We start from the raw sequence: 111,948 nt of genomic DNA, 5'->3' as shown, positions 1-111,948 counted from the left end.
TTGCCGGCAAGCAGCTTCACCACCCGGTCGGCACCATGCTTGGTGCGGGTGAACACCAGCGCGCGATCGATCCCTTCCTCCTGGATCAGGATCGTCAGCAGCGCCTGCTTTTCCGTCTGGTTGACGAGCACGACCTGCTGCTCGACCCGCTCCGCGGTAGTCGAGGCCGGCACGACCGACACCGTTTGCGGCTCGTGCAGGAACTTGTCGGCCAGTTCGCGGATCGACGTCGGCATGGTGGCGGAGAAGAACAGCGTCTGACGGCGGCGCGGCACCATCTTCACGATCTTCTTCAACGCATGGATGAAGCCGAGGTCGAGCATCTGGTCGGCTTCGTCGAGCACCAGGATCTCGAGCATGGTCAGGTTGCAGAAACCCTGTTCGACCAGATCCAGCAAGCGGCCCGGCGTGGCGACCAGGATGTCGACGCCGCGCGACAGGTCCTGACGATTCTTGTTGATGCTGGTGCCGCCGAACACCGTTGCGACCGTCAGCCGCGAATTGCGGGCGTAAAGCTTCGCATTGTCGGCAATCTGGCTGGCCAGTTCACGCGTCGGCGCGAGCACGAGCATCCGCACATGGGTGGGCAGGACGCGTTTCTCGCTGCCGAGCAGGCGCTGGATCGAGGGCAGGACGAACGCTGCCGTCTTGCCGGTGCCCGTCTGGGCGATGCCGAGCAGGTCGCGCCCGGTGAGCACGATCGGGATCGAATCGCGCTGGATCGGCGTGGGCGTCTCATAGCCTTTTGCCTCGAGCGCGCGGACGAGCGACTCGGCAAGACCAAGATCTGAAAATGACATGATATACCTATGGTAGCGGCTCGCACGCCAAGCGGCGCACGAGAAGCGGGGAAATTGACACCCCGCGTGATATGGGAAGCCGGTTCAATCGACCGAGACGGAGCCGGGGCCGGAGGCCCGATCACGCTGCCAACGTCTCGATGCGCCAGCAAATGCGATCAATTGGGTCTCAAGTCAAGGTTCGAGCCGGGGTGCGTGAATTTAACGCACCAAATCCGTCCTTTACCTGGCTTCAACTGTTCTGCCGCCAATAATCGCTATGTGACCCGCATTCCTTACTCTTCCGCTTTGCTGATCATGCTGCAGATCTGCTTCGGCATCGGCAGCCTGGCGTGTCTGGCGTTTGCGCCACCGGCGCGCGGCGAGATGCTGCTGGTGCCGATCGTCAACGATGCGCCGGTTGCGCGCCTTGCCCGTGAGAGGGATGCGCTGCTGGTCAGTCGCGGTCCGGCCGAGGGGCTGGTCGTGCGCGGCGATCGCGATGCATTGTTCTGGCCGATGCTGCGCGCGGGTGTGATGACATTGGCTGCCCCGGCAAGCGTGTGCGGAGGTCAGCCATGAATTCGTCGCTGGATGCGCTGCGGATCCGTGCGGTCCGCCTCCTCGCGCTGCTCGGCTGGGTGTGCGTTCCGCTTCTGCTCGTGTGCGGCAAGGTGCTTGGCCTGCCAAACACCGAAAGCGCGATTGTTGCCGCGGCGCTTGCCAATGTCATGCCCTTGATATTGGCGCTGCGCGCGCCGCAGGCGCTGGCTACCCGGCTCAGCCTGGCGGTGCTCGCCGCGATCCTGCCGGCGATCTACGTCTATCTGCTGGCCGCAAATCCGTGGCAGATGGATGCGCACATGTACTTCTTCGTCGCGCTCTCCGCGCTGGCGCTGATGTGCGACTGGCGACCACTCGCCCTTTCGTCGCTGCTGATCTGCCTACACCACCTGCTGCTTTCCTATGTGCTGCCCTCCTGGGTGTTCGCCAATGGCGGTGCGATCATGCGCGTGCTGTTCCACGGGGTTGCGGTAGGCATGCAATGCGCGGCGCTGACCTATTTGACCGTTCGTCTGCGCCGCCTGATCGTGGCGCAGGACGCGGCGCGCGCGGAAAGTGACGCGCTGGCCGCAGTCGCAGAAGCGGAGCGGCAACGGGCGGTGGCCTCGCTGGCGGCGGTGAAGGCAGCCGAGGAGCAGTCAGCCAGAGAGCGCGAGCGTCGCATGTGGGCGGAGACGCAGCTTGCGGAGGAGCGGCGCGGCGCCTTGATGGCGCTTGCGGATGACTTCGAGCAATCCGTCGCCAGCGTGGCGATCGCCATCGAGGGTGCCGCCTCCGCACTTGAAGGCTCGGCGGCGACGTTGACGCGGATCGCTGCCGATGCCGGGCGGCAGGCCAGCGAAGTGGCGGCTGGTGCCGCGCAAGCCGCTGGTGCGACCCAAGACGTGGCCAGTGCCGTGCGGCGGCTGACCGATTCGATCGGCGACATCGCGGAAAGCGCCAACGCCCAGGCGGAACTGACCGGCGCCGTTCAGCGCAATGCCGATGCGGGCAAGGGCGCTGTGCTCGACCTGGCGGAACGCGCTGGCGACATCGGCGGCCTGGTAGGCGAAATTCACGAGATCGCGACGCGAACCAACCTGCTGGCGTTGAACGCCACGATCGAGGCGGCACGTGCGGGCGAAGCAGGACGCGGCTTTGCCGTGGTGGCGGGAGAGGTGAAACAGCTGGCGGGAGGCACCGCGCGCGCCAGCGGCAAGATCGTCTCGCTGATCGAAAGTGTGCGCCACGGTGTGCGCGCGACGGAAGAGAATATCATCGGCGCCGCCGATGCGGTCATGCGCGTCGCCACGGCGGCAGGCGACATCAAGGGTGCCGTTGGCGGCCAGCGCGAAGTGGCTTCCGAAATCGAGCGCACCGCTCATGAAGCGGCGCGCGGGGTGGACATGATCGAGCAGCGGATCAGCCGCGTGGCCTTGGCCGCAAACGAGGCAGATAGCCTGTCGCGTCACGTCCGTGAGGCGGCAGGCACATTGTCGGAACATGCCCGCCGGTTGCGGCGGAGCACCGATGGGTTCGTGACACAATTGCGGACAGGCGAGCGCGACGCGGCCTGAAGCTCTCGAGCCGCTTGCTTCAAACGTCCCGCGCTTCCTGAACCAGTACTCGGCAGAGGCGAGCTTTAGCGAAAGCTCTGACGTCGCCGCGCACCAGCCTTCAGCCCGCAAGCGCCTCAAGAACCTTCTACGTCTCGCCTCCTCGCGAGCGGCAGTCCCTCAAACCGCCGCCAGCGTATCCAAAAAGCGCAGCATGTGGCGCTCCATCTCATCGGCGCGGGTGGAGAGCGACACCGCAAGATCGCTCATCACCGTCGCGTCCTGCCCGGCCGAGCGGGCGCCCTGCAGGATGTTGTTCACCGTCGACCGGATGTGATCGGTCGCGGCGCTCGCTTCGGTGACATGGGCGCTGATTTCCTGCCCGGCGCGGGTCTGTTCGCCAATCGCCTCAGCCATGGTCGCGGAAAGCCCGTCAAGCGTGTCGATGGCGCCTGACAATGCGCTCTGCGAGGCGCGCACGCTATCGGTCGCGTCGCGAACGCCGTGAATCTCGCGCGTGATCTCCGCCGCGGCGCTGCGGGTCTGCGCTGCGAGCGACTTCACCTCGTTGGCGACGACCGCGAAGCCCCGTGCCGCTTCGCCGCCGCGCGCTGCCTCGATCGTGGCGTTGAGCGCGAGCATCGTCGTGCGCCGGGCAATCTCGTCGATCAATGCCGTTACTGCGCCGATCGAATCCGCCGCTGTGACCAGCCCGTCGATCTGCCGCGCGCCGGCGCGGGCGCGCTCAGTGGCCGCCTCCGTCGCGACTCTCGCCTCTCGCGTGTCGCACGCCACCTGAGCCAAGGCGCCCGCGAACGTCTGGGCGCGCTCCGCCACTTCGGCGAGGTTGGTGGAAGCTTGCCCCGTCGCTGCGGCGACGGCGGCCGTGCCATCACCGATCTGTTGCGCCCGCTCCGCCATGCGCAGCGCAGTGTCGGCGACAGTGTGGGACGCGTGCGACAATTCGGTGGCGAGGGCGCGTGCCTCCGCCTCAAAGACCTGGCTCGCCTGCTGGATGGCGGCTCCGCGTGCGCCGGCGCGGCGGCTATTGGCGGCGTCGCGCTCGGCCGCGACGCGCAGCAGCGTGGGTTGGTCGATGGTGCCGAGGTAACGGCCCTTGTCGGTGATGATCAGCCCCTCGGCGCCCGGCTGTTCCTGCCAGGTAGCCAGCATTGCGCCGGCACCGGCATCAAGCGGCACGACCGGGCACGGCAACACATGATCGCCCAGACCGATCGCCAGGCTGCGGTTCGACAGCAGGGCATAGCCGAAGGGGCTGAACAACAGGCGCCGGACGTCGCGCTCGAACAGCGCGCCGACGGGGCGCTGCAGTACGTCAACCACCGCGATCATGCGCAGGTCAGGCGCGGCGCGGAATAATTGCACCGCCTCCAGCATCCGGGCGCCGGCCGCGACCGACGAACGGTCCTTGATCCATGCTTCGTTGATCGGATCCGGCACCGATTCACTTGGTGCCCAGACCACCGCCCCCCGGCTCATTCTTGCGCGTCCCTATCTGCATTGTCGATGCGGCGCTTACGGGATGGCTGGTAAACGGGGCGTTAGGGAATTGTTGCGGTTCGGTGACACTGCTCCGCAACCGAATGCCGTTGCGGACCATGCAAGGGCAGCGGCGACGCCGCCGGCCGAACCGGTGCCAGTGGCACCGTCCGACCGGCCAGCCGCTTGCCTCCTGCCGCAGCGTGGCTGCGCTTAAAGCTTGCGGCTGATCACTTCCTTCATAATCTCGTTTGTGCCGCCATAAATCCGGCTGACGCGCGCGCCGCGCCACATGCGGGCGATCGGATATTCGTTCATATAGCCGGCACCGCCGTGCAGCTGGAGGCACTTGTCCATGACCTCCCACTGAAGATCCGTGTGCCACAGCTTGGCTGCGGCGCCTTCCTCGTTGGTCAGTTCGCCCTTCAGATGACGTGCGATCGCCCAGTCGAGGTGCGCCCAGCCGACCTGGAGCTTCGCCTTCAGGTCGGCGAGTACGAACTTGGTGTTCTGGAAATCGAACACCACGCCCTTGAACGCCTTGCGCTCCTTCACGAACGCGACGGTGTCGTCGAAGGCCTTCTGCGAGGAGGCCATGGTGCTCACCGCGATGGACAGGCGCTCCTGCGGCAGCTGGCTCATCAGATAGATGAAGCCCATGCCCTCTTCGCCGAGGCAGTTGGTGATCGGAACGCGCACGTCCTCGAAGAACAACTCGGACGTATCGGCCGCATCCTGGCCGATCTTGTCGAGCTTGCGGCCCTTGCTGAAGCCCTCGCGGTCGCTTTCGACCAGGATGATCGACATGCCCTTGTAAGCCGGCTGCGCATCGGGATCGGTCTTCGCGACCACCAGCGTCAGATCGGTATTCTGGCCGTTGGTGATGTAGGTCTTGGACCCGTTGATCACGTAATGGTTGCCGTCCTTACGCGCGGTGGTGCGGATCGACTGAAGGTCGCTGCCGGTGCCCGGCTCGGTCATGGCGATGGCGGTGATTACGTCACCCGACACCATCTTGGGCAACCATTCCTTCTTCTGCTCCTCGGAGCCGTAGGTCTCCATATAGCCGGCGACGATGTCCGACTGGAGCGAGAAGCCGGCGGGCACGCCCGAATAGGCCATTTCCTCGTCGACGATGGCGTTATAGCCGAAATCCAGGCCCAGGCCGCCATAAGCCTCAGGCACGGTCGGGCAGAGCATGCCGACCTCGCCCGCCTTCTGCCAGAAGCTCTTGGGGACCAGGCGCTCCTTTTCCCACTGATCGGAATTGGGCACGCCTTCCTTTGCCAGGAAGCTGCGCACCGTCTGGCGGAACGCCTCATGATCCTCGTTGTAGGCGAAACGGCCCGCGATCTGGTCGAGCGACATTGAAGAAACCCCTCCGGAAAACTGATGCTTTGCTTGTCGCGGGGCCGGCCAAAAGGGTCAAGTAACTTTTGTTATGGTGCCGGGCGAGAGGCGCCGAGTCTCGACTTGGCCGGCGGCACGGGCCTATGCCGTGGAAGAAAGAGAGGTGACGGATGAAACTAGCGAGTCTGAAGCATGGCCGTGACGGCAAGCTCGTCGTGGTGTCGAACGATCTCGCCTGGTGCGCCGACGCCGGCCATATCGCGCCCACCCTGCAGGTCGCACTGGACGACTGGGAGCGATTGTCGCCCGACTTGGAGAATCTGGCCACCGATCTTGAGCATGAAGTGATCCCGCGGCTTCGCTTCCACGAGCATGACGCCGCCTCACCCTTGCCGCGCGCCTATCAATGGGCCGACGGTTCCGCTTATGTGAACCATGTTGCGCTGGTGCGGCAGGCGCGTGGGGCGGAGATGCCGGACAGCTTCTGGCACGATCCGCTGATGTACCAGGGCGGATCGGACGGGTTCCTGGGGCCTCGCGATCCGATCCCGCTGGCCGATGAAAGCTGGGGCTGCGATCTGGAGGCCGAAGTCGTGGTCGTGACCGGCGACGTGCCGATGGGCGCCAGCCGGGAGGAAGCGCTGGCCGCCATTCGACTGGTCGGTCTCACCAACGACGTGTCGCTGCGCAATCTCATTCCGGGCGAACTCGCCAAGGGCTTTGGCTTCTTCCAGTCGAAGCCCGCATCTGCCTTCTCACCGGTGTTCGTGACGCCGACGGCGCTGGGTGACTGGTGGCAGGACGGCAAGTTGCACCGCAAGCTGATGGTCGACCTGAACGGACAGCCGTTCGGGAGGGCAGAAGCGGGCGAAGACATGACCTTCGACTTCGGCACGCTCGTCGCTCATGCCGCCAAGACCCGCGCATTGGGCGCCGGGACGATCGTCGGATCGGGAACGGTGTCGAATCGCGATGCGGATGGTGGCCCGGGCAAGCCGATCGCGGACGGCGGCGTGGGCTATTCTTGCATTGCCGAAGTGCGCACGATCGAGACGATCGCCGGTGGCAAGCCGGTGACGCCGTTCCTCAAGGCTGGCGACACCGTGCGGATCTGGGCCGAGGACGACCGGCATCACCCGATCTTCGGGGTGATCGAACAGGTGGTGGGCGGCTGATCCGATTCCCTTCGAGGGGAGACTCGACGCTCCTCAACGCGTTTTCGGGGAAGCGGCGTCAGGCGCGTGGCAAGTCGTACGCCTGAACTTCCCCGACCGCATCGGTGATCGCCAGCATCCGGGCGATCGCCACCGGGCGATCCGGCTTGCCCTGATGCGCATCAATGTCGAGCGTGATCGCGCGCCGGCCGGTGCGCCGGGGCACAACCCGCGCGATCAAGGGCAGCGTGGCGAGCGCGGGTGCCAGAAAGCGCACTTCGAAATCGAGCGGGCGGAAGGCCGGATCGATGGCCGCGACGCCGGCCTGTTCGAGCAGCCCGGCGATCACGCCGCCATGATAGGCGGGAAGCGGTGCGCCGACATGCTCGGCCTGCGGTTCCATCGTCAGCCCGTCGAGCGAAGCGCTCGCGCCGAGATAATCGGCGAAGCTGGCCGCAGGAGACGGGGGCAGCACGTCATGCCGATCATCCATGCGGCCGGGCGTACCGCCGGGCATGGAACCGATCAGATACCGCGCCACGGCAGCGCCGACCGGCTTGCCTTCAGCGATCAACCGCCCGCGGGACAGCGCAAGGTCGCCCTCACGCGTCACCTCGTCGATCGTGCAGCTGAGCGGCGCGGCGGGCAGCGGGCCAAACCAATCGACCCGCAGGTCTAGCGTCATCATCGGCGTCGGCCGGGCCAGCGTGGTGAAGACGCCGCCAGCCGTCGCTTGGTCGGCGAGTACCAGCGCAGCGCCGCGAGAGACGCGCCCATCCGTATCGCAAACCGCCGGCAGTGCCGCATCCACCGAGGTCAACACCGGATCACCGATGGTGGCACGCTGCCGCATGCCGAGCGCGGCACAGGCGGGAATGGTGCGGATGTGTTCGCTGGGCTCGCTGCCCGGAAAACCCGGGTACAGTTGTTCCGGATCGTGTCGGCTCACTGGGCGCGATACCGGATTGGCAGGTGCTTCATGCCGCTGACGAAGCTGGCGCGTGTCCATGACGGGTCGCCGGCGAGTTCGAAATCGTCGAAGCGGGCGAGCAGTTCTTCGAACAGGATACGCATCTCCAATTTGGCGAGGTGCTGGCCCAGGCACAGGTGAGGGCCGTAGCCGAAGGCCAGATGCTGGCGCACGTTGGCGCGGTCAATCCGGAAGGCGAAGGGATCGTCGAAGACGGCCGTGTCGCGGTTGGCGGAAGGATAAGCCATGACGAGGCTGTCGCCTTCCTTGATCCGAACGCCGCCGACCTCCGTATCCTTGGCGGCGGTGCGGAAGAAATGCTTCACCGGGCTGGCCCAGCGGATCATCTCCTCCACCGCATTGGGCAGCAGCGAGGGATCGTCGCGCAGTTTCTGCATCTCGGCGGGATTGCGGATCAACTCCAGCAGGCCTGCGGAGGAGGAGGAACTAGTCGTGTCATGCCCCGCGGCCGCGATGATGAGGTAATAGCTCATCGCCTCCATGTTCCCCATCGGTGAGCCGTCCGTCAGCGTCGCATTGGCGATGATGGTGGAGACGTCGTCGCGGGGGTTCGCCTTGCGATCGGCGGTGATGCGGTCGCACCATGCGTTGAATTCGGCGATGGTGGCGAACAGCCCTCCCATCTCCTCCGGGCGCATGTGATCGAAATCCTGCGCGCCGAACACCTCCTGCGTGATCTTCATCAGGAACGCCTCGTCCTCACGCGAAGCGCCCAACGTGAGCATGATGACGCGCAGGGGAAACCAGATCGCGACCTCGCTGGCGAAATCGCATTGGTTGCCCAGCGACGCCATATGCTCGACGCTCTCCTTCGCCAGCGCGCGGATCTCGCCTTCGAGCTGCTTCATATATTTGGGTGAAAAATAGCCCTGCGTCATGGCGCGGAAGTGCTTGTGGTCGGGATTATCCATGCTGACGAGGTTGCGGGTCAGCTTGTTGCCCCCGGTCAGCGCCATGATGCGCTGTTCGTCGGCAACGGTGGCGAGCGTCAGGCGAGGATCGTTGAGGAAAGTCTCATTGTCCAGCTCGACGCGCCGGATGTCGGCATGGCGCGCGACCGTCCAGAACGGCCGATATCCCTCGGGCTCGCACCAATAGACCGGCGCTTCCTCGCGCAGATATTTGAAGATGGCATGGTATCGCTCCTCGTGCGCATAGCTGTCCGGATCGACGATGGCGGCGTCGAACGCCGCTTTGTCGGTGGGTGAGGGGACGTGCGGGGTCAGGCCGATCTGGGGCTCTGGGCTGAGGGCAGCGGTGGCCATGCGGTCTCTCCTTCGTGCTGCCGGTCGGCGCCGGCTCGGTGCAAACCTAAGCCGAGTGTTTCAGCAAGATCAATGGAAGTCGTGGCTGCGGATCGGAATCACGTCCTCGGGCCGCTCCTTGTAGTGGTAGTCGACGCGGCCCTTCTTCCAGCCGGGATCGCCGCGGTCGGGCGCACCGGGGTGGGTGGCGCCGTCGCCGCGCGCGACGAGAGAGGGCAGGTCGATCTCGCCTACCTCGCGCAGCATCCAGGTGAGATCCGTGATGAGATCCGCGACCACGTGGATGACAATGCCTTCCTTCTGCACGCGGCCACGAATGTTGACCATGGCGGAGGACATGACCGTGCGGCGCTGCGCCTCGAACCGATCGGGCCAGAGGATGCCATTGGCGACGCCGGTCTCGTCCTCGATGGTGATGAACAAGACGCCCTTGGCGCTGCCCGGCCGCTGGCGGACGAGGATGATCCCGGCGACGTCCACCAGCGTGCCTTCCTTGATGGTCTTGAGATCACCGCAGCGCACGCAGCGGCGTTCGCCGAGGCGGCCGCGCAGGAAAGTGAGCGGGTGCTGGCGCAGCGTCAGCTGGGTGGCGCGGTAATCCTCCACCACCTCTCGCCCCGCCGTAAGCGCGCGCAGGTGGACCGGCTCCTCCTTCGTCTCGATCGCGGCGAGCAGGGGAAGCGGTGTGTCACCCAGGCCACGGATCGCCCACAAGGCCTGGCGGCGGTCCAGCCCCATACCGGCGAAGGCGTCGGCCTTGGCGAGCTTCTCCAGCGTGGCGAGCGGCACGCCCGAGCGGCGCCATACGTCCTCCACCGAGGTGAAGGGGCGGATGGCGCGCGCGGCGATGATCTTGCCGGCGTCCGCGGCGGCGAGGCCGTGAACAATGCGCAGGCCGAGCCGGAGGGGATGGAAGGGTGTGAGCGGTGCGGCTTTCTCCCTCTCCCCTCCGGGGAGAGGGCAGGGGAGAGGGGCTGTGCTGGGTGACTCAGCGGGTGCAGTGGTTGGGGCTTGTGACTGCCCCTCTCCCCGACCCTCTCCCCGATCCTCTCCTCGGATGGGAGAGGGAGAAGGACGGTGCCTTCCCCTGAAAGGGAGGGGCTTTGCTTCTAGCAGCGCCGTATCCCAGTCGCTCGTCATCACGCACACCGGCAGCACCTCCACGCCATGCGCGCGCGCGTCGCGGACGATCTGCGCCGGGGCGTAGAAGCCCATCGGCTGGGCGTTGAGCAAAGCCGCGCAGAACACATCCGCGTGGTGGCATTTCATCCATGACGAGGCGTAGGCGATCTTGGCGAAGCTCGCCGCGTGGCTTTCGGGAAAGCCGTAGCTGCCAAAGCCCTCGATCTGCTTCACCAGCCGCTCGGCGAATTCCAGCGCGATCCCGTTGGCGCGCATGCCGTTGATCAGCTTGTCGCGGAATTCGCCCACGCCCCCGGTCATCTTGAACGTCGCCATCGCGCGGCGCAGCAGGTCCGCCTCGCCCGGCGTGAAGCCAGCGCCGAGAATCGCGACCTGCATTGCCTGTTCCTGGAACAGCGGCACGCCAAGCGTCTTCTGGAGCACATGCTTCAGCTTCGGGCTGGGATATTCGATCCTGGCCTGATCCGCCTTCGATAGCGCGCGGCGCTTCAGATACGGGTGCACCATGTCTCCCTGGATCGGTCCGGGACGGACGATCGCGACCTGAATGGCGAGATCGTAGAATTCGACCGGCTTCATCCGCGGCAGCATGCTCATCTGCGCCCGGCTCTCGATCTGGAATACGCCCAGCGTGTCGGCCTGCTGGATCATCGCAAAGGTGGCGGGGTCATCGTCCTGCAACGCGTCGCTCGCCATCGTCATCGCGAGGCTCTTGTGCTCGGCGAGCAGGTCGAACGCGCGGCGCATGCAGCCGAGCATGCCGAGACCCAGGATGTCGACCTTCATGAAGCCGAGATGCTCGATATCCTCCTTTTCCCATTCGATGACGTGACGATCGACCATCGCGGCGGGTTCGATCGGCACCAGATCGTGCAGCGGATCGCGCGTCAGCACGAAGCCGCCGGGATGCTGCGATAGATGGCGCGGGGTGCCGATCAGCTCCTTGGCGAGTTCAAGTGCCAGCGCGAGGCGCGGCTCGCCCGCGTCGAGGTTGAGCGCCTCGACATGGCTGTCGGGCACGCCCTCGTTGGACCAGCCCCATACCTGTCCGGCGAGCGCGCTCGTCATGTCCTCGGGAAGCCCCAGCACCTTGCCCACCTCGCGGATCGCGCCGCGCGTGCGGAAACGGCTGACCACCGCGGTCAGCGCGGCATGATCACGGCCATAGGTCTCATAGATCCACTGGATCACTTCCTCGCGCCGCTCATGCTCGAAATCGATGTCGATATCGGGCGGCTCGCGGCGTTCCTCCGACACGAAGCGCTCGAACAGGAGCTGATGCTTGATCGGGTCGATCGAGGTGATGCCGAGAACGAAGCAGATTACCGAATTGGCGGCCGAGCCGCGGCCCTGGCACAGGATGTCGATCGAACGCGCGTAGCTGACGATCGAGTTCACCGTGAGGAAGTACGGCGCATAGCCCATCTTCGCGACGAGCGTCAGTTCGTGTTCGAGCTGTTTGGCATAAGCGTCGGGCGGGGCGCCGCCGAAGCGCTGCGCCAGCGCATTGCGCGACAGGCGCTCCAGCCCGTCCTGCGCCGTGCGGCCGGTCATGATGATCTCGTCGGGATATTGGTAATCAAGGTCCTTGAGCGAAAAGGTGCAGCGCTCCACGATCGCCTCCACCGCGGCGAGCGCCTGCGGGTAATCGGAGAAGCGGCGCGCCATCTCCGCCGGGGGCTGGAGGTGGCGATCGGCATGACGCTCCCGCCGAAAGCCGAGTTCGTCGATGGTGCATTTCTCTCGGATCGCGGTGACGACGTCCTGCAGCATGCGCCTGTCGGGCGAATGGTACAGCACGTCGCCGGTGACGAGCGGGGTCAGGCCATGCGCTTCGGCAGCCTCAGCTGTGCCGTGCCAGCGGCGGCGCTCGCCCGGACGGCGCCATGGCGTGAGGCACACATGGCCGCGGTTGCCGAAGATGTCGGCCGTGGCGGCGAGCGCGGTCGGATCGGCGCCGTCGCGGCCCGGCACCAGGGCCGCGACGAGGCCGGCGGCATGCGCGGCAACATCCTCCCAGTGGAGAAAGCATCGACCCTTCTCGCCATGCTGCGTGTCGGCGCGCGACTTGCCGAGCGTGAGCAGGCGGGTGAGCCGGCTCCAGGCGGCGCGATCCTCCGGCCAGACCAGCAGCGATTCCCCTGTGACGAGATCGAGCCGGCAACCGGGGATCGAGCGGATGTGGAGGCCGTTCTTCTTTTCCAGCTGCTCGCACGCGAACAGCGCGCGCACCACGCCGGCGACCGAGTTGCGATCGACCACGCCGAGCGCCGGCATCCCCATCACCGCGGCGGTGGCGAACAATTCTTCGCACGATGACGCGCCGCGCAGGAAGGAGAAGTGCGTGGTGACCTGAAGCTCGCTGTACGTCATCGCGTGCTTCCACGCCGATCACGCGAATGTGCCATGGATGTACCAGCTCAGATCGCCCGTATCGGCGCGCACTCCGTCGCCACGGCGGAACAGCCAGAAGCGGCGACCCTCGGCATCCTCGACCCGGAAGTAATCGCGTACCGCGTCGCGCTCGCCCGAACGGCGCCACCATTCGCCGGTGACGCGTTCTGGCCCGTCGGCGTGGGTCACGATATGCGGGCGGCCGCGCCATGCGAAGCGATAGGGCGCGCGATCGGGTAGCTCGGCGAGCACCTGATCGAGCGGCTCGGGGCGGCGCAGCAAGCGCGCGGGGCGGGGCCAGCGGGGATGCCAGGGGTGATCGGGCGTGCGCGTGTCGAGCCGGCGCACGTCGTCTCGCTTCAGTCGCATCGCCTCCTGCGACACCGGGTCGAGCGGCGCGTGGGGCACTACCGAGCGCTCGGGCACGTCGCTTTCGACCGGCTGCTGGCGCCATATACGCGCGGGTCCGATGCGGTTGGCGAGCGTGTCGATCAGCGGGGCGAGATCGGGTGCCTGCTTCTCCGCCAGTGCCGCCCCGAGCGTCTCCGGGCCGAGCGGATCGGCGCGGACGAGATAGAGGGTCAGCGCGTCGAGGCCGTAGCCGACCTCAACCTCCTCGATGCGGCGGGTGATGAGGCGCAGGATATGTGCCGGCTCGCGGCTGGCGCGGGCGAGGCCGACGCGGATCACCTGATCCGTCGAATCCACGCGCGCGGCGACAAAGGCGAGCGCGCGCGCACCGATTCCCGCCTTTGCCAGTTCGGCGGCGAGATCGTCGACGAGACCGGCGAGCCAATGGCCGATCGCTTCCGCCGTAGCGATCGGTTCGGCGAAGCGGCGGGTGACGGCGATCGGTTGTGCCGGAATGACGGGCGTGAGCGGCTCGGGCGCGGCGCCGGTCGCCTGGTCCAGCCGCTGCGCAATGGCCTTGCCGAAGCGGCGGACAAGCGGCGCGCGCGGCATCGCCATGAGCTCACCGATCGTGTCGACGCCGAGCCGGGCGAGCAACTCGCGCGCGGCATCGTCGAGGCGGAGCGCGGCGACGGATAGCGGGGCAAGTGCCGCGCAATGCGCGCCGGACGGGATGATCGCCGCCTGCGCGCGCTGGCGGGCAAAGGCCCAGGCGGCGCCGGCAGTATCGGCGATCGCCACCTGCGCGGTGATGCCGAGCCGGGCGAGGAGGCGCAGCAGGCGGCGTGCCATCCGCGCCTCGCCGCCATGGAGGTGCGACGTGCCGGTAATGTCGAGGAACAGGCCATCGCTGTCGGACAGCGCTACGACCGGACACCAGCGGCGGGCGAGCGCGGTGGCGAGCCGTTCGAGATCGGCGCGGTCGCCCACGGGATCGGCGTCGCGCACGTCGAGATCGGGCACGGCGGCGCGCGCCTGCGTCAGCGCGGTGCCGGGGCTGAGGCCGAGCGCCTGTGCTTCGGGTGAGACAGCGGCGATCTCGATGCGGCTGGAAATCTTGTGAACGGTGACGAGGGGCGAAATTTCTCGAACATCGCGCTTATGAATGTTTGTTGTGTGAGAATTTGAAGGGCGGCTGAGGGCCCTTTCCTGCGTTCCCACTGAGCCTGTCGAAGTGCGGGCCCGGGGCGCAGCGTTTGGGGCACGTCCTTCGACTGGCTCAGGACGAACGGATTGGGGTTCGCACACCCGCGCGACCATGCCGCCCAGCGTGCGGCCGGTGTCGAAAAAGGCGGCGACGCCGGGCACCTGCGCACCGGCGTCGTTGGAGCCGCAGCGGGCGTATTTGTCGGGATGCGGGCCTTCACCGGGGTAGCGGACCGACGGCATCGCATTCCAGCGCGCCAGCGCAGCGGCGGCGCGGTCGTCGGCATTGGGATCGAGGCCGTCGAAGCCGCGCCAGCGCTTGCTGGGCACGTCCTCGGGATCGGGGCGGACGGGCAGCGTCGTGCGCACCGGGCGCGTGCCCTCGTCAGGCGGCATGGCCTTGAAGGGATTGTCGGCAGCCTCGCTGCGGCGGCCCATCTCGCGCATTGGCGGACGCTGGTGTTCGGGCATCGCCTCGATCCGGCGCGCGACATCCTCGCGCGTCGATTGCGACCATGGTTTTTCGGCTTGGGGTTCCGGCGCAGCCGCGTCCGACCGCGCCCAGCGCGCGCCGGGGCGCCAGCCGGTGTTCTTGGGCGCGTCGCACTGCAGCACCTGCTCCTCCGCCACGGCGGCGGCGAGCGGGGCGATGTCGAGGGGGGACCCCGAGTCGGAGCCGGTATCAGGCCGCGGCGGTGCGCGGCGCCGCTCGGCCCGGCGCACGCGATCGATCGCCCAGTGCGGCAGGTAGAGAAAGGCGACCCGTGTCATCGCAGGCCTCCATCAAGGTGGTGAAAGGATCGCCGCCGCGCTGACGTTCGAGCGCGACGGTCCAGCGCGCCCGGCCCATGCCGTGGCGCGAGGGAGCGGAAGGGGCGGAGGTGATCCGCCAGCGGGTGAGCGCGGCGGACGGTGTGCCGAGCGGGTCGGCATCCTCGCGCGGGTGGCGGCGCAGGAGGAGGGCAATGGTGCGCCCGCCCTCCGCGGCGAGCTGGAGACGACGGGTGGCACCCATGGTGGCACGCTTCACCTCGCCGATCACCGCGCCGAGGCCGCGGTGGCGCAGCCCCTCCTCCATCAGCGCGAGCAGCTCGGCATCGTCGCGTGCCTCGGCATAGAGGACGCGCTCGGGCGAGAGGCCGGCCTGGTAGAGACCGGGCGCAAACAGGTCGCGCCGGCGGACAACCCAGAGTATCGGGCCCCAGGCGCGCGCAGCGATTCCGGCGATGAACAGGGTGGCGGCGGCATCGTCGCCCAGGTTCGCGGTGCCGGCGGCAATTTCGTGCAGCGCATCGAGCCGGAGGCCGCCATCGGCGATCCGCTGGTCGAACGAGGGGATGCCGAACGGCAGTGTCTCACGCCGGCGATAACCGTCGCCCTCGATGGCGCGGAGCGTTTCGCGTAGCTCGGCAATGATGGCTGGGGATGACACGGGCACGACTCGATTAAGCTATGTGTTCCTATTTTGTTCCTATTCTCAGCGGAGTCAATCGTGGGACTCGTGAGGGGCAGGGCACCCAGCTCGTCATGCCGGGCTTGTCCCGGCATCCACCGAGCCGCGCACCTTTTAGCGATCCAATTTGCGGCACCCTGGACTCCGGCACAAGGCCGGGGTGACGGATGCGGCGCGGCGTGCGCTACCGTTTCCCCCGCTACGTATCCCGGCCGCCGTGCCGGGATCCAGGGTGCCGCGAACTCATCGGCTTCAGTGTCGCGGAACCTTGGATCCCGGCGCAAGGCCGGGATGACGAGGCGTAGATTGTGATGTCCGGGTCTATGCTGCACGTTCGGTTTGCGGATGGCTGGACCGGCACAGGGCTGGGGTGACGAAGCTGGTGAGGTGACTGCGGAACTCTGCAATCAGCCGCTCTCCCGTAACATAGTTGCGTGCAAATTACGTTGCGCCGCCTTGAAATTTTATAACAACGAAGCGATGATGGCGCTAGCGCGTTTAAGACGCGTCATCATACCGGAGAGACCATGGCGGACGCCGCCCGCAGCAACCTGAAACCGCTCGCGCTGCATGTGCCCGAGCCCAAGTTCCGCCCCGGCGACACGGTGGATTTCGCCGATGTCGACATCCCGGCGGCCGGCGCGGCGCCGCGGCCCGATACCGCCGCCGATGCGCGCGGATTCACCGATCTCGCCTATACGATGGTGCGCGTGCTCGGCGACGACAATCGCGCGGTGGGGCCGTGGGATCCCAAGCTCTCGCCCGACACGCTGCGCCGCATGCTGCGCCACATGGCGATGGTGCGCGCGTTCGACGAGCGCATGTTCCGCGCGCAGCGGCAGGGCAAGACGAGCTTCTACATGAAGTCGCTGGGCGAGGAGGCGGTGGCGGTGCCGCAGGCCTATGCGCTGGATGCCGACGACATGTGCTTCCCGTCGTATCGCCAGCAGGGGCTGCTGATCGCGCGCGGCTGCCCGCTGGTCGACATGATGAACCAGATCTATTCCAACTCGGGCGACAAGCTGCAGGGCAAGCAGCTGCCGATCATGTATTCGGAGAAGCGCTTCGGCTTCTTCTCGATCTCGGGCAATCTGACGACGCAATATCCGCAGGCGGTGGGCTGGGCGATGGCCTCTGCGTCGAAGGGCGACACGCGGATCGCGGCAACCTGGTGCGGCGAGGGCTCGACCGCGGAGGGGGATTTCCACTCCGCGCTGACCTTCGCCACCGTCTATCGCGCGCCGGTGATCTTCAACGTCGTCAACAACCAATGGGCGATCTCCAGCTTCTCGGGCTTCGCCGGGGCGGAGGCGACGACCTTTGCCGCGCGCGCGATCGGCTATGGGATCGCGGGCCTCAGGGTCGACGGGAATGACGCGCTGGCCGTCTATGCGGCGACTTTATGGGCGGCCGAGCGGGCGCGGACCAACCAGGGGCCGACGCTGATCGAGCATTTCACCTATCGCGCCGAGGGACACTCCACATCGGACGATCCGTCGCAATATCGCTCGGCCGGCGAGCCGACAGCATGGCCGCTGGGCGATCCGATCCGGCGGTTGAAGGATCACCTGATCACCATCGGCGAGTGGGACGAGGAGCGGCAGGCGGCGATGGATCGCGAGGTCGCCGACGAGGTGAAGGCGGCGCAGAAGGAGGCCGAGAAGAACGGCATTCTCGGGCATGGGCTGCATCAGCCGCTCGATACCTTGTTCGACGGGGTGTTCGAGGAAATGCCGTGGCATTTGCGCGAGCAGCGCCAGCAGATGATCGACGAAGAGACCGAGAGCGGGCGACCGTGGGATCGGAAGTGAGCCTCGCTTCGCCCTCTCCCCTGGAAAGGGGAGAGGGTTGCGCAGACTTGGCAGCTCGCTGCCTAGTCGTAGCTGGGAGAGGGGTCGGGCGAGCTGCAGGCTCGCGCGCCGCGTGGCGGCGCCCACCCCTCTCCCAACCTCCGCTAGGCGGCTGCGCCGCCAAGCTCCGGTATCCCTCTCCCCTCCTTCGGAGTGGCGAGGGCAGGAAAGTCATATGACCGACGTGATTGAAGAACAGCAGGCCACTACCGCCCGCATGAACATGATCCAGGCGATCAACTCCGCCATGGACGTGATGATGGATCGCGACCCCGGCGTCGTGGTGATGGGCGAGGATGTCGGCTATTTTGGCGGCGTGTTCCGCGCCACCGCCGGGCTGCAGGCGAAATATGGCAAGACGCGCGTGTTCGATACGCCGATTACCGAGATCGGAATCATCGGCGTGTCGATCGGCATGGGCGCATACGGCCTGCGCCCGGTGCCGGAGATCCAGTTCGCCGATTACATCTATCCGGCGCTTGACCAGCTGGTCAGCGAAGCGGCGCGATTGCGCTATCGCTCGGATGGGGAGTTCACCGCGCCGATTACCGTGCGATCGCCGTTTGGCGGTGGCATCTTCGGCGGGCAGACGCATTCGCAGTCGCCCGAGGGCATCTTCACCCATGTCTCCGGGCTGAAGACGGTGATCCCGTCGACGCCCTATGATGCCAAGGGGCTGCTGATCGCGTCCATCGAGGACAACGATCCCGTGATCTTCTTCGAGCCAAAGCGCATCTACAACGGGCCGTTCAACGGCCATTGGGATCGCCCGGCGGCCAACTGGTCCAAGCATCCCGCCGGCGAGGTGCCGACGGGCTATTACAAGATCCCGCTCGGCAAGGCGGCGGTGGTGCGCGCGGGCGAGGCGGTGACGATGCTCGCTTATGGCACGATGGTGCACGTCTGCGCCCAGGTCGTGGAGGATACCGGCGTCGATGCCGAGATTATCGACCTGCGCACGCTCGTGCCGCTCGATATCGAGACGATCGAGGAAAGCGTGAAGAAGACCGGGCGCTGCCTGATCGTCCATGAGGCGACGCGCACCGGCGGGTTCGGCGCGGAGCTGTCGGCATTGGTGCAGGAGCGGTGCTTCTATCACCTGGAAGCGCCGGTCGAGCGCGTGACCGGCTTCGACACGCCGTATCCGCACAGCCTGGAATGGGCGTATTTTCCCGGCCCCGTGCGCATCGGCATGGCGCTGAAGAAGATCCTCAGGGACTGATGGTTCCCTAGGGGCAAACGCCCACCCACCCCGTTCGTCCCGAGCGAAGTCGAGGGACGGGGTTCGCGAGACCGGTGTCTCGACTTCGCTCGACACGAACGGAAACAAGAACAATGGCGCGTTTTACCTTCAAGCTGCCGGATATCGGCGAAGGCATTGCCGAGGCGGAAATCGTCGGCTGGCACGTCAAGGTCGGCGACCGGGTCGAGGAAGACCAGAATATCGCCGACATGATGACCGACAAGGCAACCGTCGAAATGGAATCCCCGGTGTCCGGGACGGTGGTGGAGCTGGCCGGAGAGGTTGGCGACCAGGTGGCGATCGGCGCGATGCTGGTGGTGATCGAGACCGAGGGTGAGGTGTCGGCTGAGGCTGACCCCGCGGAGAGGCTCGGCGGCGAGGATGAGGCCGAGGCGTTCGAGGCGGAGAACCCGGGGGTCGAGGAGGTGGTGGAAACTCCCTCTCCCCTCGGGAGAGAGGGCAGGGGAGAGGGGCAGTCAGAGGCGGCAGGCGTTGGCGCTTCGATTACGCCCGACACTGCCCCTCTCCCCGACCCTCTCCCCGCAAGCGGGGAGAGGGAGAAGGCAGTGCTCGCTTCCCCCGCCGTCCGTGCGCGGGCGAAAGATCTGGGGGTCGATCTCGCCCAGGTGAAGATCGCCGAGGGCGACCGCATCCGCCACGCGGATCTCGACGCTTATCTGCGCTACGCGGGCGGGCAGGGCTATCACGCCCCCCACGCCAGCCGCGCCCGTGAGGACGAGCAGGTTCGTGTCATCGGCATGCGCCGCCGCATCGCCGAGAACATGGCCGCGTCGAAGCGCCACATTCCGCATTTCACCTATGTCGACGAGATCGACGTTACCGCGCTGGAGGACATGCGCGCGGACCTGAACGACAATCGCGGGCAGCGGCCGAAGCTCACCATGCTGCCGTTCCTGATCGTCGCGATTTGCCGCACCTTGCCGCAATTTCCGATGCTCAACGCGCGCTATGACGACGAGGCGGGCGTGGTGACGCGATCGGGCCGTGTGCATCTCGGCATGGCGGCGCAGACCGATGCCGGGCTGACCGTGCCGGTGATCCGCGACGCGCAGGACAAGAATGTGTGGCAGCTCGCCAGCGAGATCGGGCGGCTGGCGGAGGCCGCGCGCACGCAGAAGTTGAAGCCCGAGGAGCTCGGGGGCGGCACGATCACCGTCACGTCGCTCGGCCCGCTGGGCGGCATCGCAACGACGCCGGTGATCAACCGGCCGGAGGTGGCGATCATCGGGCCGAACAAGATCGTCGAGCGGCCGGTGTTCCGGGGCGACGACATCGTTCGCGCGAAGCTGATGAACCTGTCGATCAGCTGCGATCATCGCGTCGTCGATGGCTGGGATGCGGCGAGCTATGTCCAGGCGGTGAAGAAGCTGCTCGAGACGCCCGTGCTGTTGTTCGCCGACTGATGCTGGTGTCCTGATGCTTCCGGCCATCGTCCTGTCCGTCACGATCGATCGGCCGTGGCGCGAGGTTTATGAGGCGTTCTGGCGGCCGGCCGATTTCCAGCGCTGGGCATCCGGATTGAGCGAGTTCGCGCTTCGTCAGGATGGCGGTTCGTGGGTCGGTGAAGGTGCGGAGGGCGGGATGCGGGTCTATTTCACGCCGCACAATGCGTTTGGCGTGATGGACCATCGCGTCATCCCTGACGGGATGGCGGAGGTGCATGTTCCCTTGCGCGTCATCGCCAATGGCGCGGGCGCGGAGGTGCAGCTGACGCTGTTCCGCCAGCCGGACATGGATGACGAGGCGTTCGCACGCGACCGGCGCTGGATCCGGAGCGATCTGGCCAGGCTGAAGGCGCTGGCCGAGCGGGGCTGATTTTGGCGATCACCCCGGTGCCGGGCCGGGGTGATCGACCGCGCTACACCCGGCGGCCGGTGAAGAGCTGCACCAGCCCGACGATCAGCGCGATCACCAGCAGGATGTGGATCAGGCCGCCTGCGATGTTCAGGCTGAACCCCAGCAGCCACAGGATCAACAGGATGATCGCGATCGTCCACAACATGCCACTTCCTTCCCTTTACCTGCAAAATGAACGATAGCGTCCCCCTCCCGTTCCGACTGGCAGCAACAATTTGCAACATTCGAGCGAACCGGTGATCGTGCGCCGGCTGGGCCCGGCGGACCTCGACGCGATGCGGCGGCTCAACCTGCTGTTCCATGCCGCATTCGACCACGCGGCCGACTATGTCGCGGCGCCGCCGGACGATCGCTATCTCGCCGCGCAGCTTGCCAGGCCGCATGTCTTCGCACTGGTGGCGGAGCAGGGCGCGATGATCGTCGGCGGGCTGGTCGCCTATCTCCTCGACAAACTCGAGCGGGCGCGGGCGGAAGCCTATATCTATGACCTGGCAGTAGCCGAATCGCATCGGCGGCGCGGCGTTGCCACGGCGCTGATCGATGCGCTGCGGCCGCTGGTGCGGGACGCGGGCGGGTATGTGATCTTCGTCCAGGCCGATTACGGCGATGATCCGGCCGTGGCGCTTTATACCAAGCTCGGCACGCGCGAGGACGTGATGCATTTCGACATTGCGGTGGAGGATGAGACGCGGACCACGCCGGGCGTGGCGACAGGATCGGGCCGCGACTGAATATCGTTGCCCCGCCGTATGCTAAGGGATTGCTCCGGTGGCGGTCTCGTTCTATATCGGCTGTGCTTTCTCTTACATCGCCAGATGCAAGGGGTCGCGGGGCAGGGCTCCGCGGCGGCAAAAACCTGTGTGTATGTGGAGCCCCGATGGCGGAAATCACCGCGCTGACCCAGTTGATCGAAACCGAAGCCAAGGCGCTCGGCTTCGACCTCGTGCGTGTCGCGCTGTTCGGCAAGGGCGATGACCGCACGCTGCAGGTGATGGCGGAGCGGCCCGATACGCGGCAGCTGACGATCGACGATTGCGCCGATCTGTCACGCCGCATCTCCGACGTGCTCGACGTGCTGGAGGCGGAGGGTCGCGATCCGATCGAGGGCGCGTACCGTCTGGAAGTGTCGAGCCCTGGCATCGATCGCCCGCTGACCCGCCTGTCCGACTATGCCGACTGGACCGGGCATGAGGCGAAGCTGACGCTGGACGCGCCGCTTGACGGCCAGAAGCAGTTCCGCGGCGAGATCGTCGGTGTGGAAGGCGAGGCAATCGCCATCCGTAATCGTACCGGTACAATCGCCAACGTGCCCTTCGCGCGTATTACCGATGCGAAGCTGGTGCTGACCGACAAATTGATCGCTGCAACCGTCCCGCTCTCCATCGAGGGCGCGGAAGAAGAAGAAATCGAAGCAGAGGAAACCGAGTAATGGCTACCGGCGTCACCGCGAACCGTGCGGAACTGATCGCGATCGCCAACAGCGTCGCCAGCGAGAAGATGATCGACAAGGCCATCGTCATCGAGGCGATGGAAGATGCGATCCAGCGTGCGGCGCGCACCCGCTACGGCCAGGAAATGGATATCCGCGCGAAGCTGGATCCGAACAACGGCGATCTTCGCCTGTGGCGCGTGGTGGAAGTGGTCGAGCAGGTCGACGACATCTACAAGCAGGTTGACGTGAAGGGCGCGCAGAAGCTGCAGGCGGGCGCCGGCGTCGGCGACTTCCTGGTCGATCCGCTGCCGCCGATCGAATTCGGTCGCATCCAGGCGCAGGCTGCCAAGCAGACCATCTTCCAGAAGGTCCGCGATGCCGAGCGCGAGCGCCAGTATGAGGAATTCAAGGACCGCGCCGGCGAGATCATCACCGGCGTCGTGAAGCGCGTCGAATTTGGCCATATCGTCGTCGATCTGGGCCGCGCCGAGGGCGTAATCCGCCGCGACGCGCAGATCCCGCGCGAAGTGGTGCGCGTGAACGACCGCATCCGCTCGCTGATCCTCAAGGTCGTGCGCGAGAACCGCGGCCCGCAGATCTTCCTCAGCCGCGCGCACCCGGACTTCATGAAGAAGCTGTTCGCGCAGGAAGTGCCCGAGATCTACGACGGCATCATCGAGATCAAGGCTGCCGCCCGTGATCCGGGCTCGCGCGCGAAGATCGGCGTGATCAGCCACGATTCCTCGATCGACCCGGTCGGCGCCTGCGTCGGCATGAAGGGCAGCCGCGTGCAGGCCGTCGTGCAGGAAATGCAGGGCGAGAAGATCGATATCATTCCCTGGTCGCCCGACACCGCCACCTTTGTCGTCAACGCGCTGCAGCCGGCGAACGTCAGCCGCGTGCTGATCGACGAGGAAGAGGATCGGATCGAGGTGGTCGTTCCTGACGATCAGCTGAGCCTCGCCATCGGTCGTCGCGGCCAGAACGTCCGCCTCGCCTCGCAGCTGACGGCGAAGGCGATCGACATCATGACCGAGACCGACTCCAGCGAGAAGCGCCAGCAGGAGTTCGTTCAGCGGTCCGAGATGTTCCAGAACGAGCTGGACGTGGACGAGACGCTGGCACAGCTGCTGGTGGCCGAGGGCTTCACCGAGCTGGAAGAGGTCGCCTATGTCGAGCTGGACGAGCTGGCGGCGATCGAGGGCTTCGACGACGATCTGGCGCAGGAGCTGCAGAGCCGCGCTGCCGAGGCGATCGACCGCCGCGAGCAGGCCAATCGCGACGAGCGCCGTTCGCTGGGCGTCGAGGATGCGGTGGCGGAGCTGCCGCACCTGACGGAAGCGATGCTGGTGACGCTCGGCAAGGCGGGCCTGAAGACGCTGGACGATATCGCCGATCTCGCCACGGACGAGCTGATCGAGAAGAAGCGCGCCGAGCCGCGCCGCCGCAACGAGGACGCACCGCGTCGTCCGGAGCACAAGGGCGGCGTATTGGGCGAATATGGTCTCACCGAAGAGCAGGGCAACGAGATCATCATGGCTGCCCGCGCGCATTGGTTCGAGGATGAAGACGGCGGCGAAGGCCAGACGGCGGAGGGCGCCGAGGCCTGATGCCGTTCGTATCGATCAGGATCGCAGGCTCCGCATCGAAGGAGCAGAAGGCGGGGATCGTGGCTGACGTCACGTCCTCGCTGGTCACGCGGCTGGGCAAGAACCCGGCGGCGGTGCAGGTCGTGATCGAGGAGGTTTCGACGGAGAATTACGGTGCCGGTGGCGTGCTGATCGTTGATCGGGACGCACGAAAGGCATCGCCGAGCGAGGGAGACGCGCATGCGGGTTCCTCGCAATGATCGGCTAGCGTCGCTTCGGCAGCTTGGGGTTGGGTGCTCCCGTCGGGTGACGGGGGATGGTTTGGTGCGCACATCGCGTCATGCCGACCTTGTGCCGAGTCGTAATCAGGACGGTGGTCGGCTGGCCCATGCGCGCGTCATCCCGGACTTGCTCCGGGATCCAACTATCCGCAGGCGCTGCCGTTCACCCCTCCAGTCACAGCGTACGTGGCGGCATGGATCCCGGATCAAGTCCGGGATGACGGTGTCTGCGGCGGGTAGGTCTTGTGCAGCTACAGAGGGTGTCTTGTCTTCACCCACGGAGCGGCGGCAGGCCGATCGCTGGACCAAGATCGTGCCAAAGCGGGTTGTCTCGCTCGATCAGCTCGATCTTCCAGTCGCGGCGCCAGCGTTTGAGGCGCTTTTCGGACATGATCGCTGCGGCCATCGTGTCGGCCGTATCGTACCAAACGAGTCGCTTGACCTCGTGGCGATCAGTGAAGCCTCCAAACGTACCTTCGCGATGCTGAATGATGCGACCGAGCAGGTTGGATGTCACGCCGACGTACAGCGTGCCCAAATAGCCGCTGGCCATCATGTACACGCACGGTTGCCTGTCCCCCATGCTGCAGTGTGTGCGGCACGTTGGACCCCGGCTCAAGGCCGTGGTGACGACAGTCCGCGTGACGTTCTTGTGGAAGGAGCCGGCGCATGAGCGATCCCATCCGCACCTGCATCCTTTCCCGCGAGGAGGCGCCGCGTGACGGCCTTGTCCGTCTGGTCCTGTCGCCGGACGGCCGCATCCTGCCCGATGTGCGCGCCAAGGCGCCGGGGCGGGGCGCCTGGATCGGCGTTGATGCGGCGGAGCTCGCCAAGGCGCAGGCGAAGGGCAAGCTCCGCGGCGCGCTTGCGCGGGCGTTCAAGACCGGGGAGTTCACTGTGCCGGACGATCTGCCGGCGCTGATCGCATCGGCGCTGGAGCGCAATGCGCTTGACCGGCTGGGGCTGGAGGCGCGGGCGGGCACGGTGCTGACCGGTTCGGACAGGATCGAGGAGGCGGCCCGATCGGGGCGTCTCAAGGCGCTGTACCATGCGGCCGATGCGGCCGAGGACGGGCGGCGCAAGCTCGCCCAGGCCTGGCGCGTCGGCTCCGATCGGGAAGGTAGTGATCTGGGGGGCTTGGTTCTGCCGATACCACGCCCCATATTGTCGATGGCGCTGGGCCGCGAAAACGTGGTACATATCGGCGTCACCGACCGCATGGCGGCCGGCAGGTTGGGCGAAGCGCTCGATCGCTGGCGCCGTTTTATCGGCCCCGACCCTGAAGGAGCCCATCAAAGCCAGTCTTTGATGAGCGACCTGATTGCCGCACCTTGCGCAACGGCCGCGCAAGGCGCATCGGCGCCCGATCTTTCCGGGCACGAACCGGCCGTGACGACACACGAGGAATTTGAGTGAGCGAGACCGACAACGATAAGCCGAAACTTGGCATGCGCGCACCATTGGGTGTTCGGCGCACGGTCGAGACCGGCAAGGTGAAGCAGAGCTTCAGCCACGGCCGCTCCAATACGGTGATCGTGGAGACGAAGAAGGCGCGCACGTTCCGCAAGCCGGGCGAGGCGGCCGAGCCGGTCGCCGCGCCGACCGAGGCGCCGGCCCCGGAGGCGGCAGCGCCCGCCCCCGCCGCGCCCGTGCAGCGGCAGGCGCCCCCGCCGCCGCCATCGCGTGCGCCGTCCAACGAGACGCCGCAGGAGCGCGTGGCTCGACTCGCCCGCGAGGCAGAGGAACAGCGCATGCAGGCGCTGGAGGAACTGCGTCGCCGCGAGGAGGCCGAGCGTGCCCGCGCCGCGGAAGACGAGAAGCGTCGCGCCGAGGAGCGCGCGGCGGCTGCTGCCGCTGCCGCGACCCAGCCCGAAGCCGCGCCTGAGCCGGCACCTGAGGCTCAGCCCGCACCCGAGGCGCAGCCTGCGCCCGAACCGACGGCGGAGGCCGCTCCGCCGGCGGCTCCGGCCGAGCCACAGGTCGAGCCCGAAGCCAAGGCCGCACCGGAAGCGCCGGCTCCTGCCGCTGCTCCGGCCGCTCCGGCGCATGAGCCGGAAGTGGTGCGTGCCGCCGCTGCCGTTAGCGAGCCAAAGCGGTCCGCGCCGCCGGCGCCCCGCGCCGCACCGGCTGCGCCCCCGGCCCCGCCCGTGCTGGCGCGCGATCCGTCGCTGCCCGCGCCGCGCCGCTTCTCGCCGGTTGCACGGCCGGAGATCCCCAAGCCGCAGCCCAAGCCCGAGCCGAAGCCCGCACCGGCACCAGCCGCCGCGACCACGGCGAGCAGCAGCGCCGCCCCGCAGCAGCGCAACCTGCCGTCCGGTCAGGCCACGCCGCGCAATGCGCCGCAGCCGGCCCGTCCGCAGCAGCGCGATCGCAAGGGCGACGAGCGCCGCGGCGGCAAGCTGACGGTCAACCGCGCGCTGAACGAGGATGGCGCCCGCGCCCGCTCGCTCGCCGCACTGAAGCGTGCCCGCGAGAAGGAAAAGCGTGGCTGGACCGGCCCGCGCGAGCCGCAGGCCAAGCAGATCCGCGACGTTCAGGTGCCGGAGGCGATCACCGTCCAGGAGCTGGCGAACCGCATGGCGGAGCGCGGCGCTGACCTGGTGAAGGCGCTGTTCAAGATGGGCATGCCCGTCACCATGACGCAGACGATCGATCAGGACACCGCAGAGCTGCTGGTGACCGAGTTCGGCCACAATATCGTGCGCGTCAGCGACAGCGACATCGATCTCGCGCTCGATACGGCGCCGGACAATGATGCGGATCTGAAGCCGCGTCCCCCGGTCGTGACGATCATGGGCCACGTCGACCACGGCAAGACCAGCCTGCTGGACGCGCTGCGCGGCACCGATGTGGTGCGCGGCGAGGCCGGCGGCATCACGCAGCATATCGGCGCCTATCAGGTGACGCTGAAGGACAAGTCGAAGATCACCTTCCTCGACACGCCGGGCCACGAGGCGTTCACCGCCATGCGTGCGCGCGGCGCGGACGTCACGGACATCGTGGTGCTGGTGGTGGCGGCCGACGACGGGCTGATGCCGCAGACGATCGAGGCGATCAACCACACCAAGGCGGCCGGCAAGCCGATGATCGTGGCGATCAACAAGATCGACAAGCACGACGCCAATGCCCAGCGCGTGCGCGAGCGCCTGCTCGAGCATGACGTGCAGGTCGAGGCGATGGGCGGCGAGACGCAGGACGTCGAGGTGTCGGCGCTGAAGAAGACCGGCCTCGACGAGCTGATCGAGAAGATCCAGCTGCAGGCCGAGCTGATGGACCTGAAGGCGAACCCTGACCGCGATGCAGAGGGCAGCGTGATCGAGGCAAAGCTGGACAAGGGCCGCGGCCCGGTCGCGACGGTGCTGGTCACGCGCGGCACGCTGAAGGTCGGCGACGTGTTCGTCGTCGGTGCGGAAAGCGGCAAGGTACGTGCGCTGGTCGACGACAAGGGGCGCCAGCTCAAGCAGGCGGATCCGTCGATGCCGGTCGAGGTGCTCGGCATCTCGGGCACGCCATCGGCGGGCGACCAGCTCCAGGTCGTCGAGAGCGAGGCGCGGGCACGCGAAGTGGCGGAATATCGCCAGGGCGTGCTGACGCAGAAGCGCACCACCGCGGCGCCGGCGAGCCTCGAGAGCATGTTCTCCGCGCTCGCGGCGAACAAGGCGATCGAATATCCGCTGGTGGTCAAGGCCGATACGCAGGGCACCGTGGAGGCGATTGTCGCGTCGCTCAACAAGCTGTCGACCGATGACATCCGCGTGCGCATCCTGCACTCGGCCGTGGGCGGCATCACCGAGAGCGACGTCAATGCGGCGGCAGCAAGCGGGGCGCCGATCATCGGCTTCCACGTGCGTGCCAATGCGAAGGCGCGCGAGATCGCCGATCGGCACCAGGTGGCGTTGAAATATTATGACGTCATCTATGACCTGATCGACGAGATCCGCGCCGGCATGGCGGGCGAGCTTGGGCCGGAAGCGTTCGAGACGGTGGTTGGCCGTGCGGAAATCCGCGAGGTCTTCTCGGCCGGCAAGCACGGCAAGGCCGCCGGTCTGCTGGTGGTCGAGGGTGCGATCCGCAAGGCGCTCAAGGCGCGCATCACGCGCAACGACGTCATCATCTACAATGGCGAGATCGCCTCGCTGCGTCGCTTCAAGGACGATGTGGCCGAGGTCCGCGCGGGTCTGGAGTGCGGCGTGACCTTCACGCAGAACTTCACCGACATCCGCTCGGGCGACTTCCTCGAGACGTTCGAGGTCGAGCTGCGCGAACGCACGTTGTAACAACAATCTCCCTCTCCCCGCTTGCGGGGAGAGGGTAGGGGAGAGGGGCAGTTACGGGCGTCGTGTTCTTACACTGCCCCTCTCCCCAGCCCTCTCCCCGGAGGGGAGAGGGAGCGAAGAAATGAATACCGACCAACCCGAGAAATCCGTTCGCACGCTGCGCGTCGGCGAGCAGGTGCGGCATATCCTGTCGGAGATCCTGCAGCGCGGTGACGTGCATGACGACGTGCTGGCGACGCACATGGTGAGCATCACCGAGGTTCGCATGTCGCCGGATCTACGCCACGCGACAGTGTTCGTGAAGCCGCTGCTGGGGAAGGATGAGGAGGCGGTGCTGAAGGCGCTGCGCACCAACACCGCCTATCTGCAGCGCGAGGTCGCGCACCGGGTGAAGATGAAATATGCCGCGAAGCTCAAGTTCCTGAGCGACGAGAGCTTCGACGAAGGCAGCCATATCGACCAGCTGCTACGATCGCCCACCGTGGCGCGCGATCTGGGCGACGGCGAGGAATAAGCCACGCCGTCATGCCGGCACATGGCCGGCATGACGAAGGCGATCAGGCAGGCCGTCCCGCAAGCCGCGGATCGGCGGCCGCCACACCCGTTGCCAGTACCAGCGCATCCTCGACGAAGCCGGTCGCGGTCTGGCCGTAGCGGCGCAGTGCGGCCATGCGGATGCTCCAGCCGATGTACGAACTGGCCAGCGCCGTCCCCAATGCGATCGCCGCCCCCGTCACACGCTGCCCCTTGGGCGCCACCGCCGCGCCGGCATAGGCGGAGGTGACGCTGCGTACGGCCAGGCCGATCGGCACGATCCGATCCGGCGCCGTCTTCTGCTTGTCGCCCACCATCTCTGCCGCGCTGAAGGCGATGGCGCCCCAGGCGATCAGCGGGTTCTTGAACAATTTGGCGAGCGGCATGTCTTCGTCGATCGCGCCGCGCTGGCCGGCGGTGGCGAGCGCGGCCAAGGGCACGATGCCGCGCTGGCCGGCGGCAAGACCCATGAGGTAGGAACGGAGCATCGGCGAATCCTTCTATGGTTCGCGCGATCAATGGTCGGGCGGCGCTTCGTATCCCCGAATGCGAAAACAGTGGCGCCGCGATCCGCAATTGACGACATCGCGGCATGGCCAAGCTGTATTTCTACTACGCCAGCATGAATGCAGGAAAATCGACCAACCTGCTCCAGGCGGATTTCAACTACCGCGAGCGCGGGATGGAGACGATGCTGTTCACCGCCGCGATCGACGATCGCTTCGCGGCGGGGACGATCACGTCGCGCATCGGCCTGTCGGCGCCGGCGACGATGTTCGACCCTGCCACCAACATCGCCGCCTGCGTGCTGGACCGCCATGCGGAGGCGACGGTCGCCTGCGTGCTGGTCGACGAGGCGCAGTTCCTGACGAGTGACCAGGTTGATCAACTGGCGCGGCTGGCCGACAGCGATGGCATCCCGGTGCTGTGCTACGGCCTGCGCACCGATTTCCGCGGCGCGCTGTTCGAGGGATCGGCGCGGCTGCTCGCGCTGGCGGATTCGCTGATCGAGATAAAGTCGGTGTGCGCCTGCGGGCGCAAGGCGACGATGAACCTTCGTGTGGATGCCGACGGACGCCCGGTGGCGGTGGGTGCGCAGACGGAGATCGGGGGCAACGATCTTTATGTGGCGCTGTGCCGGCGGCATTTCGTGGCGGCGCTGGAGCGGGGTGTGGTGCCGGTGTGAAGCGGGGGCGCGCCGGGCTCGTTCCTTGACTTCGCTCGGGACGACGCGGGAGGCGCCCGCATTCACGTCATCCCGGACTTGATCCGGATCCATCCGCCCACGCGCGCTGCCGCTCGACCCATGAAGGACAGCGATCGCGGCGCCATGGATCCCGGATCAAGTCCGGGATGACGGTTGGGTTTGGCGCATGCGCTAACTGGCCACCCTTCCGTCCGCTCTGAGCCTGTCGAAGCCTGTCCTGAGCGACTGCCGCAGGCAGGCGATCGAAGGGGGCGTGCCAAAGGCCCCGCCGCTGCTTGGCCCGTGCTTCGATAGGCTCAGCGAAAACGAGATGGGGTGCCACGCCCAGAGGCGCTGGCGCTCCTCCGCACGCCCCCCTATCTCGCGCATCATGACCCCCGATAACCCCATCTACGCCGCCGCGGTGTGGATCATCCCGCTCATCATCGCGATCGTGTTCCATGAGGTAGCGCATGGCCTGATGGCGCGCGCGCTTGGCGATCCGACTGCCGCACAGCTGAAGCGGCTGTCGTTCAATCCTTTGCGGCATGTCGATCCCGTCGGCACGGTGATCCTGCCGCTGGGCCTGGCGCTCGCCAAGGCGCCGGTGTTCGGTTGGGCGAAGCCGGTGCCGGTCGATCACCGGCGGTTGCGCAATCCGCGCTGGGGGATGGTGGCGGTGGCGCTGGCCGGTCCGGGGATGAACTTCGCGCTGGCGGCAGTCGCCGCCGTGGCGATCGGGCTGGGGTTCGGGAGCATGGAGGGGCCGCCGCAGGGCGCCGCCGCCTTCGTGCTGGCGAACCTCGTCAATTTCCTGCTGATCAACATCTTCCTGGCCGTCTTCAACCTCTTGCCAATCCCGCCGTTCGATGGCGGGCATGTGGTGCAGGGCGTGCTGCCGCGGCGCCTCGCGGCGGAATGGGCGAAGCTGGCGCGGTTCGGCTTTCCGCTCGTCATCATCCTGCTGGTGGTGGTGCCGATGATCTGGCCGCAGGCGAGCGTGGTCGCGAAGCTGGTCGGGCCACCGGCCGATTGGCTGGTGAGCCAGTATCTCGCCTTTGCGCAGGTATTCGCGTGAACGGCTGGCTGATCCTCGACAAGCCGCTGGGGCTGGGTTCGACGCAGGGAGTAAGCGCGGTGAAGCGCGGCCTGCGCGAGGGCGGCTACGGCAAGGCGAAGGTGGGTCACGGGGGGACGCTGGACCCGCTGGCGTCGGGGGTGCTGCCGGTGGCGCTCGGTGAGGCGACCAAGCTCGCGGGGCGGATGCTCGACAGCGACAAGGTGTATGATTTCACCATCCGCTTCGGGGTCGAGACCGATACGCTGGATGCCGAGGGGAAGGTGATCGCACAGAGCGACGTGCGGCCGTCGCTTGCCGAGGTGGAAGCGGTGCTGGCGCGGTTCACCGGTGCGATCGAGCAGATGCCGCCCGCTTATTCGGCGCTGAAGGTGGATGGGCAGCGGGCGTATGATCTGGCGCGCGCGGGCGAGGAGGTGGTGCTCAAGAGCCGCAGCGTCACGGTGTTTGCTCTTCATTCCTCCCCGGAACGGGGAGGGGGACCGGCGCAGCCGGTGGAGGGGCTGGTGCGCGGAACCGTTCCGCCAGGCCAGCCCCTCCACCACTCGCCTTCGGCGAGCGGCGCCCCTCCCCGTTCCGGGGAGGATTTGGTGGACAACGTCACCCTCACCGCGCATGTCTCCAAGGGCACCTACATCCGCTCCCTTGCGCGCGACATCGCGCTTGCCCTTGGAACGGTCGGCCACGTCACCTATCTCAGGCGGACGAAGGCGGGCCCGTTTGACCTTTCCCACGCGATATCGCTGGACAAATTGGGCGAAGCCGCTAAGGCGCGCACCCTTGAACACCTACTCCTGCCGCTGAGGGCGGGGCTGGACGACATCCCGGCTCTATCCCTCACCCCCGACCAGGCAGGGGCGCTCCGTCAGGGGCGCGTTCTGGCCGGGATTGCTGCTGACGATGGCCAGTATTTCGCCTGCCTGCACGATGTGCCGGTGGCGCTGGTCGAAATGGTGAACCGGGAGGTTCGCGTCGTCCGTGGCTTCAACCTCTGAGAAGATGTCGAAGGAAAATACATGTCGATCACTGCGGAACGCCGCCAGGAACTCATCAAGGATCACGCCCGCGCCGAAGGCGACACCGGTTCGCCGGAAGTCCAGGTCGCGATCCTGACCGAGCGGATCCGGAACCTGACCGAGCATTTCAAGGGCCACGCCAAGGACAACCATTCGCGTCGCGGCCTGCTGATGATGGTCAACAAGCGTCGTTCGCTTCTCGACTATCTCCGCAAGAAGGACGGGGATCGCTACCTCGCCCTCATCGCGAAGCTCGGTCTTCGCAAGTAAACACGGAAGGGCGCCCTTGCGGCGCCCTTCTCGCATATGCGCTTCGCCTGTCGCGAGCGCGCAACGCCAGGGGGCAATAAGGCCAACTGGCACGAGCCAAGACTGGCTCAAGCAGGCCCCGGCTGCATAGGGCGGCCGGAGTGAAGGAAATCACATGTTCGACAAGAAAACGGTAAGCATCGAGTGGGGCGGAAAGACCCTGACGCTCGAAACGGGCAAGGTTGCCCGCCAGGCTGACGGCGCGGTCATCGCGACGCTCGGCGAAACGGTGGTGCTGTGCGCCGTCACCGCCGCCAAGACGGTCAAGGAAGGGCAGGACTTCTTCCCGCTCACCGTGCACTATCAGGAAAAGTTCTCCGCCGCCGGCCGTATCCCGGGCGGCTTCTTCAAGCGTGAGCGTGGCGCGACCGAGAAGGAGACGCTGGTTTCCCGCCTGATCGATCGCCCGATCCGCCCGCTGTTCCCGGAAGGCTTCTACAACGAGATCAACGCCATCGCTCAGGTGCTGAGCTATGACGGCGAGAACGAGCCCGACATCCTCTCGATGGTCGCCGCGTCCGCAGCGCTGACGATTTCGGGCGTGCCGTTCATGGGCCCGATCGGCGCCGCGCGCGTCGGTTATGTCGATGGCGAGTACATCCTGAACCCGACCGACAAGCAGGTCGAAGAGGGTCAGCTCGACCTGGTCGTCGCCGCCACCTACGACGCGGTGATGATGGTCGAATCCGAAGCCAAGGAGCTGTCGGAAGAGATCATGCTGGGCGCCGTGCTGTTTGCGCACGACGCCTGCCGCGAGATCGTCAAGGCGATCGTCAAGCTCGCCGAGCAGGCCGCCAAGGATCCGTGGGAGCTGGCGCCGGTCGACGACAAGTCGGCGACCATGAAGAAGCTCGACAAGGCGATCGGCAAGGACATCGCCGCCGCCTACAAGCTGACCGACAAGCAGCAGCGCCAGAACGCGCTGAACGAGGCGCGCGCCAAGGCGCGCGAGGCGTTCGCTGACCTGAAGGAAAGCGATCCCGCCCAGTATCTCGGCACGCTGAAGCTGGTGAAGAAGCTGGAGGCGAACATCGTCCGTCAGGCGATCCTGAAGGACGGCAAGCGCATCGACGGCCGCACCACCACGCAGATCCGCCCGATCGAAGCGGAAACGCACTTCCTGCCGCGTGCGCATGGCTCGGCACTGTTCACGCGCGGCGAGACGCAGACGATCGCCACGGCGACGCTCGGCACGCGCGATGCGGAGCAGATGATCGATGGTCTGAACGGCCTGTCGTACCAGCACTTCATGCTGCACTATAACTTCCCGCCCTATTCGGTCGGCGAAGTGGGCCGCTTCGGCGCGCCGGGCCGCCGCGAAGTCGGCCATGGCAAGCTGGCGTGGCGTGCGCTGCACCCGGTGCTGCCGACCAAGGAGGACTTCCCCTACACGATCCGCCTGACCAGCGACATCACCGAGTCGAACGGCTCGTCGTCGATGGCGTCGGTGTGCGGCGGGTCGCTGGCGCTGATGGATGCCGGCGTGCCGATCGCGCGCCCGGTGTCGGGCATCGCCATGGGCCTGATCCTGGAAGGCAAGGATTTTGCGATCCTGTCCGACATCCTGGGTGACGAAGATCACCTCGGCGACATGGACTTCAAGGTGGCGGGCACGTCCGAAGGCATCACCACGATGCAGATGGACATCAAGATCGCCGGCATCACCAAGGAGATCTTCGAAGCCGCGCTGAACCAGGCCAAGGAAGGCCGCGCGCACATCCTGGGCGAGATGAACAAGGCGCTGGGCGAAACCCGCACCGAGCTCTCGGCCCATGCCCCGCGTATCGAGACGATGCAGATCGACAAGTCGAAGATCCGCGACGTCATCGGCACCGGCGGCAAGGTGATCCGCGAGATCGTCGCCACCACCGGCGCGAAGGTCGACATCGACGACGAGGGCGTGATCAAGATCAGCTCGTCCGATCACTCGCAGATCGAGGCCGCGATCAACTGGATCAAGGGCATCGTCGAAGAGGCCGAGGTCGGCAAGATCTACACCGGCAAGGTCGTCAACATCGTCGATTTCGGTGCGTTCGTGAACTTCATGGGCGGCAAGGACGGCCTCGTCCACGTCTCCGAGATGAAGAACGAGCGCGTCGAGAAGCCAGGCGACGTCGTGTCCGAAGGCCAGGAAGTGAAGGTCAAGGTCCTCGAGATCGATCCGCGCGGCAAGGTTCGCCTGTCGATGCGCGTCGTCGACCAGGAGACCGGCGCCGAGCTGGAGGACACCCGTCCGGCACGCGAACCGCGTGAGCCGCGCGGTGATCGCGGCGATCGTGGTCCGCGCCGCGAGGGCGGTGGCGATCGTGGTGGCCGTGGCGGCGACCGTGGTGGCGATCGCGGTCCGCGTCGGGACCGCGGCCCGCGCCGCGAGCGTTCGGAAGGCGGCAACGGCGGTGGCAACGATGCCAATGACGATCGGGGCCCCGCGCCCGAGTTCGCCCCGGCGTTCCTGACGAACGACCGCGATCGCGACTAAGCGATCCTTTGCCTTCGGGTGATACAGGAAGGGCCCCGGCAGCGATGCCGGGGCCCTTTCTTGTTTGGGGCGGGCGCTTCTTCCGCGCCGTTCGTGCTCAGCGAAGCCGCGGCGCAGCAGCGCAGGTGTTTGGGGGATGTCTCTCGACGTCGCTCGGACGAACAAGCGGCGGAACAGAAAGACCGCCGCCCAACCCGTTCGTGCTGAGCTTGTCGAAGCACGTGCCTCAAGCGCCGACGCGCGTGACACGCCCTTCGACAGGCTCCGGGCGAACGGGAGTGGGAGTGGCGGACACCCAAACGCAGCTCACCCCGGCCCCGTGCCGGTATTCCGCTGCCTTCTCCAGCGGGAGGGAGGTAGCGGGACGCCGAAACGGGACCGGGGCGACGAATTACCCGAATGGGTGTGCCGCTCAGGCGGCGGGCTTCGCCTTATCGATGGTAACCGCAACGCGGTTCGAGATCGGCTGAGCGATTTCGCCGGCCAGCTTCAGCGCCGCTTCGGTCGAGCGCGAGGTCTGCGCGACAAAGGCGTCGAACGACGAACGCGCGAAGTCGCTCTGCAGCTGGAACAGCTCCGTCGGCGACTTGATCGCGGCCATCGAGCGGAACATGCCGGTGGCGCTCTCGTACGAGCTCTTCATGTAGGTCGCCGCGTCCTGGCCCATCTGTTCGAAGCCGCGGGCCGCGATCTTGGACGATTCAACAATCGCCTCGACGTTGCTCTTGGTGAATGCGTTCATGTCCTCGAACGCCTTGGCGCCCTGCTCCATCTGGGTCTTGGCGCGCTCGTTTGCCTGCGCAAACATCGCCTTTGTCTGTTCGGTCACCGACTGAAATGCTTCAACCATCGTCCGTTCCTTCGCGCTGCTGCGGACCGCCCCTAGGGGGCGCTCACGATTGGCGGTCTCGTGCGGGATGATGCCGGCCGCCTTGAACTGCTATGCTGCACTGCAAAATAATACAGAAAAACTGTTGTTCAAGCTCATTGTGCAGTGCAGCATGACAGCTTAGCGGGCCCGCACATAGCTGCCTGGTGCGTCCTCCAACGCCGGGAGGGTGCCGCCGCCGGGCAGACGCGCGCCCTGCGCGGCAACTTTGTCGTCTCCCTGACCATGTAGCCAGCCGAGCCAGTGCGGCCACCAGCTTCCCTTGGTCTCGGTGGCGCCGGCGACGAACTCATCGAGCGATTCCACCGGGGCCTCGTTGGTCCAATATTGATATTTGCCGGCGGTTGGCGGGTTCACCACCCCGGCGATATGGCCCGATCCCGCCAGCACGAATTCGACGGGCCCGCGAAAGTGGCGGGTTATCTCCCACACGCTTTCGGCCGGCGCGATATGATCCTCGCGCCCCGCCTGAACGAAGGAGGGCGTGGTCACCGTGCCGAGATCCAGCGGAGTGTCGTCGACGCAAAGCGCGCCGGGCGAGACGAGCAGATTGTCGCGGTACAGGTCGCACAGATAGTCCTGGTGCCATCGCACCGGCAGGTTGGTGGTGTCCCCGTTCCAGTAGAGAAGGTCGAACGGCACATAGTCATTGCCGAGCAGGTAATTGTTGGTGACGTAATTCCAGATCAGGTCGCGCCCGCGCAGCAGATTGAACGTCGCGGCCATGAATCGGCCGTCGAGATACCCCTCTGGCGACAATGCGGCGAGCATCTGCAATTGTTCGTCGCTGACGAAGCTCTTGAGGTCGCCGGCGCGGCCGAAATCCACCTGAGCGGTGAAGAAGGTGGCGCTCGCCACCTTGTCGGACTGCCCGCGCGCGGCCAGCAGCGCCAGCGTCGCGGCCAACGTCGTGCCGGCAACGCAATAGCCGATCGTATGGACCGACGGGACGTCCAGCAGACCGCGGATCACGTCCACCGCCTCGATCTGCGCCGCGATATAATCGGCCCAGACAACGTCCTTCATGCTGGCGTCAGCCGACTTCCAGGAGACCATGAAGACGCTGATCCCCTGGTCCAGGCACCAGCGGATGAAGCTTTTCTCAGGCGTGAGATCCAGGATGTAGAAACGGTTGATCCAGGGCGGGAAGATGACGACCGGCGTGGCCAGCACCTCTGGCGTGGTGGGCGCGTAATGGATCAGCTCGAACAAGGGCGTGCGATGGATCACCTTGCCCGGCGTGGTGGCAAGGTTGCGGCCGAGCTCGAATGCGTCTGCCGGCGTGTGCGTCATCTGCCCGCGGCTGATGTCCGCCAGCATATGCTGCAGCCCCTTCAGCAGATTTTCGCCGCGCATTGCCAACGTGCGCTCGATCACTTCGGGGTTGGTGAGCGGAAAGTTCGTCGGGCTGAGCGCATCGACGAACCCGCGCATGACGAACCGAAGCTGCGCCCGCTGCTTGTCGTCCACGCCCGCCAGCGTATCGACGCTGCGCAGCAGGTGATCGGCAAGCAGTTCGTAGGATTGACGGATCCAGGCGAACAGCGGGTTCTGATGCCAGGCGGCCGCGGCGAAGCGCTTGTCCACGCGTCCGCCGGGCGCCGGCGCGGGCTGGGGAGCGATGCTGGTGGCCAGGAACTGCTGCCACAGCGACAGGCTCTCCGACCAGAAATCGCCTGCTTTGCCCCCTGGGCCATCCGGGGGCGCCGAGCCCTGGGCGGCGCGGGCGTCGGTCATGGCGAGCCCCTGTTCCAGCATCATCTGCTGCGCGCGGCCGATCACCCAGGTCCAATGCTGAAGGTCGGCAAGGTTCGGCGGCGCGGGCTGGTCGGTCATTTCTACTCTCCGCCGAGGAGCATAGCGGCCTCGGGGCGAAACCACCAACCGCCATCCCGACGCCCGGCCGGGATGGGCGCTGGGCGAAGGACAGCTATCCGCCGGCGATGGTGGTGCCGCTTCCGCTGGCCCCGCGCAGCGTCTATGCCATGCGCTCCTGTTCCCCAGAGGATGCCATGTCCGACGAATTCTACCGCATCAAGCGCCTGCCGCCCTATGTGATCGCTGAAGTCAATGCGATGCGGGCCCAGGCGCGCGCGGCGGGTGAGGACATCATTGATCTTGGCATGGGCAATCCGGATCTGCCCCCGCCGCCGCATGTGATCGCGAAGCTGGTCGAGGTGGCGCAGAAGCCGGATGCGCACGGCTATTCGGCGTCCAAGGGCATTCCGGGTCTCCGCCGTGCCCAGGCGAATTATTATGGCCGCCGCTTCGGCGTGGACATCGACCCCGAGACGGAAGTCGTGGTGACGATGGGCTCGAAGGAGGGCCTTGCCAGCCTCGCCACCGCGATCACCGCGCCGGGCGATGTGATCCTTGCGCCCAATCCGAGCTACCCGATCCACACCTTCGGCTTCATCATCGCGGGCGCGACGATCCGCGCCGTGCCGACGACGCCCGACGAGCATTATTTCGAAAGCCTCGAGCGCGCGATGGCCTTTACCGTGCCGCGCCCGAGCATCCTGGTCGTCAACTATCCGTCGAACCCGACCGCGGAGGCGGTGGACCTTGCCTTCTACGAGCGGCTGGTCGCCTGGGCGCGCGACAATCAGGTCTGGATCATTTCCGACCTCGCTTATTCGGAGCTGTATTACGACGGCAATCCGACGCCCTCGATCATGCAGGTAAAGGGCGCCAAGGACGTGGCGATCGAATTCACCTCGCTCAGCAAAACCTATTCCATGGCCGGCTGGCGGATCGGCTTCGCGGTGGGCAACAAGACGCTGATCGCGGCCATGACGCGGGTGAAGTCGTATCTCGATTACGGCGCCTTTACCCCGATCCAGGCGGCCGCCTGTGCCGCGCTGAACGGGCCGCAGGACATCGTGGAGCAGAACCGTCGCCTCTACCACAAGCGCCGCGACGTGATGGTGGAGAGCTTCGCGCGTGCCGGATGGGAGATTCCAAGCCCGCGCGCGTCCATGTTCGCCTGGGCGCCCTTGCCCCCGGCGCTGGCGCATATGGGCAGCCTGGAGTTCTCCAAGCAGCTACTCACCCATGCCAAGGTCGCGGTGGCGCCGGGGGTCGGCTATGGTGAGAACGGGGAGGGCTTCGTTCGCATCGCCATGGTCGAGAATGAACAGCGGCTGCGCCAGGCGGCGCGCAACGTGAAGAAGTATCTCGCCAGCATGGGCGTGAACGTACCGGCGCGGAACGCCGGTTGATCACGCACCCGTCGCCCGCCGCGGGTAACGCATGATCGGCTATGATCCGCTATATTCCCTCGCCGGAATCCTGGTGGGGATGCTCGTCGGACTGACCGGCGTGGGAGGCGGATCGCTGATGACGCCGCTGCTCGTGCTGGCCTTCGGCTTTCACCCGGCAACGGCGGTCGGCACCGACCTGATCTACGCCTCCGCCACCAAGACGGTCGGCGGCGCGGTGCATGGCCTGCGCGGCACGGTGGACTGGAAGATCGTTCGCCGCCTCGCCGCCGGCAGCCTGCCGGCCGCCACGGTGACGTTGCTGCTGCTCAGCCGAAGCACGGAGCGCGGCGCGGACAGCGGCGCCACGATCGCGTTCGTGCTCGGGCTGGCGCTGGTCTGTACCGCCGCGGCGACTTTCTTCCGGGCCCGCATCGTGGCCGCGATCGGCCCCAGCTTCCGCGGCATGGCGCCGCGCACGCTTGCCCTCTGGACGGTGGTGCTCGGCGTCGTGCTGGGCGTGCTCGTCTCGCTCACCTCGGTCGGCGCCGGGGCGCTCGGCATGACGGCGCTCCTGCTGCTGTACCCGGCCGCGCCGGTCAGCCGGCTGGTCGGATCGGATATCGCCCATGCCGTGCCGCTGACGCTGATCGCCGGGGTCGGCCATTGGTGGCTCGGCTCGGTCGACGTCATGCTGCTCCTGTCGCTGCTGGCAGGATCGATCCCCGGCATCGTGATCGGCAGCTTGATCGCATCACGCGTGACGGACCGGGTGCTGACGCCGATCCTCGCCGCCACGCTGGCGGTGGTCGGCTTCAAGCTGATCCTCTAGAAGCGCCGCGCCGTTTCAACCCCAGCCGCGACGGTTCAAGGGCGCCGGCCGCGCGCCTGAAGCCCCGTTTCGGTTGCCATTCCAACGCAGGACTGAACCCATGCCCCGCCCCGGCTTCGCTTTCTCCAGCGCCTTCAAGGTCCGTTATGCGGAGATCGACGGGCAGCGAGTCGTCTTCAACTCGCGTTACCTGGAATATGCCGATGTCGCGGTCACCGAATTCTGGGACTGGACAGGGATCGCAAAGGCGCTGGGCGATACATGGCGCGACATGGAATTTCATGTCCGCCGCGCCAACGTCGATTACCTGAAGCCGCTGATGCTCGGCGATACGGTGGACACGTCCGTTCGGATCGAGCGGATCGGCTCCTCCAGCGTGACCAAAAGGTTCGAGATCGCCAACCAGCATGGGAAGCTGTGCAACGTCATCGAACTGGTGAGCGTCAACGTTCACTTGCCGACCGGCCGCCCGGTGCCGATCGAGGGCGAGGTGCGTAGCTTTCTCGAAGCGCTGGTGGTGGCACAGCCTGATCGAGTGGCCTAAGGATCGCGGCCATGCTGGAAATGCGCCCTGATTGCGAACGCTGTGGCACCGATCTGCCCGCCGATGAGGGCGGTGCCTTCATCTGTTCGTTCGAATGCACCTTCTGCGCGGACTGCGCCGATGCGCTGGACGAGCGCTGTCCCAATTGCGGCGGCGAGCTGCTCGATCGGCCGGCGCGGGTCGGCGCAGCGCTGAAGAAGCACCCGGCCTCCACCAAGCGCCACTTCGCCGGTTGAGGGAAGGGGCGGGGCGGCCTGCTTGCGGGCGGCCGCGCCGGCGGGCAATGCCGATGGCGTGACCTCTGACGCAACCGCCTCCACGCCCTCGTCCCCGGCAGTGCCCGTCTCACGGCCGGGCACCAGCCGCATCCTGATCGTCGCCGGTTCCGATTCGGGCGGCGGCGCCGGCATCCAGGCGGATATCCGCACCGTCACGATGCTGGGCGGCCATCCGATGACCGCGATCACCGCGATCACCGCGCAGAATACCCTGGGAGTGCAGGCGGTGCATCCCGTGCCCGCCGCGATGGTGGTGGAGCAGATGCGCTCCTGTCTCGACGATATCGGCGCCGATGCGGTGAAGATCGGCATGATCGGATCGGCAGACACCGCCCAACGGGTCGCCGACGTGCTGGAGCCGCTGGCATCCACCGGCCTGCCAATCGTGTTCGATCCGGTGATGATCGCGACCTCAGGCTCGGTGCTGGCCGATCCGGCGACGATCGCGGCCTTCGCCCGGCTGATGCGGGCGGCAACGCTCATCACGCCCAATGCACCGGAACTGGCAGCGCTGACCGGCAGACACGTCGAGACTGAAAGCGACGCCTTGATCGCCGGCCGCGATCTTGCCCGGTCCACCGGCGCGGCGGTGCTGGCGAAGGGCGGGCATTTGTCGCCGGCGTCGGCCGGACAGGTCGGAGCAGCCACAGGCGAGCCTGGCGACCTTGTGGCAGACCATCTCATCCTGCCCGACGGCACCGATCTGGCCTGGACCGACCCGCGGATCGAATCGCAGCATACGCACGGCACCGGCTGCACGCTGGCGAGCGCGGTGGCGGAGGGGCTGGGGCGCGGCCATCCCCTGCCGGACGCCATTGCGCGCGCACGCCGCTTCGTGCGGATCGCGCTTCGAGAGGCGCCGGGTCTTGGCGCTGGTCACGGCCCGATGGGGCATCACAGGGTGCGGCTCGATTGCGACCTCGGCGGCGCGACCCCCAACCAGGTGACCCTGCCGGCCAGCGACCATGCGGCGAGTGTCGCCTTCTACCAGGCGCTCGGGCTCCACATGATCGTGGAGAGTGACGGCCGTTATGCCCGGTTCGAGAGTGCCGGGGGCACCACCCTGTCGATTGAGGCGGCCGATGAGGTGGAGGGCTGGCCGATCATCTTCCTTGAGGTTGCGGATCTTGACGCCGCGATCGCATCGGCGCGCGCGCACGGGATCGCGGTGTCCGATACCAGAGCGGAGTCCTGGGGGTGGCGCGAGGCGCGGCTGAACGATCCGGCGGGGAACCGCCTGTGCCTGTATGTCGCGGGAGAGAACCGGCGCTTTCCGCCGTGGCGCATCGGCTGACCGTCAGGCGGCGCGTACCCATGATAATCGCGCTGTCCGGGTCTGATCAGCTTAGGTAGTCTGACAGAGGTGGGCGCCACCAGCCTGCCCGTTCGTTCCTCGTCTTAACGCGGGGCACTCGCCAGGGCGCGGATCACGCTGGCGAGTCGAAGCCTAAAACGCTCAGGCGGCGTCCAGCGCGCGTTGCAGGCGATCGCGAATGGAGCGGATCACCTCGATCGTCTCTGGGGCCACCACGGAATTCATCGGAGAAGACTCGCCGTCGATCGACTGCTCCGACGCCGCAGACGGGGGCACGATCTTGCCGCCACGGCCTTCCGCCGCCAGCAGCTTCTGCACGCCCTTCACCGTATAGCCCTCGGTTCCCAGCAGGCGCTGGATACGCTCGATCAGCGCGACATCGGCAGGGCGATAATAACGCCGGTTGCCCGCGCGCGTGACCGGGCGCAGTTCGGGAAAGCGCGTTTCCCAGTAACGCAGCACATGGGGAGCGACGCCGGTCGCCGTGGCTACCTCCCCAATGGTGCGAAAGGCACCGTCGGACTTTTCGTTTCCGCTCACGCGCCTGCGTTGACGATGCGGTCGCGCATCATCTGGCTGGCCCGGAAGGTAAGCACCCGGCGCGGCGCGATCGGCACTTCGACGCCGGTCTTGGGATTGCGGCCGACCCGCTCGCCCTTGTCGCGCAGGACAAAGGTGCCAAAGCCGGAGATCTTCACATTCTCGCCGCGCGACAATGCGCCGCAGAGCGACTCCAGAATCTGCTCGACCAGGCGAGCGGAATCAGCGCGTGACAGCCCCACCTGGCGATGCAGCGATTCCGCCAGATCGGCCCTGGTCAACGTGCCCGCATCACTCATCTGTCGAAAACCTCCGCCCCTTATTGCGTCAAGTTATCATCAATGATCGAAATTCAAAAGCCAGATGTCGCGGTTCACCGCGCGCTAGAAACGGACGACAGCGGCGCCCCAGGTGAAGCCGCCGCCCATCGCCTCCAGAACCACGATCTGACCGGTGCGTATCCGGCCATCGCGCACCGCCGTATCAAGCGCGAGCGGCACCGATGCGGCGGATGTGTTGGCGTGCTGGTCCACCGTCATCACCACCTTTTCGGCCGGAAGCCCCAGCTTGCGTGCGGTGGCATCAAGGATGCGGGCATTGGCCTGATGCGGCACGACCCAGTCGACCTGTTCGGACGTGAGGCCGGCCACCACCAAGGACTCCTCCATCACCGCGGCCAGATTGACCACGGCATGGCGGAACACCTCGCGGCCCTTCATGCGCAGCTTTCCGACCGTGCCCGTCGTGGAGGGGCCGCCATCGACGTACAGCAGTTCGTTGTGCCGGCCATCGGCGTGCAGCCGGCTGGCGAGGATGCCGCGGCCCTCGGCCTCGTCGCTGTCCTGCGCCTCCAGCACGATCGCACCCGCGCCGTCGCCGAACAGGACGCAGGTGGTGCGATCCTCCCAATCAAGGATGCGGCTGAAGGTTTCCGCGCCGATCACCAGCGCGCGGCGGTGCGCGCCGGCGCGGAGCATGCTGTCCGCCACCTGCACGGCATAGAGAAAGCCGGAGCAGACGGCGGCGACGTCAAAGGCGACACAATCGTCGATGCCCAGCATCGCCTGCACCTTGGTGGCGCTCGACGGAAAGGTCTGGTCGGGAGTGGCAGTGGCAAGGACGATGAGGTCGATGTCCTGCGCCAGCACGCCTGCCGCTGCCAGAGCGGCGCTTGCCGCATCGCGGGCGAGGGTGGCGGTGGTTTCCTCCGGCCCGGCAATATGGCGAAAACGGATGCCGGTCCGCTCGACGATCCATTCGTCGGTGGTGTCCACCATCTCCGCCATGTCCGCATTCGAGACGCGCCGCGCCGGCAGCGCCGATCCGGTGCCGGTGATGACGCTGCGAATCATGCCGCCTGCCTCTCGAATTTCCGCAAGTCCTCGGCGATTCGCCGGGTCAGATCGGCGCGTACCATCTTGGCCGCGACGCCAATCGCATTCGCCACGCCGATCTCGTTCGCGCCGCCATGGCTTTTCAGGACCAGGCCGTTCAGCCCCAGGAAGACGGCACCATTGTGATTGTTCGGGTCCAGCCGATCGCGCAGCAACTGCGTCGCCGGACGGGAAATCAGGAAACCGATCTTGGACCGGACGGAGCTGGTGAAGGCGCGCTTGAGCAGATCGGCGACGAAGCGCGCGGTGCCCTCAGCGGTTTTCAGCGCGATGTTGCCGGAAAAGCCATCGCACACGATCACGTCATGCTCGCCGCGCGACAGCCGGTCACCTTCGACGAAACCGGTGAAGGTCATCGGCAGGTGCGGCGCGCTGCGCAGCGCGGCAGCGGCGTCGCGGATTTCCTCCGTGCCCTTCTGATCCTCGCTGCCGATATTCAGCAGCGCCACACGCGGACTGTCGAGATCCATGGTCACCCGGGCATAAGCCGCGCCCATGACCGCAAACTGAACGAGGTTCTTGGTCTCGACCTCGGTATTGGCACCAAGGTCGAGCATGACGAGATCATTCTCGCCCAGCGTGGGAAGCAGCGCGGCCAGGGCGGGGCGGTCGATGCCGGGCATGGTGCGCAGCGCCAGCTTCGCCATCGCCATCAGCGCGCCGGTGTTTCCCGCGGACACGGCCGCGGCGGCGCGACCCTGCTTCACGCAATCGATCGCGACGCCCATCGACGTTGTCTTGGCACGGCGCAGTGCCTGGCCGGCCTTCTCATCGCCCGCGATGACATCGGGAGCGTGAACGATCTCGGCATTCTGGCTGAGATTCGGATGGCGTTTCAGCCCCTCGCGAATCGCTGCCTCGTCACCCACGAGAAGGAACTTCATCCCCTCGAACTGGTGGCGCGCACGCGCGACGCCCGCCAGCATGACCGCCACCCCCTCGTCGCCGCCCATCGCATCGACGGCGATCCAGGAACTGTCGGCCATGGCGGGACGATCTCCGTACTCTTGTCAGCGCAACTGGATCAGCAGCGGATGCGCCGGTGCGCCCCGCCGCCGACGGCGTCAGCCCTCGACCGAGATGACCTCACGGCCATTATAGTGGCCGCAGGCGGTGCACAGGTTGTGCGGACGGCGCAGCTCACCGCAGTTCGGGCACTCCTGGAACGCCTCCACCGACAGTGCGTCATGAGCGCGGCGCATGCCACGGCGGGAGGGGGAAGTCTTTCGCTTGGGGACGGCCATCGCGGCACCTTGATCAATATTGTTCTAAACAAATACGATTAGCCCGACGACGATCAGCGCAGGCCGGTACATCACCGGCCGCGCCGAGCAGCCGGGCGCATCGCGAAGGCTCGGCCCTATAGCGGATCGTGCGGCCGTTGCAAGCGGTGCGGTGGGCTGGCAGGCTTTGTTCCGACAAAAAGGGGAGAGGATATGGTGCTGCTGCCGGTCACGCTCGTCATCGCTGCGGCCTGCGCGGTGATCAACATCTGGCTTGCCGTGCGACTCGTGCGCGGTCGGATGAGCGGCAAGGTGATGGTGGGCGATGGCGGCGATCCTGCCCTGCTCGCGGGCATGCGCGCCCATGCCAATTTCGTCGAATATGCCCCCATCGTCTTGATCCTGATGGCGCTGGTCGAGCTGGCGCGTGGGTCACAGGGGATGTTGTGGATCATCGGCGCGGTATTCGTGCTGGCGCGAATCGCCCATCCGCTCGGCATGGGCCGCTCGGCACCCAATGCGCTGCGCGCCGGCGGCGCCATGGCGACATGGGTCGTAACGCTCGTCCTTGCTGGCTGGGCGCTGGCGATCGCGGTGGATGCGGGTGACACGGACGCGATGACGATCGTGCCGGTGGAGACGGCACCCAGGGGATGAGGCAAGGCCGCTCGTTCTCTCACGGAACAGGCGATCTCACTCCTCGCGCTTGGCACCGTCCAGCGCGCGCTCGCGCTTGTCGACCTCCGCCGCGTCGGCCGCGCGCTCCGCCTTGGTCCGGCCGAACGCCAGGCGATTCGCGGCGGCCCGGCCTTGGGCATCAACCCGCGCCTTGGCCTTGCGCGCCCGGCGGAGGTTGATCACTTCCCCCATGTCAGGGGCGCACCTCGCGCGCGATCCCGTCGAGCAGGCCATTCACGAAACCGGCCTCGCGCCGCTCGTAAAAGGCATGGGCGACATCGACATATTCGCTGATCACCGCGCCCTTGGGCACGTCCACGCGCGACAGCAGTTCATAGGTGCCGGCACGCAGGATCGCCTTCATCGGCTTGTCGAGTCGCTCCAGCGTCCAGCCGCTGGCCAGCTTGCGCTCGATCAGCGCATCGATCTCGCCCATGCGGGCATGCGCGCCGGTCACGATATCGTCGAAGAAGGCCACATCCGCCTCGGCATATTCCGCGCCCTCGATGGTCGCGCCGATGCGGTGGTGGTGGAATTCGTGGAGGAGCGCGGGCATGGCGGTGCCCTCCATCTCATGCTGATAAAGCGCCTGGGTGGCGGCGAGGCGCGCGGCGGCGCGGGCCTTGGTACGGGCAGCGGTACGGGACATGGCGGCCGCCCTTACGCGCGTGCGACCGGATCGGCCAGTCCCCCGCGTTTACCCCAAGCGGCTTCCTCCGCCTCACCGTTCGCCTTGTGCTGGCCGAAGGGCGTGCCGCACAGGACATCGCCCGTGGCACGTGCTTCGACAAGCTCAGCACGAACGAGAATTCCCTGGAGGGCTTTACCGCCGCAGCCGCAACGCCACCGATTGCGCATGGGCGGGCAGGCCCTCCGCCTCGGCCAGCGCCACCGTTGCCGGCCCGAGCTTCGCCAGCGAATCGGCGTCCAGCTGAAGAAAGCTGGTGCGCTTCATGAAATCCGTCACGCCGAGCCCGCTGGCGAATCGCGCCCGCCGCCCGGTGGGCAGCACGTGATTCGGGCCGGCGACGTAATCTCCGATCGCTTCGGGCGTATGCCGGCCAAGGAAGGCCGATCCGGCATGGCGAAGCATGTCGAACAACGGCTGCGGATCGTCGACGGCGATCTCGACATGCTCGGGCGCCAGCGCATCGACCAGCGGCATGGCCTCCGCCAGGTCGCGCACGATCACGATCGCGCCGCTCCGCTCCCAGGCGATCCGCGCGGTTTCGCCCGTGGGCAGATCAAGGAGCTGCCGCTCCACCGCCTCCGCCACGGCATCGGCGAAGTCGGGCGAATCGGTGAACAGGATCGACTGGGTGGTCACGTCATGCTCGGCCTGGCTCAGCAGGTCGGCGGCAATCCAGTCCGCATCATTGGCGCCATCGGCAACCACCACGATCTCGCTCGGGCCGGCCACCATGTCGATGCCGACCACGCCATAAACCTGCCGCTTCGCCTCCGCGACCCAGGCATTGCCCGGCCCGGTGATCACATCGACCCGCGCGATCCGCTCGGTGCCCCAGGCGAGCGCGCCGATCGCCTGCGCCCCGCCGACCCGCCACACTTCATCAGCCCCCGCCAGATGCGCGGCGGCAAGGACGAGCGGGTTGATGTCCCCCTTGGGCGTCGGCGTCACTACCACCAGCCGCTCCACGCCCGCCACCTTGGCCGGGATGGCGTTCATCAGCAGCGTGGACGGATAAGCCGCGCGCCCGCCGGGCACATAGATGCCGGCTGCATCAACCGCCCGCCACCGCGCGCCGAGCCGAACGCCGGCGTCATCGGTGAACGCCGTGTCCGCCGGGCGCTGCTTTTCATGATAGGCACGGATGCGCGACGCGGCGAGTTCAAGCGCCTCGCGCAAGCCGGGATCGAGCGTCTCGAACGCCGCCGCGCAATCCGCCAGCGGGATCGCCCAGCCGCTCTCGTCCAGGTCATGGCCGTCGAGCTTCAGGGTAAAGGCCTTTAGCGCTGCATCACCCTCGTCACGCACGCTGCGCAGGATGTTGGACACGTCGCGCGTCACGTCCGCATCCGATTCGCGGCGCGCATCGACCAGCGCGGCGAAGTCTTGCGTGAAGGACGCGTCGGCGGTGGAAAGGCGGATCATGCCGCCTTTGCCTCGTTCACGGCGCGGCGGAATGCCTCCACCAGTGGCACCACCAGCCCGGCGCGCATCTTCATCGCGGCGCGGTTCACGATCAGGCGGGACGACACTTCGACAATCGTCTCCACCTCGACCAGGCCGTTTTCCTTCAGCGTGCGGCCGGAGGACACCAGATCCACGATGCGCGGCGCCAGCCCCAGCATCGGCGCCAGCTCCATCGCGCCATTCAGCTTGATGCACTCCGCCTGCACGCCGCGGCTGGCGAAATGCTGCGCGGTGAGATGCGGATATTTGGTCGCGACGCGCACATGGCTCCAGCCGCGCGGATCGTCCGTCTCGGCCAATTCCTTGGGCTCGGCGACGGACAGGCGGCAATAGCCGATGTTGAGATCCACCGGCGCGTACAGCTCCGGATAGGCGAACTCGCCGAGCACGTCCGAACCGACGATGCCAAGCTGCGCCGCGCCATGCGCCACGAAGGTCGCGACGTCGAATGCCCGCACGCGGATCAGCGCGATCGCGGGATCCTGGGTGGCGAAACGAAGGGCGCGGCTGTCCTCATCGAAGAATGCCGCTTCGGGCACGACGCCGGCGGCGGCGAGCAGCGGCTGCACCTCGGCGAGGATCCGCCCCTTGGGAACGGCGATAACGAGCGGTTCGGCCATGGCGGCGGGCTTTACGCACCGGCCGGAACGGGCGCAACACATGGCCATGGGCAGCGAAGCAGAGAACCGCGAATCATTTCACGTCCAGGCGGCCTATTGCGAGGCGATGGCCGCGCCGATCACCGCGCGGGTCAGCGCTGCGCTGGCCGATGCGCTGGATCGGGGGAGCGAAACGGGGCGGCGGGTGCTTGACTGGGCCGGGGAGCCGGTAGCCGACGCGCTGGTGCTTCGGCTGATCGGCGGGCTGCACGCGCTGCATCGGCGCGGAGGCGACGCAGCGCTGGATCGGATATTCACCGGCGCAGTGATCGACCGGAGCGAAACGGTTGCGATCTTGCGCGACGTGGTGCGGACCCATGACGCGGCGCTGCTGCCATGGCTCAATGGCCCGCCGCAGACGAACGAGGCGGGGCGATCGGCCGGGTTGATGACGGGGCTGCTCCATGTCGCTTCGCGGTTCGGCCCCGATCTGGATTTGCTGGAGATCGGGTCGAGCGCCGGGCTTAACCTGCTGATCGACCGCTACGCCTTCGACCTTGGCGGGGTGAGGCGCGGGCCGGCCGATTCGCCCGTGCTCATCGCGCCGGAATGGCGCGGCCCACCGCCACCCGACGCACCCATCGCCATCCGCTCCGTCCGGGGCGTCGACATCGCGCCTGTCGATGTGGCCGATCCCGCTCAGGCGGCGCGGCTGGCCGCTTATGTGTGGGTGGATGCGACCGAACGGCTCGACCGGATCGAGCGCGGCATCGCCATGATCCGCGAGCATGGCGTGTCACTGGCGAAAGGCGACGCCGCCGAATGGGTCGAGGCACGGCTGGCCGAGCCGCAGGACGCCGGCACCACCCGCGTGCTGATGCATTCCGTGGTCTGGCAGTATCTCCCGCCCGCGTCGCAGGCCCGTATACGCGAGGCGATGGACGCGGCCGGCGCGCGCGCCACGCCGGAACACCGGCTCGCCTGGGTGATGATGGAGCCCAACCGCGATCTCCACCGCCATGAGGTGCGCGTACAGACATGGCCCGGCGATCGGCCAATGGAGCTGGTGGCGCTCACTCATGCGCACGGCGCCTGGGTGGAGGCGCTGTCGCCGCCTTACGAAACCCGCGATTATGTGATGCGACGCGGCCCCTATGAGCGGGATTGAGGTGGGATCAGGGGGCGGCCTGCCCGCCGGCCGTCCTCAGGGGTAGCTGACCGTTTTCGGCTGGCCGGGGATCGGGATCCACTCCACCTCGTCGCCGGGCACCACCGGAAACTCGCGCGCCATCCACGCCCGCTTCGCCTCCTGGATGCGCTCGCGCGACGAACTGACGAAATTCCACCACACATGCCGCGGCGTGGCAAAGGCGTCGCCGCCCGCCAGCATGGCGCGCGCGCCGCCGCTCGAGCGCAGCGTTGCAGCGATGCCGGGCCGCAGCACGTACAGGCGTTGCGGCTCCAGCGGCACGCCCTCCAGCGAGGCGTCGCCCTCAACCAGATAGATCGCACGCTCGTCCGCCTCCGCGTCGATCGGCACGCTGCTGTTCGCGGCAAGCATGATGTCGGCGTAGATCGTGCCGGCATAGGTGGTGGTCGGCGCGGTGCGGCCCCACAGGCTGCCCATGATGATCCGCGCGCTGACCCCGCCGTCGCTGATCACCGGCAGCTCGCCGGCTGCGACATGCTCGAACGCCGGGTCGATCTCCTCCCGTCCGTCGGGCAGCGCAAGCCAGGTCTGGATGCCCGACAGCGCCGGCCCGCCCGGGCGCACGTCCTCCGGCGACCGCTCCGAATGAACGATGCCGTGCCCCGCCGTCATCAGGTTCACCGCGCCGGGCCGGATGGTGATGTCAGTACCCAGCGAATCGCGATGCCCCATCGCGCCTTCGAACAGATAGGTGACGGTGGCGAGATTGATGTGCGGATGCGGGCGCACGTCGATGCCCTGGCCCGGTGGCAGCTGCGCCGGCCCCATCTGATCGAAGAACAGGAACGGCCCCACCATCGTCCGCTCACGATGCGGCAGGGTGCGGTGCACCTTGAAGCCGCCGATATCGTGCGTCGCCGGCAGCAGCGTCAGTTCGATCAGGTCCTCACGCGTCATGGTCGGTGGCCTCCAGCATGGCGAGTAGATCGTCAGGGTAGATCAATTCGGGCCAGCCGGCGATCTCGTCGCGGCGAAACCAGCGCCACTTGGTCATCACGCGCCGTTCGAGCTCGGTGTGGCCGGCAGGGTCGATTTCCATCGCGTCCACATCGACCCGGAACCAGCGCTCATCGGCCGTCACCTCGACGCGTTCGATGGTGAGGAAGTCCACCTGTCGCTGCGCCACTTCAGGACCCGGATCGGCGCGAATGCCGGTTTCCTCAAAGAGTTCGCGCCGCGCCGCCTCGGCATAGCTTTCACCCGGATCGACTGCGCCGCCCGGCGTGCACCAGAAGGGCGCCCGATTGTCGCCCGGCGCGAAGCGGAACAGGAGAATCTGGCCCGCGCGATCGACCAGCAGGATGCGTGCCGCCGGCCGGGCCACCCGCGCCCGCAGGACGGGAGCGCCGGCACCGCTCACCGCGGCTCGCCCGGCGCCAGGGTCTTCATCGCCAGGGCATGGACATGATCGCGCAGCAGCTCGGCCAACGCCTGGTTGACCAGCCGCTGCCGCGCCACGCGGTTCAGCCCGGCAAAGGCTGCGCTTTCCACCACCACGCGGAAGTGCGATTCGCCCGATCCATCGTCCCCCGCATGGCCGCGGTGAAGCGCGCTTTCGTTGATTACCTGAAGGTGCGTCGGGTCGAGCGCTGCGGCGAGACGGGCGGTGATGGCTTGCTCTACAGGGCCGGTGGAAGGCGTGGTCATCGCGCCTATATAGCCGGTTTTGCTGGGGATGTTCTGATTTTGGCGAAGGATCGGCCGAACGCGCGTTTTCACGGGAGGATCGAGGGCGACCGGCCGTGCGAGGCACCCGGTTGCGAGGCGGCCGGGGAGTTTCGCGCGCCGCCGCTGGAGGGGCCGGGCGGCGATGGCCCGGGAACCTATCGCTGGTTCTGCCTCGATCACGTGCGCGCGTTCAATTCGAGCTACAATTACTTCGACGGCATGACGGCGGAGGAGATCAACCGCGCGCAGCGGCCGATGGCCGGTTGGGAACGCGAGACCCGCGCCTTTGCCCGCGCCGGCGCCGGCGACCAGGGGCCGCGCTGGGCCGATTTCGCCGATCCGCTCGACGCGATCGGCGCCCGTTTTCGGCGCGAGGTCGCGCCCGAGCGGAGCGACGGCAAGCCACTGTCGGGGCAGGATCGCGCAAGCCTCAAGGTGCTTGGCCTCGCACCCGACGCGGATCGCACCGCGCTGCGCCGGCGGTACAGCGAACTGGTCCGCCAATATCATCCGGATCGGAACGGCGGGGATCGCAGCCACGAGGGCATGTTGCAAAAGGTGATTGCCGCCTACCAGCAGTTGCGGCAGGCGCCGGCCTTCGCCTGAGTGGCTGAACAATCGGGATAGTCTTGCGCGGCGACCATGCTGGGCCCTTGCCCTCGTTGGGCGACGTGCCATATTTTCAGGCGGTGACGATGATCAGCTTTCAGATCGACATGGCGGAACGACGGGAAGACGGCGGTCCAGAGGACGGCGGTGGCACCGGCGTTGGCGTGGCGACGCGTACGCGTGCCAAGGTCAAGGAGCCGACGCCCTATCGCGTGCTGATGCTCAACGACGATTACACCCCCATGGAATTCGTGGTGCTGTGCCTGCAGCGCTTCTTTCGCATGAATGCGGAGGAAGCGACGCGGGTGATGCTCCACGTCCACCAGAAGGGCGTCGGGGTGTGCGGCGTGTTCAGCTACGAAGTGGCGGAAACCAAGGTGGGGCAGGTGATGGATTTCGCCCGCGCCAACCAGCACCCGCTGCAATGCACGCTCGAAAAGGCCTGATTGCGCCAGCGCGGCCATCATGCTGAGCCTTTCCTTGTTGCTTGCCGCGGCGGCGCCGGCCGTGGCGGAGCGCAACAGCTGGTATGCCTGCCTTGAGGATTTCACGCAGGTGGCGATGGCGAGCAGCGGCACGCCGGCGACCATCGCGCTTCAGACCGAACAGGCCTGCGCCGCGGAGCGCAAGGCGTTCCAGCTCGCGCTGTTCCGCTCCCGAACCGTCGAGGGCGATGCGGCGGCGCTGACGGCGCGGTTCGCCGCCGAGGACCGCGCCGCCTATGAATATGTGATCGCGCTGGTGGATCGCCTGCGCTGAGGCAGGAGGGGCGGCGCCGTCATCCCGGACTTGATCCGGGATCCAACCATCCGCGCGCGCTAACGCTAAGGTTTGATCCAGGCTCCTCAAGCCACCTCTCCGGCAAAGGCCGGGGCCCAGGCGGGACAGCGTTGGTAAGAGCCGGTGCGCCTGCCGGCTTTGTTCCGTAACCGGGCCCCGGCCTTCGCCGGGGAGGCGGACAACTGGCTGAGCCCCGCTCTAAGACCTCCAGCCTCAGCGTTCGCTGCGCCATGGTTCCCGGATCAAGTCCGGGATGACGATGCGGTTCAGGCGGCGCTTCCCTGGCTCAGTCGACCATGCGCCAGCCGATCGTCTCGCCGGCATGGAACGGCACGACCGACAGCGCGTCGTCACCGATCCGGTCAGGCACGCGCGTCTCCGTCCGCTCCAGCGTCACCACGCCTTCGTTCAGCGGCAGGCCGTAGAAACGCGCGCCATTCTCGCTGGTGAACGCCTCGAACCGGTCGATCGCGCCCTCCTCGTCGAACACGCGCAGATAGCTTTCCAGCGCGAACGGCGCGTTGAAGATGCCGGCGCAGCCGCAAGAGGATTCCTTTGCCTCCACGACGTGGGGGGCGCTGTCGGTGCCCAAAAAGAACTTGGGCGAGCCCGATACCGCCGCCTTGCGCACCGCCAGCCGGTGCATCTCGCGCTTGGCGACCGGCAGGCAATAGGCATGCGGGCGGATGCCGCCGTCGAAGATCGCATTGCGGTTGATCAGCAAATGCTGCGGCGTGATCGTCGCGGCGACATTGGCCGGCGCTTCCGCGACATATTGGGCCGCCTCGGTGGTGGTGATGTGTTCCAGCACGATCTTCAGCGCCGGAAAGTCGCGGGCAAGCCGTTGCAGGATGCGATCGATGAACACCGCCTCGCGGTCGAAGATGTCGATATCCTTGTCCGTCACCTCGCCATGGATCAGCAGCGGCATGCCGATCGCCTGCATCCGCTCGAGCACCGGGGCGAGCGCGAAAATGTCGGTCACGCCATGCGCGGAATTGGTGGTGGCGTGCGCGGGGTAAAGCTTGCACGCGGTGAACACGCCCTCGGCATAAGCGGCGGCAATCGCATCGGCATCGGCCTGATCGGTGAGATAGCAGGTCATCAGCGGCGTAAAGCCGGCGTCCGTAGGCAAAGCGGCGAGGATCCGCTCGCGATAACCGCGCGCCGCCTCTGCGGTGGTCACCGGCGGCGTCAGGTTCGGCATGATGATCGCGCGGGCGAACTGTCGCGCGGTATGGCCGGCAACCAGCTCCAGCATGGCGCCATCGCGCAGGTGAACGTGCCAGTCGTCGGGGCGGCGGATGGTGATGCGGTCGGTCATGCGGGTCCTGCAATGCTTGGAATGCGCGTGCGATGCCCTAGCTTGTGGGCATGACTGACGCCACCACCCCCGACGCCACAACTTTGGCCGATCGCGCCATCGTCCGCCTTTCCGGGGAGGACGTTCGCGGCTTCCTTCAAGGGCTGGTGACGAATGACGTGACCGGCGCGCTTCCGGTCTGGGCCGCGCTCCTGTCACCACAGGGCAAGGCGCTGTTCGACTTTCTCGTCTGGGCGGATGGCGAGGATCTGCTGCTCGATTGCGAAGCGGTACAGGCGGAGGCGCTCGCCCGGCGGCTGACGCTGTATCGCCTGCGTCGGGCGATCACCATCGCGCGTGACGACGGCCTTGCGGTGCATTGGTCGCGCGACGGCGACCAGGGCGTGCCCGATCCCCGGCTCGCTGCGCTCGGTCGCCGCTGGATCGCGCCGCCGGGTGCCCCCGCGCACGGCTGGGTCGCGCATCGCCTTTCACTTGGCGTCGCGGAAGGTGTGACGGAGCTAGGCAATGCCGAAACGCTCTGGCTGGAGTGCAACGCGCGGGAGCTGAACGGCGTCAGCTTCGTCAAGGGATGCTATGTCGGGCAGGAGAATACCGCGCGCATGAACTACCGGTCGAAGGTTAACCGCCGGCTGGTCGTCGCGCCGCTGGGAGAGGCGGGCGCGCGCACCCGCGCGACCTATCCCGAACTCGGCCTGATGGTGGAGCATCGCCGCGTCGAAGATCTGGGCGATGCGCTGAAGCCGGCCTGGCTGAGCGAGGCGGTCGCCGGCTGATCAATGCACGGTCATCCCGCGAAGGTGGGGGTCCATAAGCGCAGGTCTCGCGAGAGCAATCGGCGTCAGTGATTATGGATTCCCGCCTTCGCAGGAATGACGAAGCAAAGGGTTCATCTGACCTGCGTTCGGCCTGAGCCTGTCGTTCGCGAAGGCAGGCGGATCAGTCCAGCTGGATCAGACGCCAGGCAAGCTCGGCACTCGCGGTTCGTCGGCCGATATCCTCAAATCAGCCCGAAGGGCACCACCCGGTTCGTCTGCGTATGGCCGACCTCAGCCTGCCCCAGGAACGGCACGCCCATGTCGCGGCACCAACGCTGGATCATCACCGCCAAGGGCTCGTTCCAGGCCGGTGTGTTTTCCTTCACGCTCGTCACCGCGCCCAGCCGGACACCGGCGACCCCGCGCAATTGCGTGGCATTGGCCATGGTGAACAGCAGCCGATCGATATTGTACATCGGCTCCGACACTTCCTCGATCAGCAATTCGTGGTCGGTGAGGTCCGGCAGCCAGGGCGTGCCGATCAGCGCGCCGAGGATCGCCAGATTGAAGGCGGCGGCCGGCCGCTTGCCCAGACCCGGCTCCAGCCCCTGGCGCTCATCGCGTGCGATCCAGCCGAGCGCGCGCGCCACCGTCGCATCGCCGCCGGAACTGCGCAGGATGTCGGTCGGCATGGGGCCATGTGCCACGCGCCCGATGCGCCGGGCGTAGAGCGCGCCGAGCATAAAGCCCATGTCGGAATAGCCGACATATTTCTTGCGCCGTGCGGCATCGTTCAGCTGCGGCATGACCTGCGCCAGGATACGGTTGGAGCCATAGCCGCCGCGCGCGAACCAGATTGCCGCAAAGGCGGGGTCGTTGGCGAATTCCAGGAAGGCAGCGGCTCGGCGGGCATCCGGGCCGGCGAAATGGCCGTCGCTTTCCCAGCATTGCGGGTGGAAGACCAGCTCGACTTCGGGATAGGCCAAGGCGGCATAGGCCATCAGCGGCGCCACCATCTGCGGGTTGGCCGTGTTCGCCGGTGCGACGATTCCGATCTTCATGAGGGCCCGATCTTCATCCGTGTCGCCGCCTTCGCCTTGCCCGTTGCCGCCTGCGGCGATAGCGCGCGGCCATGCAGGACGGCAACATCGCAGGACAATCCTTCTTCTTCGTCGGCGTCGGCGGCTCCGGCATGATGCCGCTGGCGATGATCCTTGCCGGGCGCGGGGCGACCGTCTCCGGCTCCGATCGGGGGCTCGATCAGGGTCGCGTGCCGGCCAAGTTCGCCGATCTGGAGGCGAAGGGCGTTCGCCTGTTCCCGCAGGACGGCAGCGGGATCGTGTCGGCGGACCAGATCGTTGTCGCATCGGCCGCCGTGGAGCCGACGGTAGCGGACATGGTCGCGGCCGATCGGCTCGGTTGCCGCCGCATGAGCCGCGCGGAACTGAACGCCGCGCTGTTCAACGCGAGCCGCCTGCCGATCGGGGTTGCCGGCACCAGCGGCAAATCCACCGTCACCGGCATGATCGCGCGCATCCTCCATGATGCGGGGCTCGACCCCACGGTGATGAACGGCGCGGTGATGAAGGATTTCGCCGCCGCCGACCGCCCCTTCGCCAGCGCCCTCGTGGGCGAGGGTGATCCTTATGTCAGCGAGGTGGACGAAAGCGACGGCTCCATCGCCCTTTATGCGCCGCGCATCGCGGTGCTGAACAACGTCAGCCTCGATCACAAATCGCTCGACGAGCTGAACGTGCTGTTCGGCGATTTCATCGGCAAGGCGGGCATGGCGATCGTCAATGCCGGCAATCCGGATGCGGCCGCGCTGGCCATGCGCCTGCCACGAGATCGGGTGATGACCTTCGCGCTCGGCGGCGAGGCCGATCTGACTCCGGTGGACATCCAAGAACAGCCGTTTGCGGTATCCTTCTCCCTGCGCGGCACCCGGATCCGGCTGAACGTGCCCGGCAAACACAATGTCGCGAACGCACTGGCGGCGACGGGCGCGGCCCTGGCTGCCGGTGTGTCCTTCGAGGCCGCGGCCGCTGCTATCGGCCGCTACATGGGCCTGAAGCGCCGCTTCGACCTGGTCGGCGAGGCGGGCGGCGTCGCCGTGATTGATGATTTCGGGCACAATCCCGACAAGATCGCCGCGACGCTGGCCACGCTCCACGCCTTTCCCGGGCGCCTGCTCCTGCTCTTCCAGCCGCACGGCTATGGACCGCTGAAAACAATGCGATCTGAACTGGTTGAGACGTTCGCACAGGGGCTTGGGGCCGACGACCTGCTCGTTCTGCCAGACCCAGTTTACCAGGGCGGCACGGTGACGCGCGACGTTACCAGCGCCGATATCGTGCGCGATATCTCCGTCACCGGCGGCAATGCCCGTCACATCGCGGATCGCGCGGCGGCGGCGGCGCATCTCGTCGCCAATGCGCGTGCCGGCGACCGGATCGTCGTAATGGGCGCGCGCGACGACACCCTGCCGCTGCTTGCCGCGGACATGGTGGCGCAGCTGCGCGCCCGTGATAATGTCGCCTGACCGACCACAACCGGACCCCGGGGGATTTCCTATGCTGCGCCGCCTGTTCCTCGACCATCCCGCGTCTGTGGGTGAAAGCTATGTCGAGCATTTCGGCGTCGCATCCCGCTTTGGTGCCCGGATGCTGGCGGGCGGCATGGGCGCGCTGGTCCACGCCGTGCTGCCGTTCGCCTGCAAGACGACCGGCAGCCGCACCATCGCCGAGCTCCATGCCGAAATGGTCGCGAAGCGCACGGCGAAGCGTGATGCCGAGACGCAGGTAAGAACCGTTGAATATGTGATCTGAGCAGGCCGCCGCGGCTTGTGGGTGCGGCTCCCTTTACCGGCTCGCCTTTCACTGGCGCCTGCCCGTCGCTACATCGCGGCGGATGACCTCTCCCCAGCGACCCCGTCTCGCCTATCACCTCACCGAAGGCGCCGGCCCCACCATCGTTTTCCTGCCAGGCTATGCCTCGGACATGACCGGTACGAAGGCGCTTGCGCTCGAGGCATGGGCGAAAGCGGCCGGTCGCGCCTTTCTCCGCTTCGATTATGCCGGCTGCGGCGCCAGCGAGGGGGCGTTCGAGGAGCAATCCCTGACGGATTGGCGCGACGATGCGCTCGCCATGATCGATCATGCGGTGGAGGGACCGGTGGTGCTGGTCGGCTCCTCCATGGGGGGGTGGATCATGCTGCTGGCCGCGCTCGCCCGTCCCGAGCGCGTCGCTGCGATGGTGGGGATCGCGGCAGCGCCTGATTTCACCGACTGGGGCTTCAGCCAGGAGGAGAAGCTCTACATTCTGCAGCACGGACGGCTGGAGCGGCCGAACCCTTATGGCCCGCAGCGGACCGTCTATACCCGGCGTTTCTGGCAGGCCGGCGAAGCCAACCGGCTGATGCACGGTCCCATCGCGCTCGACATGCCGGTGCGGCTGATCCACGGCCAGCGCGATCCGGATGTGCCCTGGGCCCAATCGGTGCGCCTCGCGGAGCTTCTCCGTTCAGACGATGTCCACGTTGCCTTGGTGAAGGGCGGTGATCATCGCCTGTCCCGGGAGGAAGACATCGCCTTGTTGATCCGCACGGTTGAGGACGTGCTGAAATGATCCTGCTGAGCCTTGCGCTCCAGGCCGCTGCCCTTCCGCCTGCGGAGAGCTGCGCCGCGCTGGCAGCCACGGATCCGGTCGCCGCCGAGCGGCGCGCCAGCGTTGACCGGAGCGTTGGCGGGCGGGCGTGCCTGGGCATCGCACTTGCCGGGCAGGATCGGTTTGCGCAGGCGGCGCCGGCGTTTGAAGAGGCGGCGCGCGGCTCCGAGCTGGCCCGTGATGGCGCCGCGGCGCGCTATTGGGCGCTGGCCGGCAACGCCTGGCTTGCAGGGCAGGAACCCGCCAAGGCGCGCGCGGCGCTGGATGCGGCGCTGGCGGCCGGAACGCTGACCGGTCTGGCCCGCGGAGAGGCGGCGCTGGACCGCGCGCGGGCGCTGGTGGCCTTGGACGAGCTCAAATTGGCTCGCGGCGATCTCGATCTCGCGCTGAAGGACGCGGCCGATGATCCGCTCGCCTGGCTGCTGTCCGCAACATTGGCGCGGCGCACGGGCGACCTCGCCCGCGCCAAGATCGATATCGGCCAGGCGCTGCGCCGGTCGGCTGACGATGCGCAGGTGCAGCTGGAGGCCGGCAATATCGCGGCCGCCGGCGGCGACGAGGCAGGGGCGAAGGCTGCCTGGACCGAAGCCGCGCGGCTCGCCCCGGATCGCCCGGCGGGCCAATCGGCAACTCGTGCGTTGTCCCAGTTCGCGGCTGACGAACAGAAGTAATCCGGAGGATCAATGCGCTATCTTCACACCATGATCCGGGTCGCCGATCCGGAAAAGACCATCGCCTTCTTCGAGGTTCTGGGGTTCAAGGAAGTGCGCCGCACCGACAGCGAGGCGGGCCGCTTCACCCTGATCTTCCTCGCCACGCCCGAGGATATGCGAGGCGAGGGCGAACGGGCCCGGGCCGAGGTGGAACTGACCTACAACTGGCCGGCCGAGGATGGCAGCGCGCCAGAAGAATATACCGGCGGGCGCAATTTCGGGCATCTCGCTTATGATTGCGACGACATATACGCGACCTGCCAGGCGGTGCTGGACGCGGGCTATACCGTCCATCGCCCTCCGCGGGACGGCTATATGGCGTTCGTGAAGACGCCGGACGGCATTTCGATCGAGCTGCTCCAGCTGAACGGCCCCAAGCCGCCGCAGGAGCCATGGGCCTCGATGCCGAATACCGGAAGCTGGTGATGCCCGCGCCCGCGCGCCTGATCGTGAACATGGATGTTCCCGATCTCGCGCGGGCGGAGCATTTCTACTGCGCTGTGTTCGGCGTGTCGGTTGGGCGGCGGCTGGGCAGCGGCGCGGTCGAACTGCTGGGGTTGGAGGCGCCGATCTACCTGCTGGAAAAGGCAGGCGATAGCGCCGCGACCGCCGCCGCGCCGGCACGGCGGAACTATCAGCGCCACTGGACGCCGGTGCATCTCGACGTGTCGGTCAATGATCTCGACCACGCCCGATCGATGGCAATCGCGGCCGGCGCTGTTGACGAGACGGGCGTGCGTCAGGCGCCCTATGGGCGGATCGCAACCTTCGCGGATCCCTTCGGCCACGGTTTCTGTCTGATCGAGTTCAATGGAATGGGCTATGATGCCATCGCCACTTGAGATCGTCCGCGTGCCCGTGCTCAGCGACAATTACAGCTGGCTCGTGCACGATCCGGACAGCGGCACGACCATGGTGATCGATCCCGGCGAGGCGCAGCCCGTGCTCGATGCCGCCGCATCGCGTGGCTGGACGATCAGCGAGATCTGGAACACGCATTGGCATCCGGATCATGTTGGCGGCAATGCCGCGATCGTCGCCGCAACGGGCGCCAGGGTCACCGCCCCCGAGGCGGAACGCGCCAAGATCGGTGCGATCGACGCCGGCGTGTCGGATGGTGAAAGCGTGTCCCTGGGCGGACATCGTGCTGCGGTGATGACCGTGCCGGGCCATACCCAGGGCCATGTGGCGTTCCACTTCGCCGATGATTCGGCGATCTTCACTGGCGACACCTTGTTCGCCATGGGCTGTGGCCGGCTGTTTGAAGGGACGCCGGCCGACATGTTCGGCAACATGCAGCGTTATGCCCGGCTGCCGGCCGATACGCGCGTGTATTGCGGTCATGAATATACCCAGTCCAACGGGCGCTACGCCCTGGTCGCTGAGCCGGACAACCAGGCGATCAAGGCGCGCATGGCGCGGGTCGACGCGGCGCGCGCGGCGGGCGAGGCGACCATTCCCACCACCATCGGAGAGGAGCTTGCCACCAATCCGTTCCTGCGGGCGACGAGTGCGGAGGAATTGGGGGAGCGGCGCGCCGCCAAGGATAGTTTCCGCGGATAAAAGCGTTATGCTTTTGAAGGCGGGGCAGGAGTGGTGATGATGGCCAAGCTGTTGATTCCCTTTACGCTGGCCGCCGCGGCGGGTGCTCTGGCGGTGTCGGCCGCCAGCGCGGCCGACGAGAGCCGGCCCGGCCCCTACGCCCGTGAACAGATGCAGGTGCAAAAGGAGCTTGCCCGGCTGACGCCGCAAGCGCCGGTGGATTGCATCGACACCCGTTTTCGCAACGTCTCTCTGCGCGCGGTCGGCAACAAGCTGATCTACCGCGAGAGCCGCAATCGGATCTTCGTCAGTGAAACGGCGGGCGGGTGCGAGAATGTCGCGCGCGGCGATGCTCTGGTGACCCGGCAGTTCGGCCCGCGCCTTTGCCGCGGCGACATTGCCACCACGGTTGATCGCACGGCGCGCTTCCCGACCGGCAGCTGCGCCATCGGGCCGTTTACGCCTTACACGGCAGGCTGATCGCCAGACGGGGCCGTTGATGTTAGGCGCGGCTCAAGGCGCCGTGCGCGCCGCCATGATCCCAGCGGAGCCAGATGATGACCAAGGAAACCGAAGCCGATCTTACCGGCGTTGAGGCGCGTGTCTCGCCCAAGCCGCCGGTGGATGAGATCGGCGGGCGGAAGCTGAAGCCGGCAACGCTGATGATGGGGCATGGCTATGACCCTGCCTTGTCCGAAGGATCGCTGAAGCCGCCGATCTTCCTGACCTCCACTTTCGTGTTTCCCAACGCGGCCGCCGGAAAGCGCCATTTCGAAGGGGTGACAGGCAAGCGGCCCGGCGGCGCCGAAGGACTGGTTTATTCCCGCTTCAACGGCCCGAACCAGGAGATCCTGGAGGATCGCCTGTCCGTTTGGGAGGATGCGGAGGACGCGCTTACCTTTTCCAGCGGCATGTCCGCCATCGCCACCCTGTTCCTGTCGATGGTGAAGCCGGGTGACACGATCGTCCACTCCGGTCCGCTTTATGCCGCCACCGAGACGCTGATCGCGCGCATCCTGGGCCGTTTCGGTGTTCACTGGCTCGATTTCCCGGCCGGGGCCACGCGTGCGGAAATCGATGCGGTGCTGTCCAAGGCGGCGTCCGGCAATGTGGCGCTGATCTATCTCGAAAGCCCGGCCAACCCGACCAACGCGCTGGTCGACGTGGAGGCCGTGGCGGCGAGCCGCGATGCGATCTTCACCGGCGCGAACAAGCCGCCGATCGCCATCGACAATACGTTCCTGGGGCCGCTGTGGCACAAGCCGCTGCGTCACGGCGCGGACCTCGTCGTCTACAGCCTGACCAAATACGCGGGTGGCCACAGCGATCTGGTTGCCGGCGGGGTGCTGGGATCGAAGGCGCACATGGATACGATCCGGCTGATGCGGAACACGATCGGCACGATCTGTGATCCAAACACGGCATGGATGCTGCTGCGCAGCCTGGAGACGCTGGAGTTGCGGATGAGCCGGGCGGGGGAGAATGCCGAAAAGGTATGCGCCTTCCTGCGCGATCATCCGGCGGTCGAGAAGGTCGGCTATCTCGGCTTTCTTGAAGGTGGCCGCGACGAGCGACAGGCCGATATCTACCGCCGCCATTGCAAGGGCGCCGGATCCACCTTCTCCCTGTATCTCAAGGGCGGAGAGCCGGAGGCGTTCGCCTTCCTTGATGCGCTGAAGATCGCCAAGCTGGCGGTGAGCCTGGGCGGCACGGAGACGCTGGCCAGCCACCCTGCGGCCATGACTCACCTGTCCGTTCCCGATGCGCGCAAGGCGGCATTGGGGATCACGGACAATCTGGTGCGGATATCCATCGGGGTGGAGGATGCCGACGACCTGATCGCTGATTTCAGCCAGGCGCTGGACAAGATTGCCGGCTAGGGTTTGATCCAGCCAGAAAGATCCGCCTCCCCGGCGAAGGCCGGGGCCCAGTTGCGCGACAAAGCTGGCAGGCGCTCGGGCTCTTGCCAACTCTCTCCCACCTGGACCCCGGCCTTCGCCGGGGAGGTGCTTTCAAGCGCCTGGATCAAACCCTAGACTCGCCATGAAGCGTCGCGCCGCGGGCCCGGCGCGGCGTCGCAAGTGTCAGGCGGCGACCACCGCATTGGCACGATGGCGCAGCAGTTCCTTCTGGTAGGTAACCAGGCGCCGTTCCAATTTTGCTGCGGCCGCCTCGCTCGCCGCGCCCCGCAAGGTGACGGCATAGCCATAGCCGACATGCGCCTCCAGCTCGTGAACCTCGATGCCGCCGAGCACCCAGGCGAGCATCGCCGCGACATAGACCGCGTCGAGCGCGCGGAGCAGCGGATCGATCTCGAGTTCGGGCAGCAAGGCTCCCTCGCTGCTGGCCTCGTTGAGCAGCGCCCACCAGAAGCCGTAGCGTTGCGGGGTCTGCAACTCGCCGCGAAGCTCCTTGCTGTCGAAACGCAGGGCTTCGGTCCACAAGGTACGATAGAAATCGGGATCGTCCGCGAGATAGGCGAGCGAAATGGACACCGCCTGGAAGATCCGGTCGATCGCCCCGACACGGTGAAGTTGCGAGAACCGCTCGTGAAATTCGCGCACGTCCTCCAGAAGGGCGATCACGATGGCCCGCTTCGATCCGAACAGATTATAAGGGGTCGTCAGCGACACGCCGGCGCGCGCTGCGATGGCGCGCATCGACAGCCCGGTATCGCCTGTTTCCTTGATCAGATCCCGTGCGGCCGCGATGATCCGACGACGACGTTCTGCCTTTGCGTCTTCACGCCGGCTCATTCCATGTTCCTTCGCATACAGGAGGCGATAGGCGGCGACGCAGCAAGCTGCAACGCCGTGCAATCCCATATTATCATAACGCGTTAAAAAAGTCTGGCCAGGCTGCTTTCCTCCAACTAGCATCGTCCACAAAGATGGTCTGAGGAGAGAGAAATGGCCGCGGAAAAGATCCGGTTCGGCGCCTTCATTGCGCCGTTCCACCCGCTCAACGAAAACCCGACGCTTGCGCTGGAGCGGGATCTTGATCTGGTGGTGCTGATGGACAAGCTCGGCTTCGACGAGGCCTGGCTCGGCGAGCATCATTCGGCTGGCTATGAGCTGATCGCCAGCCCGGAACTGTTCATTGCCACGGTGGCCGAACGCACGCGGCATATCCGCCTGGGCACGGGCGTGTCATCGCTCCCTTACCATCACCCGCTGATGCTGGCGGATCGGATCAACCAGCTTGACCATATCACCCGCGGACGCGTGATGTTCGGTGTCGGCCCCGGGGCGCTCCCGTCCGACGCCTTCATGATGGGCATCCCGGTCGCAAAGCAACGCGATCGGATGGACGAGGCGCTGGACGTGCTGGTGCCGCTGCTGCGCGGTGAGCAGGTGAGCAAGAAAACCGACTGGTTCGAGCTGAACGAGGCGCGGCTGCAGATGCTGCCCTACAGCCGTCCGTCAGTGGAGATCAGCGTCGCCAGCCAGGTGTCGCCATCGGGCGCGACCGCTGCCGGGCGGCACGGCCTGGGCCTGCTCTCGATCGGTGCCACGCAGGCGGGCGGCTTCAACGCGCTGACGTCGAACTGGGCGATCGCGGAGCAGCAGGCGGCGGAAAGCGGAACCAGGGTGGACCGCAGCCAATGGCGGCTCGTCGGCCCGATGCATGTGGCGGCAACTCGCGAGGAAGCGCGCGCGCAGGTTCGTGAGGGCCTGGACAAGTGGCTCTACTACTTCCGTGAAGTCGCCGCCCTGCCGCTGGCGCCGTCGGACGGGTCCGATCCGGTGGATGCGATCGTGGATTCGGGCATGGCCGTGGTCGGAACGCCCGAAGATGCCGTGCGGCAGATCGAGCGGTTACGCGAACAGTCCGGTGGCTTCGGCGCTTTCCTGCTGATGGACAACAATTGGGCCGAGTGGGAAAACAAGAAGAAATCCTATGAGATGATCGCCCGCTATGTCGTGCCGGAGGTGAACGGCATGAACGCCAACCGCCAGGCGTCGATCGAGTGGGCGGCGACAAACCGGCCGCGCTTCATCGGCGAGGCGCAGGCGGCGGTCGGCGCGAGGCTCGCGGAACATATCCAGAAGAAGGGCACGGAGAATATCCGGCCGGAGATCCTGGCTGCCATGGGCCTCGACAAGAAGGCGGAGGCGGCGGAGTGAGCGGGGTGGCGAACGGCCGCAAGGCAATCTTCATCACCGGCGCGGCCTCCGGCATGGGGCTGGAAACGGCGCGGCTGTTCGCCCGGCAAGGCTGGTTCATTGGCGGCGTCGACGTCAACGAGGTAGGTCTTGCGGCGCTGGAGCAGGAGCTGGGGGCGGAAAACTGCCTGGTCCAGCGGCTCGACGTTACGGATCGCGACGCCTATGCCGCGGCGCTGGATCGCTTCGCCGCGAGCAGCGGCGGACGGCTCGACATATTGTACAACAATGCCGGCATCGGTCGCGGCGGGCCCTTTGCCGACCAGCCATGGGCCGATGTGCTCGCGGTGGTGAACGTGAACTTCATCGGCGTTCTTACCGGCATTCACCTCGCCATTCCGCTGCTCAAGGCCACGCCAGAGTCGATGTGCTTCACCACCTCTTCGTCGTCGGCGACCTATGGCATGCCGATGATCGCGGTCTATTCGGCCACCAAACATGCGGTGAAGGGCCTGACGGAGGCGCTGGCGATCGAGCTGAAGCCTTACGGCGTTCGGGTGGCCGATGTGCTGCCGGCACTGATCGACACACCGATCCTTCCGGATGGTGCCGCTGCCGCAGCGCCCAAGAGCGGCGTCTTTCGCGCCATCCCGCCACGCGAGGTCGCGGAAACGGTGTGGGAGGCTTATCACTCGGACCGCCTGCACTGGTACGTGCCGCGCGAGTTGGTGGCGCTGGACCATATGGCCACGCTGCATCCGGAGCAGACCCGCGACGAGATGGCAGAAGGCCGATTGTTCGCCACCATCGATGCCCAGGTGGCCGCAGCAACGCCCATCCCGATCGGCGCCACCGCCGGCTGACGATGCGAGCGGCCGCCGATGCGCGGCCGCTGCTCCCTTCAACGACGTTCGCCAAACGGATTAGGCGCCGCACAAACGGGCGGCAGCATACCTCCGAAGAGGTAATGCGATCGGTCAGTGTGGCCAATTGCATCCGTAATGGTACGTGACATTCACGATTGTGCAAAATATAATGGTAACGAGAACAAAGCATCTCCGGTCGCGCAGGAGTGATGTGGGATGATGTTCCAGCAGCAATCGGCTGGCGCGCGGCCTTGGCAAGCGGCGGAGGGCCAGTATCCGCCCATGCGTTCGACTTCGGATAAGCGATGCTTGTCGCGGCGCACTGTGCGCAGGTCCGTTCGGCTAACTCGGACATCTTCTGACAGCAGATCGCCATCCCATGGTTCAAGGGGCAAAAACCATGGTTGATGATACACTTGCGGAGTTTGCGCGCGCTATCCTGGAGGTTCGGCGCGACCGCCGCCGCGAACTGCCGGCGGAGCTTTTTGGCGGGGAGCTGGCCTATGAACTGCTGCTGATCCTGTTCATCGCCGACGCCCGCGGCGAGCGCCTGACCGGGAAGAGCGCGCTGGAGCAGGCCGGCGGCGTGAGTGCGGCGGGGCGACGCTGGATCGAATATCTCACCCGGGAAAAGCTGATCATCGGCGATGGTGACGGAAATCTCGACGATACACTGACGCTGACCGCCAAGGCCCTGAACGCGCTGGAGGGCTGGCTGAGCCGGGCGCACGAGACGTTTGACGGTTCTCGCAGCAGCAGTAACGAACCTACCGAGCAACTTCCCCGGTAAGTGTCGGCAATGATGGGAGCGGGTCCGGCGCGGCGCCGGAGAATATCGGCCACACCGGCCTATCGAGGCTACGGCAGACGGCTTGAAGGTAGAAGGCCGGTGCAGGCGAGCGCGCCAGCGCGTCGCACCGGCCCCTGCCTTCCCCCTCGGAACAGTTGATCAGGCCGCCTTCAGCAAGTCCGCCCGCGCATCAAGCCCAATGGTCGCCATCAGATCGGGGCGATCGGGGCCCGGCTGCGGCGCATAGGCATTGGCATTGAGGCGGCGGCCGCGCGCCCAATAGCCAAGCACCTTGCTGAGATTCTGCGGTCGCTTCAGCCACGCCTCGGGATGTTCAAGCATGTGGAAGCCGCGCATCATCGCGCGCATCAGCTGCACGTCGGAACGGGCAGCGATGGTGATCCCGTCATCGACGAAGCTTTTCGCCAAACGCGCCTTCAGCCTGGGGCGATGATCGGGGGTGAGCGTGGCACGCGCGCGGCGGATGGCGGAGCGATCCTGTTTCAGCATCAGATCGTAATATGGCTTCACCTCGGCCAGGATGCCGCTGTCATAGATGGCGAGCCGCGCGGCGGGATCGGGTGTGCTGTCCAGCGCACGGCGAAGCACACCGGCGCTGACCGCGGCGAGCGAGCAGCCGCGACCGTAAAGCGGGTTGGTGCGCACCAGCGCATCGCCGATGGCGAAGAAGCCAAGCACCGCCGGCCTTCCATTGGCCATCAGGCTGCGCCAGCGGCTGTGCAGATCGCCCATGCCGATCACCTTGCCGACCGGCTCCGAAGTGTTGGGATCGACCCATGGCTTGAGCCCCGGCATCGCCATGCAGATGCGCTGGAACGTATCGCCATCCATCACTGCCTTGCGCAGCTCATGCTCGATTTCCGGCACGCACAAGGTGATCGAGAAACGGCGGTTGTCGGCGGGGAACACACCAAACTTCAGATAGCCAAGATCGCCAGAGGCCGGCACGTCGCCGCGCGGCGGCTCATTTTGGCCGTCCAGCAGGCGGTAATGGCGGGTGAAATACAGGACGCCGGCGGTCTCCGCTGCCTCCGCGATGGGCGCGCCGGCCTTGATCAGCTGTTCGATCAGGTTCGCCGCCTTGCCACCGGCATCGACCACCACGTCCGCCGTGATCTCCTCGCGTCCTTCCGCGGTGTCGGCGGCGACGCCTGTCACCACCATCGTGCCATCGCTGCCCGTATGAAACAGCGGGCTGCGCACCTTGACGCCGCTGCGGATCGACACGCCGGGCAAGCGCTCAACATAGCGGCGGATCACCAGTTCGAGCGTGGTACGACGACTGGTGAGGATTGTCAGATCGGCATCCCCCGGCACGGGGACATAGCTGGCCTGCAGCTTGGGCGGGAGCATGTCCTGAAAGGTGATGTCGCGGCAGCCGGCGGCATAGAGATCCTCCAGCAACTGCGGATGCTCGTCGCGAATGATGTTGCGCAACCGGGCAAGAAACGCGTGGCTCTGGCGCAACTGGCTGACGCCGCGACGCTGCCACTGATCGAACGCGACGTCCGGGCCGCCCTCCGGCGGGGCTTCGTCGCGCTCCAGCAGGGTGATGTGGCGCGAGCCGCCGCCCAGACGAAGCGCGGTGCACAGGCCCGCGATGCCGGCGCCAACGACGATCACCTGTTCGCCCGACGCGCCTGAAACCGTGCTGCCCGACATTCTTCCCTCCGACATTTTGGCCACATATATTTCCAAAAGCGATCGGCTGCAAGAAATTCAAACGCGTTATGAATATGCGTCTTGCGCTGGCCGGCGCCGCGGGCCACGATGCGGCAACGAACCGGCGATCACGCCGGACGACCGGAGAGGGAGGGCTGCGATGCGAGCCGTGGTGAGACGCAACAAGCAGTTGATCTGCGACGAGGTGCCCGATCCGGTACCCGGCCAGGGTGAAGTGCTGGTGAAGACGCTGGCCTGCGGCATCTGCGGTTCGGATCTCCACGCCGTTCATTCGTTCGAGAACATGCTGGAACTGGGCGCGCGCACCGGCGAGAAGCCGCGCACCGATCCCTCCAAGGACATGATCTTCGGCCATGAATTTTCCGCCGAGATCCTGGACCACGGTCCCGGATCGGCAAAGGCGCTGAAGGCGGGCACGCGCGTCGTGTCCATGCCCATCGCGATGAAGCCGGAAGGCTATGAGGCGATCGGCTATTCCAACACCTATCCCGGCGGGTACAGCGAGCAGATGGTGCTGAGCGAGGCGATGCTGCTTCCGGTACCCAATGGCCTGTCCGACGTGCAGGCGGCGATGACCGAGCCCTTCGCGGTGGGGGAACATGCCGTCGCCATGTCCGCTGCGGGACCGGATACGGTGAACCTGGTGATCGGCTGCGGCCCGGTGGGGCTGGCGGTGATCGCGGCGCTGAAATCGCGCGGGCTGGGGCCGGTGGTGGCGGCGGATTTCTCCCCTGCGCGCCGCGCCGTTGCGGAAAAGATGGGCGCCGACATCATCGTCGATCCGGCGAAGGAATCGCCGCACACCAAGTGGAGCGAGCTGGGCGTGCCGCGCACGTCTTCCGAGCGGATGGCGGCGATGATGACTGGCCAGACCGGCAAGCGCGCGATCGTCTTCGAATGCGTCGGCGTGCCGGGCGTGCTGCAGAACATCATCGAATCGGTGCCGGTGAGCACGCAGGTGATCGTCGTCGGCGTATGCATGGAAACGGACAAGATCGAGCCGTTCCTGTGCATCAACAAGCAAATCGATTTCCGATTCGTGCTTGGCTACACCGCCGGTGAGTTTGCCGCGACGCTGGGCAACATCGCCGAGGGCAAGATCGATGTGCTGCCGGCGATCACCGACGAAGTGGGGCTGGACGGCGTGGCCGCCGCCTTTGCCGCGCTCGCCGACCCCGAACAGCAATGCAAGGTTGTCGTCCGTCCGGGAGTGAAATCATGAGCCCAGTTACGAGCAACGTGATCGAGGCGCCGCGCGCGCTGGCCGAGGCGATGCCGCCGGTGCAGTTCGTCGAAACCAACGGCATCCGCATGGCCTATTACGAAGTCGGGCCGAAGGGCGAGGGTGTGCCCGTGATCTTCTGCCATGGCTTTCCCGAGCTGGCCTTCTCCTGGCGGCATCAACTCGACGCGTTCGACAAGGCGGGCCGCTGGGCGATCGCGCCCGACCAGCGCGGCTATGGGCTGACCAGCCGGCCGGAGAAGATCGAGGATTACGACCTGGAGCAGCTGACGGCGGACATCGCCGGCATGATGGACGCGCTGGGCATCGAAAAGGCGATTCCCTGCGGCCACGACTGGGGCGGCATGGTCGTGTGGCAGTTCGCACTGCGCTATCCCGAGCGCTGTGCGGGCGTGATCGGGGTGAACACGCCGTTCCTGCCGCGCGGCGACATCGATCCGATCGCCGGCATGCGCGCGGCCTTTGGCGAGGACATGTATATCGTCTGGTTCCAGAAGCCGGGCGAGGCGGATGCGGCGCTGGCCGCAGACCCCGAGCGGTCGATGCGCTTCTTCATGCGCAAGCCGATGCTGACGCTGAAGGAATATGAGCAGCTTCCGGCCGAGATGCGTACCCTGGCACTGGGCGAGGGGCTGAAGCTCTATGATCCGGCAAACGATCCGCAGCAGTTCCTGACCGACGACGAGATCGAGGCATTCGCGCAGACCTTCGCCGAGACGGGCTTCACCGGCGGCATCAACTGGTATCGCAACTTCACCCGCAACTGGCAGAATTCGGCCAAGCTGGTGGAGAAGGTCGACGTGCCGTCGCTGATGGTCATGGCGGAGAACGACGTGGTGCTGAGCCCGGCGATGACCGAGGGCATGGAGCGGTACGTCCCCGATCTGGAGCGGGTTCTGGTGGAGAAGTCGGGCCATTGGACCCAGCAGGAATTTCCCGAGGAAGTGAACCGCGCCCTCATTGGTTGGTTGGACAAGAGGTTCCCGCGCTGACGGCTCCGCGGCGCCGTTCCGGGCCGCGTATCGGAGGTCGAGTTTTCTGGGCTGAGCTGGGGGAGGAGCGGAACTCCGCCTGTTCGGATGAGCCAGTCGGATGGGCCGTGGCACTCCACACGGCCAATTGCGGCAGGTTCGGCCCGCTTCGGCGGGAGTGAGGGCATGGTTCGCGTCGGCAGATGGATGGCTGTCGACGCGGGCCGTGCCTTTGTTGTTTGTTGAGGTGAGCGGAATGACGCTCGTTGGGGAAGCGCCCGATGTTCGTTATTGCTGCGGAGGGGAATCCATAGAACCAGTGCTCGCCCTGCTTGCGTAGACGCAAGTCATGGAGCCCGGTCTCCGCGGGAATGACGGAGGAGTGTTTGCCGATGAACATTCATCTGAGCCGTTTCGCCGTGCGGAACCGCACTCGGGAGCGGATCGGTTGAATGCGCCCAATTGCAGGTACTGCGTGGGCGTGAGAGCGGACGGGAGATGGTCGAACTCATCTATTTGGCTCCCGGCGAACAAGTGCCGATACTACCCGGTCAAGAGACTTGGATCGTCGTTGAGGCAAGCGACGACGGGCGGTTCTTTGGTACCGGTTACGGCCGAAAGGCGCGTGGCGAGGACGTGTTCTACATATCCTCAGCAGAGAGCGACGGGAGCTTGGAGGTGGCGATAGCCGCTGCGACAATGTGGGCGGAGCAGCGGGGTGTGCCGCGCATTTGGGTTCAGACGACGCCTGACTAGCTGATTGCACTTTCCGCCCGATTGCCGACGTTCGTTTATCGCTTATCGTAGCGCAATGGAACGCGAGGGTTATCGGGGCAGCGGAAGCATCGGGGGCAAGCTGGGATGCGGTTTGGCGACTGTTGCTGCCTTTCCCCTCTTAGGCGGAGCGTTTCTCATCACGTCTTTAGGTCAGTGCGCCGCAGATAATCAGCTTGATTGCGTTTCACACTGGCAACTGTTCGCAGGGGCGTTGCTCGGAATTGCCGCTATCGGATTCGGATCGAGAGTCATCGTCAACTCAATCGTGCGGCGATCGCGCAACGGCAGCTAGCCACCCCATTTCCGCGGCTGCCCGCTTGTCGTCGAAAGTCGGTAGTCCGTGAGGCATCGCTTAGTCCACGAATCCCACAAACCGTGCGGCTTCGCTGACTGGTTTGCGGCGCGACACCACGCCATTGGCCGGGAAGCTGTCGTCGGGCCAGCCCATCGCGACGCAGGTCTGGATCACCTGATCGTCGGGGATGCCGGCATGTTCGCGCACGACCGGCGATTGCATGATGCCCTGGCTGTTGATGACGCAGCCTAGGCCGCGCGACCAGGCGGCGTTGACGAGCGCGGTGGTGACGGCGCCACAATCGAAGGGCGCGATGTCGCTGCCCAGCAGCACGCGATCATAGGTGATGACGATCGAGACCGGCGCATCGAACTGGCGGAAGCCGCGCAGCACCCAATCGTGCCGCTTCGCCTTGTCCTCGCGCGCGATGTCCATGGCGCCGAAGAGTTGCTTGGCGATCTCGATCTGCCGTTCACGGTGGATGCCGCCATATTCCTGGCCCAGCCGAAATTCGCGCGAATGGGGCACGCCGGCGAGGTTGCGTTCAGTATTGCCCTGGCGAATGCGATCCAGCGGTTCGCCGGTGACGACGGTGAAGTTCCACGGCTGGGTGTTGAGCGAGGAGGGCGAGCGCATGGCAAGCGCGAGGACTTCCTCGATCAGCGCGCGGGGCACCGGATCGGGTTTGAACCCGCGGATGCTGCGGCGGCCGTTCACGACATCGTCGTAGGTTTTCATGCGTGCCTCTCCCGTATTTTCCTCCGCACATAACCAAGTTCGTCATCCCCGCGAAGGTGGGGATCCATAGACGCTGAGCTTGGCGAAAAAGCCGGTGCGGTAGCGCTTATGAATCCCCGCCTACGCGGGGATGACGGATCGAGTGGTCAGGCCTTCAGCATCCGTTCCGTCACCATCCGCTCCAGAATGGTCAGCGGCATGGCGCCATCGAGCAGCACCGCGTGGAACTTGCGCGGATCGAAGGCGGCGCCCTGCTTCTTCTTCACCGCGTCGCGCAGGCGCACCCAGACGGTGTGGCCGATCTTGTAACTGCAAGCCTGGCCCGGCCAGACGGTGTAACGGTCGATCTCGTTCTGGCTGCGGCCCTGGGCGATGCCGGTGGTGGCGATGAAATATTCGGTCGCTTTTTCGCGGCTCCAGCGCTTGTGGTGCAGGCCGGAGTCCACGACGAGACGCGTGGCGCGGAACAGGAGCGACTGAAGGTAGCCGACCTGGCCGAGAGGATCGCCCTCGAACATGCCCATCTCATCCGCGAGCTGCTCCGAATAAAGCGCCCAGCCCTCGGTATAGCCGCTGAACCCGCCGCGGCGGCGGATGAGCGGAATGTCCTGAGACTCGAGCGCGGTCATCACCTGCAAGTGGTGGCCGGGCACCGCTTCGTGGTGCGTCAGCGTGGCGAGGCCGAACTTGGGACGATCGAAGCTGTCGCGCAGGTTGATGTAGTAGATGCCTGGGCGCGAGCCATCGAGCGAGGCGTTCTGGTAATAGCCACCCGGCGCGCCGGCCTCGATCGACTTGGGAACACGGCGGACCTCGACCGGCGCCTTGGGAATGAAGGCGAATTGCTCCGGCAGCCGCTTCTGCATGGCGATCACCTGACGGTTGAGCTGTGCGATCAGCTGTTCCTTGCCCGCGTCGGTGTTCGGATAGACCTGATCGGGACGCTTGTTCAGCGCGACCAGCCGCTCGCCGACGGTGCCCTGGCTCATACCCTGCGCCTTCAGGATGCCGTCGATCCGGTTGCTGATCTCGGCCACCTGCGCCAGGCCCAGGCGGTGAACCTCCTCACCCGTCATGGCAACGGTGGTCGCGGCCTCAACGGCGGCGGCGTAATAAGCCTCGCCATCGGGCAGGCGCCACGCGCCGGCGTCGTGCGAGGCACGGCCGCGCAGCTCGGTGACCAGGGCACGCTGGCGATCGAGCGCCGGGAAGACCTGATCGTTCATGATCCGGGTCGCTTCGGCAACGCGACCATCCGGCAGGTTGGCGAGCTTCAGCTTGGTGGCCAGCGCCTTGACCGGGACGGTTGCGGCTGCCGGCTGATCGCGCAGGCCGCCCATCAGCTTCAGCGTGGTGTCGAGGATGTAATCCGGCGCGAAGACGCCGCGCGCGGCATCGGCGCGCTGACGCTCCGTATCCTGATCGATCGCGGTGGCGAAGGCGGCGACACGCGCGACATAGGCGTCGGCGTCCGCCGCGTCCTTGATGCGATGCTGCGCGTCGAGGAAATCGGGCACCTCGCGGTAGGCGCCGGTCAGCTGCGACAGTACATAAGGCGCGAAACGGCCCATGCTGGCGCCGTAGGTAAACTTCTCACCGCCAGCGATGCTGCGCTGGAGCTGATAGGACACGACCTCGTAATCGATCCGCGCCGCTGGCGAGAGCGAGGCAGGGCTGATCTGGCGCAGCGCGGCCAGTTCACGCTTGGCGCGGGCGAGATCCTCCTGAACGCCGGCAGCCGAACCGTCGTTCAGCTTCGACTTGAGGTGCGCGCGCTCCCCATTGTCGAGCCCGAGCGCGGTGGCGCCTTCGGGATTGTCGCTGATACGATCGTAGAAGAAGCGATCGAGCAGCGTGTGCAGCTTCGCGTCATTCGGGTTGACGCCGGCGGCGGCGACCTTTTGCGCGGCGGCGGGGACGGCACTCGCCAGAGCGGCGGCGCCGGTGCTGCCAAGAAAGGTGCGACGATCCATGGTTCTTACTCCTGGGGATACAGCCCGTTCACCACGACGCGGTTCGCGGCGAACGGGGAAGGCTTGTTCAAGATGGGAGGGTGACGATCACTGGGCGCTGGTACCGGCCTCCCAGAAATAGGCGCCGCGCTTGGCCGTGCCGGTCGCGACCTCGTTCAAGGTGGCCGCATCATAGAGCCGGCCGCCCAGCATGACCTGGCGCACCTTGTCGCTGTTGCGGATATCCGCCGTGGGATCAGCATCCAGCACCAGCAGATCGGCAAGCTTGCCAACCTCCAGCGAGCCGATGTCCTTCGCCATGCCGAGCGACTGGGCGGGAACGATGGTGCCGGCACGCAGCGCCTCCAGCGGCGTCATGCCGCCGCGCACGAAGGACCACAGCTCCCAATGAGCGCTCATGCCAGCCTGCTGACCATGCGCGCCGATCGACACGAGCACGCCGCGCTTGGCGAGCTTGTGCGCCTCGCGCGCGCTTTCATCGTCCACATAATCGCTTTCCGGCGCCATCAGCCGCCGCGCCGATTCCGCGCGCAGCTGTGCCGGCGGCGTATGCGCCTGAAGCAGCGGGTGGGCGAACAGATCGGTGTGCTGACGCCAGTAAGGATCGGCCGCCAGCCCACCAAAGGTAACGACCAGCGTTGGCGTGTAGTTCGTCTTCGACTGGGAGAAGAACTGAACGATATCGTCGTAGAACACCTCCAACGGGATGTTATGCTCGATCGTGGAATTGCCGTCCGCGATATGCGTGACGTCCAGGCCGTAGATCGAGCCGCCCTCCGCCACAACCTGCATGTTCTCGCGTCGGCTGGCCTCCGTCACCTGCTGGCGCTGCTCGCGGCGTGGCTGGTTGTAGTTCTTCACGCTGTGCCCGCCCTGCGCCTTCAGCCGGCGGACATGGGCCAGCGCGTCGTCGAAGCTGTCGATCTGCGCGTATACGTCCGTCGCCTTGGCGCCGTAGACCGCCTCGCCGGTGGAGAAGATGCGCGGCGCGAGGATCAACCCGGCGCGCTGCATTTCCGATGCGGTAAAGATCTCGCTGGCGCGGTTCGACGGATCGTGCAGCGTCGTCGTGCCGAGCGCGAGGTTCTGCATCATCGACCAGTTGCGCTGCGGGATCAGCTCGTCAGTCCCGGCAGGGCCATGGGCGTGCGCATCGATCAGCCCGGGAATGATCGTCTTGCCGGCCGCGTCGACGATGGTCGCGCCCGCCGGGACTGCGGTGGAGGCTCGCGGGCCGACCGCGAGGATCCGATCGCCGCGGATCACCACCACGCCATCATCGATGATGCCGCCATCCGTGCCTGCCATGGTGACGAGGCGTGCGCCGGTGATCGCGACCGTGCCGGTCGGCTTGGCCGCAGCCTGCTCCATCGCCAGCGAGACGCCGGTCGTCGGCGGCACGAACGCCGGCGTGCCATCGGCGCGGGGAGCGGCGGCGAAAAGGCTGGCCGTTTCCACGGTGTAGAGCGTCGGCCCGAGGCTCCAGTGCAGGCGTGTGCCGTCGTTCGACCAGTTTAAATAATCCGCGCCGCCCGCGCTGACGCGGGTAACCGGCAGCGCCTTGGCATCGGGAGACAGGGCGATGGTCTGGCTGCCGGGCATCAGCGGCACGACGTAAGCGGCGTAGTTCTGGCGGAAGGCGACATATTCGCCGGTGGGCGACACGATATAGTCCGTCGCAAGCTCGCCATTGGCGTGGACGCGCTTGTCCTGCCCCGACAGATCGGTGCTGATGAGCTGGCGCACCGACTTGCCGTCCTTGCGCTCGTCCTCCAGCATGAACAGGCGATCGTTGTTCGGGCCGAATTGCGGCGAGGCAGCGCCGCGCGCCACACGGGTGACGGCGCCGCCCGCCGTGGCGACGCGGTAGACGCCGGCATCCTCTGCCCATTTAGGGCTGGTCAGACGCCCGGAGCCCGTACGCTCGAAGACGATGGTCTTGCCGTCGGGCGAGAAGCGCGGGCGGGCATAATGGCCGGGTTGGCCGATCACGTCGCGCGCCGTGCCGCCGGTGGCGCCGATCACGCGCAGGCGCCCAAGGCCATCATCGGTCCAGCTGACGAACACGAGGCTCTTGCCGTCGTGCGACCAGCTCGGAAACAGTTCAAAGCCGTCATCGCCACGGGTCAGGCGGCGGGGCGCGCCGCCGGCCACCGGCTTCACCCACAATTTGCCGAGCGTCTCGAACACGACCTGACGCCCGTCTGGTGAGACGCTGGCGAAGCGCGGCATGGCGGTGGTGAAGCGATCGGGCGCCACCGTGACCTGCGGGTGCGACCCGTCGATCACCCCGCGCGTGTCGTTGATGGTGAAGGGGATCTCACGCGCATTGGTGCCATCGGCATCGATGCGCTGGATCTTGCCCTTCGCCCAGAAGACCAGGCCGCTGTTGTCCGGCAGCCATGCCATGTTCGGATACACGCCGGTGACCGCCCAGGTTTCCTGCACGTCCTGATCGAGATCGTCATAGATCTTGCGCTCCTCGCCCGAGGCGAGATCCTTTACGTAGAGCTTCGACCGGGTGGCCTCGCGGCGGACAAAGGCGATCTTCTTGCCATCGGGTGAGGGCGTGGGGCGAACCGAACCGCCGGCGCCCGTTACCGCCTTCGTCACCTCTCCGGTCTGCAGGTCGTATCGCTCGATATCGAACAGGTCGGTGTTGGAGTCCTGCGCATATTCGAAGATCGGGCCGGGTGTGACGTTCTTGGTGTAGAACACCGACTTGCCGTCGGCGGCATAGATCGGCTCCCCCAGCTCCTTCTGGTGCGCCTCGTTCGGCCGCTTCACCAGTGGTACGCCGGCACCGCCCGAGACGTGGTACATCCATACCTCGCCGGTGCCCAGGGAGCGCCCGGTGGTGAAATGCTTCTTGGCGACGATGAAGCGACCGTCCTTGCTCCAGCTCGGCTGATTGAGGAGGCGGAAGTCCTCACGCGTTACCTGGCGCTTGTCGCTGCCGTCGGTGTTCATCACCCAGATGTTGTCGCCGCCGCCGCGATCGGAGGTGAAGGCGATGCGCCGGCCATCGGGCGAGAAGCGCGGCTGCACCTCGTAGGCGAGCCCCTCGGCAATGCGGGTCGGCGTGCCGCCGGTGATCGGCATGGTGTAGATATCGCCGAGCAGGGTGAAGGCGATTGTGCGGCCGTCCGGGCTGACGTCCACGTCCATCCAGCTGCCTTCGTTCACCCGGATTGGCACCTGACGAATGGTTGCGCCGGGAGGGGCGTTTACATCCCATTTCGGCTTGGCAGCGGCGGCGGAGGGAGCGCTGCCCGCGTTCTGGGCCGAGGCGCCATGCGCAACAAGCGCGGCAAGAGAAACGAGCGACGCCGCGTAAAACTTCATGAAATCCCCCGGAAACGACAAGATGATTGCCGTACTATCCGGCTGCACGGCGAACTGGCAATGCCATAGGACGAATGTTCGCCGGCGCACCGAAAACGGGCGCGGGGAGGGAGAGGTGGGATGAGCGAGCGGACCGTTCTGATCGCGGGCGCGAGCGGGGTGATCGGCCAATCGGCGGTGGCGCGCTTCGCCGCCGAGGGATGGCGCGTCATCGCCGTCTCGCGCCGTGCCCCCGACGTGGCGGCCGGCGCGCATGTTCGGCATCTGTCGCTTGACCTGCGGGACAGCGCCGCCTGCCGGGCGGCGGCGGGTGCGTTCGCCGAGGTGACGCACGTCGTCTACGCAGCGCTGTACGAGAAGCCCGGCCTCTATGCCGGGTGGTTCGAGCAGGACCAGATGGACACTAATCTGGCGATGATGCGCAACCTGATGGAGCCGTTGTTCGAAGCCGCGCGTGGGCTTCGCCATGTCAGCGTGCTTCAGGGCACCAAGGCTTATGGCGCGCATCTCCATCAGATCGCCGTTCCGGCACGCGAGCGCTCACCGCGCGATCCTCATGCCAATTTTTACTGGCTGCAGGAGGATTATCTGCGCGCGCAGCGGACGGGTGCGGATTGGTCGCTGACGATCTGGCGGCCGCAGGTGGTGTTCGGCGGCGCAACCGGTGTGGCGATGAACATCGTACCGGTAATCGGCGCCTATGCCGCCATCCAGCGCGAACTGGGCCGGCCGCTCACCTATCCAGGGCGGCCGGGCGGCGTGTCGGAAGCGGTGGATGCCGATCTGATCGCGGACGCGCTATTATGGGCTGGCGAGGCGGAGCGCGCCCGGGACGAGACGTTCAACATCACCAACGGCGATGTCTTCACCTGGGCCGATACATGGCCGGCGATCGCCCGGGCGCTTGGCATGGAGCCGGCGTTTGGTGCGCCATTCGCGCTGGTCGACTACCTCGGCGGGCATGCGGGCGTGTGGGACGATGTGGTGCGGCGGCATGGGCTGCGCGCCACGCCGCTACCCGATCTATTGGGAGAATCGCACCATTATGCCGATCTGCTGTTCGGCGTACACGCCCCGCCAGAGGCGACGCGGGCGCCGGTGCTGGTGAGCACGATCAAGCTGCGCCAGGCGGGCTTTGGCGAGTGCATCGATACCGAGCAGATGTTCGCCAAATGGCTGGCGCGGCTGGCCGAGCGACGGATCATTCCGCCGCCCGGCTGAACGCGCTCAGATGTCGAGGCAGATCTTGCCGAAATGCTTGCCCGATTCCTGGTGGCGAAAGGCATCGGCAATCTGTTCGAGCGGGAAATGACGATCGATCACCGGACGGATGCCGTTTGCCTCGATGGCGCGGATCATGTCCTGCTGATGCCGGCGCGCGCCGACCGTCAGGCCGACGATGCGCTGGTTCTGCTGCATGACGAAGACGGTGGGCACGTTGCCGCCGATGCCGGCGAGCACCCCGATCAGCGCGATGTGGCCGCCGATCCGGGCCGCCGCGATCGATTGCGGCATGGTGCCCGATCCACCAATCTCCACGACATGGTCGACCCCGCGCCCGCCGGTCAGCTTGCGCGCGGTTTCGCCCCATTTCTCGTCCTGGCGATAATTGATCAGATGATCCGCGCCCATCTCACGCAGCCGGTCGAGCTTCTCGTCGGACGACGAGGTTGCGATCACCGTCGCGCCGGCAGCCTTGGCAAATTGCAGCGCGAAGATGGATACGCCGCCGGTGCCCTGGACCAGCACGGTATCGCCGCTTTTTACCTGACCGTTCACCGCCAGCGCGCGCCATGCGGTCAGACCGGCGCAGGTGAGGGTGGCGGATTCTGCGTCGGAAAAGCCCTTCGGCGCGCGGGTGAACGAAGTCGCGGGGGCGGTGACATATTCGCGGGCGAACCCGTCGGCGCCATCGCCCGGCACGTCACCCATCACTTCGCGTGCCGGCTCGCCATCCATCCAGTGCGGGAAGAAGGTAGAGACGACCTTGTCGCCAACGGCGAACTCGCTGACGCCCTCGCCAACCTCGACCACCTCACCGGCGCCGTCCGACATGGGAATGCGGCCGTCGGGGGTCGGGATCATGCCGGTAACCACGGCATAATCGTGAAAGTTCAGCGAGCTGGCACCGACGCGGACCAGGATCTCGCCGCGTCCGGGCGCCTGCCGCTCGGTGTCGGTTACCTGCAGCCGGTCAAGCCCGCCCGGCTTCTGCAACTGGATCGTGCGCATCTATCTCTCCCCTTGGCGCTGATGGCCGTTGGAGAAAGGCGTAGATGGCGCGCACCGGCGGTGCAACGGGAATTAAGTCGGGCGGATTAAAGCCGTGCTTGGCCGCGCCCTCCGCTTCCGATCAGGGAAGCGGAATGGCGCGGAAGTGTCAGCGACGCTCGTTGTTGCCGCGGCGCGGACCACCGCGAGGCGGACCATCGCCACGCTGGCGCGCTCCGGTCGGGCGCGGCGCATATTGGCGCGTGCCCGCCGGTGCGCGGACCGGGCCCGGCGCATTGTCCGACGGCTCGATCAGCACGTCATCATCGGCGCTCGCCGTCTTTGCCACGGCAGCCATGAACTTGTTCGCAAGCGCGCGCGGCACCTGAAACGCCGTCTCGTTCGGGCCGATGCGGATCGCGCCCACATCATTCTTGGTCAGGTTGCCGCGACGGCAGATCAGCGGCAGGATCCAGCGCGGATCGGCATTCTGGCGGCGGCCAAGGTTCATGCGGAACCACAGGACGTCATCGAAGCCGGGCCGATGCTTTTCACGCTGCGCCGCGCGATGCGCCTCCGGCGTGGCGGCGATAATCTCTTCCGGCTCCGGCATGGCGGCCCGATAGGCGCGGACCAGGGCGGCGGCGATATCCTCGGGGCTCTTTTCGCCGATCAGCTTCTCCGCGAGCGCGCGGTCCTCCTCGTCCACCTCGACGGGGGCAAGGAGCTGCGACAGCAAGCGATCGCGATCCTTGGCGCGCACGTCCTCCGGCGTGGGTGCGGACATCCATTCGACCGGAATCTTGGCGTTGCGCAGCATGGATTCGGCCCAGCGACGGCGCTGATAGGGAACGATCAGCACGGCCGTCCCCTTCTTGCCAGCGCGACCCGTCCGGCCGGAGCGGTGCTGCAGCGTCTCCCCATCGCGCGGCAGCTCGACGTGAATGACGAGGCTCAGGCTGGGCAGATCGATGCCGCGCGCCGCGACGTCGGTCGCAACGCAGACCCGGGCGCGGCGATCACGCAGCGCCTGAAGCGCGGCGTTGCGCTCATTCTGGCTATGCTCGCCCGATAGCGCGACCGCCGCAAAGCCACGTTCGACGAGGCTAGCGTGCAGGTGGCGGACATTGTCGCGCGTGGCGCAGAACAGGATCGCCGTTTCCGCCTCATGCAGGCGGAGCAGGTTGATCACGGCATGTTCGATGTCCGACGGGCTGACCGCGACCGCCTGATAGCTGATGTCACCATGGCCGCGATCCTCCTCCACGGTGGAGATGCGGAGCGCGTCCTTCTGATACCGCTTGGCAAGCTGAACGATCGGCTTCGGCATGGTGGCCGAGAACAGAAGCGTGCGACGGGTGTCGGGCGTACCGTCGAGGATCTCCTCCAGATCCTCGCGGAAGCCCATGTCGAGCATCTCGTCCGCCTCGTCGAGCACCGCGACCTTAAGCGCCGATAGCTCCAGCGCGCCGCGCTCCAGGTGGTCGCGCAAACGGCCGGGCGTGCCGACGACGATGTGCGCGCCGTGATTCAGGTTGCGGCGTTCCTTGCTGGCGTCCATGCCGCCGACGCAGGTGACGATGCGCGCGCCCGTCGGACCGTAGAGCCAGATAAGCTCACGGCTGACCTGAAGCGCGAGTTCGCGCGTCGGCGCGATGACCAGCGCGTGCGGCTCACGCGAGGGGATGATGCGGTTATCGTCGCCCAACAGCTCCGCCGCCATGGCCATGCCGAACGCAACGGTCTTGCCCGAGCCGGTCCGGGCCGACACGATGAGATCCCGCCCCGCAGCGTCCGGTTCGATAACGGCGGCCTGGACAGGAGTGGGCGCCTGATAGCCACGCTCGGCGAGCGCACCGGCGAGCGGCGCGGGTAGAATGTCAAATGTCATGATCGGGCCCTAGATGGCCCATCTGGCGCACACTGCAACCCTGATTGTGGATGAACGTGGCGAACCGTTGCCCGCTTGCATCAAAAAAGCGGCTTAGATCCGCTGGCCGTGCTGTGGCGGCGGCGCGTGATTGCACGGGATGGGCCCCGGCGGCGTTCAGCGCCGTGCCCGGCCTCAGCCGTCGAGAATGGAGTCGATCGCGGCTGCAAGTTCCAGGTCGCGTTCGGAGAGGCCGCCGGCGTCATGCGTAGTCAACGTGATTTCCACCCGGTTCCAGACGTTGGTCCACTCTGGATGGTGATCGGCACGCTCTGCGATGAGCGCAACCTGAGTCATAAAGCCGAACGCCTCGGCGAAATCGGTAAACACGATGGTGCGGGTGATCGCATCGCGCCCCTCGTCGTAATCCCAGTCGGCCAGGCTATCGAGTGCATCGGCCCGTTCGGCTTCGCTCAGTTGATCGACCACAATCCGTATCCTTCCGACATGCTTGTCGCGTGGGAGGGCCAACGCCTATGGCGGTCGTGATGAGCGGACAAGACCTTCCCGGCGAACCGCCCTCGCTGGCGGCGATCGAGCGCCACGCGCGGCAGGTGATCGCCCGCCTGCCCGAGGCATTCCGCGCGCATCTGGGCGACGTGGTGCTTCTGGTCGAGGAAGAGGCGGATGCCGAAACGCTCGCGAGCGTCGGACTGGAGCATCCGCTGGAGCTGACGGGCGTGTATCACGGCCGGCCGATCGGGGACAAATCCGCATTCGACTCCGGCGCGATGCCCGATCGTATCCACCTGTACCGGCAGGCTATCCTGGCCGAATGGTGCGAAACCGGCGTGCGGCTGGACGATCTGGTGGCGCATGTCACCATTCATGAGATCGGCCATCATTTCGGGCTCAGCGACGATGACATGCACGCGCTAGAGGACGCGGTGGCGGATTGAGCGCGGCGCTGGCGCTGACGGATCTGGCGTGCCGGCGCGGCGGGCGGCTGCTGTTCGCCGGCCTGTCGCTCCATGTCGCCCCGGGTGGTGCATTGGTGGTGACGGGCGCCAACGGCTGCGGCAAATCGAGCCTGTTGCGCGTGATCGCCGGATTGCTGCCGCCGTTCGCGGGCGCGTTGGAGGTGAGCGGGCGGATCGCGCTGCTGGGCGAAGCGAGCGCGCTGGACGCGGATCGCCCGCTGGGTACGGCGCTCAACTTCTGGGCGAAGCTGGACGGGCTGACAGATCCGGCCGCGCGTGTCGCAACCGCCCTCGCCGACATGGCGCTCGCGGATATCGCCGATGTGCCCGTCCGATTGCTGTCGACCGGGCAGCGGCGGCGCGCCGCCATGGCGCGGGTCATCGCCAGCGGCGCGGATCTGTGGCTGCTGGACGAGCCTGCCACCGGGCTGGATACCGCTTCCGTCGCGCTGCTTGAAGAAGCGGTCGGGCGGCATCGCGCTAATGGTGGGCTGGCGATTATCGCGACTCACCAGCCGCTCGACGTGCCGAATGCGGCGACGGTCGACCTGGCCGCCTATCGCGCGGTGGCGGCATGATCGCGCTGGTTCTGCGTGACGTGCGTCGCGGCTATGGCAGCGGCGGTGCCACCCTGACACTCGGTTTCTTTCTGCTCGTCGCGATCCTGTTTCCCTTTGCGATCGGGCCTGATGCCAAGCTGCTCGCGCGTGTGGGCGGGGGCGTGATCTGGGCGGCGGCGCTGCTGGCGGCGCTGCTGCCCGTGGAGCGGCTGATCGCGCCCGATCTGGAGGGCGGGGTATTCGATCAACTGGTGGTGCGTGGCCATTCGTTGCCGATCGTGGCGGCGGCAAAGATTGCTGGGCATTGGATCGCCTTCGCCCCGCCGGTTATCGGAGCGGCGCTGCTGTCGGCGGCGTTGCTGGGGCTGGAGCCCAGCACAACCGTGACGGTGCTGGCCGGACTGGCGATCGGCACGCCCGGGCTGGCAGCGTTGGCGGTCGCGACGGGCGCACTGACGGCGGGACTGCGCGGCGCGGGCGCCATCGCCGGGCTGGTGCTGCTGCCGCTCGCCATTCCGCTGCTGATCTTCGGCGCAGGCGCGATCGACAGCGGGCCGGGCGGGCTGAAGCTGCTTGGCGCGGTCAGCCTGCTGCTGGTCGCAGGAGCACCGTTCGTCAGCGCGGCGGCCATTCGAATTGGCATGGAATAGCCGCCACGCGTGAGCGTCAGAGCACGACATCGGCCTGAACGAGCGTCTGTTGTCGACCGCAACCAATGACGCCCGCCATCGCCAAAGCGCGATTTGGGTGCAGTATCCGAGAGCTCAGCGCAGCGGCTTTCCGCTGTCCTTCCAACGATCAAGGATCTGCGAGTCCGGGAGGCTGTTCTCAGCGGGTGGGGCGATGGCGACCGGCGCGCCGCTTTCCTGAAGACGCGGCTGAAGCGCAGGCGCAACGGTGATAGCGGCAGCAGCGCTGGCGCTGGACGGCGCCACGGCAACCGCGTGGTTCAGGGCGATGACTGGCGCAATGCTGCGAACAGGCGGACCGGGCAAGGGCTCTCCGCCGGCATAAGGCTGGTGAAAGGCGGCGGCAGTGCCCCATATGCCTTTCCAGCGGTGGAAGAAGTGCGCGCCGATCGCGTCCGTCATCACCAGCGAACGGTTCCACACAGGCGTCACGGCATAAGTGTGGTAGTGCGTCGCCAGCCCAACGGGCGCAAAGACATAGCCGGCGAGCGCCGCCGCCGCCGTTCGTGCGGCGCGTGCCCAGCCGGCGCGGGAAGGCGTGCGGGCCATCGCCCCGTCACAGGCAAAGCTGAACTGGCAACCGCTAACGCGCTCCGCCCCCTGGTACACCACGCCGCAGACCGTTGCGGGAAAGGCGGGATGGCGCACCCGGTTGAGCACGACCTGCGCCACCGCACGTTGGCCTGCGTCGGACTCGGATGCGGCCTCGTAATAAATGGCGGCAGTCAGGCATTCCGACGCACGAGCGCGATCAAGCGCCGTGCCGCCGCGCATCGCGAAGGGGCGTGCGGCAACAATCCCGGTTGCGGCGCCCGAGAGGCCGCGCATCTCCGCCGGTAGCGGAGGCAATGGGGCGGTGCCGGTGGCACCATCGCCGGGCGACGCGAGGAATGCTGTATCTGGGCCATTGGCGTGCGAAGCGGGTACGGCGATGATGTCCGCCCGCCCGGATGTGGTGAACGCACCCCGGTCGACGAGCATCAACGTACCGAGCACGATCACGGAAATGACGGCGACGATCGGCAACGCGATCGCCGCAGCCTGACGCCATGCACGCAAGCGAGCCGGACCGCGCATCCGGCGAAGCGAGGCGCGCTCGCTGGGATGCAGCGCGAAGGTCATGGCCCAACCCTTTTCACGTGCGGCGGAATCACCGTTCGCGCGCCCATTTAGTGCATCAGTCAGGCTATTTCGCGTGCCAAATCAGCACTGTCCAAGGATCGGACGAAATTGGGTTAACGCGGCTGCTGGCCCACCCGGCGACTTCACTTGGGTTCGGTGGGAGGCGGCGACGCGGAATTGCTGAGCATGTTCTGGCTCGGATCGTTAGGGTCAGTGCCTGTGGTCGTTGCGGGATCCATTTGGGTGGAATTGGCAGGAGTGCTGCCATTGCCCATGATGTTGCCTTCCTGCGAGGCGGATGGATCGGCAACCTGGGCGAGCGCCGCCGTGGAAAGCGCGATCAGCGCTGCACTGACGGTGGTGGCAAGACGCATTTACTTTGGTCCTTGGTCATGATTGCGGGACTGCGGCCGGCGACGGGGTAGGCGGGGGCGAACTGGCAGGTGAGGCGCCCGAGCCAAGGCGCTGAACACCGGCGGGCCCATCCACCATCGTAGAGGAGGGGGGCGGAACGCGGCGCGCGGCGGCCTCGCGTGCGGCCTGTTCGGCGCGGAGCCGGTCGGTTTCGGCCTGAACGCCAGCCTGCGCCGGCCTGGCCGTCTGCAAAGCCCGGTCGATTGCGTTGGGTTCCATTCCGCGCGACAGGCGGTCGGCGACCTGCGCGCTGGCGCTAGTTCCGCTGAGGGCGACTGCCGCGGCCATGATGGCGAGACGCATGGAGGCTTTCTCCTTCTGCCTGCACGCTCGATGTGAAAAAATGGGAGCCCGACAGCATGGCTGTCGAGCTCCCGCTCCGCAGTGAACGGTTTAGTTCTGGGGCGGCACGGTCGGCGTCGTCGTCGACGGCGACGTCGGGCTTGCCGTGGTGTCCGCGCTCGGATCAGTCATGTCGCTGCTGGGCTGGCTCGGTGCCGGCATGGTCGTACGCGACCTTGTGGACGGCGACGTGCCGGTGGTCGGCTCCTGCGTTGACATGGTGGAGTCGGTTGCGGTTCCAGCCGGTGCGGTGGTGGTCGACTGCGACGGCGACGTCGTGGTCGACTGCGCGACTGCCGCACCCGGAATAGCCAAGGCAGCGGCGGCGATAAGACCGAAGGTCTTCATTCTACTCTCCTGTACGAACACTCGAAACTTGTGAGAGTAAAATGCCTGAGATCGCAAAAGGTTCGTCCAAGTAACGCTAATCAGCCTCGCTTCGTCTCAATATAAATACTGATGGACGCCGGCTGTTCTACGTAATTTTACGCACATTGGGCGCGATGCAGCAGGAACTGATCGGCCAGAACCAGCGCCATCATTGCTTCAACCACGGGAACGCCGCGAATTCCGACGCAGGGATCATGGCGACCGCGAGTGGCGATTTCCGTCGCGTCGCCCGTGCGGGAGATCGTTTGCACCGGGGTCAGGATCGAACTGGTCGGCTTGAATGCGGCGCGAAGCCGGATCGGCTGGCCCGTGGCGATCCCGCCGGCGATGCCGCCCGCGTGATTGGCCAGGAACGCCGGGCCATCAGCACCCGGGCGCATCGGATCGGCGTTTTCCTCGCCGCTCAGCGCTGCCGCGGCGAAGCCGTCCCCGATCTCGACACCCTTTACGGCATTGATCGACATGATCGCGGCCGCCAGCTCGCTGTCGAGCTTGGCATAAAGCGGCGCCCCCCATCCCGCGGGCACGCCCGTCGCCTCGCACGCCACCACGGCGCCGAGCGACGAGCCAGCCTTGCGCGCGGTGTCGACCTTTTCCTCCCAGCGAGCTGCCGCCGCAGCGTCGGGGCAGAAGAAAGGATTGGCGTCGATCTGCGCATCGTCAAAGGCGGCGGGGTCGATCGCGTCGCCACCGATCGCCTCCACCCAGGCGCGGATTCTGACGCCCGGGACCACGGCGCGCGCGACGGCGCCAGCCGCGACCCGTGCCGCCGTCTCTCGCGCCGAGGAACGGCCACCGCCGCGATAATCGCGAAAGCCGTATTTCGCGTCATAGGCATAATCGGCGTGAGCGGGGCGATACGCCTGAGCGACTTCCGAATAGTCCTTCGAACGCTGGTCCACATTCTCGATCATCAGGCTGATCGGTGTGCCGGTGGTGCGGCCTTCGAACACCCCGGAGAGGATGCGCACCTGATCCGGCTCACGCCGCTGGGTCGTGAAGCGGGAGGTGCCCGGCCGGCGCTTGTCCAGCCACGGCTGAATATCGGTTTCGGCGAGCGCGATCCCCGGAGGGCAGCCGTCAACCACCGCGCCAAGCGCCGGACCATGCGATTCGCCCCAGGTGGTGAAGCGGAAGACGCGGCCAAAGGTGTTGAAGCTCATGCTGCCCCCAGGCGCGAAAAGGCCGGCGCGTGCCGGGCGGCTTCACGGGCGCCGCAGGGCACCAGGCCACCCTGCAGCGGCAGAGCCATGAAATAATCGCCGGCGTAAGGCGAATCGAAGTTGCGCGCCACGGCGGGATCATAGCCGAACCGCCCGTAGAAGGCGGGATCGCCGAGGACGAAGCTGAGCACCACGCCGGCCGCTTCCAGCCGCTCATGCGCGGCATGGATCAGGGCATCGGCAATCCCCTGGTGCCGATACGGCTCGGCAACCGCGACGGGGGCAAGCGCCACCGCGGCCACCGCCTGGCCACCGACCGTCACATCCATGCGGCTGAACACCACCGCTCCGGCGAGCGCGCCCGTTTCCTCATCATCGGCCACCAGCGTCAGGACCATGTCCCCCGCGATGCAGAGCTCGCGCACGAGATCCGCTTCTGCCGGCGCCGGGAAGCTGGCGCGCAGCAGGCCGTCGATCGCAGCAACATCGGCCGCGCTGGCTGGGCGGATCACCATCGCCATCGCGATCAGGCCAGCGCGATGTCCGGTGCGTCCTCCGCCTTCATGCCGATCACGTTATAGCCGGCATCGACATGGTGGACCTCTCCGGTCACGCCGCTGGCCAGATCGCTCAGCATGTAAAGACCGGCGCCGCCGACGTCCTCGATCGTAACGTTGCGCTTCAGCGGCGAGTTCAGCTCGTTCCACTTCAGGATCAGGCGGAGATCGCCAATGCCGCTTGCCGCCAGCGTCTTGATCGGGCCGGCCGAGATGGCGTTGACGCGGATGTTATCGCGGCCGAGATCAACGGCGAGATATTGCACGCTGGTTTCCAGCGCGGCCTTGGCGAGGCCCATCACGTTGTAATGCGGGATGACCTTTTCGGCGCCGTAATAGCTCAGCGTCAGCAAGCTGCCACCCTCCGGCATCATCTTCGCCGCGCGCTGCGCCACCGCCACGAACGAATAGACGCTGATGTTCATGGTCAGCAGGAAATTGTCGAGGCTGGTATCGACGAAGCGGCCGCGGAGCTCGTTCTTGTCGGAGAAACCGATGGCGTGAACCACGAAGTCGATCGTCGGCCAAGTTTCGGCGAGCTTTGCGAAAGTGGCGTCAAGCGCCGCCATGTCGCTGACGTCGCAATCGTACAGATGCGCGGTGCCGAGCTGTTCGGCGAGCGGGCGGACGCGCTTTTCCATGGCGTCGCCCTGATAGCTGAAGGCGAGCTCGGCGCCCGCTTCCGACAGCTTCTTGGCGATGCCCCAGGCGAGCGACTTGTCGTTGGCAAGCCCCATGATGAGCCCGCGTTTGCCTGCCATCAATCCGTTCACAACACTGCCTTTGCTTCCAGCCCGGGGGGCGCTCCCTCTAGACCGTTCTCCGGGGGTTCCGCCAGTGCTGCGTTGAGATGAGCCCCGAACACCATGCCGAGACCGATGAGATAGAAAAACAACAGCATCACCACCACTCCGGCAAGGCTGCCGTAGGTGAGATCATAGCCGCCAAGGTTCGACAGGGCCCAGGGCAGGCCAGCCGTCATGGTGACCCACCAAATCGCCGTGAACAGCGCGCCCGGCCATTTGCGGCTTTCCGAATATCGGTACTTCGAGGGGGTGACGAAATAGAACAGCATGTAGAGCGCCCCGAACATCACCAGGCCGGGGATGGCGCGGCTGATGCCGATCCAGCCCGCCACGTCTTCGGCCCATGGCAAGAGCTGGTAGATGAACTGCTCCGCCGCCACGAGGATGCCCTGCACCAGAAACGAGAGAAGCGCGACGATCACCGAGGCGACGATCCCGAGGCTGAGGCCGAGGCGCGCACGCCACAGAGATTGTGAACTGTGCGTGCCATAGGCCCGGCGAAAGATCTCCCGGATCGTCTCCACGAAGCTACCGACCGTCCACAGCCCGACCAGCGCGCCGAACCACAGCAGCGAGCCGGTCCGCGCTGCCAGCACATCCGTGATCGGCTTGCGAAGGATGTCGGCGACATTGGGCGGCAGGACATGAAGGAAAGATTCAACCGCCTGCCGCGTCCCTTCATTCTGCCCCAGCAGCGAAAGAACCGCCGCCGCAACGATGAAGAACGGGAACACCGTCATCAGGGCCAGATAGGCAAGATTGCCCGCATGGATGAAGCCGTCATTGTACACGCCGGTGCCGGCGCGTTTCAGCACCTCATAGGCGAAACTGCCCGGCTTTACCTTGGCAAGCTGGCGATCGAGCTTCACCCGCGCCTGCCCGTGATGCCTGCGATCCTCGGGCGTCAGCGTGGCGGTCTCGTCGCTCAAGATCTCTGCCCCTCATGATGGCCGCTTGGTACGGGGGATCAGACGCCCATGTCGGCGCGCGGGTTCCCGCCGCCCGACCAGCTCTCCACGAAGCTGGACAGCGCGGCGTCCTCCGCGGGCAGATCGACCATCAGCGTGACGAGCTGGTCGCCGCGCGTTCCGTCCTTCTTGTGGAAGCCTTTGCCCTTCAGTCGCAGAGTCCGGCCGGAGGTAGAGCCCTTGGGCACCGTCAGCATCACCGGCTTCTCAACGGTCGGCACCTTGACCGGCCCGCCCTGGACCGCCTCCGCAAGGGTGATCGGCAGGTTCAGGCGTACGTCATCGCCATCGCGCGTGAAGAAGCGGTGCGGCTGCACGTCGATGGTGACGATCGCATCGCCGGCCCCGCCCGGCCCCTGTTCGCCCTTTCCCGGCAGGCGCATCTGCGTGCCGGTTTCGACGCCAGCAGGCAGCTTCAGGTCGATCGTCTTGCCATTGGCAAGGGTAATCCGCTGCGGCGCGCAGGCGGCGGCGTCAATGAACGGCACGCGCAGACGATAGGCCGTGTTCGCGCCCTTGGGTGGAGGCTGGCGACGCCCGAAGCCGCCGGCAAAGCCGCCGCTCGTCGCGCTACCCCGGCCGCCGAACAGCCCTTCAAAGATGTCCGACATGTCGACGCCTTCGGCACCGCCGAAGTCCTGGCTCCGAAAACCGCCGCCACCGCCGCCCTGCCGCGCCCCGCTGAAGCCGCCAAAGCCGGCCCCGAAAGGGGAGGCGGGATTGCCATCCGCGTCGATCTCGCCGCGATCGAAGCGGGCACGCTTATCCTTGTCGCTGAGCAGGTCGTAGGCGGCGGTCACATGGCTGAATCGCTCCGCGGCCTTGGGATTGTCCTTGTTGCGATCGGGATGCAGCTCCTTGGCGAGCTTGCGATAGGCCTTCTTGATATCAGCCTCGGTGGCGCTCCGCGCCACACCGAGCGTAGAATATGGATCCGCCATTGTTGCCCCAGTTGGTGTATTACCCGACTATGTGGGGGAGGCGCCCGGCGAGTGCAATGCGGCTGACCATGCGGCGTCGCGCACGGAAATGGGCCATGCTGGCGGCATTAACCATCTTCCCGTCTTTTCGACCGCGGCTGCAGGTAGCAGGGCGTGCCCATGCGTAAGGAAGCGAGTGTGCATCTGATCGATGCGGTGCGAAGAGCGTTGCAGGTGGCGGACGGGCTGGGCCTGTCGGAAACCAGCCTTCATCTGAATGCTGCACTGATCACGCTGGACGGCCGGGGCATTCCCCCGCAGCCCGGGCGGACCCGATCACTTCACTGACCTTGCCGAGAGGATTCGCTGGCGGCAGTCGCGGCGGTTTGCGGCACGCTGACCGTCGCGGCGGCATCTTGCGCATCGCGCAGGTGCAGCGTCAGCCTGCCGTCGGCCGGTCGGGGAACCTCGATTGTCCCTCCGGTGAAGCCGTCAGCGATCGCCGTCTCCCCGCCGCCGGTGATGCTACGGAGCAGGAACAGGCCGCTGCCCGTCAGGGTGCAGGTAGCAGCGTCCGTGGCGCAGGTGATCGAGGAGATCCGCGGCAGCCGCACCAGCGTGCCCAGAGGCTTCCAGTCACCGGCGACCTCCCCCTGGACCAGACGGAATCGCAGCGGCCCGCGTGCGGCATCACCCAGCGCCGCAGCGGGATCGAGGGTGGCGATCGCCACGCGATCGTCCTGAAGGCGCACCGGCAGCCGTGCCGATCCACCGGTCTCGCCAGCTTCCACCTCGATCCGATCGCGCGACGTGAAGCGCGTGGCCCCGGCGGCGCGAACGGAAAAGGTGAGGCGTGCATCCTGCGGCACCAGATCCGGCCGGGCGAGCGCAAGCGGCACTGCCGCCCCGGAGGCGGCAGGTTCCAGCGAAGTGGCGATCACCGTGGCGGCCGGCCGGGCGGGCATCACACGGACCGGCACGCGGACGGAGCGTCCATCCGCCAACGTGGCGCTGCCGGAAAGCTCGCCGGCCTTGATCTCTTCCGCCGCGCTCGCTTCCGCCGCCATGTCGAGCCGATCGGTCGTCCCGTCGCGACCAAGCTTCTTCGCGCGGAAGGTGATCGCGCCGACTTGCAACGTCCTTACCTGATCGAGGCGGGTTCCCGTGAGCGTCCCCGCGCGGTCGCCGGCATGGAAAGCAAATCCGGTGAGGCGCGCGGCTTCCGCATAGGCGCGCAGGTCGAGACGGCTTGGCTGATCGACACCGTGGCTGCGGATCAGAAGCGCCACGGGCCCCGGTTCGATGCCGGTGAGCGGCACCTTGAGCGCCAGCGTACCGTCGGCCTCGGCGGTCCATGTCACCGGCCGGCGCGCGCCATCACGTTCGAGCCAGACGTCTGAGACGCAGCTGGCTGCTCCACCGGCCAGCACCAGAGGCGTTTCCCGACCAACGACCAGTGTCGATCCGTCCGCGCGCCAGGCATTCGGCGCGGGGCTGACCAGGCGGAAACGCGGACCGTCGAATGGCTGAAAGCCCCAATAACCCTGCAACCGCGCCTCCGCCCCCACGGCGAGCGGCACCGGCGGCGTGCCGACATCACCGACGACGAAGCCGCCGTCGGCGGGGCTGGCGGTGACCGGAAGATCCAGCATGGTTCCGGCGGCGGTCGGCACCCGCAGCGACATGGCGCGCGGGTAATCGGTCGAGAAGACGAGCGGCGCCCCGCCGACCGGAAGAACCAAGCCGGGCCGTGTGAGGCACAGCGGATCGGCGCTCTTGACCGAGAGAACGGGCAGGGTCGGCGGCGCAACCGTGGGAAGCGCTGCGACGAGCACCGACTGCGGCTTGCGAAAGGACGGGACGGTATTGAGGAGCAGCTCGATCCGTCCGTCGCGCGGAACGCTCAAGGCCGGAATGAACCGCAATTGCGCCGATTGGAACGCGCCCAGCATCCGCGCCAGATCACGCACCACGCCGATATAGCCGCTGTAATAGCCGAAGCCGCCCTGCGGCGTCGCGCTGAGCTGAAGCGCGATATTGGCAGGCGCGCCGGCAAGCGTCTGCGCGATGGAGCTGGTCTGGCTGTCCGCCAGCACAGCGGCATTGCCGCTTTGGGCGAGACAGGCAGCGCGCGGATCCGTCTGGCGCAGCAGACAGGCGGAATCGAGCTTGATCGCGAGGCTGTCGGCCAGTTTCGGAGAAATTCGGGCCACGTCGGTTGGGTCGCGCCTGCGGACCTGATCAAGGAAGGTTTCGAGCCGGGTGCGATCAAGCATGGCCTGGTTCAATTCCTGCGACGCGCGCACGAACGCGCCGGGCTGTTCGCGCACCGCTTTCGCCACTGCATCCAGCGCGCCGCCGGTGTCCGGGACCAGGAACACCAATGCCTGCTGCGCGCCCTCGGGCACGCGCACGTCGATGGCGGCTTCCTTCGCCTTCCACGTGCGCGCTTCCACCAGCCATTCCTTCGGCGGCGGATTGGTCGCGCCGCGCAGAAAGGCGAGCACCATGCGATAATGGGCGCTTTGCTCGACGGGCAGATCAGCGACGACGCGGATGCGATCTCCCGACGACAGGTTCGGAACCTGCGACAGCGGCAGCGTCACTTCACCGTGCGTAACCGAGACGCGCAGCGACGGCCCGGCAAGATCGAAGGCATTGCCCTCCGCGCGCAACAGCGTGGTTGGCGCGATCAGCAGAAGGCAGGCGAGGGCGACGCGGCGAAGCGCCGTGCGCAAGCGGGAAGGGGTAAGCGGCACAGGAACCCGTGTAGCCCGCTTTGCCAAGGCTGCAATCGTGCGAACCGGTGTCGGTACAGGTCAGTGCGGGTTCAGCTGCGGCGTTCTAAAAAATGCGCATGACTCGCCTTGCACCCCTCTTCGCTGCGGCGGCCGCGCTCGCCTTTCCCGTCAGTGCCGCGACCAAGGACGCGGCCGATGACAGGATGGCAAAGGCGCTGGCCGGTCGCGTCGCTGGATCGCCCGTCCGTTGCATCAGCCTGAGCAGCGTCACTTCCTCCCAAATCATTGGGCGAACGGGCATCATCTACCAGGTCGGCGGCAGGATGTTTCTCAACAGGCCGCAGTCAGGCGCTGACCGGCTGCGCGAGTGGGACGTTCTCCTGACGCGCAGCAACGGCACGCAATTATGTCGTGCCGATACCGTGGATCTGATCGATCAAGGATCCCGCGCGGTTCGCAGCTTTGTCGTGCTGGGCGACTTCGTGCCCTACACGCCGGCGAAGGAACGCTGAGCCTCCAGGTGAGCCGCTTTAGCTCAGCGGCTCACCGGAAATGGTGATGCGGTGCATCAGGCGACGATGGCCGTGGTAGTCGTTCATGGCGTGATGCCATGTTGAACGATTGTCCCAGATCGCGATCGACCCCGGCGCCCATGTCACGCGGCACTGAAACTCCTCCCGCATCGCGACCTGATAAAGGTAGTTCAGCAGCGGCAGGCTTTCCTCGCGCGTCCAGCCATCGAAGTGAAGCGTGAAGGCCGGGTTTACATACAAGATCTCCCGCCCGGTGCGTGGATGGCGGATGATCACGGGATGGACGGCACGGGTGCGGAGGTCGTGTCCCTTCAGATCGCCCGCCTGATCGGTTTTCGAGTAAATGCCGTCCTTGCTGTAGATGTGGTCCGCCGAATGCACCGCGCGCATGGTGCGCAACGTGTCCTTCAGCCCATCCGACAAAGAGTCGAACGCCGCGGACATGCTGGCGAATAGCGTATCGCCACCAGTTGGCGGCGTTTCACGGGCAAGCAGGATCGATCCCATCGCGGGGATCTGATCGTAGCTGTGATCGGTGTGCCAGCCGCCGCCGATATTGGTCTGCTGGTTCTCCGCCTTGCGCACCTCGGCGATCTCGGGATGGCCGCCGTTGGCGGGAAAATAATTGTTGATGTCGATCTCGCCCCAGCGCCGGGCAAAGGCGATATGCTGTTCGGGCGTAAGCTGCTGATCGCGGACAAAGACAAGCCCATGGTAGGCAAGCGCCTGGCGCATGGCATCGAACGTATTCTCGTCTAGGTCGTTCAGGTCCACATGCTTGAATTCCATGCCGACATGTTCGCTGATCGGCGTCGATTGCACCCGGGACAGAAGCTGCGTTGCCATGGATCCTCTCCTTTGTTGTGAGGATCGCTTTACCCCAGCCATTGGCGTCCTATTGTCACCTTCGTGACAGTGGCTGAAGAACTGATCGCGGCTTTGGCGCGTGACGCATGGTTCGACCGCCAATCCCCTGCGATGCAGGCCCGTCTCGCTGCCGCAGGGCGGATGGTGACGCTGCAGCGCGGACAATGGGTGTACAGCCAGGGCGATACGGGCACGGGCCTGTGCGCGGTGCTGAGTGGGGCCTTGCGCTTGGAGGTAGCGCTGAAGGGCGAGCGCGATGTGCTGATCGGCCTTGTGCGCGCGCCGATGATCCTGGGGCAGACACAGCGTCACGGCGGCGGGCCGAGGATCGTTACCGCGCGTGCGAACATGCCTTCGCGCGTGCTGATGATCACCGATGCCGGCCTGGACGCGGCGGCGCGCGAGGAGCCGGATCTTTGGCGCCGGGTGAACGAGCTGGTCTATCGTCAGCTTGAACAGATGACGCGGCTGGCGGCGCATCTGCTGGTGCAAACTCCCGCCGGCCGCGTCGCCCTGCGCCTGTTGCAGTTCGCGGAGGACGACCGGCTGGCCATCAACCAGAGCGATCTGGCGGAAACCACCGGACTATCGCGCAAGACCGTGAATGCGCATCTGGCCGCGTTCGAGCGCATGGGCGCTATCGAGCGCGGCTATCGGCTGATCAGGCTACGCGACCGGGCGGCGCTGGAAGCGATCGTGCGTGGCTGAGGGTCAGCCGATCGGCATGCCGGGTGGGATCGTCGGTTGCAGCGCCTCGTCCTTCAGCGCGGCCGCCAGTGCATCGCGATCGCGCAGCAGGCGCGCGGTGGCGAGCGACCAGGCGCGGTCGTCCGCGTCGGCGAAGCGCTGTTTTGCCTGCGCGTCCGCCCAATCAACCAATGCCTGGTCGAGCTGCGCCCTCGCTTCGGATCCGCTTGCTGAGTGGCGAGCGGCTTCGGCAAGGCTCAGAACGATGCGTGTGCCCACCGCGCGCCGTATCGCGCCGAGCCGCGCATTGGCGTTCGCCGCTTCTGTCAGGGAAAGGAGACGTCGGGCGAGTTGACCCGGCCCTGCGATGGCGGGATCGCGACGGTGCTGATCGGCAAGGCGCGCCAGCCGTGGCGGCGAGAGCAGGGCATCAAGGGTCACTTCGGCACCGACCTGCGCGGCGACCAGCGGATCGAAGACGGCAGCGCCGGCGGTGCGCATCACTTCGATATCGAACTGGCGATCGCCGTCGCCCGACCAGCCGGCAGAGAGCAATGGGATCAGCCGTTCGGGCACATCGAGCGCAGGGGGATCGAGCGTCGCGATCAGGGCATCCAGCGCGCTCGCCTGCGCAGGGCCGGATATCGCACGGGCCGTGCCGTGCCCGTCGCCCGCCATGGCATATTCGGACTCGACGCCGCCGAGCAGCTTCGCCGCAGCCTCCACCTGATAGCGGTGCACCAGCCAGATCGGCACGAACTTGCGGCGCAGGTTCGAGGCCGGTTCGTCGGCGGCGAGTGCCTCCGGGCCGAAGCGTACGATCGCGGCGGCGCGCACCTGAATCATGCGGGTGAGCTCGGCAACGGGATCGGCGCCATCATCCCACAGGCTGCCCCACGGTTGTGAAGCGGAGACGGCGCGCGCATTCTCGTCCGCGACAAAGCGCAAGCCGCGGCGCTGCGCGTCGGCAGCCTTGGTCGCGGCCAGGGCATCGGGATCGCTGCCCGCCTTGTCGCCGTAAAGCCAGTCGATCGCGTACATGTCCCACGCACCAAGCCCGGTGCCATAGGCGTCCGACAGGTCGGGCGCGCCATTCACCAGCCCGATGCGCGGCGCGGGATAGTCCATCACCGAGGCGCGATCCTGCGTGCTGGCCGCGAAATTGTGCAGCAGGCCGAGCGCATGGCCGACCTCATGCGCGGCGAGCTGGCGGATGCGCGCGAGCGCGACCTCGCGCGGGTCGTTTGGCCCGCCCTTGCCGGTCGCGGCGGCACCGACCAGCCCTTCGTAGATCAGCATGTCCTGCCGCACGCGCAGCGAGCCGAGCAGCACCGATCCCTTCAGGATCTCACCCGTGCGCGGATCGGTGACGGCATAGCCATAGGACCAGCCGCGCGTCGCCCGGTTCACCCAGTTGACGACATTGTAGCGGAGGTCGAGCGGGTCGGCGCCCTGGGGCAAAATCTGGACCTGATAGGCATCGATATAGCCCGCCGCCTCAAACGCCTGCTTCCACCAGGAAGCGCCTTCGAGCAAAGCGGTGCGGATCGGCTCGGGCGCGGCATTGTCGATATAGAAGACGATCGGCTGCTTGACGCGCGAGCGGGGCGCGGTGGGGTCGGTCTTTTCGAGCCGGAAGCGATTGGAAAGGTTGCGCACGATCTGGCGACCGAGCGGCGCGCCAAAATCGAGGATCTGCGTTGAAAAACTGCCGCCGCGCGGATCAAAGGTGCGGCTGGTGTAGCCGCCTTCGGGAAGCGCGGCGAAGCTGTGACGGACGACGAGCGTGAACTGGCGCGGATCAGGGGCGATGTTGCGCACCTCAGGCCCGGGCGTGTCGCTGGCGTAGGTCTGACGCGCTTCGAAAACGAGGTTGCGCGGGAAGGCCTTCACCGCGTTGACGTCAGCGGCGCTCAAGTCGCCGACGAGCTTCCAGCCTTTCTCCCCACCGTCCTTGAGCTGATCGGCGATGCCCTTGGTATCGCGGGCGAGGAACGGCGCAATGTCGACCAGCAGGCGGCCATCGGCGCTTGGTGTCACGTCTCCGAGCCAGAGGGTGGAGGTGGCAAAGGCGTCGCTGGCGGCCGCCTGTTCGGCGGGCGAGCCGCCGGTCGCGCGGAAGCGGGTGTTCTCGAGCTCGAACGCGACCTTCTTGCCAAGGCGGCGGACGACAAGGATCTGCGCCGGGCCGGGCGCCGCGCGATCGAGGCCGATGGGGGCGGAGCCGAGCCCGGTGCGCAGCGCGGTGGAGTAGAGGAGCCGGGTGGATATGCCGTCCGCGCCGGGCGCGGGGAGCGAGAGAAGGATGCGCCCGTCGCTGCGATCGAGGTGGATCGGGAGCAGGCCGTCGAGACGCTCGGTGCCGGCGAGTGGATTGCTGGCCTGGGCTTCGGCCGGAAGCGGCGTCACGGCCAGTGCAAGGCCGAGCAGCATCGTCGTGCGGTTCATCGATTAGTCCCCCTGTGCCAGCATCACTAGTAGGACGGACTACGGTTGCCCAGCGGGCGACAGTGGGGAGCCGGGCCTGTACAATCACCCGTCATCCCGGCCTTGAGCCGGGATCCATGGCGCCGCATACTCTGTCGCCCGAGAAAGCAGCACCAGCGTTCGCGGACGGTTGGATCCCGGCGCGAGGCCGGGATGACGGAGCGGGTGAGGTAAGCTTCTAGCTGTTGCGTGCGCTAGATCGCGCCGCGATACCGCGTCCATGACCGACCAGCCCGAAGACCACATCCGTCACAACGAGCGGATGCGCCGCATGAAGGTGGCGCGCGACAAGATGCAGGCGCGGCGAACGCTCGAGCGCGGGCTGCTGCTGGTCCATACCGGCAACGGCAAGGGCAAGTCCTCCGCCGCCTTCGGCATGGCGATCCGCTCGATCGGCTGGGGGATGCGCGTCGCGATCCTGCAATTCGTAAAGGGGACATGGGAGACGGGGGAGCGCAACTTCTTCACCGATCATCCGAGCGACCTCGTCAGCTTCGAGAGCATGGGCGAGGGCTTCACCTGGGATACGCAGGACCGCGCGCGCGATATCGCGGCGGCGCGGCGCGGGTGGGAGCGGGCCAAGGAACTGATCCTCGATCCCGAGATCGACTTCGTGATCCTCGATGAGCTTAACATCGTGCTCGCCGACGACACCCTGCCGTTCGCCGAGGCACTGGCGTTCCTCAAGGAGCGGCCGCTGACCAAGCACATTTGCGTCACCGGTCGCGGCGCCCGGTCCGAACTGGTGGAAATCGCCGATCTCGTCACCGAATTCGGCGAGGTGAAGCATCCCTTCAATGCCGGGTTCAACGCGCAAAAGGGCGTGGAATATTGACGGATCGGCCGCATCGGTCCTACGGCACCGGCCGCGAACGGTTCCCGGAGACGGGATGAAAAGGGAAGTCGGGAAGGGCGCATCGCCCGCACCCGCGCTGCCCCCGCAACTGTGATCGGCGAGTGCCGCCCATCCCAGCCACTGGAGCGATCCGGGAAGGCAGGGCGGCATGATGGACCCGAGAGCCAGGAGACCTGCCGGTCGCACGTCGATCCATCGCGCGGACGGGGTGTGCCGGGCGGACGAGGCCGAAACCCTCGAGCGAGCGACAAGAGGGATCGGCTGACGGACGGCGCAGGCAAGCGCCGGCCGCGGCCCTGTTTGGGGCAAGAACAATGAAGATCATCCACTGGCTGGCGGCATCGACAGCGCTGATCGCCGCGCCGGCGCTGGCGCAGGATCTCGACCGCGATAGTGACATCGTGGTGACGGCGAGCGGCGTGCCGCAGGACGTCGACACTACCGGCCAGGCAGTGACGATCATCGATCGCGACACGATCGAGCAGCGCCAGACGGTCGTGCTGACCGACCTGCTCCAGACCACGCCGGGCATCACCGTCACGCGCAACGGCGGCATCGGCACGCTCACCGCCGTGCGCATCCGCGGTGCGGAGGGCGACCAGACGCTGACGCTGATCGACGGCGTGCGCGTCAACGATCCGTCGTCCACCGGCGGCGCGTTCGATTTCGCCAATCTGCTCAGCGCCTCGGTCGAGCGCGTCGAGGTGCTGCGCGGGCCCAACTCGGTGCCGTGGGGCAGCCAGGCGATCGGCGGCGTCGTCAACGTCATCACGCAGGCGCCGACCCAGGGCCTGCAGGCGCGCGGCAATGTAGAATATGGCGAGATGGATACGCTGTTCGCCAGCGGCGGCGTTTCCGGCAGCTCGGGCATCGTTTCCGGCTCGCTGACCGGCGGTTACCTCCGCACCGATGGCATCTCGGCCTATGATCAGGGCAGCGAGCGCGACGGCTATCGCCAGTACGGCGCCAGCGGCCGGGTGGAAGTGGCGTTCGCGCCCAACCTGCGCCTCGACCTTCGCGGCTATTGGGCAGACAGCCGCACCGATCTCGATGGCTTTCCCGCGCCGACCTATGCCTTCGCAGACACACGCGAATATTCGACCGCGCAGGAGCTGTACGGCTATGCTGGGCTGCATGCCGATTTCGCGGACGGCCGGTCCCGCAACACGATTGCCTTCCAGATCGCCGACATCAACCGCGACAATCTCGATCGCGACCTGGGTGCGGAGCCGCAGTTCATCGGGCGCGGTCGCAGCGAGCGCTACACTTACAAGGGCGATTTCCAGGCGATGGACGCTGTGCGGCTCGTCGCCGGCGTCGAGCATGAGGACACGCGCTTTTCCGACGGGTTCGACCGCTTTAGCCGCGGCGTGACGAGCGTGTGGGGCGAGCTGATCCTGACTCCGGTGGAGGGCCTGGCCGTGACCGGCGCGGTGCGCCATGACGACGACGATGCGTTTGGCGGGCACACCACCTTCGCGGCCAATGCGGCCTATACGCTGCCGACCGGCACGACGCTGCGCGCAAGCTACGCCGAAGGCTTCAAGGCGCCGACACTGTACCAGCTCTATGCGCCCTTCTACGGCACGCCGACGCTCGATCCCGAGACGGCGAAAAGCTGGGATGCAGGCGTCGAGCAGAAGCTGATCGGCGACCAGCTCGTCGCCAGCGCGACCTATTTCAACCGCAAGACGCGCAACCAGATCGACTTCGATTCGCTGACCTTCACGTACAGCAACATCGCCCGCACCCGCGCGGAGGGCGTTGAACTCGGGCTGGTGATGCGGCCGGCGCAAGGCTTCACGATCAGCGGGTCGTATAGCCATATCGACAGCGAAAACCGCAGCGAGGGGTTCGTCGGCAACGATCTGGCGCGCCGGCCCGAGGACACGGTCAGCATGTCCGCCGATTACCGCTTCCCATTCGGTCTGGGGCTCGGCGGAACGGTGCTGGTGGTCGGCGACAGTTTCGACAATGCGGCGAACACCGTTCGGCTCGATGGCTATACGATCACCAACATTCGCGCCGAACTGCCGCTGGGGGATCGCTTCTCGCTGTACGGGCGGGTCGAGAACCTGTTCGATGCCGATTACCGGACGGTGGCGAACTACGGCACGATCGGCCGGGCGGTGTACGGCGGTGTGCGGGTGAAGCTGGATTGACCTTAACCGACCCCTTTTGTCACCCCGGCCTTGTGCCGGGGTCCAGAGTTCCGCGAACTCGCAAGCATGAGGTTTGCGGAACCCTGGATGCCGGGACTAGCCCGGCATGACGGACTAGGCGAGGTAATCAGCAGATGTTCGAACGCGCGATGCTGCTCCTCGCTCTCCTCCTCGCCGGCTGCACAGCCGACCAGCCGGTGCGGCGTGGCGGGATCGTGTCGCTCAACCCGTGTGCGGACCAGCTGCTGCTCGCGCTCGTCCCTCCTGAGCGGATCGCGGCGATCAGCCATTATTCGCAGGACTCGCGCGCTACCTCCATCCCGCTTGACGTGGCGCGGCGGTTTCGCACCACGGCGGGTACGGCGGAGGAAGTGATCGCGCTTTCGCCCGACCTGGTGGTCGCGACGAGCTTCACACCCCCGGCGACCCGGGCGGCCTTCGCGCGGGCCGGGCTGAATACCTTGTATCTCGGCTCGCCCACGACCGTCGCGGCGAGCAAGGAGCAGATTGCCGAAGTCGCGGACGCGCTAAAGGAACGCTGGCGGGGGCAGGTGCTCAACGCACGCATCGACGCGGCGCTGGCCGAGACAAAGAGCGTTGACGCACCGGTGTCAGCGCTATTGTTCATCGGCGGTGATCTGGCGAACGGCGGCGGCACGTTGCTGGACGAGATGATGACGCACACGGGGCTGCGCGATGCCGCGGCAGACTATGGCATCGCGATGACGGGGCGCTTACCCGTCGAAACGATCGTGGCGCATCCCCCTGCACTGATCCTGTCGCCTGATCAGGGCGGGCGAACGGCGGCGATTCGGCGTCGGCTGCTCGGCGCCGAGACACGCGACGTCCCGTTCGCGCGCGACCTCATCAACTGCGGCGGGCCGACTATCCCGGCGGCACTGCGGCGACTGGCCGAGATCCGGCGCGGGGCCGGCGCTTGAGGCGGCTGCACCTGCTGCTTGCCGCGTTGGTGACGGTGCTGTTCGTCGCCTCGCTGATGGCGGGCAAGGCGTGGGTACCGCTCGCCGCTGCATGGTCGGACGACCCGCGCTGGGCGATTGTGACGCAGCTCAGGCTGCCGCGCGCGCTGCTGGGACTGTTGCTGGGCGGTGCGCTCGGGCTGTCGGGGGCGGTGCTGCAGGGATGGCTGCGCAACCCGCTCGCCGATCCGGGCGTGCTCGGCGTCTCCTCCGCCGCGGCGCTGGGCGCGGTGGCGGCGCTGGTGCTTGGCGTGGGGAGCCAATGGGGCGTGTTCGCCGCCGCCATGGCCGCGGCGATCGGCGCCATGGGGCTGCTCGCCGCGCTGACCTGGCGCGCGGAGAGTCCGGCGGCATTCGTGCTCGCCGGGACTGTGCTCGCCAGCCTCGCCGCGGCGCTGACCGCCTTCCTGATCTCGATCGCTCCAAACCCTTATGTCGTCGCCGAGTTGATCGAGTGGCTGATGGGTGCGCTCACCGATCGCGGGCCGGATGACCTGCTGCATGCCGCGCCGTTCATGGTTGTGGGAGCGGCGCTGCTGCTCCTGACGGGGCGCAGCCTCGACGCGCTGACGCTGGGGAGCGAGGCGGCGCGTTCGCTTGGTGTGGACCTCAGGCGATTGCAGGCACTGGTGATCCTGGGGACGGGCCTGTCCGTCGGCGCCGGCGTCGCGGTGACGGGCGTGGTAGGGTTCGTCGGCCTGGTGGTGCCGCATCTGCTGCGGCCATTCGTGGCAGCGCGGCCGTCGGCGCTGCTGGTGCCGAGCGCGCTCGGCGGCGCGGCGCTGGTGCTTGGCGCGGACAGCCTGTGCCGGCTGGTCCCGGGGCCGGGCGAGGTGCGGCTGGGGGTGGCAATGGCGCTGATCGGCGCGCCGTTCTTCCTCGCGCTGTTGCTGGGGGAGCGGGGGCGGTCTTGGAGCTGAACGCTGAAGGGCTGACCGTGGCGCTGGGCGGGCGCCCAGTGCTGCGCGACGTGTCGGCGGCGTTCGTTCCGGGGCGGGTCACGGTGGTGCTCGGCGCCAATGGGGCGGGGAAGAGCACGCTGCTGCGCGCCGCCGCCGCGCTGGTACCCGCCGCTGCGGGACGGGTGGCGCTCGATGGCAGCGATGTGGCGGCGATGCCGCCGCGGGAGCGGGCGCGGGCGATCGGCTATCTGCCGCAGGATGCCGTGGTGCACTGGAACATGCGGGTGCGCGACGTGGTGGCGCTGGGGCGGCTGCCGCATGGCGACGGCGGACGGGCGGCGATCGACGCGGCGTTGCTGGCGACCCGGACGGCGGATCTGGCGCATCGGCCGGTGCGCGAGCTGTCGGGCGGGGAGCGGGCACGCGTGCTGCTGGCGCGCGTGCTGGCGGGCGAACCGCGCTGGCTGCTCGCCGACGAGCCGCTCGCCAGCCTAGATCCGCTGCACCAGCTGGAGACGCTGGCGCTGCTGCGCGGTGCCGCGGTCACGGGGATGGGAGTGGTTGTGGTGCTCCATGATCTGACCCATGCCGCGGCAGTCGCGGACGAGGTACTGCTGCTCAAGGAAGGGCAGGTGCTCGCGCACGGGCCGGTCGAGGCGGTGATGACGGGCGATCATCTCGCAGCCGCTTATGGTGTCGGGGTCGAGATCTTGATGCGCGGCGACGGGAGGAGGGTGATCGTGCCTACACGTCCGATCTAAGGGCTTCTTGAACATATAAAGATATCTTTATATGCTGCGCGCTATGCCCAGCCACGCCAGTCTTGCGCCTGATGGCGCCCGTGAAGCCCTGCTCGCCGCCGCACGCGAGCGCATTCTCGTCACCGATGGCGCGTTCGGGACGGAGATCCAGAACTGGAAGCTTTCCGAGGCTGATTATGCCGGCACGCTGGGGCTGAGCCATGACCAGAAGGGCAACAACGACATTCTCGCGCTGACCAAGCCGGAGGTGCCCGAGTCGATTCACCGCGCCTATTTCGAGGCCGGTGCGGACATCGCCGAGACGAACACCTTCTCGGCCAACCGCATCAGTCAGGCCGATTATGGCGCGGAAGGCCTGGTGCGCGAGATCAACATGGAAAGTGCGGCGATGGCGCGGCGCATCGCGGATGAGTTTGCCGCGCGCGACGGGCGGCGGCGCTTCGTCGCCGGGGCGATCGGACCGACCAACAAGACACTGTCGCTCTCGCCCGACGTCAACGACCCTGGCTTTCGCGAGATCGACTTCGATTACCTGAAGCAGGTGTATCGCGAGCAGACCGATGCGCTGATCGAGGGCGGCGCCGACTTCATTCTGATCGAGACGGTGTTCGATACGCTCAACGCCAAGGCGGGGGTGATGGCGGCATCCGAAGCCGCCGAAGCGTTCGGGCGCGACGTGCCGCTCATGCTGTCGATGACGCTGACCGATCTGTCGGGGCGTAACCTGTCCGGCCATACGGTGGAGGCGTTCTGGCATGCCGTGCGCCATGCGCGGCCGGTGACGATCGGGCTGAATTGCTCGTTTGGGGCGGAACAGCTCCGCCCGCATGTGAAGACACTGAGCGAGATCTGCGACACGCTGATCATGGTCTATCCCAACGCCGGCCTGCCGAACGAACTGGGCGCTTATGACGAGGCGCCGGCGACGACGGCGGGGCTGGTGAAGGAATGGGCGGTCGCCGGGCAGGTTAACGTGCTGGGTGGCTGCTGCGGATCGACGCCGGCGCATATCAAGGCGATCGCGGATGCGGTGCGCGGTTTGACGCCGCGCGTAGTACCGACGCCGCCGGTGCGCACGCGGCTGGCGGGGCTCGAGCCGTTCACCATGGCTGCGTGACCTGACTCCCTCTCCCCGCTTGCGGGGAGAGGGTGGCCGAGCCGCAAGGCGAGGTCGGGAGAGGGGCAGTGTGGGGGCGTGACGCTCGTAACTGCCCCTCTCCCCGACCCTCTCCCCGGAGGGGAGAGGGAGAAGACGTGACCCTCTCCCGCAACCGGGGAGAGGGAGAAGGAAAAACGATGACCACCTCCTCCACCCAATTCGTCAACATTGGCGAGCGCACCAACGTCACCGGATCGGCGGCGTTCAAGAAGCTGATCATGGCGGGCGATTACGACGCCGCCGTCACCGTCGCGCTCAACCAGGTCGAGAATGGCGCGCAGGTGATCGACGTCAACATGGACGAGGGCCTGCTCGACGCGGTCGAGGCGATGACCACGTTCCTGAAGCGCATCGCCGCCGAGCCGGACATCGCGCGCGTGCCGGTGATGATCGACAGTTCGAAGTGGGACGTGATCGAGGCGGGGCTGAAGTGCGTCTCCGGCAAGCCGATCGTCAATTCGATCAGCATGAAGGAGGGCGAGGAGAAGTTCCTCGCCGAGGCGAAGAAGTGCATGGCCTATGGCGCGGCCGTCGTCGTCATGGCGTTCGACGAGGTCGGGCAGGCCGATACCGAGGACCGCAAGGTCGAGATCTGCCAGCGTGCCTACAAGCTGCTAACGGGGATGGGCTTTCCGCCCGAAGACATCATATTCGACGCGAACGTTTTCGCGGTGGCGACCGGGATCGACGAGCATAACAATTATGGCGTTGATTTCATCCAGGCGGTGAAGCGCATCAAGGCGAGCTGCCCGCACGTCCATTTCTCGGGCGGACTGTCCAATCTGTCGTTCAGCTTCCGCGGCAACGAGCCTGTGCGCCGCGCGATGCATTCGGTGTTCCTCTATCACGCCATACCCGCCGGGCTGGACATGGCGATCGTGAACGCCGGGCAGCTCGACGTTTATGACCAGATCGATCCCGAGCTGCGCGAGGCGTGCGAGGATGTGATCCTCAACCGGCCGGCGCGCAACGAGGACGAGACGCCGACCGACCGGCTGATCCGCATCGCCGAGCGCTACAAGGGGCAGAAGGGTGGCGCAGCGGACGACAAGGCGGCGCTCGAATGGCGGACGTGGCCGGTCGAGAAGCGGCTGGAACATGCACTGGTAAAGGGCCTCGATGCGTTCGTCGTCGAGGACACCGAGGAAGCGCGCCAGCAGGCCGCCAAGCCGATCGAAGTGATCGAAGGCCCGCTGATGGACGGCATGAACGTCGTCGGCGACCTGTTCGGTTCGGGCAAGATGTTCCTGCCGCAGGTGGTGAAATCGGCGCGCGTGATGAAAAAGGCGGTGGCGCACCTCCTCCCCTTCATCGAGGCGTCGAAGGAGCCGGGGGCGAAGGGCAAGGGCAAGATCGTGCTCGCGACCGTGAAGGGCGACGTGCACGATATCGGCAAGAACATCGTCGGCGTGGTGCTCCAGTGCAACGGGTTCGAGATCGTCGATCTGGGCGTGATGGTGCCCTGGTCAAAGATCCTCGACGCCGCGAAGGAGCATGACGCCGACATGATCGGCCTGTCGGGGCTGATCACCCCGTCGCTGGACGAGATGGTAACGGTGGCCGAGGAGATGAAGCGCGCCGGCATGACCATGCCGCTGCTGATCGGCGGCGCGACCACCAGCCGCGTGCATACCGCTTTGCGGATCGATCCGGCATACCAGGGCGCGGTGGTCCATGTGCTGGACGCAAGCCGCGCGGTCGGCGTGTGCACCTCGCTGGTCTCGGAATCGCAATCGGCCGAGTTCGTCAGCCGAACCAAGGCGGAATATGAGGACGTGCGCGTCAAGCGCGCCAATGCGTCTGGATCCAACCTCGTGTCGCTTGAGAAGGCGCGCGAGAATGGCTTCGTCGCCGATATGGCGCTGAAGCCCGCAGCGCCGCTTCAGCCCGGTATCCACCGCTACGACGATTGGAGCCTGATGGACCTGCGCGAAGCGATCGACTGGACCCCGTTTTTCCGCTCGTGGGAACTGGCGGGCAATTATCCGGCGATCCTTGAAGACGAGATCGTGGGCGAGAGTGCCCGCTCCTTGTTCGCGGACGCACAGGCGATGCTCGACACGATCATCGCGGAAAAGTGGCTCACCGCGCGCGGTGTCGCGGCGCTTTGGCCGTGCCACCGCCACGGCGACGACGTGTTCGTGCAGCACCGCCATTCCGACGATCATCGCACCCCCGATGGCGGCAGCGTGCCCGAGCATATTCGCGTGCCTGATCTCGATCGAAGCAACGAGGAGAGCCGGCGCTTGTGCTTCCTTCGCCAGCAGGTCGCGAAACGTGAGGGCCGGGCGAACATGTGCCTGGCCGACTTCATCGATCCGCAGGGCGACTGGATGGGGGGCTTCGCGGTGGCGATCCACGGCATCGACCCGCATCTGGCGCGCTTCAAGGCCGAGACCGACGATTACAACGACATCCTGCTGAAGGCGCTGGCCGATCGCTTCGCAGAGGCCTTTGCCGAGCGGCTGCACCAGCATGTGCGGACGACCTTGTGGGGCTATGCGCCCGACGAGCAACTGACCAACGAGGCGCTGATCCGGGAGCAGTATCGCGGCATCCGCCCGGCGCCGGGCTATCCCGCGTGCCCCGATCATACGCTGAAGCCCGAGTTGTTCGACATGCTGGCGGATGGCACTGGCGATGTTGCGGGGATCACGCTGACCGAGAGCATGGCGATGCTGCCGACCGCGGCAGTATCAGGCTTCTACTTCGGGCACCCGGACGCGGCCTATTTTGGGGTGGCGCAAATCGGGCAGGATCAGGTGGCGGACTATGCCGCACGGCGGGGATTGCCGAAGGATCAGGCGGAGCGCTGGCTACGGCCCAACCTGAGCTGATCCACTTTCTCCGTTCGTGCTGAGCTTCTCGACGGACGTGCCGGGAGCGGTGGCGCTTGTGGCACGCCCCTTCGACAAGCTTCGGGGTAGGGTAGCCCCCTCCGTCATCCCGGACCTGATCCGAGATCCCGCTTCTTCTTCTCCCAACCCGCGGGCAAGGCAGCGGAGCCCGGGGTGGCGCCCTATTGCAGGATCAGCCTGCCTCTCGGCTGTGACATGCCACCCACGGTGATCGTCGGCGTATCCGTGCCGTCCTTGCGGATCACCAGCACCCGTCCGTCCCCCAGCGTCACCGTTGCGCGCTCCACCAGCGGCGCAGCGACCGTCCACTCCGGCCTGCCGGGCACGAGCGGGTAAAGACCGAGGCTGCCAAAGACGTACCAGGCCGACATCGCGCCCGCATCATCGTCCATGCCATCAGCATAGCCCTGCGGCGCGAGCGCGAAGCTGCGGCCGTGCCATGGCTGCGGGCGCTTGCCCTCATTGGCATAGGGATGGTCGACGGCTTGCGTCAGATAGCGGTGAACGATCCGCGCGCTCGTTTCCGGCCGGCCGAGCGCGGCATAGAGCCAGGGCGTGTGAATGTCGGGCTGATTGGTCATGTTGTAGAGATCGCGCGCGAAGAAGGTATCGAGTTCGCCGAGGAAGCGGTCACGGCCGAGTGTGGCGACCATCCAGTCCAGATCGAACACCGGCGCCCAGCGATATTGCCAAAGCGTGCCCTGATAGAGGCCGCGCGCCTTCACCACATCGGCGTCGGGACCGAGATTCTCGAACACCTTTCGCCACATCGGCCGATACGAGAGCGCCCGGGCATGAAAGCGGTTCGCCAGTGCGGTGTCGCCGAGATCGCGTGCGAGCTCGGCGATCGCCCAATCGTCATACGCCGCTTCGATCTGCTGGTCGGGGGTGTCACGCTGAAGCATGTCGCTTTCGCGCACCATGCCGGCGAGCGCGGCGTGGGCGTCGAAGCCGGCTATGCCGCGGCGGCGGAAATCGAGCAGCGCGATGCCGGCATGTTCGGTGCGCACGGATAGGAACGGCTCGGTCCGCGTCGACCAGCGTTGCTTGCCCTCGCCATAGAGCGCGACGAGCGAGCGGGCGATGTCGGCGGCGCGCGCGGGATCGATCAGCGCGATGAGCGGCAGCTGCGTGCGGTAGTTATCCCAGAGCGCCCAGCTGGTGTAGCGGGTCTGGCCGGGCGCGGACTGATGGATCCGGCCGTCGCTGCCACGGTGGCGGCCGTCCGGATCGTCGATCGCCACGGGCGTCTGCATGACGCGGAACAGCGAGGTGTAGAAGAGTGCGCGCTGCTCGCGCGGCGCCTTCACCTGAATGCGGGAAAGTTCGCGCTGCCATTGCGCGCGGGTGTCGCGCAGGACGGCGGCGAACGGTCGCGTGCCGAGTTCGGTATCACGCACGGCGGCCGCAGCAGCGGGATCGACGGTAGAAAGCCCGGTGCGCACCTCCACGATCGCGCCGCGCTTCAGATCGAGCGGTAGGAGGGCGGCCGAACCGCTTACCGTCGCGCCACTGCTTGGCCGCGCGTCGACGGTGATGCGGCTGGCGCTGTGGATCGTGTAAGCGCCTTCGTCGCAGACCGTGCCGGCGGTCATGGTCGCCCACAGCTCGCCGCGGGTGGCGGTGAGCGTCGCGGCATGACGCTTCGTATAGGCGTGGACGGCGTCGACGCGCAGCATGTAGCGACCGGGACGGGACACGGTGAAGCGCAGCAGCCCGGCGCCGCGCGTCGCGGTCAGGTCGGCGGCAATGCCGTTGGCGTACGTGACCCGGTATCGCCCGGCACCGGCCCGTTCGCTCGCCTTGTCCATGGGTGCGAGCGGGGCGGCACCGTCGGGCAGCAGGGAGATGAGCAGATCACCGCCCCCGCCGCCGCAGCCGACCCCTACCGCGCGGGTGTGCGAAAAGCCGCGAAGCCGGCTCGCCGCGAAGTCGTAACCGGCATGGTTCTTCGGCGTGGTGTCGGGGCCCAGCTGCACCATGCCATAAGGCGCGACGGCTGCCGGGGTAAGCTGTCCGAAATCAGCAAGCGTGCCGACGAGCGGGTTAACCAGATCGACCGCCTTCTCGCGTGCGATGGCCGGCGCCGCGATCAGCAGCGCTATGGCGGCGAACGCAACCCTCATTTGGCTGGCGGGCGGAAGAAGCGGGGCGGAAAGGGCGCCATCCCCGAGCCCTTCGGATCGCGCAATTCATTGCGCTCACCCGCATCTGCGCTGAGCGGAATTTGCATGCCGTTCGTTTCTTCCAGCAGGCGAAAGAGCTTGGCACTCATCCGTTCGGCGAGGTACTCATGCCCAGGCCGGGCGAGGAGATTGTCGCTTTCGTGCGGATCGGCGGCGAGATCGTACAATTCGTCCAGATCCCAGATGCCGTGGAAGTGGATGTATTTGTACCGGTCCTCGCGCAGTGCGTGGACGGTGGGCGTTTGTGGGAAGTTCCGCTCCCAATAATATTCGTACAGCAGCTCCTCTCGCCACGGCACGTCGGCAGCCCCGCCGTTTGCCGGGGAGACGCCGATCAGGGGCAGCATATTCGCGCCGGCCATGCCATCGGGCGCTTCCAGCCCGGCGGCGGCAAGCATCGTCGGTGCGACATCGATATTGGCGACAACCTGTTCGACGGCGCCGGCGCCGAACAGCGACGGGCAGCGCATCAGCATCGGCACGCGCATAGATTCCTCATAAGCGGCGCGCTTGTCGATCAGCCCGTGCTCGCCGAACATGAAGCCATTGTCGCCCATGTAGAGGATCAGCGTGTCATCGAGCTCGCCGCGCTTCTCCAGCAGGTCGATGATCCGGGCGACGCCTTCATCGACCGCGAGCAGCGTTTCCATGTAGCGCTTGTAATAATCGCCGATGTCGAGCGTGCCGTGATAGGGATAGTCGACGCCGTGCCAGCTGTTGCGCTGGTTCTCGACCCACATCGGCCGGCCCGGCACGCCAGCCTTCATGCTCTCGGGATAGCGGAAGGTTTCCTTGTCGTAGCGACCCTTGTGGCGATCGGCCGGGATGAACTCGGAATGCACTGCCTTGTGCGCCAGATGCATCATCCAAGGCCGACTGGAGTCCCGGCTACCGATCCAGTCCAGCGCGTAGTCTGTCAGTTCGTCGGTGATGTAACCCTTCTGTGGCACCTTGCGGCCATTGACGTTGAGCCCGTCCGCGCTCGGCAGATACGTGCCTTGCCCCTTGAAGCTCACCCAATGGTCGAAGCCGGGCTGCGGCGCATCGGTTTCGATCCCCATGTGCCACTTGCCGATGAACGCCGTGTCGTATCCCGCGGCTTGCAGATATTCGGGGTAATAGGTCAGGCCCGGCGGTATGGGATGGTTGTTGTCCACCACGCGATGCTGGTGTGCGTAGAGGCCGGTGAAGATCGACGCGCGGCTGGGCGAGCAGAGCGCCGTGGTGACGAAGGCGTTGCGGAAGTGGGCGCCCTCACGCGCCAGCCGATCAAGCGTCGGGGTGTCGCCGAAGTCCTGCGCCTTCATGAAGCCCATGGCGTCGTAGCGATGATCGTCGGTCAGGATGACGAGGATGTTCTTGGGACGGGCGTTCGGCCTGCGGCGGAGCTTCAATTGCTTGGGCGCCGGCGTGGCGCCTGCCGCAAAGGTGTAGAGGCCAAAGGCGCCGCCAGTGCCGGCGAGCAGGACGCCGCGCCGGTCGATGCCCCTGGCCATCAATGCTCACCCACATGGGCATAAGGGTCGGTCTGCCCGGCGAGCCAGGGATCCTTGGTCGCCGCCCGAACCGCGCGCAGCCGTTCCGCCAGCTCCGCCTTCACCGCGGCATAGGCGGGGTCGGCGGCGACGTTGGTGAGCTCGCCCGGATCGCGGGTGAGGTCGTACAATTCCTCCGCCGGACGCTGGAGATAGGCAGCTTGCTCGCGCTTGCCGAGCCGGATCGCGGGATCGGCGCTGATCGCCTTCCACGAGGGCGATCCCGCGACGTCGCCGGCAATCGGATAGGGGAGCTGATAGGCCAAATTCAGAATGTAATTGTGCGTGCGCGTTCGGATGCAGCGCATCGGATAATATTGGTTGATCTCGTGGAAGTCGTGGCTGGCGACGATCGCATCGCGCGCGGGATCGTCGGCCTTGCCAAGGATCGGCAGCAGCGTGGTGCCAGACAGCTTGTACGCGGCCGGCGGCGCAACCCCGGCCCAGTCGAGTACGGTCGGCGCGATGTCCGTCCAGCTGACCATCGCATCGCTCACCGCCGGCGCGCTGCCGGGCGCATGGACGATCAGCGGCAGGTGGATCCCGGCGTCATAGAAATTGGTCTTGGCGCCCGGGAAAGGCCGGCCATTGTCGCTGAGGAAGATGACCAGCGTATCCTCGGCACGGCCGGTGGCGGCGAGATCGTCGAGGATCATGCCGACACCCGCATCAAGGCGGCT

General features: G+C 66.7%; 108 protein-coding genes and 1 riboswitch (2 of these 109 cut by a window edge). Of the genes, 59 read left to right on the top strand and 49 right to left on the bottom strand.

Annotated elements, in window-relative coordinates; translation table 11 throughout:
• A protein-coding gene (locus BMX36_RS11705; protein WP_066775812.1) for a DEAD/DEAH box helicase crosses the window boundary here: on the bottom strand, positions 1-800 show its 5' portion. It extends 586 nt beyond the left edge of the window; 800 of the gene's 1,386 nt are visible here — the first part of the coding sequence; it begins with the start codon at positions 798-800; its stop codon lies off the left edge, out of view.
• 162 nt (positions 801-962) lie between these two features.
• Between BMX36_RS11705 and BMX36_RS11700 the strand changes: the two genes are divergently transcribed.
• Both BMX36_RS11700 and BMX36_RS11695 read left to right on the top strand, forming a co-directional pair.
• Positions 963-1,361, top strand: coding sequence for a hypothetical protein (locus BMX36_RS11700; protein ID WP_256210778.1), 399 nt, complete (start codon positions 963-965; stop codon positions 1,359-1,361).
• Entirely contained in the window at positions 1,358-2,899 is a 1,542-nt protein-coding gene (locus tag BMX36_RS11695; RefSeq protein WP_093065733.1) for a methyl-accepting chemotaxis protein, read from the top strand. Before BMX36_RS11700 ends, BMX36_RS11695 begins: the two co-directional genes overlap by 4 nt.
• A 159-nt stretch (positions 2,900-3,058) precedes the next feature.
• On the opposite strand, the gene BMX36_RS11690 is transcribed toward BMX36_RS11695, so the two are convergent.
• Entirely contained in the window at positions 3,059-4,378 is a 1,320-nt protein-coding gene (locus BMX36_RS11690; protein ID WP_093065731.1) for a methyl-accepting chemotaxis protein, read from the bottom strand.
• Between the two features lie 213 nt (positions 4,379-4,591).
• Positions 4,592-5,746, bottom strand: coding sequence for an acyl-CoA dehydrogenase family protein (locus BMX36_RS11685; RefSeq protein ID WP_066775803.1), 1,155 nt, complete (start codon positions 5,744-5,746; stop codon positions 4,592-4,594).
• A 152-nt stretch (positions 5,747-5,898) separates the two neighbouring features.
• Here BMX36_RS11685 and BMX36_RS11680 point away from each other — a divergent pair, with 152 nt between their 5' ends.
• Positions 5,899-6,903 carry a fumarylacetoacetate hydrolase family protein gene (locus BMX36_RS11680; protein WP_093065729.1) on the top strand — a complete coding sequence of 335 codons (1,005 nt, stop codon included), beginning with the start codon at positions 5,899-5,901 and terminating at the stop codon, positions 6,901-6,903.
• 58 nt (positions 6,904-6,961) lie between these two features.
• Here BMX36_RS11680 and BMX36_RS11675 read toward each other — a convergent pair whose 3' ends face one another.
• The 5 genes from BMX36_RS11675 to BMX36_RS11655 form a co-directional block, all read right to left on the bottom strand.
• Entirely contained in the window at positions 6,962-7,831 is an 870-nt protein-coding gene (locus BMX36_RS11675) for a PaaI family thioesterase (protein ID WP_177179122.1), read from the bottom strand.
• Positions 7,828-9,138: a cytochrome P450 gene (locus BMX36_RS11670; protein ID WP_093065727.1), complete on the bottom strand. Its 1,311-nt coding sequence runs from the start codon at positions 9,136-9,138 to the stop codon at positions 7,828-7,830. Before BMX36_RS11670 ends, BMX36_RS11675 begins: the two co-directional genes overlap by 4 nt.
• A gap of 69 nt (positions 9,139-9,207) precedes the next feature.
• A complete protein-coding gene (locus tag BMX36_RS11665; RefSeq protein ID WP_093065725.1) occupies positions 9,208-12,654 on the bottom strand; it encodes an error-prone DNA polymerase in 3,447 nt (1,148 codons plus the stop codon).
• A gap of 18 nt (positions 12,655-12,672) precedes the next feature.
• Entirely contained in the window at positions 12,673-15,003 is a 2,331-nt protein-coding gene (locus BMX36_RS11660) for a DNA polymerase Y family protein (protein WP_256210777.1), read from the bottom strand.
• Positions 14,915-15,664 (bottom strand): ImuA family protein, encoded by a 750-nt coding sequence (locus BMX36_RS11655; protein WP_197420677.1) that lies wholly within the window; start codon positions 15,662-15,664, stop codon positions 14,915-14,917. Before BMX36_RS11655 ends, BMX36_RS11660 begins: the two co-directional genes overlap by 89 nt.
• A gap of 548 nt (positions 15,665-16,212) precedes the next feature.
• On the opposite strand from BMX36_RS11655, the gene BMX36_RS11650 reads away from it, so the two are divergent.
• The 4 genes from BMX36_RS11650 to BMX36_RS11635 all read left to right on the top strand — a co-directional run bounded on the left by BMX36_RS11650 (position 16,213) and on the right by BMX36_RS11635 (position 20,614).
• Complete coding sequence (locus tag BMX36_RS11650; RefSeq protein WP_066781829.1) at positions 16,213-17,496, top strand: 3-methyl-2-oxobutanoate dehydrogenase (2-methylpropanoyl-transferring) subunit alpha; 1,284 nt, start codon at positions 16,213-16,215, stop codon at positions 17,494-17,496.
• Between the two features lie 256 nt (positions 17,497-17,752).
• On the top strand, positions 17,753-18,757 hold the full coding sequence (locus BMX36_RS11645) for an alpha-ketoacid dehydrogenase subunit beta (protein WP_093066343.1): 1,005 nt from the start codon (positions 17,753-17,755) through the stop codon (positions 18,755-18,757).
• Positions 18,758-18,870: 113 nt separating this feature from the next.
• Positions 18,871-20,202 (top strand): dihydrolipoamide acetyltransferase family protein, encoded by a 1,332-nt coding sequence (locus BMX36_RS11640; protein WP_093065723.1) that lies wholly within the window; start codon positions 18,871-18,873, stop codon positions 20,200-20,202.
• Positions 20,203-20,215: 13 nt separating this feature from the next.
• Positions 20,216-20,614, top strand: a complete 399-nt coding sequence (locus BMX36_RS11635; protein WP_093065721.1) for an SRPBCC family protein — start codon at positions 20,216-20,218, stop codon at positions 20,612-20,614.
• A gap of 43 nt (positions 20,615-20,657) precedes the next feature.
• Here the strand turns inward: BMX36_RS11635 and BMX36_RS21330 are convergent, their stop codons facing one another.
• Complete coding sequence (locus tag BMX36_RS21330) at positions 20,658-20,801, bottom strand: lmo0937 family membrane protein (protein WP_143058562.1); 144 nt, start codon at positions 20,799-20,801, stop codon at positions 20,658-20,660.
• Between the two features lie 91 nt (positions 20,802-20,892).
• On the opposite strand from BMX36_RS21330, the gene BMX36_RS11630 reads away from it, so the two are divergent.
• The 4 genes from BMX36_RS11630 to BMX36_RS11615 all read left to right on the top strand — a co-directional run bounded on the left by BMX36_RS11630 (position 20,893) and on the right by BMX36_RS11615 (position 23,937).
• The gene (locus tag BMX36_RS11630; RefSeq protein WP_093065719.1) at positions 20,893-21,387 is read left to right on the top strand and encodes an AAC(3)-I family aminoglycoside N-acetyltransferase; all 495 of its coding nucleotides are present in this window, start codon (positions 20,893-20,895) and stop codon (positions 21,385-21,387) included.
• Positions 21,388-21,533: 146 nt separating this feature from the next.
• Positions 21,534-22,085 (top strand): ribosome maturation protein RimP, encoded by a 552-nt coding sequence (gene rimP, locus BMX36_RS11625; RefSeq protein WP_093065717.1) that lies wholly within the window; start codon positions 21,534-21,536, stop codon positions 22,083-22,085.
• On the top strand, positions 22,085-23,698 hold the full coding sequence (gene nusA / locus BMX36_RS11620; protein WP_066781833.1) for a transcription termination factor NusA: 1,614 nt from the start codon (positions 22,085-22,087) through the stop codon (positions 23,696-23,698). Before rimP ends, nusA begins: the two co-directional genes overlap by 1 nt.
• Positions 23,698-23,937, top strand: coding sequence for a tautomerase family protein (locus tag BMX36_RS11615; protein WP_093065715.1), 240 nt, complete (start codon positions 23,698-23,700; stop codon positions 23,935-23,937). Before nusA ends, BMX36_RS11615 begins: the two co-directional genes overlap by 1 nt.
• A gap of 292 nt (positions 23,938-24,229) precedes the next feature.
• Here BMX36_RS11615 and BMX36_RS11610 read toward each other — a convergent pair whose 3' ends face one another.
• Positions 24,230-24,514, bottom strand: a complete 285-nt coding sequence (locus BMX36_RS11610; RefSeq protein ID WP_256210807.1) for a GIY-YIG nuclease family protein — start codon at positions 24,512-24,514, stop codon at positions 24,230-24,232.
• Positions 24,515-24,627: 113 nt separating this feature from the next.
• Here BMX36_RS11610 and BMX36_RS11605 point away from each other — a divergent pair, with 113 nt between their 5' ends.
• The 3 genes from BMX36_RS11605 to rbfA all read left to right on the top strand — a co-directional run bounded on the left by BMX36_RS11605 (position 24,628) and on the right by rbfA (position 28,749).
• Positions 24,628-25,374, top strand: a complete 747-nt coding sequence (locus tag BMX36_RS11605) for a DUF448 domain-containing protein (RefSeq protein WP_093065711.1) — start codon at positions 24,628-24,630, stop codon at positions 25,372-25,374.
• The gene (gene infB / locus BMX36_RS11600; RefSeq protein WP_093065709.1) at positions 25,371-28,235 is read left to right on the top strand and encodes a translation initiation factor IF-2; all 2,865 of its coding nucleotides are present in this window, start codon (positions 25,371-25,373) and stop codon (positions 28,233-28,235) included. The genes BMX36_RS11605 and infB overlap by 4 nt, the downstream gene beginning before the upstream one ends.
• A gap of 121 nt (positions 28,236-28,356) precedes the next feature.
• Positions 28,357-28,749 (top strand): 30S ribosome-binding factor RbfA, encoded by a 393-nt coding sequence (gene rbfA / locus BMX36_RS11595; RefSeq protein WP_066778665.1) that lies wholly within the window; start codon positions 28,357-28,359, stop codon positions 28,747-28,749.
• A 43-nt stretch (positions 28,750-28,792) separates the two neighbouring features.
• On the opposite strand, the gene BMX36_RS11590 is transcribed toward rbfA, so the two are convergent.
• Positions 28,793-29,257: a hypothetical protein gene (locus BMX36_RS11590; protein WP_066778667.1), complete on the bottom strand. Its 465-nt coding sequence runs from the start codon at positions 29,255-29,257 to the stop codon at positions 28,793-28,795.
• A 104-nt stretch (positions 29,258-29,361) separates the two neighbouring features.
• Here BMX36_RS11590 and BMX36_RS11585 point away from each other — a divergent pair, with 104 nt between their 5' ends.
• The 5 genes from BMX36_RS11585 (at position 29,362) to pnp (ending at position 34,837) form a co-directional block, all read left to right on the top strand.
• Positions 29,362-29,955 carry a thymidine kinase gene (locus tag BMX36_RS11585; RefSeq protein ID WP_066778686.1) on the top strand — a complete coding sequence of 198 codons (594 nt, stop codon included), beginning with the start codon at positions 29,362-29,364 and terminating at the stop codon, positions 29,953-29,955.
• A 391-nt stretch (positions 29,956-30,346) separates the two neighbouring features.
• The gene (locus tag BMX36_RS11575) at positions 30,347-31,033 is read left to right on the top strand and encodes a site-2 protease family protein (protein WP_066778671.1); all 687 of its coding nucleotides are present in this window, start codon (positions 30,347-30,349) and stop codon (positions 31,031-31,033) included.
• On the top strand, positions 31,030-32,028 hold the full coding sequence (gene truB / locus BMX36_RS11570; protein WP_256210776.1) for a tRNA pseudouridine(55) synthase TruB: 999 nt from the start codon (positions 31,030-31,032) through the stop codon (positions 32,026-32,028). Before BMX36_RS11575 ends, truB begins: the two co-directional genes overlap by 4 nt.
• 21 nt (positions 32,029-32,049) lie before the next feature.
• Positions 32,050-32,319: a 30S ribosomal protein S15 gene (gene rpsO, locus BMX36_RS11565; RefSeq protein WP_046409695.1), complete on the top strand. Its 270-nt coding sequence runs from the start codon at positions 32,050-32,052 to the stop codon at positions 32,317-32,319.
• Between the two features lie 154 nt (positions 32,320-32,473).
• Positions 32,474-34,837, top strand: coding sequence for a polyribonucleotide nucleotidyltransferase (gene pnp / locus BMX36_RS11560; protein ID WP_093065703.1), 2,364 nt, complete (start codon positions 32,474-32,476; stop codon positions 34,835-34,837).
• Between the two features lie 412 nt (positions 34,838-35,249).
• On the opposite strand, the gene BMX36_RS11555 is transcribed toward pnp, so the two are convergent.
• The gene (locus BMX36_RS11555) at positions 35,250-35,687 is read right to left on the bottom strand and encodes a phasin family protein (RefSeq protein WP_066778677.1); all 438 of its coding nucleotides are present in this window, start codon (positions 35,685-35,687) and stop codon (positions 35,250-35,252) included.
• A gap of 159 nt (positions 35,688-35,846) precedes the next feature.
• Entirely contained in the window at positions 35,847-37,562 is a 1,716-nt protein-coding gene (locus tag BMX36_RS11550; protein ID WP_093065701.1) for a PHA/PHB synthase family protein, read from the bottom strand.
• 176 nt (positions 37,563-37,738) lie between these two features.
• On the opposite strand from BMX36_RS11550, the gene BMX36_RS11545 reads away from it, so the two are divergent.
• From BMX36_RS11545 to thiD, 5 genes are all read left to right on the top strand, one after another.
• Positions 37,739-38,947 carry an LL-diaminopimelate aminotransferase gene (locus BMX36_RS11545; RefSeq protein WP_066778687.1) on the top strand — a complete coding sequence of 403 codons (1,209 nt, stop codon included), beginning with the start codon at positions 37,739-37,741 and terminating at the stop codon, positions 38,945-38,947.
• 31 nt (positions 38,948-38,978) lie between these two features.
• A complete protein-coding gene (locus BMX36_RS11540) occupies positions 38,979-39,758 on the top strand; it encodes a sulfite exporter TauE/SafE family protein (protein WP_093065699.1) in 780 nt (259 codons plus the stop codon).
• 100 nt (positions 39,759-39,858) lie between these two features.
• The gene (locus BMX36_RS11535) at positions 39,859-40,302 is read left to right on the top strand and encodes an acyl-CoA thioesterase (RefSeq protein WP_093065697.1); all 444 of its coding nucleotides are present in this window, start codon (positions 39,859-39,861) and stop codon (positions 40,300-40,302) included.
• A gap of 11 nt (positions 40,303-40,313) precedes the next feature.
• Positions 40,314-40,538, top strand: a complete 225-nt coding sequence (locus tag BMX36_RS11530) for a DUF1272 domain-containing protein (RefSeq protein ID WP_093065695.1) — start codon at positions 40,314-40,316, stop codon at positions 40,536-40,538.
• Positions 40,539-40,638: 100 nt separating this feature from the next.
• On the top strand, positions 40,639-41,874 hold the full coding sequence (gene thiD, locus BMX36_RS11525; RefSeq protein WP_093066341.1) for a bifunctional hydroxymethylpyrimidine kinase/phosphomethylpyrimidine kinase: 1,236 nt from the start codon (positions 40,639-40,641) through the stop codon (positions 41,872-41,874).
• Between the two features lie 162 nt (positions 41,875-42,036).
• On the opposite strand, the gene BMX36_RS11520 is transcribed toward thiD, so the two are convergent.
• The 5 genes from BMX36_RS11520 to rpmF form a co-directional block, all read right to left on the bottom strand.
• Complete coding sequence (locus BMX36_RS11520; RefSeq protein WP_093065693.1) at positions 42,037-42,435, bottom strand: MerR family transcriptional regulator; 399 nt, start codon at positions 42,433-42,435, stop codon at positions 42,037-42,039.
• Positions 42,432-42,734, bottom strand: coding sequence for an integration host factor subunit alpha (locus tag BMX36_RS11515; RefSeq protein ID WP_066781737.1), 303 nt, complete (start codon positions 42,732-42,734; stop codon positions 42,432-42,434). The genes BMX36_RS11520 and BMX36_RS11515 overlap by 4 nt, the downstream gene beginning before the upstream one ends.
• An 84-nt stretch (positions 42,735-42,818) precedes the next feature.
• The gene (locus BMX36_RS11510; protein WP_066781736.1) at positions 42,819-43,787 is read right to left on the bottom strand and encodes a beta-ketoacyl-ACP synthase III; all 969 of its coding nucleotides are present in this window, start codon (positions 43,785-43,787) and stop codon (positions 42,819-42,821) included.
• On the bottom strand, positions 43,784-44,815 hold the full coding sequence (gene plsX / locus BMX36_RS11505; RefSeq protein WP_066781734.1) for a phosphate acyltransferase PlsX: 1,032 nt from the start codon (positions 44,813-44,815) through the stop codon (positions 43,784-43,786). The genes BMX36_RS11510 and plsX overlap by 4 nt, the downstream gene beginning before the upstream one ends.
• Positions 44,816-44,893: 78 nt before the next feature.
• The gene (rpmF, locus tag BMX36_RS11500) at positions 44,894-45,073 is read right to left on the bottom strand and encodes a 50S ribosomal protein L32 (RefSeq protein ID WP_066781730.1); all 180 of its coding nucleotides are present in this window, start codon (positions 45,071-45,073) and stop codon (positions 44,894-44,896) included.
• A gap of 195 nt (positions 45,074-45,268) precedes the next feature.
• Here rpmF and BMX36_RS11495 point away from each other — a divergent pair, with 195 nt between their 5' ends.
• A complete protein-coding gene (locus BMX36_RS11495; protein ID WP_093066339.1) occupies positions 45,269-45,709 on the top strand; it encodes an MAPEG family protein in 441 nt (146 codons plus the stop codon).
• A gap of 36 nt (positions 45,710-45,745) precedes the next feature.
• Here BMX36_RS11495 and BMX36_RS11490 read toward each other — a convergent pair whose 3' ends face one another.
• The 4 genes from BMX36_RS11490 to hisG form a co-directional block, all read right to left on the bottom strand.
• The gene (locus BMX36_RS11490; RefSeq protein WP_093065691.1) at positions 45,746-45,922 is read right to left on the bottom strand and encodes a DUF4169 family protein; all 177 of its coding nucleotides are present in this window, start codon (positions 45,920-45,922) and stop codon (positions 45,746-45,748) included.
• Between the two features lies 1 nt (position 45,923).
• Positions 45,924-46,379 carry a transcription antitermination factor NusB gene (gene nusB, locus BMX36_RS11485; protein WP_066781728.1) on the bottom strand — a complete coding sequence of 152 codons (456 nt, stop codon included), beginning with the start codon at positions 46,377-46,379 and terminating at the stop codon, positions 45,924-45,926.
• Positions 46,380-46,553: 174 nt separating this feature from the next.
• Positions 46,554-47,843, bottom strand: a complete 1,290-nt coding sequence (gene hisD, locus BMX36_RS11480; RefSeq protein WP_093065689.1) for a histidinol dehydrogenase — start codon at positions 47,841-47,843, stop codon at positions 46,554-46,556.
• Positions 47,840-48,505 carry an ATP phosphoribosyltransferase gene (gene hisG, locus BMX36_RS11475; protein WP_066781724.1) on the bottom strand — a complete coding sequence of 222 codons (666 nt, stop codon included), beginning with the start codon at positions 48,503-48,505 and terminating at the stop codon, positions 47,840-47,842. The genes hisD and hisG overlap by 4 nt, the downstream gene beginning before the upstream one ends.
• Before the next feature lie 40 nt (positions 48,506-48,545).
• On the opposite strand from hisG, the gene BMX36_RS11470 reads away from it, so the two are divergent.
• Positions 48,546-49,652, top strand: coding sequence for a DUF2332 domain-containing protein (locus tag BMX36_RS11470; protein ID WP_371262874.1), 1,107 nt, complete (start codon positions 48,546-48,548; stop codon positions 49,650-49,652).
• Positions 49,653-49,688: 36 nt separating this feature from the next.
• Here BMX36_RS11470 and BMX36_RS11465 read toward each other — a convergent pair whose 3' ends face one another.
• From BMX36_RS11465 to BMX36_RS11455, 3 genes are read right to left on the bottom strand one after another with little or no spacing between them, the layout of a single operon-like run.
• Positions 49,689-50,591, bottom strand: a complete 903-nt coding sequence (locus tag BMX36_RS11465; RefSeq protein ID WP_093065687.1) for a pirin family protein — start codon at positions 50,589-50,591, stop codon at positions 49,689-49,691.
• Positions 50,581-51,054, bottom strand: coding sequence for an NUDIX hydrolase (locus BMX36_RS11460; protein ID WP_256210775.1), 474 nt, complete (start codon positions 51,052-51,054; stop codon positions 50,581-50,583). The genes BMX36_RS11465 and BMX36_RS11460 overlap by 11 nt, the downstream gene beginning before the upstream one ends.
• Positions 51,051-51,341, bottom strand: coding sequence for a BolA family protein (locus tag BMX36_RS11455; protein ID WP_093065663.1), 291 nt, complete (start codon positions 51,339-51,341; stop codon positions 51,051-51,053). The genes BMX36_RS11460 and BMX36_RS11455 overlap by 4 nt, the downstream gene beginning before the upstream one ends.
• A 39-nt stretch (positions 51,342-51,380) precedes the next feature.
• Here BMX36_RS11455 and BMX36_RS11450 point away from each other — a divergent pair, with 39 nt between their 5' ends.
• The 3 genes from BMX36_RS11450 to BMX36_RS11440 all read left to right on the top strand — a co-directional run bounded on the left by BMX36_RS11450 (position 51,381) and on the right by BMX36_RS11440 (position 52,730).
• A complete protein-coding gene (locus tag BMX36_RS11450; RefSeq protein WP_371262873.1) occupies positions 51,381-51,968 on the top strand; it encodes a DnaJ domain-containing protein in 588 nt (195 codons plus the stop codon).
• Positions 51,969-52,078: 110 nt separating this feature from the next.
• Positions 52,079-52,417, top strand: coding sequence for an ATP-dependent Clp protease adapter ClpS (gene clpS, locus BMX36_RS11445; protein WP_066781751.1), 339 nt, complete (start codon positions 52,079-52,081; stop codon positions 52,415-52,417).
• Positions 52,418-52,436: 19 nt separating this feature from the next.
• Complete coding sequence (locus tag BMX36_RS11440; protein WP_093065661.1) at positions 52,437-52,730, top strand: hypothetical protein; 294 nt, start codon at positions 52,437-52,439, stop codon at positions 52,728-52,730.
• A 307-nt stretch (positions 52,731-53,037) separates the two neighbouring features.
• Here the strand turns inward: BMX36_RS11440 and pyrC are convergent, their stop codons facing one another.
• On the bottom strand, positions 53,038-54,075 hold the full coding sequence (gene pyrC / locus BMX36_RS11435) for a dihydroorotase (RefSeq protein WP_093065659.1): 1,038 nt from the start codon (positions 54,073-54,075) through the stop codon (positions 53,038-53,040).
• 50 nt (positions 54,076-54,125) lie between these two features.
• Between pyrC and BMX36_RS11430 the strand changes: the two genes are divergently transcribed.
• Positions 54,126-54,851 carry a CAF17-like 4Fe-4S cluster assembly/insertion protein YgfZ gene (locus BMX36_RS11430; RefSeq protein WP_093065657.1) on the top strand — a complete coding sequence of 242 codons (726 nt, stop codon included), beginning with the start codon at positions 54,126-54,128 and terminating at the stop codon, positions 54,849-54,851.
• 224 nt (positions 54,852-55,075) lie between these two features.
• On the opposite strand, the gene BMX36_RS11425 is transcribed toward BMX36_RS11430, so the two are convergent.
• Positions 55,076-55,894, bottom strand: a complete 819-nt coding sequence (locus BMX36_RS11425) for an LD-carboxypeptidase (RefSeq protein WP_177179121.1) — start codon at positions 55,892-55,894, stop codon at positions 55,076-55,078.
• A 71-nt stretch (positions 55,895-55,965) separates the two neighbouring features.
• Between BMX36_RS11425 and BMX36_RS11420 the strand changes: the two genes are divergently transcribed.
• The 9 genes from BMX36_RS11420 (at position 55,966) to BMX36_RS11380 (ending at position 62,634) form a co-directional block, all read left to right on the top strand.
• Complete coding sequence (locus tag BMX36_RS11420) at positions 55,966-57,375, top strand: glutamate ligase domain-containing protein (protein WP_093065655.1); 1,410 nt, start codon at positions 55,966-55,968, stop codon at positions 57,373-57,375.
• 31 nt (positions 57,376-57,406) lie between these two features.
• Positions 57,407-57,661 (top strand): DUF6356 family protein, encoded by a 255-nt coding sequence (locus BMX36_RS11415; RefSeq protein WP_093065653.1) that lies wholly within the window; start codon positions 57,407-57,409, stop codon positions 57,659-57,661.
• A gap of 82 nt (positions 57,662-57,743) precedes the next feature.
• Positions 57,744-58,460: an alpha/beta fold hydrolase gene (locus BMX36_RS11410; RefSeq protein ID WP_093065651.1), complete on the top strand. Its 717-nt coding sequence runs from the start codon at positions 57,744-57,746 to the stop codon at positions 58,458-58,460.
• On the top strand, positions 58,457-59,170 hold the full coding sequence (locus BMX36_RS11405; RefSeq protein ID WP_093065649.1) for a tetratricopeptide repeat protein: 714 nt from the start codon (positions 58,457-58,459) through the stop codon (positions 59,168-59,170). The genes BMX36_RS11410 and BMX36_RS11405 overlap by 4 nt, the downstream gene beginning before the upstream one ends.
• Positions 59,171-59,182: 12 nt before the next feature.
• Positions 59,183-59,638: a VOC family protein gene (locus BMX36_RS11400; RefSeq protein ID WP_093065647.1), complete on the top strand. Its 456-nt coding sequence runs from the start codon at positions 59,183-59,185 to the stop codon at positions 59,636-59,638.
• Entirely contained in the window at positions 59,638-60,054 is a 417-nt protein-coding gene (locus BMX36_RS11395) for a VOC family protein (RefSeq protein ID WP_093066329.1), read from the top strand. Before BMX36_RS11400 ends, BMX36_RS11395 begins: the two co-directional genes overlap by 1 nt.
• A complete protein-coding gene (gene gloB, locus BMX36_RS11390; RefSeq protein ID WP_093066327.1) occupies positions 60,038-60,775 on the top strand; it encodes a hydroxyacylglutathione hydrolase in 738 nt (245 codons plus the stop codon). The genes BMX36_RS11395 and gloB overlap by 17 nt, the downstream gene beginning before the upstream one ends.
• A 39-nt stretch (positions 60,776-60,814) precedes the next feature.
• A complete protein-coding gene (locus BMX36_RS11385; RefSeq protein WP_156455569.1) occupies positions 60,815-61,234 on the top strand; it encodes a hypothetical protein in 420 nt (139 codons plus the stop codon).
• Positions 61,235-61,311: 77 nt separating this feature from the next.
• Positions 61,312-62,634, top strand: a complete 1,323-nt coding sequence (locus BMX36_RS11380; protein ID WP_093066325.1) for a cystathionine gamma-synthase family protein — start codon at positions 61,312-61,314, stop codon at positions 62,632-62,634.
• 204 nt (positions 62,635-62,838) lie between these two features.
• On the opposite strand, the gene BMX36_RS11375 is transcribed toward BMX36_RS11380, so the two are convergent.
• Complete coding sequence (locus tag BMX36_RS11375; RefSeq protein WP_177179120.1) at positions 62,839-63,510, bottom strand: TetR/AcrR family transcriptional regulator; 672 nt, start codon at positions 63,508-63,510, stop codon at positions 62,839-62,841.
• A gap of 153 nt (positions 63,511-63,663) precedes the next feature.
• On the opposite strand from BMX36_RS11375, the gene BMX36_RS11370 reads away from it, so the two are divergent.
• From BMX36_RS11370 to BMX36_RS11360, 3 genes are all read left to right on the top strand, one after another.
• Positions 63,664-64,881 (top strand): LLM class flavin-dependent oxidoreductase, encoded by a 1,218-nt coding sequence (locus tag BMX36_RS11370; protein ID WP_066781698.1) that lies wholly within the window; start codon positions 63,664-63,666, stop codon positions 64,879-64,881.
• Positions 64,878-65,723 carry an SDR family oxidoreductase gene (locus BMX36_RS11365; RefSeq protein WP_256210773.1) on the top strand — a complete coding sequence of 282 codons (846 nt, stop codon included), beginning with the start codon at positions 64,878-64,880 and terminating at the stop codon, positions 65,721-65,723. The genes BMX36_RS11370 and BMX36_RS11365 overlap by 4 nt, the downstream gene beginning before the upstream one ends.
• A 403-nt stretch (positions 65,724-66,126) precedes the next feature.
• Positions 66,127-66,516 (top strand): hypothetical protein, encoded by a 390-nt coding sequence (locus BMX36_RS11360; protein WP_093065645.1) that lies wholly within the window; start codon positions 66,127-66,129, stop codon positions 66,514-66,516.
• A 159-nt stretch (positions 66,517-66,675) separates the two neighbouring features.
• On the opposite strand, the gene BMX36_RS11355 is transcribed toward BMX36_RS11360, so the two are convergent.
• Positions 66,676-68,199, bottom strand: a complete 1,524-nt coding sequence (locus BMX36_RS11355; RefSeq protein ID WP_093065643.1) for an NAD(P)/FAD-dependent oxidoreductase — start codon at positions 68,197-68,199, stop codon at positions 66,676-66,678.
• Positions 68,200-68,359: 160 nt separating this feature from the next.
• On the opposite strand from BMX36_RS11355, the gene BMX36_RS11350 reads away from it, so the two are divergent.
• Positions 68,360-69,442: a zinc-binding dehydrogenase gene (locus tag BMX36_RS11350; RefSeq protein ID WP_066781692.1), complete on the top strand. Its 1,083-nt coding sequence runs from the start codon at positions 68,360-68,362 to the stop codon at positions 69,440-69,442.
• The gene (locus tag BMX36_RS11345) at positions 69,439-70,455 is read left to right on the top strand and encodes an alpha/beta fold hydrolase (protein ID WP_177179119.1); all 1,017 of its coding nucleotides are present in this window, start codon (positions 69,439-69,441) and stop codon (positions 70,453-70,455) included. The genes BMX36_RS11350 and BMX36_RS11345 overlap by 4 nt, the downstream gene beginning before the upstream one ends.
• 1,108 nt (positions 70,456-71,563) lie before the next feature.
• Here BMX36_RS11345 and BMX36_RS11335 read toward each other — a convergent pair.
• From BMX36_RS11335 to BMX36_RS11325, 3 genes are all read right to left on the bottom strand, one after another.
• Positions 71,564-72,244, bottom strand: coding sequence for a nitroreductase family protein (locus tag BMX36_RS11335; protein WP_093065637.1), 681 nt, complete (start codon positions 72,242-72,244; stop codon positions 71,564-71,566).
• 146 nt (positions 72,245-72,390) lie between these two features.
• The gene (locus BMX36_RS11330; protein WP_093065635.1) at positions 72,391-74,217 is read right to left on the bottom strand and encodes a DUF885 domain-containing protein; all 1,827 of its coding nucleotides are present in this window, start codon (positions 74,215-74,217) and stop codon (positions 72,391-72,393) included.
• Positions 74,218-74,304: 87 nt separating this feature from the next.
• Positions 74,305-77,562: an amidohydrolase family protein gene (locus BMX36_RS11325; RefSeq protein WP_093065634.1), complete on the bottom strand. Its 3,258-nt coding sequence runs from the start codon at positions 77,560-77,562 to the stop codon at positions 74,305-74,307.
• A gap of 120 nt (positions 77,563-77,682) precedes the next feature.
• Between BMX36_RS11325 and BMX36_RS11320 the strand changes: the two genes are divergently transcribed.
• Positions 77,683-78,783, top strand: coding sequence for an SDR family oxidoreductase (locus tag BMX36_RS11320; protein WP_093065632.1), 1,101 nt, complete (start codon positions 77,683-77,685; stop codon positions 78,781-78,783).
• Between the two features lie 6 nt (positions 78,784-78,789).
• Here BMX36_RS11320 and BMX36_RS11315 read toward each other — a convergent pair whose 3' ends face one another.
• The 3 genes from BMX36_RS11315 to BMX36_RS11305 form a co-directional block, all read right to left on the bottom strand.
• On the bottom strand, positions 78,790-79,794 hold the full coding sequence (locus BMX36_RS11315) for a zinc-dependent alcohol dehydrogenase family protein (RefSeq protein ID WP_093065630.1): 1,005 nt from the start codon (positions 79,792-79,794) through the stop codon (positions 78,790-78,792).
• A gap of 148 nt (positions 79,795-79,942) precedes the next feature.
• The gene (locus BMX36_RS11310; RefSeq protein WP_093065628.1) at positions 79,943-81,664 is read right to left on the bottom strand and encodes a DEAD/DEAH box helicase; all 1,722 of its coding nucleotides are present in this window, start codon (positions 81,662-81,664) and stop codon (positions 79,943-79,945) included.
• Positions 81,665-81,838: 174 nt separating this feature from the next.
• Positions 81,839-82,132: a 4a-hydroxytetrahydrobiopterin dehydratase gene (locus BMX36_RS11305; RefSeq protein WP_066782252.1), complete on the bottom strand. Its 294-nt coding sequence runs from the start codon at positions 82,130-82,132 to the stop codon at positions 81,839-81,841.
• 59 nt (positions 82,133-82,191) lie between these two features.
• Here BMX36_RS11305 and BMX36_RS11300 point away from each other — a divergent pair, with 59 nt between their 5' ends.
• From BMX36_RS11300 to BMX36_RS11290, 3 genes are read left to right on the top strand one after another with little or no spacing between them, the layout of a single operon-like run.
• Positions 82,192-82,602, top strand: a complete 411-nt coding sequence (locus BMX36_RS11300; RefSeq protein WP_371262872.1) for a metallopeptidase family protein — start codon at positions 82,192-82,194, stop codon at positions 82,600-82,602.
• Entirely contained in the window at positions 82,599-83,201 is a 603-nt protein-coding gene (gene ccmA / locus BMX36_RS11295; RefSeq protein ID WP_093065624.1) for a heme ABC exporter ATP-binding protein CcmA, read from the top strand. Before BMX36_RS11300 ends, ccmA begins: the two co-directional genes overlap by 4 nt.
• Positions 83,198-83,833, top strand: coding sequence for a heme exporter protein CcmB (locus BMX36_RS11290; protein ID WP_093065622.1), 636 nt, complete (start codon positions 83,198-83,200; stop codon positions 83,831-83,833). The genes ccmA and BMX36_RS11290 overlap by 4 nt, the downstream gene beginning before the upstream one ends.
• A gap of 114 nt (positions 83,834-83,947) precedes the next feature.
• On the opposite strand, the gene BMX36_RS11285 is transcribed toward BMX36_RS11290, so the two are convergent.
• From BMX36_RS11285 to BMX36_RS11275, 3 genes are all read right to left on the bottom strand, one after another.
• Entirely contained in the window at positions 83,948-84,994 is a 1,047-nt protein-coding gene (locus tag BMX36_RS11285) for a cell wall hydrolase (protein WP_256210772.1), read from the bottom strand.
• 143 nt (positions 84,995-85,137) lie between these two features.
• Entirely contained in the window at positions 85,138-85,368 is a 231-nt protein-coding gene (locus BMX36_RS11280) for a hypothetical protein (RefSeq protein WP_093065620.1), read from the bottom strand.
• 16 nt (positions 85,369-85,384) lie between these two features.
• Positions 85,385-85,711 carry a hypothetical protein gene (locus tag BMX36_RS11275; protein WP_093065618.1) on the bottom strand — a complete coding sequence of 109 codons (327 nt, stop codon included), beginning with the start codon at positions 85,709-85,711 and terminating at the stop codon, positions 85,385-85,387.
• A 169-nt stretch (positions 85,712-85,880) separates the two neighbouring features.
• Between BMX36_RS11275 and BMX36_RS11270 the strand changes: the two genes are divergently transcribed.
• Positions 85,881-86,132, top strand: a complete 252-nt coding sequence (locus tag BMX36_RS11270; protein WP_093065616.1) for a hypothetical protein — start codon at positions 85,881-85,883, stop codon at positions 86,130-86,132.
• 103 nt (positions 86,133-86,235) lie between these two features.
• Here BMX36_RS11270 and aroC read toward each other — a convergent pair whose 3' ends face one another.
• The 5 genes from aroC to BMX36_RS11245 are packed head-to-tail and all read right to left on the bottom strand — an operon-like array spanning position 86,236 to position 90,575.
• Complete coding sequence (aroC, locus tag BMX36_RS11265; RefSeq protein ID WP_093065614.1) at positions 86,236-87,303, bottom strand: chorismate synthase; 1,068 nt, start codon at positions 87,301-87,303, stop codon at positions 86,236-86,238.
• Complete coding sequence (locus tag BMX36_RS11260) at positions 87,300-87,824, bottom strand: GNAT family N-acetyltransferase (RefSeq protein WP_093065612.1); 525 nt, start codon at positions 87,822-87,824, stop codon at positions 87,300-87,302. Before BMX36_RS11260 ends, aroC begins: the two co-directional genes overlap by 4 nt.
• A 5-nt stretch (positions 87,825-87,829) precedes the next feature.
• Positions 87,830-88,621: an enoyl-ACP reductase FabI gene (gene fabI, locus BMX36_RS11255; RefSeq protein WP_177179118.1), complete on the bottom strand. Its 792-nt coding sequence runs from the start codon at positions 88,619-88,621 to the stop codon at positions 87,830-87,832.
• 8 nt (positions 88,622-88,629) lie between these two features.
• On the bottom strand, positions 88,630-89,595 hold the full coding sequence (locus tag BMX36_RS11250) for a YihY/virulence factor BrkB family protein (protein ID WP_082746155.1): 966 nt from the start codon (positions 89,593-89,595) through the stop codon (positions 88,630-88,632).
• Between the two features lie 38 nt (positions 89,596-89,633).
• Positions 89,634-90,575 carry a DnaJ C-terminal domain-containing protein gene (locus tag BMX36_RS11245; protein ID WP_093065608.1) on the bottom strand — a complete coding sequence of 314 codons (942 nt, stop codon included), beginning with the start codon at positions 90,573-90,575 and terminating at the stop codon, positions 89,634-89,636.
• A gap of 159 nt (positions 90,576-90,734) precedes the next feature.
• Between BMX36_RS11245 and BMX36_RS21715 the strand changes: the two genes are divergently transcribed.
• Positions 90,735-90,902 carry a hypothetical protein gene (locus tag BMX36_RS21715; RefSeq protein ID WP_177179117.1) on the top strand — a complete coding sequence of 56 codons (168 nt, stop codon included), beginning with the start codon at positions 90,735-90,737 and terminating at the stop codon, positions 90,900-90,902.
• Here the strand turns inward: BMX36_RS21715 and BMX36_RS11240 are convergent.
• Positions 90,896-93,340: a hypothetical protein gene (locus tag BMX36_RS11240; RefSeq protein ID WP_218142160.1), complete on the bottom strand. Its 2,445-nt coding sequence runs from the start codon at positions 93,338-93,340 to the stop codon at positions 90,896-90,898. The two genes, BMX36_RS21715 and BMX36_RS11240, sit on opposite strands and share 7 nt — an antisense overlap.
• A 71-nt stretch (positions 93,341-93,411) precedes the next feature.
• Here BMX36_RS11240 and BMX36_RS11235 point away from each other — a divergent pair, with 71 nt between their 5' ends.
• The gene (locus BMX36_RS11235) at positions 93,412-93,807 is read left to right on the top strand and encodes a hypothetical protein (protein ID WP_093066319.1); all 396 of its coding nucleotides are present in this window, start codon (positions 93,412-93,414) and stop codon (positions 93,805-93,807) included.
• 18 nt (positions 93,808-93,825) lie between these two features.
• On the opposite strand, the gene BMX36_RS11230 is transcribed toward BMX36_RS11235, so the two are convergent.
• Positions 93,826-94,674 carry a TauD/TfdA dioxygenase family protein gene (locus BMX36_RS11230; RefSeq protein WP_093065606.1) on the bottom strand — a complete coding sequence of 283 codons (849 nt, stop codon included), beginning with the start codon at positions 94,672-94,674 and terminating at the stop codon, positions 93,826-93,828.
• A gap of 69 nt (positions 94,675-94,743) precedes the next feature.
• Here BMX36_RS11230 and BMX36_RS11225 point away from each other — a divergent pair, with 69 nt between their 5' ends.
• On the top strand, positions 94,744-95,403 hold the full coding sequence (locus tag BMX36_RS11225; protein WP_093065604.1) for a Crp/Fnr family transcriptional regulator: 660 nt from the start codon (positions 94,744-94,746) through the stop codon (positions 95,401-95,403).
• A gap of 3 nt (positions 95,404-95,406) precedes the next feature.
• Here BMX36_RS11225 and BMX36_RS11220 read toward each other — a convergent pair whose 3' ends face one another.
• A complete protein-coding gene (locus BMX36_RS11220) occupies positions 95,407-97,830 on the bottom strand; it encodes a zinc-dependent metalloprotease (RefSeq protein ID WP_093065602.1) in 2,424 nt (807 codons plus the stop codon).
• 259 nt (positions 97,831-98,089) lie between these two features.
• Here BMX36_RS11220 and cobO point away from each other — a divergent pair, with 259 nt between their 5' ends.
• The 7 genes from cobO to metH all read left to right on the top strand — a co-directional run bounded on the left by cobO (position 98,090) and on the right by metH (position 107,526).
• Positions 98,090-98,704 carry a cob(I)yrinic acid a,c-diamide adenosyltransferase gene (gene cobO / locus BMX36_RS11215; RefSeq protein ID WP_093065600.1) on the top strand — a complete coding sequence of 205 codons (615 nt, stop codon included), beginning with the start codon at positions 98,090-98,092 and terminating at the stop codon, positions 98,702-98,704.
• Positions 98,705-98,725: 21 nt separating this feature from the next.
• Positions 98,726-98,921, top strand: a riboswitch (cobalamin riboswitch).
• Between the two features lie 118 nt (positions 98,922-99,039).
• On the top strand, positions 99,040-100,887 hold the full coding sequence (locus BMX36_RS11210) for a TonB-dependent receptor plug domain-containing protein (RefSeq protein ID WP_093065598.1): 1,848 nt from the start codon (positions 99,040-99,042) through the stop codon (positions 100,885-100,887).
• A 134-nt stretch (positions 100,888-101,021) separates the two neighbouring features.
• Complete coding sequence (locus tag BMX36_RS11205; protein WP_093065596.1) at positions 101,022-101,828, top strand: ABC transporter substrate-binding protein; 807 nt, start codon at positions 101,022-101,024, stop codon at positions 101,826-101,828.
• Positions 101,825-102,787, top strand: coding sequence for a FecCD family ABC transporter permease (locus BMX36_RS11200; RefSeq protein ID WP_256210771.1), 963 nt, complete (start codon positions 101,825-101,827; stop codon positions 102,785-102,787). Before BMX36_RS11205 ends, BMX36_RS11200 begins: the two co-directional genes overlap by 4 nt.
• A complete protein-coding gene (locus BMX36_RS11195; RefSeq protein WP_093065594.1) occupies positions 102,778-103,530 on the top strand; it encodes an ABC transporter ATP-binding protein in 753 nt (250 codons plus the stop codon). The genes BMX36_RS11200 and BMX36_RS11195 overlap by 10 nt, the downstream gene beginning before the upstream one ends.
• 31 nt (positions 103,531-103,561) lie before the next feature.
• Positions 103,562-104,647 carry a homocysteine S-methyltransferase family protein gene (locus BMX36_RS11190; RefSeq protein WP_256210770.1) on the top strand — a complete coding sequence of 362 codons (1,086 nt, stop codon included), beginning with the start codon at positions 103,562-103,564 and terminating at the stop codon, positions 104,645-104,647.
• 179 nt (positions 104,648-104,826) lie between these two features.
• Positions 104,827-107,526 (top strand): methionine synthase, encoded by a 2,700-nt coding sequence (gene metH / locus BMX36_RS11185; protein WP_093065592.1) that lies wholly within the window; start codon positions 104,827-104,829, stop codon positions 107,524-107,526.
• Positions 107,527-107,708: 182 nt separating this feature from the next.
• Here the strand turns inward: metH and BMX36_RS11180 are convergent, their stop codons facing one another.
• The 3 genes in view from BMX36_RS11180 to BMX36_RS11170 are tightly spaced (each overlapping or abutting the next) and all read right to left on the bottom strand, a layout consistent with a single transcriptional unit that may run on beyond the window.
• Entirely contained in the window at positions 107,709-109,673 is a 1,965-nt protein-coding gene (locus BMX36_RS11180; RefSeq protein ID WP_093065590.1) for a glycoside hydrolase domain-containing protein, read from the bottom strand.
• On the bottom strand, positions 109,670-111,229 hold the full coding sequence (locus BMX36_RS11175; RefSeq protein ID WP_093065588.1) for a sulfatase family protein: 1,560 nt from the start codon (positions 111,227-111,229) through the stop codon (positions 109,670-109,672). Before BMX36_RS11175 ends, BMX36_RS11180 begins: the two co-directional genes overlap by 4 nt.
• Positions 111,229-111,948: the 3' portion of a sulfatase family protein gene (locus BMX36_RS11170; protein WP_093065586.1), read on the bottom strand. 693 nt of this gene lie beyond the right edge of the window; only the last 720 of its 1,413 coding nucleotides appear in the window; the start codon falls outside the window, past its right edge — the gene reads right to left on this strand; it ends in the stop codon at positions 111,229-111,231. The genes BMX36_RS11175 and BMX36_RS11170 overlap by 1 nt, the downstream gene beginning before the upstream one ends.

This window comes from Sphingomonas sp. OV641, from assembly GCF_900109205.1.
Lineage (GTDB): Bacteria > Pseudomonadota > Alphaproteobacteria > Sphingomonadales > Sphingomonadaceae > Sphingomonas.
The sequence above is the reverse complement of the archived record's forward strand: the minus strand, read 5'-3'. Positions and strand labels throughout refer to the sequence as shown.

Coding starts and splice junctions, on each gene's coding strand:
- BMX36_RS11695 (WP_093065733.1), top strand. CDS start 1,358: ATGAATTCGTCGCTGGATGCGCTGCGGATCCGTGCGGTCCGCCTCCTC.
- BMX36_RS11690 (WP_093065731.1), bottom strand. CDS start 4,378: ATGAGCCGGGGGGCGGTGGTCTGGGCACCAAGTGAATCGGTGCCGGAT.
- BMX36_RS11685 (WP_066775803.1), bottom strand. CDS start 5,746: ATGTCGCTCGACCAGATCGCGGGCCGTTTCGCCTACAACGAGGATCAT.
- BMX36_RS11680 (WP_093065729.1), top strand. CDS start 5,899: ATGAAACTAGCGAGTCTGAAGCATGGCCGTGACGGCAAGCTCGTCGTG.
- BMX36_RS11670 (WP_093065727.1), bottom strand. CDS start 9,138: ATGGCCACCGCTGCCCTCAGCCCAGAGCCCCAGATCGGCCTGACCCCG.
- BMX36_RS11665 (WP_093065725.1), bottom strand. CDS start 12,654: ATGACGTACAGCGAGCTTCAGGTCACCACGCACTTCTCCTTCCTGCGC.
- BMX36_RS11660 (WP_256210777.1), bottom strand. CDS start 15,003: ATGACACGGGTCGCCTTTCTCTACCTGCCGCACTGGGCGATCGATCGC.
- BMX36_RS11650 (WP_066781829.1), top strand. CDS start 16,213: ATGGCGGACGCCGCCCGCAGCAACCTGAAACCGCTCGCGCTGCATGTG.
- BMX36_RS11645 (WP_093066343.1), top strand. CDS start 17,753: ATGAACATGATCCAGGCGATCAACTCCGCCATGGACGTGATGATGGAT.
- BMX36_RS11640 (WP_093065723.1), top strand. CDS start 18,871: ATGGCGCGTTTTACCTTCAAGCTGCCGGATATCGGCGAAGGCATTGCC.
- BMX36_RS11635 (WP_093065721.1), top strand. CDS start 20,216: ATGCTTCCGGCCATCGTCCTGTCCGTCACGATCGATCGGCCGTGGCGC.
- BMX36_RS21330 (WP_143058562.1), bottom strand. CDS start 20,801: ATGTTGTGGACGATCGCGATCATCCTGTTGATCCTGTGGCTGCTGGGG.
- rimP (WP_093065717.1), top strand. CDS start 21,534: ATGGCGGAAATCACCGCGCTGACCCAGTTGATCGAAACCGAAGCCAAG.
- nusA (WP_066781833.1), top strand. CDS start 22,085: ATGGCTACCGGCGTCACCGCGAACCGTGCGGAACTGATCGCGATCGCC.
- BMX36_RS11615 (WP_093065715.1), top strand. CDS start 23,698: ATGCCGTTCGTATCGATCAGGATCGCAGGCTCCGCATCGAAGGAGCAG.
- BMX36_RS11610 (WP_256210807.1), bottom strand. CDS start 24,514: ATGATGGCCAGCGGCTATTTGGGCACGCTGTACGTCGGCGTGACATCC.
- BMX36_RS11605 (WP_093065711.1), top strand. CDS start 24,628: ATGAGCGATCCCATCCGCACCTGCATCCTTTCCCGCGAGGAGGCGCCG.
- rbfA (WP_066778665.1), top strand. CDS start 28,357: ATGAATACCGACCAACCCGAGAAATCCGTTCGCACGCTGCGCGTCGGC.
- BMX36_RS11590 (WP_066778667.1), bottom strand. CDS start 29,257: ATGCTCCGTTCCTACCTCATGGGTCTTGCCGCCGGCCAGCGCGGCATC.
- BMX36_RS11585 (WP_066778686.1), top strand. CDS start 29,362: ATGGCCAAGCTGTATTTCTACTACGCCAGCATGAATGCAGGAAAATCG.
- BMX36_RS11575 (WP_066778671.1), top strand. CDS start 30,347: ATGACCCCCGATAACCCCATCTACGCCGCCGCGGTGTGGATCATCCCG.
- rpsO (WP_046409695.1), top strand. CDS start 32,050: ATGTCGATCACTGCGGAACGCCGCCAGGAACTCATCAAGGATCACGCC.
- pnp (WP_093065703.1), top strand. CDS start 32,474: ATGTTCGACAAGAAAACGGTAAGCATCGAGTGGGGCGGAAAGACCCTG.
- BMX36_RS11555 (WP_066778677.1), bottom strand. CDS start 35,687: ATGGTTGAAGCATTTCAGTCGGTGACCGAACAGACAAAGGCGATGTTT.
- BMX36_RS11550 (WP_093065701.1), bottom strand. CDS start 37,562: ATGACCGACCAGCCCGCGCCGCCGAACCTTGCCGACCTTCAGCATTGG.
- BMX36_RS11545 (WP_066778687.1), top strand. CDS start 37,739: ATGTCCGACGAATTCTACCGCATCAAGCGCCTGCCGCCCTATGTGATC.
- BMX36_RS11540 (WP_093065699.1), top strand. CDS start 38,979: ATGATCGGCTATGATCCGCTATATTCCCTCGCCGGAATCCTGGTGGGG.
- BMX36_RS11535 (WP_093065697.1), top strand. CDS start 39,859: ATGCCCCGCCCCGGCTTCGCTTTCTCCAGCGCCTTCAAGGTCCGTTAT.
- BMX36_RS11530 (WP_093065695.1), top strand. CDS start 40,314: ATGCTGGAAATGCGCCCTGATTGCGAACGCTGTGGCACCGATCTGCCC.
- BMX36_RS11515 (WP_066781737.1), bottom strand. CDS start 42,734: ATGAGTGATGCGGGCACGTTGACCAGGGCCGATCTGGCGGAATCGCTG.
- BMX36_RS11510 (WP_066781736.1), bottom strand. CDS start 43,787: ATGATTCGCAGCGTCATCACCGGCACCGGATCGGCGCTGCCGGCGCGG.
- plsX (WP_066781734.1), bottom strand. CDS start 44,815: ATGGCCGACAGTTCCTGGATCGCCGTCGATGCGATGGGCGGCGACGAG.
- rpmF (WP_066781730.1), bottom strand. CDS start 45,073: ATGGCCGTCCCCAAGCGAAAGACTTCCCCCTCCCGCCGTGGCATGCGC.
- BMX36_RS11490 (WP_093065691.1), bottom strand. CDS start 45,922: ATGGGGGAAGTGATCAACCTCCGCCGGGCGCGCAAGGCCAAGGCGCGG.
- nusB (WP_066781728.1), bottom strand. CDS start 46,379: ATGTCCCGTACCGCTGCCCGTACCAAGGCCCGCGCCGCCGCGCGCCTC.
- hisD (WP_093065689.1), bottom strand. CDS start 47,843: ATGATCCGCCTTTCCACCGCCGACGCGTCCTTCACGCAAGACTTCGCC.
- hisG (WP_066781724.1), bottom strand. CDS start 48,505: ATGGCCGAACCGCTCGTTATCGCCGTTCCCAAGGGGCGGATCCTCGCC.
- BMX36_RS11470 (WP_371262874.1), top strand. CDS start 48,546: ATGGCCATGGGCAGCGAAGCAGAGAACCGCGAATCATTTCACGTCCAG.
- BMX36_RS11465 (WP_093065687.1), bottom strand. CDS start 50,591: ATGACGCGTGAGGACCTGATCGAACTGACGCTGCTGCCGGCGACGCAC.
- BMX36_RS11455 (WP_093065663.1), bottom strand. CDS start 51,341: ATGACCACGCCTTCCACCGGCCCTGTAGAGCAAGCCATCACCGCCCGT.
- clpS (WP_066781751.1), top strand. CDS start 52,079: ATGGCGGAACGACGGGAAGACGGCGGTCCAGAGGACGGCGGTGGCACC.
- BMX36_RS11440 (WP_093065661.1), top strand. CDS start 52,437: ATGCTGAGCCTTTCCTTGTTGCTTGCCGCGGCGGCGCCGGCCGTGGCG.
- pyrC (WP_093065659.1), bottom strand. CDS start 54,075: ATGACCGACCGCATCACCATCCGCCGCCCCGACGACTGGCACGTTCAC.
- BMX36_RS11430 (WP_093065657.1), top strand. CDS start 54,126: ATGACTGACGCCACCACCCCCGACGCCACAACTTTGGCCGATCGCGCC.
- BMX36_RS11425 (WP_177179121.1), bottom strand. CDS start 55,894: ATGAAGATCGGAATCGTCGCACCGGCGAACACGGCCAACCCGCAGATG.
- BMX36_RS11420 (WP_093065655.1), top strand. CDS start 55,966: ATGCAGGACGGCAACATCGCAGGACAATCCTTCTTCTTCGTCGGCGTC.
- BMX36_RS11415 (WP_093065653.1), top strand. CDS start 57,407: ATGCTGCGCCGCCTGTTCCTCGACCATCCCGCGTCTGTGGGTGAAAGC.
- BMX36_RS11410 (WP_093065651.1), top strand. CDS start 57,744: ATGACCTCTCCCCAGCGACCCCGTCTCGCCTATCACCTCACCGAAGGC.
- BMX36_RS11405 (WP_093065649.1), top strand. CDS start 58,457: ATGATCCTGCTGAGCCTTGCGCTCCAGGCCGCTGCCCTTCCGCCTGCG.
- BMX36_RS11400 (WP_093065647.1), top strand. CDS start 59,183: ATGCGCTATCTTCACACCATGATCCGGGTCGCCGATCCGGAAAAGACC.
- BMX36_RS11395 (WP_093066329.1), top strand. CDS start 59,638: ATGCCCGCGCCCGCGCGCCTGATCGTGAACATGGATGTTCCCGATCTC.
- gloB (WP_093066327.1), top strand. CDS start 60,038: ATGCCATCGCCACTTGAGATCGTCCGCGTGCCCGTGCTCAGCGACAAT.
- BMX36_RS11385 (WP_156455569.1), top strand. CDS start 60,815: ATGGCCAAGCTGTTGATTCCCTTTACGCTGGCCGCCGCGGCGGGTGCT.
- BMX36_RS11380 (WP_093066325.1), top strand. CDS start 61,312: ATGACCAAGGAAACCGAAGCCGATCTTACCGGCGTTGAGGCGCGTGTC.
- BMX36_RS11375 (WP_177179120.1), bottom strand. CDS start 63,510: ATGAGCCGGCGTGAAGACGCAAAGGCAGAACGTCGTCGTCGGATCATC.
- BMX36_RS11370 (WP_066781698.1), top strand. CDS start 63,664: ATGGCCGCGGAAAAGATCCGGTTCGGCGCCTTCATTGCGCCGTTCCAC.
- BMX36_RS11360 (WP_093065645.1), top strand. CDS start 66,127: ATGGTTGATGATACACTTGCGGAGTTTGCGCGCGCTATCCTGGAGGTT.
- BMX36_RS11355 (WP_093065643.1), bottom strand. CDS start 68,199: ATGTCGGGCAGCACGGTTTCAGGCGCGTCGGGCGAACAGGTGATCGTC.
- BMX36_RS11350 (WP_066781692.1), top strand. CDS start 68,360: ATGCGAGCCGTGGTGAGACGCAACAAGCAGTTGATCTGCGACGAGGTG.
- BMX36_RS11345 (WP_177179119.1), top strand. CDS start 69,439: ATGAGCCCAGTTACGAGCAACGTGATCGAGGCGCCGCGCGCGCTGGCC.
- BMX36_RS11335 (WP_093065637.1), bottom strand. CDS start 72,244: ATGAAAACCTACGACGATGTCGTGAACGGCCGCCGCAGCATCCGCGGG.
- BMX36_RS11330 (WP_093065635.1), bottom strand. CDS start 74,217: ATGGATCGTCGCACCTTTCTTGGCAGCACCGGCGCCGCCGCTCTGGCG.
- BMX36_RS11325 (WP_093065634.1), bottom strand. CDS start 77,562: ATGAAGTTTTACGCGGCGTCGCTCGTTTCTCTTGCCGCGCTTGTTGCG.
- BMX36_RS11320 (WP_093065632.1), top strand. CDS start 77,683: ATGAGCGAGCGGACCGTTCTGATCGCGGGCGCGAGCGGGGTGATCGGC.
- BMX36_RS11315 (WP_093065630.1), bottom strand. CDS start 79,794: ATGCGCACGATCCAGTTGCAGAAGCCGGGCGGGCTTGACCGGCTGCAG.
- BMX36_RS11310 (WP_093065628.1), bottom strand. CDS start 81,664: ATGACATTTGACATTCTACCCGCGCCGCTCGCCGGTGCGCTCGCCGAG.
- BMX36_RS11300 (WP_371262872.1), top strand. CDS start 82,192: ATGAGCGGACAAGACCTTCCCGGCGAACCGCCCTCGCTGGCGGCGATC.
- BMX36_RS11290 (WP_093065622.1), top strand. CDS start 83,198: ATGATCGCGCTGGTTCTGCGTGACGTGCGTCGCGGCTATGGCAGCGGC.
- BMX36_RS11285 (WP_256210772.1), bottom strand. CDS start 84,994: ATGACCTTCGCGCTGCATCCCAGCGAGCGCGCCTCGCTTCGCCGGATG.
- BMX36_RS11280 (WP_093065620.1), bottom strand. CDS start 85,368: ATGCGTCTTGCCACCACCGTCAGTGCAGCGCTGATCGCGCTTTCCACG.
- BMX36_RS11275 (WP_093065618.1), bottom strand. CDS start 85,711: ATGCGTCTCGCCATCATGGCCGCGGCAGTCGCCCTCAGCGGAACTAGC.
- BMX36_RS11270 (WP_093065616.1), top strand. CDS start 85,881: ATGTCGCTGCTGGGCTGGCTCGGTGCCGGCATGGTCGTACGCGACCTT.
- aroC (WP_093065614.1), bottom strand. CDS start 87,303: ATGAGCTTCAACACCTTTGGCCGCGTCTTCCGCTTCACCACCTGGGGC.
- BMX36_RS11260 (WP_093065612.1), bottom strand. CDS start 87,824: ATGGCGATGGTGATCCGCCCAGCCAGCGCGGCCGATGTTGCTGCGATC.
- fabI (WP_177179118.1), bottom strand. CDS start 88,621: ATGGCAGGCAAACGCGGGCTCATCATGGGGCTTGCCAACGACAAGTCG.
- BMX36_RS11245 (WP_093065608.1), bottom strand. CDS start 90,575: ATGGCGGATCCATATTCTACGCTCGGTGTGGCGCGGAGCGCCACCGAG.
- BMX36_RS21715 (WP_177179117.1), top strand. CDS start 90,735: ATGCGTAAGGAAGCGAGTGTGCATCTGATCGATGCGGTGCGAAGAGCG.
- BMX36_RS11235 (WP_093066319.1), top strand. CDS start 93,412: ATGACTCGCCTTGCACCCCTCTTCGCTGCGGCGGCCGCGCTCGCCTTT.
- BMX36_RS11230 (WP_093065606.1), bottom strand. CDS start 94,674: ATGGCAACGCAGCTTCTGTCCCGGGTGCAATCGACGCCGATCAGCGAA.
- BMX36_RS11220 (WP_093065602.1), bottom strand. CDS start 97,830: ATGAACCGCACGACGATGCTGCTCGGCCTTGCACTGGCCGTGACGCCG.
- cobO (WP_093065600.1), top strand. CDS start 98,090: ATGACCGACCAGCCCGAAGACCACATCCGTCACAACGAGCGGATGCGC.
- BMX36_RS11210 (WP_093065598.1), top strand. CDS start 99,040: ATGAAGATCATCCACTGGCTGGCGGCATCGACAGCGCTGATCGCCGCG.
- BMX36_RS11205 (WP_093065596.1), top strand. CDS start 101,022: ATGTTCGAACGCGCGATGCTGCTCCTCGCTCTCCTCCTCGCCGGCTGC.
- BMX36_RS11190 (WP_256210770.1), top strand. CDS start 103,562: ATGCTGCGCGCTATGCCCAGCCACGCCAGTCTTGCGCCTGATGGCGCC.
- metH (WP_093065592.1), top strand. CDS start 104,827: ATGACCACCTCCTCCACCCAATTCGTCAACATTGGCGAGCGCACCAAC.
- BMX36_RS11180 (WP_093065590.1), bottom strand. CDS start 109,673: ATGAGGGTTGCGTTCGCCGCCATAGCGCTGCTGATCGCGGCGCCGGCC.
- BMX36_RS11175 (WP_093065588.1), bottom strand. CDS start 111,229: ATGGCCAGGGGCATCGACCGGCGCGGCGTCCTGCTCGCCGGCACTGGC.